Annotated in this window: 107 protein-coding genes, 2 tRNA genes and 3 pseudogenes (2 of these 112 running past the window's edge); 44 read left to right on the forward strand and 68 right to left on the reverse strand. The window is 65.6% G+C overall.

The window, feature by feature from the left end; translation table 11 throughout:
- A protein-coding gene (locus DB459_RS07655) for a helix-turn-helix domain-containing protein (protein WP_253712291.1) crosses the window boundary here: on the reverse strand, positions 1 to 256 show its 5' end (the start). The gene continues 659 nt to the left of window position 1, outside the view; only the first 256 of its 915 coding nucleotides appear in the window; its start codon is at positions 254 to 256; its stop codon lies beyond the left edge, outside the window.
- A 147-nt stretch (positions 257 to 403) separates the two neighbouring features.
- Here DB459_RS07655 and DB459_RS07660 point away from each other — a divergent pair, with 147 nt between their 5' ends.
- On the forward strand, positions 404 to 1,570 hold the full coding sequence (locus DB459_RS07660) for a cytochrome P450 (protein WP_253712292.1): 1,167 nt from the start codon (positions 404 to 406) through the stop codon (positions 1,568 to 1,570).
- A 153-nt stretch (positions 1,571 to 1,723) separates the two neighbouring features.
- On the opposite strand, the gene DB459_RS07665 is transcribed toward DB459_RS07660, so the two are convergent.
- The 9 genes from DB459_RS07665 to DB459_RS07705 form a co-directional block, all read right to left on the reverse strand.
- A complete protein-coding gene (locus DB459_RS07665) occupies positions 1,724 to 2,677 on the reverse strand; it encodes a Gfo/Idh/MocA family oxidoreductase (protein WP_253712293.1) in 954 nt (317 codons plus the stop codon).
- 1 nt (position 2,678) lies between these two features.
- Positions 2,679 to 3,533, reverse strand: coding sequence for a class III extradiol dioxygenase subunit beta (locus DB459_RS07670; protein ID WP_253712294.1), 855 nt, complete (start codon positions 3,531 to 3,533; stop codon positions 2,679 to 2,681).
- Complete coding sequence (gene ligA / locus DB459_RS07675; RefSeq protein ID WP_253712295.1) at positions 3,533 to 3,922, reverse strand: protocatechuate 4,5-dioxygenase subunit alpha; 390 nt, start codon at positions 3,920 to 3,922, stop codon at positions 3,533 to 3,535. The genes DB459_RS07670 and ligA overlap by 1 nt, the downstream gene beginning before the upstream one ends.
- Positions 3,923 to 3,934: 12 nt before the next feature.
- The gene (locus DB459_RS07680; RefSeq protein ID WP_253712296.1) at positions 3,935 to 4,849 is read right to left on the reverse strand and encodes an amidohydrolase family protein; all 915 of its coding nucleotides are present in this window, start codon (positions 4,847 to 4,849) and stop codon (positions 3,935 to 3,937) included.
- A 5-nt stretch (positions 4,850 to 4,854) separates the two neighbouring features.
- A complete protein-coding gene (locus DB459_RS07685) occupies positions 4,855 to 5,787 on the reverse strand; it encodes an NAD(P)-dependent oxidoreductase (RefSeq protein WP_253712297.1) in 933 nt (310 codons plus the stop codon).
- Positions 5,788 to 5,805: 18 nt separating this feature from the next.
- Positions 5,806 to 6,834 (reverse strand): amidohydrolase family protein, encoded by a 1,029-nt coding sequence (locus DB459_RS07690; RefSeq protein ID WP_253712298.1) that lies wholly within the window; start codon positions 6,832 to 6,834, stop codon positions 5,806 to 5,808.
- Positions 6,835 to 7,133: 299 nt separating this feature from the next.
- A complete protein-coding gene (locus tag DB459_RS07695) occupies positions 7,134 to 8,189 on the reverse strand; it encodes a 2-oxoacid:ferredoxin oxidoreductase subunit beta (RefSeq protein WP_253712299.1) in 1,056 nt (351 codons plus the stop codon).
- Positions 8,190 to 8,206: 17 nt separating this feature from the next.
- Positions 8,207 to 10,042 (reverse strand): 2-oxoacid:acceptor oxidoreductase subunit alpha, encoded by a 1,836-nt coding sequence (locus DB459_RS07700; RefSeq protein WP_253712300.1) that lies wholly within the window; start codon positions 10,040 to 10,042, stop codon positions 8,207 to 8,209.
- Positions 10,033 to 11,814, reverse strand: a complete 1,782-nt coding sequence (locus DB459_RS07705; protein WP_253712301.1) for an FAD-dependent oxidoreductase — start codon at positions 11,812 to 11,814, stop codon at positions 10,033 to 10,035. Before DB459_RS07705 ends, DB459_RS07700 begins: the two co-directional genes overlap by 10 nt.
- A 980-nt stretch (positions 11,815 to 12,794) precedes the next feature.
- On the opposite strand from DB459_RS07705, the gene DB459_RS07710 reads away from it, so the two are divergent.
- Together DB459_RS07710 and DB459_RS07715 are read left to right on the forward strand one after the other, a co-directional pair.
- Positions 12,795 to 14,165 (forward strand): MmgE/PrpD family protein, encoded by a 1,371-nt coding sequence (locus DB459_RS07710; protein ID WP_253712302.1) that lies wholly within the window; start codon positions 12,795 to 12,797, stop codon positions 14,163 to 14,165.
- Positions 14,166 to 14,309: 144 nt separating this feature from the next.
- Positions 14,310 to 14,386, forward strand: a tRNA-Arg gene (locus DB459_RS07715).
- Between the two features lie 365 nt (positions 14,387 to 14,751).
- Here the strand turns inward: DB459_RS07715 and DB459_RS07720 are convergent.
- Positions 14,752 to 14,949, reverse strand: a complete 198-nt coding sequence (locus tag DB459_RS07720) for a hypothetical protein (RefSeq protein WP_253712303.1) — start codon at positions 14,947 to 14,949, stop codon at positions 14,752 to 14,754.
- A 97-nt stretch (positions 14,950 to 15,046) separates the two neighbouring features.
- Between DB459_RS07720 and DB459_RS07725 the strand changes: the two genes are divergently transcribed.
- Genes DB459_RS07725 through DB459_RS07735 form a run of 3 tightly spaced genes read left to right on the forward strand, consistent with a single transcriptional unit; the run spans position 15,047 to position 17,683 of the window.
- Positions 15,047 to 15,772, forward strand: coding sequence for an NUDIX domain-containing protein (locus DB459_RS07725; RefSeq protein WP_253712304.1), 726 nt, complete (start codon positions 15,047 to 15,049; stop codon positions 15,770 to 15,772).
- 24 nt (positions 15,773 to 15,796) lie between these two features.
- Positions 15,797 to 16,780 carry an SPFH domain-containing protein gene (locus DB459_RS07730; protein ID WP_253712305.1) on the forward strand — a complete coding sequence of 328 codons (984 nt, stop codon included), beginning with the start codon at positions 15,797 to 15,799 and terminating at the stop codon, positions 16,778 to 16,780.
- A 9-nt stretch (positions 16,781 to 16,789) separates the two neighbouring features.
- Entirely contained in the window at positions 16,790 to 17,683 is an 894-nt protein-coding gene (locus DB459_RS07735) for a hypothetical protein (RefSeq protein WP_253712306.1), read from the forward strand.
- 147 nt (positions 17,684 to 17,830) lie between these two features.
- Here DB459_RS07735 and DB459_RS07740 read toward each other — a convergent pair whose 3' ends face one another.
- From DB459_RS07740 to DB459_RS07750, 3 genes are read right to left on the reverse strand one after another with little or no spacing between them, the layout of a single operon-like run.
- Complete coding sequence (locus tag DB459_RS07740) at positions 17,831 to 19,090, reverse strand: adenosylmethionine--8-amino-7-oxononanoate transaminase (RefSeq protein WP_253712307.1); 1,260 nt, start codon at positions 19,088 to 19,090, stop codon at positions 17,831 to 17,833.
- Complete coding sequence (gene bioD, locus DB459_RS07745) at positions 19,087 to 19,728, reverse strand: dethiobiotin synthase (protein ID WP_253712308.1); 642 nt, start codon at positions 19,726 to 19,728, stop codon at positions 19,087 to 19,089. Before bioD ends, DB459_RS07740 begins: the two co-directional genes overlap by 4 nt.
- Positions 19,725 to 20,855: an 8-amino-7-oxononanoate synthase gene (locus DB459_RS07750; RefSeq protein WP_253712309.1), complete on the reverse strand. Its 1,131-nt coding sequence runs from the start codon at positions 20,853 to 20,855 to the stop codon at positions 19,725 to 19,727. Before DB459_RS07750 ends, bioD begins: the two co-directional genes overlap by 4 nt.
- A gap of 401 nt (positions 20,856 to 21,256) precedes the next feature.
- Between DB459_RS07750 and pabB the strand changes: the two genes are divergently transcribed.
- From pabB to DB459_RS07770, 4 genes are all read left to right on the forward strand, one after another.
- Complete coding sequence (pabB, locus tag DB459_RS07755) at positions 21,257 to 22,645, forward strand: aminodeoxychorismate synthase component I (RefSeq protein ID WP_253712310.1); 1,389 nt, start codon at positions 21,257 to 21,259, stop codon at positions 22,643 to 22,645.
- A 2-nt stretch (positions 22,646 to 22,647) separates the two neighbouring features.
- Positions 22,648 to 23,283: an aminodeoxychorismate/anthranilate synthase component II gene (locus tag DB459_RS07760; protein ID WP_253712311.1), complete on the forward strand. Its 636-nt coding sequence runs from the start codon at positions 22,648 to 22,650 to the stop codon at positions 23,281 to 23,283.
- Positions 23,284 to 23,396: 113 nt separating this feature from the next.
- A protein-coding gene (locus DB459_RS07765) for an IS630 family transposase (RefSeq protein ID WP_253706060.1) occupies positions 23,397 to 24,547 on the forward strand; the annotation gives its coding sequence in 2 pieces (ribosomal slippage) (positions 23,397 to 23,847 and positions 23,847 to 24,547; 1,152 coding nt in all).
- Between the two features lie 308 nt (positions 24,548 to 24,855).
- On the forward strand, positions 24,856 to 25,206 hold the full coding sequence (locus DB459_RS07770) for a Dabb family protein (protein WP_253712312.1): 351 nt from the start codon (positions 24,856 to 24,858) through the stop codon (positions 25,204 to 25,206).
- Between the two features lie 169 nt (positions 25,207 to 25,375).
- Here the strand turns inward: DB459_RS07770 and DB459_RS07775 are convergent, their stop codons facing one another.
- The 3 genes from DB459_RS07775 to DB459_RS07785 all read right to left on the reverse strand — a co-directional run bounded on the left by DB459_RS07775 (position 25,376) and on the right by DB459_RS07785 (position 27,064).
- The gene (locus DB459_RS07775) at positions 25,376 to 25,852 is read right to left on the reverse strand and encodes a J domain-containing protein (RefSeq protein WP_253713465.1); all 477 of its coding nucleotides are present in this window, start codon (positions 25,850 to 25,852) and stop codon (positions 25,376 to 25,378) included.
- A gap of 50 nt (positions 25,853 to 25,902) precedes the next feature.
- On the reverse strand, positions 25,903 to 26,241 hold the full coding sequence (locus DB459_RS07780) for a Rieske 2Fe-2S domain-containing protein (RefSeq protein WP_253712313.1): 339 nt from the start codon (positions 26,239 to 26,241) through the stop codon (positions 25,903 to 25,905).
- A gap of 181 nt (positions 26,242 to 26,422) precedes the next feature.
- A complete protein-coding gene (locus tag DB459_RS07785; protein WP_253712314.1) occupies positions 26,423 to 27,064 on the reverse strand; it encodes a glutathione S-transferase family protein in 642 nt (213 codons plus the stop codon).
- Between the two features lie 78 nt (positions 27,065 to 27,142).
- On the opposite strand from DB459_RS07785, the gene DB459_RS07790 reads away from it, so the two are divergent.
- Entirely contained in the window at positions 27,143 to 27,361 is a 219-nt protein-coding gene (locus DB459_RS07790) for a hypothetical protein (RefSeq protein WP_253713761.1), read from the forward strand.
- Between the two features lie 390 nt (positions 27,362 to 27,751).
- Here the strand turns inward: DB459_RS07790 and DB459_RS07795 are convergent.
- Positions 27,752 to 27,959 (reverse strand): annotated as a pseudogene (locus DB459_RS07795) (LysR family transcriptional regulator); the annotation flags it as partial.
- Between the two features lie 97 nt (positions 27,960 to 28,056).
- Positions 28,057 to 28,569, reverse strand: coding sequence for a DUF2938 domain-containing protein (locus tag DB459_RS07800; RefSeq protein WP_253712315.1), 513 nt, complete (start codon positions 28,567 to 28,569; stop codon positions 28,057 to 28,059).
- 97 nt (positions 28,570 to 28,666) lie between these two features.
- On the opposite strand from DB459_RS07800, the gene DB459_RS07805 reads away from it, so the two are divergent.
- Positions 28,667 to 29,326 carry a metalloregulator ArsR/SmtB family transcription factor gene (locus DB459_RS07805; RefSeq protein WP_253712316.1) on the forward strand — a complete coding sequence of 220 codons (660 nt, stop codon included), beginning with the start codon at positions 28,667 to 28,669 and terminating at the stop codon, positions 29,324 to 29,326.
- A gap of 29 nt (positions 29,327 to 29,355) precedes the next feature.
- Here the strand turns inward: DB459_RS07805 and DB459_RS07810 are convergent, their stop codons facing one another.
- The 3 genes and pseudogenes from DB459_RS07810 to DB459_RS07820 all read right to left on the reverse strand — a co-directional run.
- Positions 29,356 to 30,579, reverse strand: a complete 1,224-nt coding sequence (locus DB459_RS07810; protein WP_253712317.1) for an MFS transporter — start codon at positions 30,577 to 30,579, stop codon at positions 29,356 to 29,358.
- A 61-nt stretch (positions 30,580 to 30,640) separates the two neighbouring features.
- Positions 30,641 to 31,169: pseudogene (locus DB459_RS07815) on the reverse strand (DUF3363 domain-containing protein).
- A 119-nt stretch (positions 31,170 to 31,288) separates the two neighbouring features.
- Positions 31,289 to 31,774: pseudogene (locus tag DB459_RS07820) on the reverse strand (lytic transglycosylase domain-containing protein); the annotation flags it as partial.
- Between the two features lie 418 nt (positions 31,775 to 32,192).
- Here DB459_RS07820 and DB459_RS07825 point away from each other — a divergent pair.
- Complete coding sequence (locus tag DB459_RS07825) at positions 32,193 to 33,032, forward strand: TylF/MycF/NovP-related O-methyltransferase (RefSeq protein WP_253712318.1); 840 nt, start codon at positions 32,193 to 32,195, stop codon at positions 33,030 to 33,032.
- Positions 33,033 to 33,046: 14 nt separating this feature from the next.
- Positions 33,047 to 35,272, forward strand: a complete 2,226-nt coding sequence (locus DB459_RS07830) for a TylF/MycF/NovP-related O-methyltransferase (protein WP_253712319.1) — start codon at positions 33,047 to 33,049, stop codon at positions 35,270 to 35,272.
- A gap of 112 nt (positions 35,273 to 35,384) precedes the next feature.
- On the opposite strand, the gene DB459_RS07835 is transcribed toward DB459_RS07830, so the two are convergent.
- Together DB459_RS07835 and DB459_RS07840 are read right to left on the reverse strand one after the other, a co-directional pair.
- Positions 35,385 to 36,437, reverse strand: a complete 1,053-nt coding sequence (locus DB459_RS07835) for a fatty acid desaturase (protein ID WP_253712320.1) — start codon at positions 36,435 to 36,437, stop codon at positions 35,385 to 35,387.
- A gap of 733 nt (positions 36,438 to 37,170) precedes the next feature.
- Positions 37,171 to 38,520: a UDP-N-acetylglucosamine-peptide N-acetylglucosaminyltransferase gene (locus tag DB459_RS07840; RefSeq protein ID WP_253713466.1), complete on the reverse strand. Its 1,350-nt coding sequence runs from the start codon at positions 38,518 to 38,520 to the stop codon at positions 37,171 to 37,173.
- Positions 38,521 to 39,076: 556 nt separating this feature from the next.
- Between DB459_RS07840 and DB459_RS07845 the strand changes: the two genes are divergently transcribed.
- From DB459_RS07845 to DB459_RS07870, 6 genes are all read left to right on the forward strand, one after another.
- A complete protein-coding gene (locus tag DB459_RS07845; protein ID WP_253712321.1) occupies positions 39,077 to 39,352 on the forward strand; it encodes a DUF1488 domain-containing protein in 276 nt (91 codons plus the stop codon).
- 182 nt (positions 39,353 to 39,534) lie between these two features.
- The gene (locus DB459_RS07850) at positions 39,535 to 40,158 is read left to right on the forward strand and encodes a L,D-transpeptidase (RefSeq protein WP_253712322.1); all 624 of its coding nucleotides are present in this window, start codon (positions 39,535 to 39,537) and stop codon (positions 40,156 to 40,158) included.
- A 45-nt stretch (positions 40,159 to 40,203) separates the two neighbouring features.
- Positions 40,204 to 40,866 (forward strand): alpha/beta family hydrolase, encoded by a 663-nt coding sequence (locus DB459_RS07855; RefSeq protein WP_253712323.1) that lies wholly within the window; start codon positions 40,204 to 40,206, stop codon positions 40,864 to 40,866.
- Between the two features lie 402 nt (positions 40,867 to 41,268).
- Entirely contained in the window at positions 41,269 to 41,688 is a 420-nt protein-coding gene (locus DB459_RS07860) for a cytochrome c (protein WP_253712324.1), read from the forward strand.
- Positions 41,689 to 41,932: 244 nt separating this feature from the next.
- Positions 41,933 to 43,789, forward strand: a complete 1,857-nt coding sequence (locus tag DB459_RS07865; RefSeq protein WP_253712325.1) for a long-chain fatty acid--CoA ligase — start codon at positions 41,933 to 41,935, stop codon at positions 43,787 to 43,789.
- A 55-nt stretch (positions 43,790 to 43,844) separates the two neighbouring features.
- Positions 43,845 to 45,128 carry an alpha-glucosidase/alpha-galactosidase gene (locus tag DB459_RS07870; protein WP_253712326.1) on the forward strand — a complete coding sequence of 428 codons (1,284 nt, stop codon included), beginning with the start codon at positions 43,845 to 43,847 and terminating at the stop codon, positions 45,126 to 45,128.
- Positions 45,129 to 45,286: 158 nt separating this feature from the next.
- Here DB459_RS07870 and DB459_RS07875 read toward each other — a convergent pair whose 3' ends face one another.
- The 16 genes from DB459_RS07875 to DB459_RS07950 all read right to left on the reverse strand — a co-directional run bounded on the left by DB459_RS07875 (position 45,287) and on the right by DB459_RS07950 (position 60,355).
- Entirely contained in the window at positions 45,287 to 46,516 is a 1,230-nt protein-coding gene (locus DB459_RS07875; protein ID WP_253712327.1) for an ABC transporter substrate-binding protein, read from the reverse strand.
- A complete protein-coding gene (locus tag DB459_RS07880; RefSeq protein ID WP_253712328.1) occupies positions 46,513 to 47,112 on the reverse strand; it encodes a pyridoxamine 5'-phosphate oxidase family protein in 600 nt (199 codons plus the stop codon). The genes DB459_RS07875 and DB459_RS07880 overlap by 4 nt, the downstream gene beginning before the upstream one ends.
- Positions 47,113 to 47,519: 407 nt before the next feature.
- Positions 47,520 to 48,599 (reverse strand): 1,2-phenylacetyl-CoA epoxidase subunit PaaE, encoded by a 1,080-nt coding sequence (gene paaE / locus DB459_RS07885; RefSeq protein WP_253712329.1) that lies wholly within the window; start codon positions 48,597 to 48,599, stop codon positions 47,520 to 47,522.
- 70 nt (positions 48,600 to 48,669) lie between these two features.
- On the reverse strand, positions 48,670 to 49,167 hold the full coding sequence (gene paaD / locus DB459_RS07890; protein WP_253712330.1) for a 1,2-phenylacetyl-CoA epoxidase subunit PaaD: 498 nt from the start codon (positions 49,165 to 49,167) through the stop codon (positions 48,670 to 48,672).
- Positions 49,161 to 49,937 (reverse strand): 1,2-phenylacetyl-CoA epoxidase subunit PaaC, encoded by a 777-nt coding sequence (paaC, locus tag DB459_RS07895; protein WP_253712331.1) that lies wholly within the window; start codon positions 49,935 to 49,937, stop codon positions 49,161 to 49,163. The genes paaD and paaC overlap by 7 nt, the downstream gene beginning before the upstream one ends.
- 90 nt (positions 49,938 to 50,027) lie before the next feature.
- Positions 50,028 to 50,315: a 1,2-phenylacetyl-CoA epoxidase subunit PaaB gene (gene paaB / locus DB459_RS07900; RefSeq protein WP_253712332.1), complete on the reverse strand. Its 288-nt coding sequence runs from the start codon at positions 50,313 to 50,315 to the stop codon at positions 50,028 to 50,030.
- A 16-nt stretch (positions 50,316 to 50,331) separates the two neighbouring features.
- The gene (gene paaA / locus DB459_RS07905) at positions 50,332 to 51,324 is read right to left on the reverse strand and encodes a 1,2-phenylacetyl-CoA epoxidase subunit PaaA (protein WP_253712333.1); all 993 of its coding nucleotides are present in this window, start codon (positions 51,322 to 51,324) and stop codon (positions 50,332 to 50,334) included.
- Positions 51,325 to 51,537: 213 nt separating this feature from the next.
- On the reverse strand, positions 51,538 to 52,410 hold the full coding sequence (paaX, locus tag DB459_RS07910; RefSeq protein WP_253712334.1) for a phenylacetic acid degradation operon negative regulatory protein PaaX: 873 nt from the start codon (positions 52,408 to 52,410) through the stop codon (positions 51,538 to 51,540).
- Between the two features lie 54 nt (positions 52,411 to 52,464).
- Positions 52,465 to 53,178: an ABC transporter ATP-binding protein gene (locus tag DB459_RS07915; RefSeq protein ID WP_253712335.1), complete on the reverse strand. Its 714-nt coding sequence runs from the start codon at positions 53,176 to 53,178 to the stop codon at positions 52,465 to 52,467.
- Positions 53,159 to 53,923 carry an ABC transporter ATP-binding protein gene (locus DB459_RS07920; protein WP_253712336.1) on the reverse strand — a complete coding sequence of 255 codons (765 nt, stop codon included), beginning with the start codon at positions 53,921 to 53,923 and terminating at the stop codon, positions 53,159 to 53,161. Before DB459_RS07920 ends, DB459_RS07915 begins: the two co-directional genes overlap by 20 nt.
- On the reverse strand, positions 53,920 to 54,909 hold the full coding sequence (locus DB459_RS07925) for a branched-chain amino acid ABC transporter permease (RefSeq protein WP_253713467.1): 990 nt from the start codon (positions 54,907 to 54,909) through the stop codon (positions 53,920 to 53,922). Before DB459_RS07925 ends, DB459_RS07920 begins: the two co-directional genes overlap by 4 nt.
- Before the next feature lie 38 nt (positions 54,910 to 54,947).
- Complete coding sequence (locus DB459_RS07930) at positions 54,948 to 55,817, reverse strand: branched-chain amino acid ABC transporter permease (protein ID WP_253712337.1); 870 nt, start codon at positions 55,815 to 55,817, stop codon at positions 54,948 to 54,950.
- 9 nt (positions 55,818 to 55,826) lie between these two features.
- On the reverse strand, positions 55,827 to 56,012 hold the full coding sequence (locus DB459_RS07935; protein WP_253712338.1) for a hypothetical protein: 186 nt from the start codon (positions 56,010 to 56,012) through the stop codon (positions 55,827 to 55,829).
- Between the two features lie 247 nt (positions 56,013 to 56,259).
- Positions 56,260 to 57,435 (reverse strand): ABC transporter substrate-binding protein, encoded by a 1,176-nt coding sequence (locus DB459_RS07940; RefSeq protein WP_253713468.1) that lies wholly within the window; start codon positions 57,433 to 57,435, stop codon positions 56,260 to 56,262.
- A 95-nt stretch (positions 57,436 to 57,530) separates the two neighbouring features.
- Entirely contained in the window at positions 57,531 to 58,967 is a 1,437-nt protein-coding gene (locus DB459_RS07945) for a glutamine synthetase family protein (RefSeq protein WP_253713469.1), read from the reverse strand.
- A 29-nt stretch (positions 58,968 to 58,996) separates the two neighbouring features.
- Entirely contained in the window at positions 58,997 to 60,355 is a 1,359-nt protein-coding gene (locus DB459_RS07950) for an aromatic ring-hydroxylating dioxygenase subunit alpha (protein WP_253712339.1), read from the reverse strand.
- Positions 60,356 to 60,609: 254 nt separating this feature from the next.
- Between DB459_RS07950 and DB459_RS07955 the strand changes: the two genes are divergently transcribed.
- Entirely contained in the window at positions 60,610 to 61,839 is a 1,230-nt protein-coding gene (locus tag DB459_RS07955) for an NAD(P)/FAD-dependent oxidoreductase (protein WP_253712340.1), read from the forward strand.
- A gap of 19 nt (positions 61,840 to 61,858) precedes the next feature.
- A complete protein-coding gene (locus tag DB459_RS07960; RefSeq protein WP_253712341.1) occupies positions 61,859 to 62,644 on the forward strand; it encodes an IclR family transcriptional regulator C-terminal domain-containing protein in 786 nt (261 codons plus the stop codon).
- A 78-nt stretch (positions 62,645 to 62,722) separates the two neighbouring features.
- Here DB459_RS07960 and DB459_RS07965 read toward each other — a convergent pair whose 3' ends face one another.
- The 3 genes from DB459_RS07965 to DB459_RS07975 form a co-directional block, all read right to left on the reverse strand.
- A complete protein-coding gene (locus DB459_RS07965; RefSeq protein WP_253712342.1) occupies positions 62,723 to 63,535 on the reverse strand; it encodes a class I SAM-dependent methyltransferase in 813 nt (270 codons plus the stop codon).
- 200 nt (positions 63,536 to 63,735) lie between these two features.
- Positions 63,736 to 64,950, reverse strand: coding sequence for a PepSY domain-containing protein (locus DB459_RS07970; protein ID WP_253712343.1), 1,215 nt, complete (start codon positions 64,948 to 64,950; stop codon positions 63,736 to 63,738).
- Between the two features lie 63 nt (positions 64,951 to 65,013).
- Positions 65,014 to 67,374 (reverse strand): TonB-dependent siderophore receptor, encoded by a 2,361-nt coding sequence (locus DB459_RS07975; protein ID WP_253712344.1) that lies wholly within the window; start codon positions 67,372 to 67,374, stop codon positions 65,014 to 65,016.
- Between the two features lie 593 nt (positions 67,375 to 67,967).
- On the opposite strand from DB459_RS07975, the gene DB459_RS07980 reads away from it, so the two are divergent.
- The gene (locus tag DB459_RS07980; RefSeq protein WP_253712345.1) at positions 67,968 to 68,792 is read left to right on the forward strand and encodes an RMD1 family protein; all 825 of its coding nucleotides are present in this window, start codon (positions 67,968 to 67,970) and stop codon (positions 68,790 to 68,792) included.
- A 35-nt stretch (positions 68,793 to 68,827) separates the two neighbouring features.
- Here DB459_RS07980 and pyrC read toward each other — a convergent pair whose 3' ends face one another.
- Entirely contained in the window at positions 68,828 to 69,868 is a 1,041-nt protein-coding gene (gene pyrC, locus DB459_RS07985; protein WP_253712346.1) for a dihydroorotase, read from the reverse strand.
- Positions 69,869 to 70,143: 275 nt separating this feature from the next.
- Between pyrC and DB459_RS07990 the strand changes: the two genes are divergently transcribed.
- The 3 genes from DB459_RS07990 (at position 70,144) to DB459_RS08000 (ending at position 74,310) form a co-directional block, all read left to right on the forward strand.
- A complete protein-coding gene (locus tag DB459_RS07990; RefSeq protein ID WP_253712347.1) occupies positions 70,144 to 70,998 on the forward strand; it encodes an NAD(+)--dinitrogen-reductase ADP-D-ribosyltransferase in 855 nt (284 codons plus the stop codon).
- A gap of 15 nt (positions 70,999 to 71,013) precedes the next feature.
- On the forward strand, positions 71,014 to 71,904 hold the full coding sequence (gene draG / locus DB459_RS07995; RefSeq protein ID WP_253712348.1) for an ADP-ribosyl-[dinitrogen reductase] hydrolase: 891 nt from the start codon (positions 71,014 to 71,016) through the stop codon (positions 71,902 to 71,904).
- A gap of 258 nt (positions 71,905 to 72,162) precedes the next feature.
- Entirely contained in the window at positions 72,163 to 74,310 is a 2,148-nt protein-coding gene (locus tag DB459_RS08000) for a phosphocholine-specific phospholipase C (protein WP_253712349.1), read from the forward strand.
- Positions 74,311 to 74,575: 265 nt separating this feature from the next.
- Here DB459_RS08000 and DB459_RS08005 read toward each other — a convergent pair whose 3' ends face one another.
- The 7 genes from DB459_RS08005 to DB459_RS08035 form a co-directional block, all read right to left on the reverse strand.
- Positions 74,576 to 75,307 carry an outer membrane protein gene (locus DB459_RS08005; protein ID WP_253712350.1) on the reverse strand — a complete coding sequence of 244 codons (732 nt, stop codon included), beginning with the start codon at positions 75,305 to 75,307 and terminating at the stop codon, positions 74,576 to 74,578.
- Positions 75,308 to 75,835: 528 nt separating this feature from the next.
- Positions 75,836 to 76,324: a four-helix bundle copper-binding protein gene (locus DB459_RS08010; RefSeq protein WP_253712351.1), complete on the reverse strand. Its 489-nt coding sequence runs from the start codon at positions 76,322 to 76,324 to the stop codon at positions 75,836 to 75,838.
- 57 nt (positions 76,325 to 76,381) lie between these two features.
- Complete coding sequence (locus tag DB459_RS08015) at positions 76,382 to 76,621, reverse strand: hypothetical protein (protein WP_253712352.1); 240 nt, start codon at positions 76,619 to 76,621, stop codon at positions 76,382 to 76,384.
- Between the two features lie 249 nt (positions 76,622 to 76,870).
- Positions 76,871 to 78,058 (reverse strand): L-rhamnonate dehydratase, encoded by a 1,188-nt coding sequence (gene rhmD, locus DB459_RS08020; protein ID WP_253712353.1) that lies wholly within the window; start codon positions 78,056 to 78,058, stop codon positions 76,871 to 76,873.
- A gap of 42 nt (positions 78,059 to 78,100) precedes the next feature.
- Entirely contained in the window at positions 78,101 to 79,441 is a 1,341-nt protein-coding gene (locus tag DB459_RS08025) for an MFS transporter (protein ID WP_253712354.1), read from the reverse strand.
- A gap of 101 nt (positions 79,442 to 79,542) precedes the next feature.
- Positions 79,543 to 80,295, reverse strand: a complete 753-nt coding sequence (locus tag DB459_RS08030; RefSeq protein ID WP_253712355.1) for an SDR family NAD(P)-dependent oxidoreductase — start codon at positions 80,293 to 80,295, stop codon at positions 79,543 to 79,545.
- Positions 80,296 to 80,302: 7 nt separating this feature from the next.
- Positions 80,303 to 81,151 carry a fumarylacetoacetate hydrolase family protein gene (locus tag DB459_RS08035; protein WP_253712356.1) on the reverse strand — a complete coding sequence of 283 codons (849 nt, stop codon included), beginning with the start codon at positions 81,149 to 81,151 and terminating at the stop codon, positions 80,303 to 80,305.
- 116 nt (positions 81,152 to 81,267) lie between these two features.
- On the opposite strand from DB459_RS08035, the gene DB459_RS08040 reads away from it, so the two are divergent.
- Positions 81,268 to 82,242 carry a LysR family transcriptional regulator gene (locus tag DB459_RS08040; protein WP_253712357.1) on the forward strand — a complete coding sequence of 325 codons (975 nt, stop codon included), beginning with the start codon at positions 81,268 to 81,270 and terminating at the stop codon, positions 82,240 to 82,242.
- 14 nt (positions 82,243 to 82,256) lie between these two features.
- Here the strand turns inward: DB459_RS08040 and eda are convergent, their stop codons facing one another.
- The 9 genes from eda to DB459_RS08085 form a co-directional block, all read right to left on the reverse strand.
- On the reverse strand, positions 82,257 to 82,916 hold the full coding sequence (gene eda / locus DB459_RS08045) for a bifunctional 4-hydroxy-2-oxoglutarate aldolase/2-dehydro-3-deoxy-phosphogluconate aldolase (protein WP_253712358.1): 660 nt from the start codon (positions 82,914 to 82,916) through the stop codon (positions 82,257 to 82,259).
- Positions 82,913 to 83,842 carry a sugar kinase gene (locus DB459_RS08050; RefSeq protein WP_253712359.1) on the reverse strand — a complete coding sequence of 310 codons (930 nt, stop codon included), beginning with the start codon at positions 83,840 to 83,842 and terminating at the stop codon, positions 82,913 to 82,915. Before DB459_RS08050 ends, eda begins: the two co-directional genes overlap by 4 nt.
- Positions 83,843 to 83,873: 31 nt before the next feature.
- Positions 83,874 to 85,394, reverse strand: coding sequence for a UxaA family hydrolase (locus DB459_RS08055; RefSeq protein WP_253712360.1), 1,521 nt, complete (start codon positions 85,392 to 85,394; stop codon positions 83,874 to 83,876).
- Positions 85,395 to 85,399: 5 nt separating this feature from the next.
- Positions 85,400 to 86,410 carry a zinc-binding alcohol dehydrogenase family protein gene (locus DB459_RS08060; protein ID WP_253712361.1) on the reverse strand — a complete coding sequence of 337 codons (1,011 nt, stop codon included), beginning with the start codon at positions 86,408 to 86,410 and terminating at the stop codon, positions 85,400 to 85,402.
- A 99-nt stretch (positions 86,411 to 86,509) separates the two neighbouring features.
- Positions 86,510 to 87,298 carry a transporter substrate-binding domain-containing protein gene (locus DB459_RS08065; protein WP_253712362.1) on the reverse strand — a complete coding sequence of 263 codons (789 nt, stop codon included), beginning with the start codon at positions 87,296 to 87,298 and terminating at the stop codon, positions 86,510 to 86,512.
- 27 nt (positions 87,299 to 87,325) lie between these two features.
- The gene (locus DB459_RS08070) at positions 87,326 to 88,054 is read right to left on the reverse strand and encodes an amino acid ABC transporter ATP-binding protein (protein WP_253712363.1); all 729 of its coding nucleotides are present in this window, start codon (positions 88,052 to 88,054) and stop codon (positions 87,326 to 87,328) included.
- Positions 88,038 to 88,691 carry an amino acid ABC transporter permease gene (locus DB459_RS08075; protein WP_253712364.1) on the reverse strand — a complete coding sequence of 218 codons (654 nt, stop codon included), beginning with the start codon at positions 88,689 to 88,691 and terminating at the stop codon, positions 88,038 to 88,040. Before DB459_RS08075 ends, DB459_RS08070 begins: the two co-directional genes overlap by 17 nt.
- A gap of 9 nt (positions 88,692 to 88,700) precedes the next feature.
- On the reverse strand, positions 88,701 to 89,384 hold the full coding sequence (locus DB459_RS08080; protein ID WP_253712365.1) for an amino acid ABC transporter permease: 684 nt from the start codon (positions 89,382 to 89,384) through the stop codon (positions 88,701 to 88,703).
- Positions 89,381 to 90,517, reverse strand: coding sequence for a mannitol dehydrogenase family protein (locus DB459_RS08085; RefSeq protein WP_253712366.1), 1,137 nt, complete (start codon positions 90,515 to 90,517; stop codon positions 89,381 to 89,383). Before DB459_RS08085 ends, DB459_RS08080 begins: the two co-directional genes overlap by 4 nt.
- Before the next feature lie 199 nt (positions 90,518 to 90,716).
- Here DB459_RS08085 and DB459_RS08090 point away from each other — a divergent pair, with 199 nt between their 5' ends.
- The gene (locus DB459_RS08090; RefSeq protein ID WP_253712367.1) at positions 90,717 to 91,655 is read left to right on the forward strand and encodes a GntR family transcriptional regulator; all 939 of its coding nucleotides are present in this window, start codon (positions 90,717 to 90,719) and stop codon (positions 91,653 to 91,655) included.
- Positions 91,656 to 91,793: 138 nt separating this feature from the next.
- On the opposite strand, the gene DB459_RS08095 is transcribed toward DB459_RS08090, so the two are convergent.
- The 3 genes from DB459_RS08095 to DB459_RS27535 form a co-directional block, all read right to left on the reverse strand.
- Positions 91,794 to 91,964: a hypothetical protein gene (locus DB459_RS08095; RefSeq protein ID WP_253712368.1), complete on the reverse strand. Its 171-nt coding sequence runs from the start codon at positions 91,962 to 91,964 to the stop codon at positions 91,794 to 91,796.
- 96 nt (positions 91,965 to 92,060) lie between these two features.
- On the reverse strand, positions 92,061 to 95,543 hold the full coding sequence (locus tag DB459_RS27350) for an autotransporter domain-containing protein (RefSeq protein WP_256519313.1): 3,483 nt from the start codon (positions 95,541 to 95,543) through the stop codon (positions 92,061 to 92,063).
- A complete protein-coding gene (locus DB459_RS27535) occupies positions 95,455 to 95,829 on the reverse strand; it encodes a transposase (protein ID WP_371926964.1) in 375 nt (124 codons plus the stop codon). The genes DB459_RS27350 and DB459_RS27535 overlap by 89 nt, the downstream gene beginning before the upstream one ends.
- Between DB459_RS27535 and DB459_RS08115 the strand changes: the two genes are divergently transcribed.
- Complete coding sequence (locus tag DB459_RS08115; protein ID WP_253713762.1) at positions 95,782 to 96,375, forward strand: MFS transporter; 594 nt, start codon at positions 95,782 to 95,784, stop codon at positions 96,373 to 96,375. The two genes, DB459_RS27535 and DB459_RS08115, sit on opposite strands and share 48 nt — an antisense overlap.
- Before the next feature lie 496 nt (positions 96,376 to 96,871).
- Here the strand turns inward: DB459_RS08115 and DB459_RS08120 are convergent, their stop codons facing one another.
- The 3 genes from DB459_RS08120 to DB459_RS08125 all read right to left on the reverse strand — a co-directional run bounded on the left by DB459_RS08120 (position 96,872) and on the right by DB459_RS08125 (position 97,811).
- Positions 96,872 to 97,102, reverse strand: coding sequence for a hypothetical protein (locus tag DB459_RS08120; RefSeq protein WP_253712369.1), 231 nt, complete (start codon positions 97,100 to 97,102; stop codon positions 96,872 to 96,874).
- Positions 97,083 to 97,211, reverse strand: a complete 129-nt coding sequence (locus DB459_RS27540; RefSeq protein ID WP_371926891.1) for a hypothetical protein — start codon at positions 97,209 to 97,211, stop codon at positions 97,083 to 97,085. Before DB459_RS27540 ends, DB459_RS08120 begins: the two co-directional genes overlap by 20 nt.
- A 126-nt stretch (positions 97,212 to 97,337) precedes the next feature.
- On the reverse strand, positions 97,338 to 97,811 hold the full coding sequence (locus DB459_RS08125; protein WP_253712370.1) for a DMT family transporter: 474 nt from the start codon (positions 97,809 to 97,811) through the stop codon (positions 97,338 to 97,340).
- Between DB459_RS08125 and DB459_RS08130 the strand changes: the two genes are divergently transcribed.
- Positions 97,806 to 98,870 carry a LysR substrate-binding domain-containing protein gene (locus tag DB459_RS08130; RefSeq protein WP_253712371.1) on the forward strand — a complete coding sequence of 355 codons (1,065 nt, stop codon included), beginning with the start codon at positions 97,806 to 97,808 and terminating at the stop codon, positions 98,868 to 98,870. The genes DB459_RS08125 and DB459_RS08130 overlap by 6 nt on opposite strands.
- 121 nt (positions 98,871 to 98,991) lie before the next feature.
- On the opposite strand, the gene DB459_RS08135 is transcribed toward DB459_RS08130, so the two are convergent.
- Positions 98,992 to 99,081: transfer RNA gene (locus DB459_RS08135), tRNA-Ser, on the reverse strand.
- A 525-nt stretch (positions 99,082 to 99,606) separates the two neighbouring features.
- Here DB459_RS08135 and rplU point away from each other — a divergent pair.
- From rplU to DB459_RS08205, 14 genes are all read left to right on the forward strand, one after another.
- Positions 99,607 to 100,002, forward strand: a complete 396-nt coding sequence (rplU, locus tag DB459_RS08140; protein ID WP_253712372.1) for a 50S ribosomal protein L21 — start codon at positions 99,607 to 99,609, stop codon at positions 100,000 to 100,002.
- An 83-nt stretch (positions 100,003 to 100,085) separates the two neighbouring features.
- Entirely contained in the window at positions 100,086 to 100,355 is a 270-nt protein-coding gene (gene rpmA, locus DB459_RS08145) for a 50S ribosomal protein L27 (RefSeq protein ID WP_253712373.1), read from the forward strand.
- Between the two features lie 139 nt (positions 100,356 to 100,494).
- Positions 100,495 to 101,085, forward strand: coding sequence for a GNAT family N-acetyltransferase (locus DB459_RS08150; protein WP_253712374.1), 591 nt, complete (start codon positions 100,495 to 100,497; stop codon positions 101,083 to 101,085).
- A 384-nt stretch (positions 101,086 to 101,469) separates the two neighbouring features.
- Positions 101,470 to 102,510 carry a GTPase ObgE gene (obgE, locus tag DB459_RS08155; protein ID WP_253712375.1) on the forward strand — a complete coding sequence of 347 codons (1,041 nt, stop codon included), beginning with the start codon at positions 101,470 to 101,472 and terminating at the stop codon, positions 102,508 to 102,510.
- A gap of 84 nt (positions 102,511 to 102,594) precedes the next feature.
- Positions 102,595 to 103,716 carry a glutamate 5-kinase gene (gene proB, locus DB459_RS08160; protein ID WP_253712376.1) on the forward strand — a complete coding sequence of 374 codons (1,122 nt, stop codon included), beginning with the start codon at positions 102,595 to 102,597 and terminating at the stop codon, positions 103,714 to 103,716.
- A gap of 96 nt (positions 103,717 to 103,812) precedes the next feature.
- Complete coding sequence (locus DB459_RS08165) at positions 103,813 to 105,120, forward strand: glutamate-5-semialdehyde dehydrogenase (RefSeq protein WP_253712377.1); 1,308 nt, start codon at positions 103,813 to 103,815, stop codon at positions 105,118 to 105,120.
- A complete protein-coding gene (locus DB459_RS08170) occupies positions 105,117 to 105,821 on the forward strand; it encodes a nicotinate-nucleotide adenylyltransferase (protein ID WP_256519314.1) in 705 nt (234 codons plus the stop codon). Before DB459_RS08165 ends, DB459_RS08170 begins: the two co-directional genes overlap by 4 nt.
- A gap of 200 nt (positions 105,822 to 106,021) precedes the next feature.
- On the forward strand, positions 106,022 to 106,378 hold the full coding sequence (gene rsfS / locus DB459_RS08175; RefSeq protein ID WP_253712378.1) for a ribosome silencing factor: 357 nt from the start codon (positions 106,022 to 106,024) through the stop codon (positions 106,376 to 106,378).
- An 81-nt stretch (positions 106,379 to 106,459) separates the two neighbouring features.
- Positions 106,460 to 106,942 carry a 23S rRNA (pseudouridine(1915)-N(3))-methyltransferase RlmH gene (gene rlmH, locus DB459_RS08180; protein WP_253712379.1) on the forward strand — a complete coding sequence of 161 codons (483 nt, stop codon included), beginning with the start codon at positions 106,460 to 106,462 and terminating at the stop codon, positions 106,940 to 106,942.
- Between the two features lie 25 nt (positions 106,943 to 106,967).
- Positions 106,968 to 108,461, forward strand: a complete 1,494-nt coding sequence (locus DB459_RS08185; protein WP_253713472.1) for a murein hydrolase activator EnvC — start codon at positions 106,968 to 106,970, stop codon at positions 108,459 to 108,461.
- On the forward strand, positions 108,458 to 109,813 hold the full coding sequence (locus tag DB459_RS08190) for a S41 family peptidase (protein WP_253712380.1): 1,356 nt from the start codon (positions 108,458 to 108,460) through the stop codon (positions 109,811 to 109,813). The genes DB459_RS08185 and DB459_RS08190 overlap by 4 nt, the downstream gene beginning before the upstream one ends.
- A 201-nt stretch (positions 109,814 to 110,014) precedes the next feature.
- Positions 110,015 to 111,250 (forward strand): divergent polysaccharide deacetylase family protein, encoded by a 1,236-nt coding sequence (locus DB459_RS08195; RefSeq protein WP_253712381.1) that lies wholly within the window; start codon positions 110,015 to 110,017, stop codon positions 111,248 to 111,250.
- Between the two features lie 59 nt (positions 111,251 to 111,309).
- Positions 111,310 to 111,813 (forward strand): RNA pyrophosphohydrolase, encoded by a 504-nt coding sequence (locus DB459_RS08200; protein WP_253712382.1) that lies wholly within the window; start codon positions 111,310 to 111,312, stop codon positions 111,811 to 111,813.
- Between the two features lie 19 nt (positions 111,814 to 111,832).
- Positions 111,833 to 112,336 carry an RNA pyrophosphohydrolase gene (locus DB459_RS08205; protein ID WP_253712383.1) on the forward strand — a complete coding sequence of 168 codons (504 nt, stop codon included), beginning with the start codon at positions 111,833 to 111,835 and terminating at the stop codon, positions 112,334 to 112,336.
- Positions 112,337 to 112,465: 129 nt separating this feature from the next.
- Here DB459_RS08205 and DB459_RS08210 read toward each other — a convergent pair whose 3' ends face one another.
- Positions 112,466 to 112,620: the final stretch of a F0F1 ATP synthase subunit epsilon gene (locus DB459_RS08210; RefSeq protein WP_253712384.1), read on the reverse strand. Its footprint extends 256 nt past the window's final position; only the last 155 of its 411 coding nucleotides appear in the window; the start codon falls outside the window, past its right edge — the gene reads right to left on this strand; it ends in the stop codon at positions 112,466 to 112,468.

The following is a 112,620-nucleotide window of genomic DNA, read 5'->3' on the forward strand; positions in this document are numbered from 1 at the left end:
CGGGCGGGATGATCACGGCGACCGGACCGCGGCACTCCTCCTGAAGTTCGTCGAGCCGGATTCGCGCCGGGCCGTCGGCGACCCAGAGAATCTGGTGCAGAGCCTGGTGGGTATGGGCATCGATCTCCCAGTGATAGAGCCGGCTGCGCGACTGGATCGATTCGATATGGAGCGCGTCAGCGCCGCCGCCGCCAGCTTCGCCGTAAAGCGTGAAGGCCGGTATCTGCGTCCGCCGCGCCCGGCGTTGCGGTTTCATGATGCCTCTCATGCTTCTTCAAACGGCGTCGGGAAAGTACAAGTTTAGACCGCGCTTCGTCCCTCACCAAGCCCCCCTGAAGCCGCCTAGGCTACGCTCCGGATCAGGCGCGTCGAACGCGCCGGCTGGCCCTTGGGAGGAGATCGCATGACCTTCGTGTTCGACCCGTATTCGCCCGTGGTCGATGCCGACCCGTTTCCTTTGTACAAGACCCTGCGCGACGAGCACCCGGTGTACTGGTGCGAGCAGGCGCAGATGTGGGTGCTGTCGCGCTATCACGACATCGCCACGGCCGGGCGCGAGTGGCAGACCTATTCCTCCGCCCAGGGCAATCTGATGACCGAACTGCCGCAGCGTGCCGGCGCGACGCTCGGCACCACCGATCCGCCGCGTCACGACCGGCTGCGCGCGCTGGTGCAATACGCCTTCATGAAGCGCAACCTCGAAGGCCTTGCCGAGCCGATGCGCGAGATCGCGCGCAATGCCGCCGAGGCGGTGCGCGGCAGCAGGGAGTTCGACTTCATCGAGGAGTTCTCGTCCAGGTTCACGGTGCGCGTGCTGTTCGCCGCCCTCGGCCTGCCGCTCGGCAACGAGCAGGTGGTGCGCGACAAGGCGGTGCTGATGGTGCAGAGCGATCCAGTCACCAGGGCCAAGGGACCGGAGCATATCGCCGCCTATGAATGGATGCGCGACTACGCCGCGAGCATCATCGCCGAGCGCCGCAAGGCGCCGCAGAACGACCTGATCTCGCATTTCTCCATGGCCGAGATCGACGGCGACAAGCTCGACGAGCGCGAGGTGCTGCTGACCACGACGACGCTGATCATGGCCGGCATCGAATCCCTCGGCGGCTTCATGAGCATGCTGGCGCTCAACCTCGCCGACTTCGCCGACGTGCGGCGCGCGGTGACGGCCGATCCTTCACTGCTCGCCGACGCCATCGAGGAATCGCTGCGCTTCAACACCTCGGCGCAACGCTTCAAGCGCCACCTGCAGAAGGACGTCACGCTGCACGGCACGACCATGAAGGCCGGCGACTTCGTCTGCCTCGCCTATGGGTCGGGCAACCGCGACGAGCGTCAGTTCCCCAACCCCGACATCTACGACCTCGCCCGCAAGCCGCGCGGCCATCTCGGCTTCGGCGGCGGCGTTCATGCCTGCCTCGGCAGCGCCATCGCCCGCATGGCGGTGAAGATCGCCTTCGAGGAGTTCCACAAGGTGGTGCCGGACTATTCGCGCACCGAGCAGCAGCTGCCGTGGATGCCGTCCTCGACCTTCCGCAGCCCCCTGGTGCTGAAGATGGCGGTGCATTGAGGGACGCCGGTCAGGGCGCGGTCGGGCGCCGGCCGCCGCGCCCATCCTCAGCGATCCCGGGTACCGGTTCGGGGAAATGACGGGGCTCCGGCCTCAAACGCGAAAATGCCCGGCGCGAGCCGGGCATCATCGTTTCAAGAGGCGGGCAGCGGCTTACTTGCCGAGCTGCTGCTCCAGCTTGTCCAGCACCTCGTAGCAGGGCAGCACCTGGGCGACGCTGGAATTGGGCTCGCGCTTGTCGCGGATCGCGGCGAAGAATTCGCGGTCCTGCAGCTCGATGCCGTTCATCGACACGTCGACCTTGGACACGTCGATCTTCTCGTCCTTGCCGTTGAAGAGATCGTCGTAGCGGGCGATATAGGTGCCGTTGTCGCAGATGTAGCGGAAGAAGGTGCCGAGCGGTCCGTCATTGTTGAACGACAGGCTGAGCGTGCAGATCGCGCCGTTGGCCGCCTTGAGCTGGATCGACATGTCCATGGCGATGCCCAGCGTCGGATGGATCGGGCCCTGGATGGCATTGGCCTGCACGATCGGCGCGCCCGCCTGGTAGGCGAACAGGTCGACGGTATGGGCGGCGTGATGCCACAGCAGATGATCGGTCCAGCTGCGCGGCTGGCCGAGCGCATTCATGTTGGTGCGGCGGAAGAAATAGGTCTGCACGTCCATCTGCTGGATGTTGAGCTCGCCGGCCTTGATCTTGCGATGCACCCACTGATGGCTGGGATTGAAGCGGCGGGTGTGGCCGCACATGGCGACGAGGCCGGTCGACTTCTGCAGATCGACCACCGCCTTGGCCTCCGCCAGCGAATCCGCCAGCGGGATCTCGACCTGGACGTGCTTGCCGGCCTTGAGCGCGGCAATCGCCTGGGCGGCATGCATCTGGGTCGGCGTGCACAGGATCACCGCATCGACCTCCTTGAGCGCGAGGCTGTCGGCGAGATCGGTGGCGACATGCTTGATGCCGTATTTGTCGGCGACGTCCCTGGTCTGATCGAGCCGGCGGCCAACCAGGGACACCACCTCGACGCCGTCGATGTTCTTGATGCCGTCGAGATGCTTGATGCCGAACGCGCCGGCGCCGGCCAGGGCGACTTTGATGGGGGCCATGTCAGTTGTTCTCCAGAATCAGATGGCCCACGGCGGTGTTGCTGGCGGGCACGTGGTAGAAGCGGTGGCGCACGGTCGGCGCCTTGCCGCCATTGACGTCGCTCATGGCGCCGCGGGCGATCAGCCACATCACGAGTTCGATGCCCTCGCTGCCGGCCTCGCGCACATAGTCGATGTGCGGCATCCTCGACAGGCCATCCGGGTCCTTGATCAGGCGGTCGAGGAAGGCGTTGTCCCACTCGCGATTGATCAGGCCGGCGCGCGGCCCCTGGAGCTGGTGGCTCATGCCGCCGGTACCCCAGATCTGCACGTTGAGCGGCTCGTCATAGCTCTCGATCGCCCTGCGGATCGCCTGGCCGAGCATGAAGCAGCGACGGCCCGACGGCACCGGATACTGCACCACGTTGACGGCGAAGGGGATCACCGGGCACGGCCAGGCCTCGACCTGACCGCACACCAGGCTGAGCGGCACGGTGAGGCCGTGATCGACATCCATCTTGTTGACGATGGTGAGGTCGAAGTCGTCCTGGATCACCGACTGGGCGATGTGCGAGGCGAGCCGCGGATGGCCGATCACCTTCGGCACCGGCCGCGGACCCCAGCCTTCGTCGGCCGGGGTGAATTCCGCGGCCGTGCCGATGGCGAAGGTCGGAATCATCTCCAGGCTGAAGGCCGTGGCGTGGTCGTTGAAGACCAGGAAGATGACGTCGGGCTTCTGCTCCTTGAGCCACTTCTTGGAGAAGTCGTAGCCCGCGAACACCGGCTTCCAGTAGTCCTCGCCCGTCTTGCCGAGATCGATGGCGGCGCCGATCGCCGGGACATGCGAGGTGTAGACGCTGGCGGTGATCCGGGCCATCACTTCTTCTCCCCGATAGAGCGGTTGCCTTCGATCGAGCGGCCACCCTTGACCATCATGTCGCGGTACTGATCCTCGGTCATGCCGGTCATGCTGCCGGCCATCTGCTGGAAGCTCTTGCCGTCGGTGGCGCCGATCTTGGCGAGGAAGTAGATGTTGCCGCCGAGCGCAATGCAGCGATTGAGGTCGCGATCGAGCACGGCCTGCTTCTGCTCCTCGGTCATCGGCCACTCGTCGAGATAGGCGCGCTCGTTGGCCTTGAAGCGGGCGCGGTTCTCCGCCTTCATCAGCGACATGCAGAACTGGTTCAGGTGATAGCCCTGCCGCGACATGTCGGCGTCGAAGATGGTCGTGCCTGGAACGTCCTTGTATGGCTTGTCGAGGGACATGGCTTGCGTCTCCTAGGAAATCTCGGGCCAGTAGAGCCGCATCGGGTTGTCCACCAGGAGCTTCTTCTGCAGCTCGGGGGTCACCGCGACATGCGGGATGAAATCGACCAGCAGGCCGTCATCGGGCATGTGGTCTTTCAAATTCGGGTGCGGCCAGTCGGTTCCCCACAACACGCGGTCGGGAAAGGTCTCGACGATACGGCGGGCGAAGGGCACCACGTCGCGATAGGCGTTCTGCTCGCCGTCGAGCGCCGACGGGCCGGACAGCGACAGCCGCTCCGGGCAGCTCACCTTCGACCAGACGTTGCCGTGCTCGCGCATGAATTTGACGAAGAGCTCGAACTCGGGGCCATCGACCGGCTTGCTGACGTCGGGCCGCCCCATGTGATCCACCACCACCGTGGTCCGTAGCGCGGTGAAGAAGTCCCACAATTCCGGCAGGTCGACCGCCTCGAAATAGATCACCACATGCCAGCCGAGCTTGCCGATGCGCTCGGCGATCTCGATGAGTTCGTCCTTGGGCGTGAAATCGACCAGGCGTTTGACGAAATTGAAGCGCACGCCGCGCACGCCGGCGTCATGCAGCTCTTTCAGTTCGGCGTCGGTGATGCTGCGCCTGACGGTTGCGACCCCGCGGGCCTTGCCGCCCGAATGCACCAGGGCGTCGACCATGGCGCGATTGTCGGCGCCGTGGCAGGTCGCCTGCACCACGACGTTGCGGGCGAAGCCGAGATGGTCGCGCAGCGCATAGAGCTGGTCGCGCGAGGCATCGCACGGGGTGTATTTGCGCTCCGGCGCATAGGGGAACTTGTCGCCCGGCCCGAACACGTGGCAATGCGCATCCACCGATCCCGGCGGCAGCTTGAAACGCGGCTTGGAAGGATTGGCGTACCAGTCGAGCCATCCCTTGGTCTTCTCGAATTGCATTGTCGTCACGTCTCCGGTTTGTCCGATTTGCGCGCGGACAGGATGCGGTCGGCCTCGACGCGCCAGTCGGGGCTGCGGGCGAAGCCCTTGTCGCCTCGCGTGCCGAACACGCCGCGATCGGCGAGGTCGGCGACGAAGGCCTGGCGCTCGGCGGTGCCTTCCGCCTGCCAGGGGGTGAGCCCGATTTCGCGGACAGTGGCGGCGGCCTCGCGCATCTCCTCGGCGCGGCGGCGGCCGTGCTCGATCACCCGCTGGAAGAAATAGGCGCCCTGCTTCTCCCAGTCGATGCCCGGGAAGGTCTCGGCGAAGGAGGCGAGCACCGCATCCTCGACGCCATAGGCACGGGCAGTGGTGAAGCTCTCGATCACGGTGGCCTCGAGCCCCTTGATCATGACGCTGCGGCACATCTTGATCGCCGAGGCGACGCCGAGCCTGTCGCTGGCGACCTTGGCGTCGAAGCCGAGATCGTTCAGCGCCGTGGCGAGATCGGCGGCGGAACCGCCGCCGAGCCACAGCGGCACCTTGATGCGGTATGGCGGCACCGAGGTCATCACCGCGCCCTCGACATAGCGGCCGCCTGCGGCATCGATCAGCGCTCCGGCGCGCTGCTTGGCGCCGGGCGAGGCCGAGTTGAAGTCGAGGAAGAAGGCCCCCGGCCGCATCCCCGGCGCGCAGCCTTCCGCGACCGGCACCGCCTGGCTGGCGGTCACCGCCGAGATCACGAGATCGGCTTCGGCGGCGAGGTCGCGGTGCGAGGCGACCAGCGTCACGCCGTGGGCGCGGGCATGCTCCTCGAGCGGCGCGGCGGCGGCGCCGCCGAGCTTGACGTCATAGGCCGCGACCCTGACCTTCTGGGCGCGCAGGTCCTCGGCGAGAATGCGTCCGACCTCGCCATAGCCGACGAGACCGATCCGCCACTGGTTACTTGGTGCAGTCATGCCGATGCGGCCTCGCGCTCACTGCCCCTTGGCCTTCAGCGCGGCATCGAGCCGCGGGAAGACGCGCCGGGCATTGCCCTCGTAGATCTTGTAGCGGTCGGCGGCCGTGAGCGTCGACGCCGCCTCGATGTAGCGTTTGGTGTCGTCGTAATAGAAGCCGGTCTCCGGATCGATGCCACGCACCGCGCCGATCATCTCGCTGGCGAACAGCACGTTGTCGACCGGGATCACCTTGGTCAGAAGATCGATGCCCGGCTGATGATAGACGCAGGTATCGAAGAAGATGTTGTTGAGCAGGTGATCCTTGAGCAGCGGTTTCTTCAGTTCCTGGGCAAGCCCGCGGAAACGGCCCCAATGATAGGGCACCGCGCCGCCGCCGTGCGGGATCAGGAAGCGCAACGTCGGGAAATCCTTGAAGAGGTCACCGGTGAGGCACTGCATGAAGGCCGTGGTATCGGCATTGAGATAATGCGCGCCGGTGGTGTGGAAGCAGGCATTGCAGCTGGTCGAGACGTGAATCATCGCCGGGATGTCGTATTCGACCATCTTTTCGTAGATCGGATACCACTGCCGGTCGGTGAGCGGCGGCGACGTCCAGTGACCGCCCGACGGATCGGGATTGAGGTTGATGCCGACGAAGCCGTAGTCCTTGACGCATTTCTCCAGCTCGGGAATGCAGGTCCTGGGATCGACGCCGGGCGACTGCGGCAGCATGGCCGCGCCGATGAAACTGTCAGGGAACAGTCGGCTGACGCGATAGCACAGCTCGTTGCAGATCGCGGCCCAGGTCGACGACACCTGGAAATCGCCGATGTGATGAGCCATGAAACTGGCGCGCGGGCTGAACACCGTGAGGTCCGAGCCGCGCTCCTGCATCTTCTTGAGCTGATTGGCGACGATGCTCTCGCGGATCTCGTCGTCGCTGATCTTCAGCTCCGACGCCTTGGGCATCTGGGCCGGATCCTTGATGCCGGCGATCTGGCGGTTGCGCCACTCTTCCAGAGCCTTGGGCGCAGTGGTGTAATGACCGTGGACGTCGATAATCACGGGGCGTTTCCTTCATCAAAGGCGACAGGTGGCGAACGAATGGCCTTTCGCGGGAGGCGCTGCCGCCGGGCTGAACGCCCCGCTGCGGCACGGACGCCGTCCGCCGCCGACCAGCCGCAAATGCACGAGTTGGGCCGGATCATGCCCGGGGCGGCGGCCTGCTTCAAGACCGCCGGGGTTCGGCATACGAAACCGTCCGGCGCGAAATTGACGTGATTTCAAGCTGTTGGGTGGACGGCGGACAGCGACGGGGCCGGCATCACGCCCGGCCGTGACGGGAATCCGAGAATTGGATCGGCCTACCGCAGCCCGGCATTGATCGCGTCGAGCGCCGCCGAACCCGGACAGAGCTCGGCCTCGCCGAGACGATTGAGCGGCACCGCCACCGTGTTGCAGTGGTCGTGGAGATCGGCGGCTTCCGCCGCGACATAGAGCAGGCCGGTGACGATCTGGCCCTGCGCGGCGTGGCGCTGCAGGAAGTTCATCGCGGCGAGGCGATCGGTCGGATCGTAATCGTCATTGAGCTTGCGCAGGCTCAGCACCGAACCGTCGTGCTGGCGCACGCTGACCACCTCGCCCGGGGCGTAGTCGACGAAGATCGGCTCGCGGCCGGTCATGATGTCGAGCCGATTGACCGCCTCGTTGTGGGCGCGAACGTAATCGAGGCTCTTGGTCGAGCCGGGATGGTTGTTGAAGGCGATGCAGGGCGAGATCACGTCGATGAAGGCCGAGCCGCGGTGCTCGATCGCGGCCTTGATCAGCGGCACCAGCTGCTTCTTGTCGCCCGAAAACGAACGGGCGACGAAGGTGGCGCCGAGTTGCAGCGCCATGGCGACGAGGTCGATGGCGCTGTCGGTGTTGACCGCCCCCTTCTTCGATTTCGAGCCGCGATCGGCGGTCGCCGAGAACTGGCCCTTGGTGAGGCCATAGACCCCGTTGTTCTCGACGATATACGTCATGTTGACGCCGCGGCGCATGGCATGGGCGAACTGGCCGAAGCCGATCGAGGCGGAATCGCCGTCGCCGGAAACGCCGAGATAGATCAGGTCGCGGTTGGCGAGGTTGGCGCCGGTCAACACCGAGGGCATGCGGCCGTGGACGGAATTGAAGCCGTGGGAGGCGCCGAGGAAATAATCCGGCGTCTTCGACGAACAGCCGATGCCGGAGATCTTGGCGACGCGGTGCGGCTCGATCGACAATTCGAAACAGGCCTCGATGATCGCCGCCGAGATCGAATCGTGGCCGCAGCCGGCGCACAGCGTCGAGGTCGAGGCCTCGTAGTCCCGCCTGGTGTAGCCGAGCGCATTCTTCGGCAGCGACGGATGGTGGAATTTCGGCTTGGCGAGGTAGGTCATGGCTGAGAGATCCCGTTTTACGACAGGGCCTTGCGCAGCGGCGCCACCTGCAGCGTGTCGATGCTGCCGCCGATGGCGTTGGCGATGAAGCGCGCCGTGATCGAGGCGCCGTCGTAATGCAGCACCGGCACGAGGCGTACCGGATCGATGCCGATCTCGTTGACCAGCAGCATGCGCAGCTGCCCGTCGCGGTTCTGCTCGACGACGAACACGAAATCATGGTCGGCGATGAAGCTGGCGACGTCCTGATGGAAGGGAAAGGCGCGCACTCGCATCAGGTCGAGGCCATGGCCACGCCGCGCCAGGATCTCCGCGGCCTCGGTCATGGCCGGCGACGTCGAGCCGTAATAGATCGCGCCGAAGCGGGTCGGCGCGGCGGCGGCGCGCCGCACCGGCCGCGGCAGCAGCTTCTTCGCCGTCTCCTGCTTGCGCAGCAGCCGCTGCATGCCTTCCACATAGGTTGCGCCGTTCTCCGAGTAGCGGGCGCGGGCGTCGTGGGAGGTGCCGCGAGTGAAGAAGGCGCCCTTGTTCGGATGCGTTCCGGGATAGGTGCGATAGGGAATGGCGTCGCCGTCGACATCCGTGTAGCGGCCGAACTCCTTGATGCGATCGAGGTCGGCGGCGGTGAGCACCTTGCCGCGGTCATAGCGCCTGGCATCATCCCATTGCAGCGGCCGGCACAGCCGCTGGTTCATGCCGATATCGAGGTCGAGCAGCACGAAGACCGGCGTCTGCAGGCGGTCGGCGAGATCGAAGGCATCGGCGCCGAATTCGAAGGCCTCGGTGGCGTCCTCCGGCAGCAGCAGCACGTGCTTGGTGTCGCCATGGGAGGCATAGGCGCAGCTGATCAGGTCGCATTGCTGGGTGCGGGTCGGCATGCCGGTGGAGGGACCGGCGCGCTGCACGTCGAAGATCACCGCCGGTATCTCGGCGAAATAGGCGAAGCCGAAGAATTCCTGCATCAGCGAGATGCCCGGCCCCGAGGTCGCGGTGAAGGCCCGGGCGCCGTTCCAGCCGGCGCCGATCACCATGCCGATGGAGGCGATCTCGTCCTCGGCCTGGACGATGGCGTAGCGCGCCTCGCCGCTCGCCGGATCGTGGCGGAAGCGCCTGCAGAAGCGGGCGAAGCCTTCGGCGAGCGAGGATGACGGCGTGATCGGATACCAGGCGCAGACCGTGGCGCCGCCATACACAGCGCCGAGCGCGGCCGCGGCATTGCCCTCGATCAGGATGCGGTCGCCGACCTTGTCGGCGCGGCGCACCCGCAGGCCGAGCGGGCAGGCGAAGTGAGCCCTGGCGTAGTCGCGGCCGAGATGCAGCGCCGTGATGTTCGGCTCGATCAGCTTGTCCTTGCCGCGGTATTGTTCGCCGATCAGCTTCTCGACCTCGGCAAAATCGAGATCGAGCAGCGCGGACAGCGCGCCGATGCAGATGATGTTCTTGAACAGCTGGCGCTGGCGCGGATCGCTGTAGTGCGCGTTGCAGATCGCCGTCAGCGGCATGCCGATGACGGTGATGTCGGAGCGCAACTGGCCCGGCGGCAGCGTCCGCGTCGAATCATACATCAGGTAGCCGTCGGGCTCGATCGAGATGACGTCCGCGTTGAAGGTCTGCGGATTCATCGCCACCATGAAATCGGTGCCGCCGCGGGCGCCGAGACGGCCTTCCTCGCTGACGCGGATCTCGTACCAGGTCGGCAGTCCCTGGATGTTGGAGGGGAAGACGTTGCGCGGCGCCACCGGCACGCCCATGCGCATGATGGCGCGGGCGAACAGCTCGTTGGCGCTGGCAGAGCCGGAGCCGTTGACATTGGCGAAGCGGATGACGAAATCGTTGACGGCGTTCAGCGGCATGCGGCACCTGCGTGGGTGACCTCGAGGAAGAATTTCTGCATGTCCCAGGCTCCGGTCGGACAGCGCTCGGCGCACAGGCCGCAATGCAGGCAGACGTCCTCGTCCTTGGCCATGACGCGCCCGGTCTTCAGCCCGTCGGCGACATAGATCGCCTGGTGCAGGTTGCGCGCCGGGGCGCGCAGCCGCTCGCGCAGGTCCGCCTCCTCGCCGTCGGCGGTGAAGGTGATGGAGTCCATCGGGCAGATGTCGACGCAGGCGTCGCATTCGATGCACAGCGGCGCCGAGAACACCGTTTCGACGTCGCAGTTGAGGCAGCGCCCGGCCTCGGCCAGGGCGAGATCGGCGTCGAAGCCGAGCTCGACTTCGGCCTTGATGCTGGTGAGCGCGAGCTTGCTGTCGCGATGCGGCACCGCGTGCCGGGTGTCAGGCATCACTTCGTTCTTGTAGCTCCATTCGTGGATGCCCATCTTCTGGCTGGCGAGAGTGACCTGCGGCGCCGGCCGCCGCGCCGGATCCTCGCCGCGCAGCACCAGGTCGATGGAGACCGCCACTTCATGGCCATGGGCCACCGCCCAGATGATGTTCTTCGGGCCGAAGGCGGCGTCGCCGGCGAAGAACACCTGGGGATGGGTGGAGCGGAAGGTGACCTTGTCGACGATCGGCATGCCGCCCTCGTCGAAGGCGATGCCGAGATCGCGCTCGATGAAGGGGAAGGCATTCTCCTGCCCCACCGCCGCCAGCACGTCGTCGCAGGGAAAGCTGACGTCGGGTTCGCCCGAGGGCACGAGCCGGCGCCGCCCCCTGGCGTCGTATTCCGCCCGAACCTTTTCGAAGCGCACGCCGGTGAGCTTGCCGCCCTCATGCTCGAACGCCTTCGGCACCAGGTAATTGTGGATCGGAATGCCTTCGCGGGCGGCATCCTCCTTTTCCCACGGCGAGGCCTTCATTTCCTCGAAGCCGGAGCGCACCACGACCTTGACGTCCTCGCCGCCGAGCCGGCGGGCCGAGCGGCAGCAGTCCATGGCGGTATTGCCGCCACCGAGCACGATGACGCGCTTGCCGATGCCGTGGATGTGATCGAACGACACCGAGGACAGCCAGTCGATGCCGATATGGATATTGGCGGCGGCTTCCTTGCGCCCGGGAATGTCGAGATCGCGGCCGCGCGGCGCGCCGGTGCCGACCACCACCGCGTCGAAACCGTCGGCGAGCAGCGCCTTCATGCTGTCGATGCGCGTGCCGCCCCGGAAATCGACGCCGAGATCGAGCACATAGCCGGTCTCCTCGTCGATGACGCTGTCGGGCAGGCGGAATTTCGGGATTTGCGTGCGCATCATGCCGCCGGCCCTGGCGTCGGCATCGAACACCACGCAGTCATAGCCGAGCGGGGCGAGATCGCGCGCCGCGGTGAGCGAGGCCGGACCCGCGCCAATCAGCGCGACGCGCTTGCCGTTGCGCTTCGCCGCCGGCTGCGGCAGCCGCGACCTGATATCGTCCTTGAAGTCGGCGGCGACACGCTTGAGCCGGCAGATCGCCACCGGCTCTTCCTCAACGCGGACGCGGCGACAGGCGGGTTCGCAGGGCCGGTCGCAGGTGCGGCCGAGGATGCCGGGAAAGACGTTGGATCGCCAGTTCAGGAGATAGGCGTCGCTGTAGCGGCCGGCGGCGATCAGGCGGATATATTCGGGAACGGGCGTGTGCGCGGGGCAGGCCCACTGGCAGTCGACCACTTTATGAAAATAGTCGGGCGCCGAAATATCGGTCGGTCTCATTCCCACCCTCCGCGCCCAAAAGGCAGCGCGGCCTTGTCGTTTCCATGAACGCCGGGCTGGCGTTCCTGCCTTCTTTTTCAGTTAAGCAGGGCCGTTAAACGCCTCGTTGATTTAGATCATTCAATACGATCCGCGGCGGCGAGAAAAGCCGAATCGCCACGACATCACCTATGCTTAGGCCGCAGTCCGGGGACACCATTCGTCCTGCGATTGGCGATCACGATCACATATCGTTTATAATGCACCGCCGCATTGATCCGGCGACGCAGCATACGTGGTTGCCGCGCTCGCCTCCCCCTCCGTCGTCATCGCCTGCGAAAGCAGGCGATCCAGTACGCCGCCACGCCGGCCGTCCGCGCAAGCCTCAGCACCGCGCGCCATCTCGCCGATCCCGAATACTGGTTTCCCCGCTTTCGCGCTACGATATGCACACATCTTGCGAAGCAGATCCTAAGAGCGCGCCACGCATACTCCGCGAAGCCGGGCGGCGACAACGGAGTAGAAAGATGCACCCTGACCACAATTCATTCTCGTCATGGCCGGGCTCGTCACCGGAAGTCGGATGTTTCCGACTTCCGGCATGAGAATAAAGAACGCGATCCGGCAAGAGCCGGATCGCTATGCCATCCACGTCTTTCAGGTCGAGAGGCTCCAAAGTCGTGGATGCCCGGCACAAGGCCGGGCATGACGATTGAAAGGCTGAAAGAGTGGCCGCTTTCTCCCCTGCGGACCAGATGTGTGAATACGATAGCGCCTGCGCGGGACAACGGTCAGAGAGAGCTGACAGCGAGAGAACGCGAGCGACGACTCCTTGCGGCGCATTCCGTCCCGCGGACGGACGCCTGTCCGCTTCGCCAATCGTTCAGCTGCCTTCAAATCGCACCCGCTGCACGGGAGATGCGCCAGCGCAGGCGCGCGCTTGAAGCTGTTTTCCGGCCCGCCTAACCTGCGCGCGAAGAAACCTCAGGGAGCCCCGATCGATGGCCCACGAGACCGCGACGCTCGCCGACTATGTGACGCGGCTCGCCCATGACGACATTCCCGCCGCGGTGCGCGCCCGCGCCAAGATCCTGACGCTCGATTTCCTCGGCAGCGCGCTGCGGGCGCGGCGCGAGGCCGATTCGACGCCGTCGCTGCTCAACATGCTCGCCGCCCTCAAGCTCGACGGCGACGGCGACGCCACCGTGTTCGGCGACAGCAGAACCCGTTCGCCGGCGATCGCCGCGCTGCTCAACGGCGCGCTCGGCCATTCGCTGGATTTCGACGATACCCACGCCGATTCCTCGCTGCATCCCAGCGCACCGGTGGTGCCCGCCGCCTTCGCGGTCGGCGAGATGACCGGCGCCTCAGGGCGCGAGGTGCTGACCGCCATTGTCGCCGGCTATGAAGTCTGCTGCCGGCTCGGCAATGCGCTGGACCCGACCTCGCATTACGGCCGCGGCTTTCACCCCACCGCCACCGCCGGCACCTACGGCGCCGCCGCCGCCGCCGGCAAGCTGCTCGGCCTCGACACCGCGCGGATGATCGCCGCCTTCGGCGTCTCGGGCAGCCAGGCCGCGGGCTCGCTGCAATTCCTGGTCAACGGCGCCTGGAACAAGCGCTACCAGGTCGGCGCCGCCGCCATGAACGGCGTCATCGCGGCGACGCTGGCCAAGCAGGGCTTCATCGGCGCCATCGAATCGGTGGAGGGCAAGCACGGCCTCCTCGCCGGCTATACCGACGATCCCCATCCCGGCAAGGCGGTGGCCGGACTCAGCAGCGACTATGAGACGCTCAAGATCGGCGTCAAACCCTATCCGAGCTGCCGCTACACCCATGCCGCGATCGACGCGCTGATCGCCATGCGCCGCGAACTCGACCTGACGCCGGACAACATCGCCAGGGTGGAGATCGGCCTGCACCGCAACGGCATCACGCTGACCGGCGATCCGACCACCAAGCGCCATCCCAGAAGCATCGTCGGCGGCCAGTTCTCGATGTTCTTCACCGGCGCCCTGGCGCTGGAGCAGGGCTCGTTCGGCTGGGACGATTACGCGCGGCTCGGCGACCCGGCGATCGACGCCCTCGCCGACCGCATCGAGGTGGTGCAGGACGATCGGCTGGAGACCGGCCGCAGCCACCCGTTCGGCGCCCGCGTCAGCATCCTGAGCGGCGGCACCGCCTACGAGCGCCTCGCCTTCGACCCGCCCGGCGAGCCGTCGTCCTTCCCGACCGACGCCGCCATGCGGCAGAAATTCACCCAGCTCGCCCGGCCGGTGCTGGACGGGCGGACGGCGGCCTTTGCCGACGCGGTGCTGGAGCTGGAGAGATTCGGCAGGGTCAGCGAGGCAACCCGGCTCGGCCGGGGGTGAGGGAGGGGTTACGGACGTCGCTCGCCGGCCATGGCTGTGCTGGTCCGGCCGGATTTTGCCCGCACGCGAGGCCGTTTCGGCGCCTTTCGGAGCCCTCTGCCCCGTTGCCCCTCCCCGGCCAATCGGCTAAAGGAGGGGCCTCGCGCGCCCGTAGCTCAGCTGGATAGAGCGTTGCCCTCCGAAGGCAAAGGTCACACGTTCGAATCGTGTCGGGCGCGCCATATTTTCCATGACTTAGCTAGTTCCCGCGATGACCGTACGGAAAACGTCGTCGGATAAAATGCGACTAATTGAACCGACGTCGAGATGATTCTGGGCGCGCGTCGCGCTCGCCCACAGGTCGGGTACGCGTTCACGGGAGGGCAGGTCCAAAAAACCCGCGAGAAACTGAATCTGAATAACACTATATTTTTGTTCGACGCGCTGTCTCCCGTTTGACCCGACATGTCGCTGGGATTGCGTCAGATCGATAAACACCGCCGCCGCGTAACCAAATCATCCCAAAACATCCGCAGCGCGCCGGTTGAAGTGCCCCACTTCCAGACGTTCACCCGCTCTTTCGAGTTTCCGAACTTCCGACATTCATTCAGAACTGCTCGGCCTCGGCAGAGCTGGCGTAGGATTCGGACGCGTGCGTGTCGAAGGTCAACAGTACGCCTGCCGTTTCGGCGGGGTCGAGCGCTGCCAGCATGGCGTTCAGCGGCGCGACCAGCGCCTCCGCACCGGCGACATAGAGCGCGCCATCGGGCAGCATGAAGTCCTGCTGGGCGTCAACCACAATCACGAACTGCGCATCGATTCTGCTCCATCTCTGTCGTCGCCGCTTGACATATATCTATTGAGCACATAAGTAAAGCGCAGGTTGCATATATGTGTACCATATGGGCGAATCCGAATTCCTCAAGGCGTATGACGCCAACCAGTATGAACGCCCGTCGGTGGCAGTTGACCTCATCCTGATGAGCGTCGTCGAGGGCACACCCGCGGCCTTGCTCGCCCGCCGCGACGCGCATCCCCATCTGGGCGCCTGGGCATTGCCGGGTGGGTTCGTCGGCATCAACGAAAGCCTCGACGCCGCCGCGCGCCGCCTGCTGGCCAGCAAGGCGCGGATGGACGCCGCCTATGTCGAGCAGCTCTATACCTTTGGCGCGGTCGATCGCGATCCGCGGGCCCGGATCATCAGCGTCGCGTATTTTGCGCTGCTGCCGCCGGCGCACTTTGCCGCCGCGCTGAAGGCTACGCCCGAACTGACGCTTGCCGAACTGACCGTGCCATGGTCGGGTGAAACCGGCGGGCCGGTTGAAGCGTGCTCGGCAGACGGCGAGACACTGCCGCTGGCGTTCGACCATGCCGATATGCTGGGGCTCGCCATACTGCGGCTGCGCGGCAAGCTCGATTATTCGAACGTCGCCTTTGCCTTGCTGCCCGATTGTTTCACGCTGCGCGCCTTGCAGGAAGCGCATGAGGCCATTCTCGGCATGCGCCTCAACAAGCCCGCCTTCCGGCGCCGCATGCTCGATAGCGGTCGCCTGGAGGCGACCGGCGAACGCGAGCTCGGTGCCTCGTTCCGGCCCGCCGAGCTCTACCGCCACCGCACCGCCAACTGACCCAGCCCAGGAAAGACAAGCTACATGGCTTCCATCAAGAATTTCGGCTTTCTCGCGCAATTGCGCAGCGATGCCAGCAACCACGTCATCCGCTACCACAAGGGCAATATCCGCCAGAGCGGTCGCGGGCTCGTCTTCTGGTTCGTGCCGGAAACCGCCAGCATCGCCGAACTGCCGATGGACGATCGCGAAATGGCGGTATTCGTGAACGGCCGCAGCCAAGACTTCCAAGCGGTTGCCATCCAGGGCACGCTGACCTGGCACGTCGTCGATCCCGAGCTGCTGGCGACCCGTGTCGATTTCAGCCTTGGCCTCGGCAAAGGCACCTATAAGAGCGAGCCGATCCAGCGGATCGAGACGCGGCTGGGCGGCCTCGTCAACCAGGCTGCGCTGCAATATCTGGCGCAGGCGCCGGTGCGCGCGCTGCTCGATGCCGGGCCCGAGCCGCTGCGCAATCAACTCGAAGCCGTACTTGCGGCGGATCCGGCCCTGGGCGAGATCGGCATCGCGGTAACGGCGGTGCGGCTCACCAACCTGGCGCCCTCCAGCGAGCTGGAGCGCGCGCTGCAGACGCCGACGTTCGAAGCGCTGCAGCAGAAGGCCGATCAGGCGACGTTCGAGCGCCGCGCGCTGGCAGTGGAGAAGGAACGTGCGATTGCCGAAAATGAGCTCGCCAACAAGACCGAACTCGCACGGCGCGAGATGCTGCTCATCACCCAGGAGGCGGAGAATGCGCGCAACCGCGCCACCGGCCATGCCGAGGCGCAGCAGGTCGAGGCCGCAGCCGAGGCGGAGCGCATCCGCACCGTCGAGAGCGCCAAGGCAGAGGCCGAGCAGGCGCGGATGACGATCTATCGCGATCTGCCGCCGGCGGTGATGCTGGGGCTCGCCGCGCGCGAGCTGGCCGGCAAGCTCGATACGATCGAGCATCTCAACGTCACGCCCGACCTGCTGGCGACCGTGCTCGGCGAATTCCGCCGCGACACCTCAGCCCTCCCGCCGCGCTGAGCTGCGCCGATGTCGACCATCAGCCCGCGTGCGGTGTTCGTCACCCGGGAGACCGACTATGAACTGCTGCTCGCGCGCCATGCCACGCGCGGGCAAGCCAAGTTCTTCCTCGAAACCCGCGGGCAGGACATCGACCTGCTCGAAGACCGCCATCGCCGGTTGTATGGCACCCTCCAAGCCGGCCGTGCCGCGGTGCCATCCGACTGGCGCCAGGCCGCGGTCAGACGCGCCGACCTGAATCGCTTCGTGTTCGGGCCGGAGGATGTGATTATCGTCGTCGGGCAGGACGGCCTCGTCGCCAATGTCGCCAAATATCTCGATGGCCAGCCGGTGCTTGGGCTCAACCCCGCGCCAGACCTTTATGACGGCGTGCTGGTGCGCGTGCCGCTTGCGCGCCTCAAACCGCTGCTGCCGGCGAGCGTCGCTGGCGCGGCGCCGGCCGAGCGACGCACGATGGTCGAGGCGCGTCTCGACAGCGGCGAGCGATTGCTGGCGCTCAACGAGATCTTCGTCGGGCATCATAGCCACCAGTCGGCGCGCTACCGCATCACCTGCGGCGATCTCGCCGAGGATCATTCCTCGAGCGGGCTGATCGTCGCGTCGGGCACCGGCGCCACCGGCTGGGCGCGCTCGATCATGGAGGCGACGCAGGCGACACTGCTGCTCGGCAACGAGGAGCCCGCCGTCGCCTTTTTCGTGCGCGAACCCTTCCCCAGTGTCGCAACTGGAACCACCTTGCGCGCCGGCAAGCTTGCGGCCGCGCCACTGGCCGTGACGTCCCGCATGAACGAGGGTGGCGTGATCTTTGCCGACGGCATCGAGCAGGACTTTCTCTCCTTCGACTGGGGCCAGAGCGTGATGCTCGGCCCCGCCGCCCAGACGCTCCACCTCATCACCTGCTGAGCGAGATAGACATGTCGGTCTCCGACATCGCAAAGCGCAACTGACCCAGAAGACAACATTCGCGGCCCAATTCTCGCTCCCAGATTGCTGCCATTCGTTCACGTCGTTGCGATAACCGCTTTCGGCTCCGCGTGCCCTTGCTTCGTTTCACTCGATCTCGTCGGCGATTTCGCCGATCGCTTCATAAGCCAGATCGAGTTCGCCCGCCGTGCTGCAATAGGGCGGCATGATGTAGATCGTGTTGCCAAGCGGTCGAACGAGCAAGCCTCGCGCGAGAAAGCTCTGGTAGAGACGGGGACCAATGCCGGCCATATAGCCGGCGTCGCTGGCGGCAATATCGAGCGCAGCAATGGTTCCGATCTGGCGAACATTCGCAAAACGTCGATTCTCACGGAAGCGATCGAGCCTCGCGGCGTGCAAGGTGGTCAGACGCGCTATGCGTTCCAAAACCGGCTCTCGCTCCCAAATCTCCAGATTTGCAAGCGCGGCCGCGCAGGCGATCGGGTTCGCGGTATAAGAACTGGAATGGAAGAAGGCCCGTGTTCGATCCGTTGAATAATGCGCATCGAAAATGTCGGCACTGCAGAGCGTCACCGCGAGCGGCAGAGACCCTCCCGTAAGCCCCTTGGAATAGCAGCCGATATCGGGCGTGACGCCGGCCTGCTCGCAGGCGAACAGCGTGCCTGTCCGACCCCATCCGGTCATGACTTCATCGGCGATTAGGAGAGCGCCGTGGGTCCGGCAAATGCGTTTCATTTCCGCGAGAACCCAGGGCGGATAAATCAGCATGCCGCCCGCGCCGAGGATCAGCGGCTCAACGATGAGCGCAGCGACCCCGCCATTCCGGCATGCCGCATCCAACGCATCCAGCGTCGCCTGCTCGCGACCTGCCGAGGGAAAGGGAAGACGATCAACATCGAACAGAAGGGGATCGTAGGGCGCATTGAAGACACCACGTTCACCGACCGACATGCCGCCGATCGTATCGCCGTGATAGGCGCCTTCCAGAGCCAGAATACGGCTGCGGTTCTCGCCGCGGTGTCGCCAGAAGCCAAGTGCCATTTTCAAAGCGACTTCGACCGAGGTCGATCCGCTGTCGGAAAAAAAGACGTACTCGAGCTCCGGCGGCGTGATCGCGATGAGATGTCGCGCGAGCCGTTCCGCCGGCTCGTGCGTAAAACCGGCGAAGATCACCTGATCGAGACGGTCCACCTGGTGCTTGATCGCCTGCACGATGTGCGGATGGCGATGGCCGTGGGTCACCACCCACCAGGACGAAATCGCGTCGAAGATACGGCGACCGTCGCCGGTCTCGAGCCAGGCGCCCTCGCCTCCGGCGATCAGCGTCGCCTCCGGCTGCACGGCATGCTGAGTGAACGGATGCCATACTGGAGACATCGATTTCATCCGGTGGACTCCTCCCGGAAGTCACCAATATCGAAATGGCGGGCAAAGGTCGCCCGCAGCACGTCACCGGTCAGCGGCGCGAGATGCGGAAGACGGCCAAGGCGCCGGGCATGACCCATTTCCATGATGATCCGCTCGGATTCGGCATTTTCGTCACCAATGAAGACGATGCCCAGAAGCGCAATGCCGCGCGTGCGCAGAGCTTCTATCGACAAAAGACTATGATTGATCGTTCCGAGTGTCGTGCGGGCACATAGCGCCACCGGCGCCTGCCACCGCCTGATGACATCGATGTAGGCGACTTCGCGCGTCAACGGCACCAACAACCCGCCGGCCCCCTCCACGACCAGCGGCCGGTCCGTATTCGGCAGAACGAGCGCGCCTGGATCGATGATAATGCCGTCAATCTCGGCTGCAAGATGCGGCGAGGCCGGTGTCTTCAGCCGGTAGACCTCCGGCAACACGCGCTCTTCGGACAGGCCGGAAAGCCGCTGGACAGCCTGCCTGTCCGTCTCCTCCAGGAGACCGGCCTGGATCGGTTTCCAATAGACGGCCCCGAGAGCGTCAGCGAGCGCGGCCGCAAACACAGTCTTGCCAACGCCAGTGTCGGTACCGGTTACAATGATGCGCGTGGTCATGTGGCCTTTCGCATGTCTTCAGCGAGGGCTTCGAACAAGTCCGCGACGACGCTCTCATCGACGTTCACCGTCAGCGCGATGCGGAGGCGCGCCGTGCCCTCGGCAACGGTCGGCGGACGTATCGCCCGGATATCAAAACCTCGGCGCTGCAAAGAAGCAGCAAGTGCAACGGCCGCCTGATCGGCGCCGATAATTACAGGAAGAATATGCGAACCGGAGGCCTCGATGTTGCAACGGCGGCGAAGCTCGCCTCCCGCGAATTGAACCAGACGCGCAAGTCGATCCCGGCGCTCGGGATTGGTTCGGGAGAGTTCGAGAGCCACGCGCGTGATCGCGGCAATCAGCGGCGAAGGGGCGGTCGCGAAGATAAAGGGGCGAGCGCGGTTGACCAGAAAGTCGCGGATGATCTTCGGCGCAAGGATAAAACCGCCGACCGTACCGAGTGCCTTGCCGCAGGTGTGAAGTGTGATGACGTTGTCGCGCCCCTCGAAGGCTGCGGCAAGTCCCCGCCCCTGCGGCCCAAGCACGCCGGTCGCATGCGCCTCATCGACGACGACCATGGCCTCGTGGCGCTCCGCAACGGCGAATAGTTCAACGAGGTCGGGACTGTCGCCATCCATGCTGTAGAGGCTTTCGACCGAAAGCCAGGGCCGCCCTTTGCCTCCGGCCGCGCGCCAACGGACGATCGCGGCGTCGAAGGCGCCGACATCGTTGTGCGGAACTCCCACGAAATCAGCACGTCCCCGACGCAGACCTTCGTGGACGCTGGCATGGACCAATTCGTCGTGGACCACGAGATCCCCGCGCTGCGGCAGCGTCGAGAAGATCGCAGAATTGGCCATGTAACCACCGCCAAAATAGAGCGCGGTTTCGGCACCGAAATAGGCGGCGGCTTCGCTTTCGAGCGCCTCATGCTCGGGATGATTGCCGCGCAACAGCCGCGATCCGCCCGATCCGACCGGCACGCCACGCGCCACCGCGTCGGCGGCCGCACGCCTCAATTCCTCGGATTCGGCCAAGCCGAGATAATCGTTTGACGCGAAATCCATTCCGGAGCGCTCGCTAAGCACGCGTAACCGGCCCCGCCCCGCGAGTTCGCGCAGATCTGATTCAAACCGGCCAAGCATTATCGCTCCTGCGGCGCAACTGATTGAGCCATAAACTGCCCGCGCGCCTTCATGTGGATCATCCTCTTCGGTATCAAGTCTGCTTAGCCCCTTTCTGTTTTGTGTGCCCGTCTCACCGGCTCGCTCCTCCCATTTCAACAACCGTCGGGACATTTCCATCTGCGGATGGTGGCTGGCAATTCCGACGTCGACCAGGCGAACCCGGCCTTAGCTTGCGCCCGATCCACACTTAATCTAGTACCCTTTTTTTGAAGTTCGTGAGTCAATTGAGGCATCTTCCGGATACGAACTTCGGAAAGCGGGCACTAGCCGCAGCATCTCCGGCGACGGACGGCCCCAATCGTCGTCAGAATGAAATCTTTACGGCCGATGACCCGGCTCTCGGAAAGTGCGCCGATACGATGTACGTACGCGAACTGAACTGGGCTGAGCCCGTCTCGGCGATGCAATGCCTCGCAGATCAACCGCAGCTCACGTTTCTCGATAGCGCACTACGCCATGAGCAACTCGGCCGCTATTCGTATATCGCCTGCGACCCGTTCGGCACCTACACCGTCGCGGATGGGCGCGCGAGCTGGAACGGCGAGGCCCTGCCCGGTGATCCATTTGACGCGTTGCGCACCCGCCTCACGATGTATCGCCAGGAGCACGATGCGAAGCTGCCCCCATTCCAGGGAGGAGCGGCCGGCTTCTTTGGCTACGAGTTGAACCAGACGCTCGAGCAATATCCGGCCCCGATAAAACCTGATCAGGGCGTGCCGCAATCGGTCCTGAATTTCTATGATGTCGTGATTGCCTACGATCACTACGAAAGCAGGCGATTGATCGTGTCAACCGGTTGGCCGGAGCAAGATCCGGCACGTCGTAGCGAGCGGGCGCGACGGCGCGCTGTTGAATTGACGGCGCTCCTCGACCGCCGCATGTCGCCGGCGCCGCCGTCGCGCAACGCGATCGGCGCATGGACGTCGAACTTCAGCCGCGAGGCCTACATGGAAGCCGTCCAAAGCGTCATCGACTTGATCCTGGCAGGCGACGTCTACCAGGCCAACATCGCGCAGCGATTCAGTGCCACGCTCGGCACGCCGTTCGATCCGCTCGAACTGTACTGCAGGCTGCGCGCGTTGAACCCCGCGCCATTCGCAGCCTTCCTGCGCTATGGGGATCTCATCATCGCTTCCAGTTCACCGGAGCGCTTTCTCAAACTCGACAGCCGATCAGTCGAGACCCGCCCGATCAAGGGCACAATTGCCAGATCCGGCGACGTTAACGAAGACCGTCGCAGAGCGGAATATCTTCTTTCCTCTCGCAAGGATCGTGCGGAGAACATCATGATCGTTGATCTTCTTCGCAACGATTTATCGCGCGTCTGCCAACCGCCATCGGTCCTGGCACCGGTGCTGTGCGGCCTCGAATCCTATGCCTCCGTGCATCATCTCGTGTCCGTCGTCACGGGGGAACTTGCCGACGACCAGGATGCGATCAGCCTGCTGCGCAGCTGTTTTCCGGGGGGCTCGGTCACTGGCGCGCCGAAGATCCGGGCCATGGAGATCATCGGCGAAATCGAAGGATGTCCGCGAGGGGTCTACTGCGGAGCTATCGGCTTCATCGGATTCGGCGGGAACATGGATACCAATATCGCAATTCGATCCGCGACGATCCGCAACGGCACCGCCGTCTTTCACGCCGGCGGCGGCATTACCGCGATGTCGCAACCGCAGACCGAGTATGAGGAGACGCTCGCCAAGGCGCAGCGCCTCTTCGACGCATTCAATGACCCGCTACCTCTCTGATCATGCTCGTCATCATCGACAATTATGATTCATTCGTGTTCAACATCGCTCGCTGCTTCCGAGTGCTCGGAGCGACCGTGGAGGTCGTGCGCAATGATCAAGTCGACGTCGCTGCTCTCGCTCGGTTGAAGCCACGCGGCATTGTGATATCGCCGGGCCCGCGCACGCCGGCCGAGGCCGGTGTCTCTGTTGCCGTTGTCCGTGAGCTATCCGGCCATTTACCCATTTTCGGGATTTGTCTCGGGCACCAGTGCATCGGCAGCGTATTTGGCGGACGGATCGTGGCGGCTCGCCGCCCCCTTCACGGGCAGGCCTCGCCGGTGATGCATGACGGCGAGCGCCTTTTTGCCGGACTTCCCTCGCCCCTGCTCGTCGGACGTTACCACTCCCTGGCAGTCGAATTCGAAGAGGCCGTCTCGTCATCTCTCGTGGTAACAGCGCGATCGGACGAGGGCGAGATCATGGCCTTTGCGCATCGCAGCGCGCCGACCTACGGGGTTCAGTTCCATCCGGAGTCGATACTTACCCAGGATGGCGACGCGCTGCTTATGAACTTCCTGCAGCTCGCCGACGAATGGAACCGAAAATGCATGGAGCGGGCCAACACCGCACCTGTCGACTCGCGTCGGCCATCGTAAGGCGGTAAACGAGCGTCAGATCCACCGCACTAGTCGCTCGCTTCAAATAATTTGAAAGGATGGAGAATTTGTGATTCGATTCGATCGTCTCGACGCGAGCGCCGGAGAGGATCATGGCTGCGACGGAAATTTCGGTAAAGAAGTATGTTGTGCGGCTGAGCGGCGAGGAACGCGAACAGCTTGAAACGCTGATACGGAAGGGCAAGAGCGCAGCTCAAAAGCTGCTGAAGGCGCGAATATTGTTGAAGGCCGATGTCTCGGAAGCCGGCGAAGGTTGGAGTGACAGCCGGATCATTAAGGCGTTCGATACCAGCGTTTCCATGGTTTACCGAGTGCGGAAGCAACTGGTGGAAGAAGGCTTCGAGGCGGTATTGAGCCGTAAGCAGCGCGCAACACCGGGGGTTGCGCGGATTTTTGACGGTGAGAAGGAAGCCAAACTGATTGCCCTGGCTTGTTCCGAACCTCCCAAGGGACGCGCACGCTGGACCCTGCGGCTACTGGAGCAAAAAGTCGTAGAACTCCATATTGTTGATCGTGCCAGCGACTCGACGATCGGGCGGGCACTAAAAAAAACACTCTCCAGCCCCATCGCCGACAGTGCTGGGTCATCCCGCCGAAAGCCAATAGTGCGTTCGTAGCCGCCATGGAGGACGTGCTGGCCGTCTACACCCGGCCACGCGATCCCGACTACCCGCTGGTTTGCCTGGACGAGAGCTCAAAGCAACTCCTCGCCGAGACGCGCATGCCGATTCCGATGAAGCGTGGGCGCCCGGCTCGTTGCGATTACGAGTACAAACGCAACGGCACCGCCAATCTCTTCATGATGTTTGCTCCGCTCGAAGGCTGGCGCCATGTCAAAGTCACCGATCGCCATACCGCCGTGGATTATGCTCACGTCCTGAAGGACTTGGCCGATGTCCACTTCGCCGGCGCCAAGACCATCGTTCTGATCCAGGACAATCTCAACATCCACAGCAAGGCGTCACTCTATGAAGCCTTTCCGGCCCCTGAGGCCAGGCGGCTGGTCGAGCGCTTTGAATGGCATTACACACCAAAGCACGGCAGTTGGCTTGATCTCGCCGAGTCCGAACTCGGCGTCCTATCGTCCCAATGCCTCGATCGACGGATTCCCGACAAACAGACCCTCGCCGAGGAAATCGCCGCCTGGGAGAAAGACCGCAATGCCAACCACACCAAGGCAAACTGGCACTTCACAACTCCCAATGCTCGCATCAAACTCAAGCACCTTTACCCTTCAATCTGAATGAATCGGGCGACTAGTGTGGCGTTTCGCAATTGCCTATGCCCTTTGCGGCAAGCCTCTCGCAGGCAATTGCGAGACATAAGCCGCACTAGCTTTTTGATTTTGCTAGTGTCCCGATGTCTCCGAATGACCGTGCGAGGGTGAGGCAAACGAAGCGGTAATTCGGAGACAGGACTCTAGGGTCGTCCGGCGGTTGCCCTACGCCATGGAGCGGCTAGGGCGATTGGGGATAGAGTGCGGCGCAGACTACCGTTGCCATGACGCAATGCCACAATATCGGTCCATCACATCTCAGCTTCCGGGTCACCATGATTCGCCACATCGTTCTGTTCAGCGCCAAAAATAAGGCCGACATCGCACGGGTCGTCGATGGCCTTGCCCTTCTCACCAGGATCCCGCACGCGCGCCGGCTCGAAATCGCGCGCAATTCAAAGACCGACCAAATTGGGAATGAACTCGATGTCGTCGTCTATGGCGAGTTCGATGATGAGACAGCACTTGCGGCCTACAAAGCGCACGCGCTCTACGAAGAAGCCATCAAGCTCGTACGGCCGCTTCGAGAGCTGCGGTTCGCCGTAGACTACGACACCGCTAGTGTGGCGTCTCGCAATTGCCTACCGCCTTTGCGGCAAGCCCCTGTAGGCAATTGCGAGACATAAGCAAAGGCACCGGGGCCGCCGCCCAGCGGGGAGTAGGCAATGATACCCAGCCCACGCGCCCATCCTATCGTTTGAGAAGCCGTCCAGTTGCGCACGCTTGTCGCCGCTTCAAGCGCAGAAACGGCGGTTTTTCCGGTTCGCGCTGTGTTACGAGCCCATGCTCGCCGGTCTACGAGGCGCCATCGAATTGTTCGAGCAGAGCGTCGCGTGCTGCCGCGATGCGACGGTAATGCTCGTTGCTGCCGCCTGCATCGGGATGCGCGGTCTTGGCTAGCCGCCGAAAGGCGGCATTGATCTGCGAAGGCTCGAGCGCACCTTCCATCGGCAGCTTCAGGACCTCACGCTGCACCCTGTCGTCGTTGTCGTCATCCGGCCGAAACAGCAAGGCCCGGCGTTTTTCCTGCGCTTCGAGGCGCAGGCCCACCTGATCCTCCTGCCATCTCCCGCGCGACATGACGAAGCATTCGCCAAAGGCGATCCGGCCCCGCGTTTCAAGTTCATCAAGACTGAACGGTCCCACGACGCCATAGGGCGGCGCCAGGAACGCGCGCCTGCCGCCCTCGCCGTCCTCGACATGGCCGATCATCGCCGTATCGAGGATCCCCAGTGAGCCGTTCCAGACGACCCATTCCTCCTTATCCTTCATGCCGCGCTCTCGTGCATGAGCCGGCGCCACGTCCGGCGGCCTCAAAAGCGTCAGGTTGCCGAACGCGCTGCCTTGACCGGTCCGACGTCGACCTGAATCTCGTCACCCTCCACGCGCAAGGCGTACGGGTGGAGGGCGTTGCGGACGAGGTGGGTCACGCATTTGCCGCTGGCGCTGTCGAAGCCCCACTGGTGGTGCGGGCAGGTGACGGTCTGCCCGTTGAAGGTGGCCTCGATCAACGGCATATCGGCATGCGGACAGCGGCCGCGATAGGCCTTGAGCTCGCCGCCCGCTGGCCAGACCAGGAGCACGCTCTTGCGACCGGCATGAAAGAGGCCCATTCCCCCTTCACGCACGGCACTTGTGTGACAAATAGAGGTGAACGCCATCGAGGTCGCCTTCCGACAAGGAGCAACTCACCGGCAATACGCAAATTCCGGACCAGCAAAAAACCCTCCCAGAGGTCCGCATGAGTGCCGAATGTCGCAAACGCGACATCCGACGCGACTGTCGGAGCAAGACCGGGAGCCGCGTTGAGCTCCCCGATCAGGTCGTCCTGTTCACCCTCGATCAGGACCGGTAGCCTTCCTCGGCCAGCACCTGGCGCACCACCGGCCGCGCGCGGACGCGCTGGTAGTGCGCGGCAACGCGCGGTGGCATTGGGATGCCAATCTTGTCGGCCCAGAACTCGTTGTAGAACAGGGCCGCATCGGCAATCGAGAACTGTGGTCCCGCGGCGTAGCCGTCGGCCGGCAGGCGCTTCTCGAGAACCCCGAAGGCCTGGCTGACGATCTCCCGGCCGTGCGAGGCCACGTCATCCTTCAGATGCTGTTGCTGCCGCCCCGCGCTCGAGAGGTAACGTTCGGAGGTGAAGATTCGCGTGTAGCCCTCACCGTGCAGCTGGATCAGGGCGAAATCGAGCAGCTCGACCGCGCGCGCAGCCTGCGCCGGGTCATCCGGCAGCAGCTTGCCGCGCGGGTAGGTTTCCGCGAGCCACAGTGCGATGGATTTGAAGTCGGTCACGGCGCGGCCGTCGTCGAGCACGAGCGTGGGGATCGTGGCCCTGGGATTGATCTTCAAGTACTCCGGCCGAAGATGCTCGCCGGCGGGAAGGTTGACGATCCACACCTCGAACGGCAGCTCGAGTGTTTCCAGCAGGATGTGAATGCCGGTCGAGCAGGAACCCGGCGCCATGTAGAACTTCAGTGCCATACCGTTCGCCTAGCAAGAAACGTGCTCAAGGCGATAGGCCGCTGGGCGCAGCCCGGCACATGCCTCCGGCCGGCGAGGATGAGACGCTGGCCTTCGGTCATCTGTTCCTCCTCCAACGGCAGTTCGAACATCTGCGTTACCGTACCGATCGGGGCGACGGAGGCGAACCTGTGCTGGCGGGAACTTGCGATCGTTGCAAAGGCGCTCACCGACGGGCAGGACATGGCCGAGATCGGTTTAATGCGCGACATCGCACTGCGGACGATCGCGGTGCTCAGGGACGCCGGCCGGATGTGAGCAAGCCTTGCCGCAGGATGACGCTGCTGCCAGCGAGATCGCGTGACGTCGCAGAACCGTCAGTTGAGGCGAGCGCGAGCCTGCACGATCATGGCATCGCCGCGAAGCAACAGGCCCATCTTCGTGGGCCGTGACGCGGCACGATGACAGGCATCTGGCCCCGGTCGCTGCCCCCGCCGCGCTTCGCAACCCGTCTCGCAACGACGATGCAACCCGAAACAAGCCGCCTGGACGTCTTCGCGCGCTGCGAATTCGGTCGGCGCGCCGCTGCTGGCGCAGCACGGCGATGCCGCGCTCGTTGATCGGCCGGATGATGTTGAAATTCTTCTTCTCGAACCGCGGCGACGGGCCGAGCGGAAGAGCGATACCCTTCCGGGCCGGCTCGCCGGCCCCCACTGCAACCTCGGTGACGAAGCGGCGGCCGGCCACAGTCATCCGGACGCCACAATGACGGCGCTCGAACAACAGGATGCCGAGCGTCTCTTCAAGCGCCTTGATCCGCGCGCTTACGCTGGATTGCGTGGGAGCCCAGCACGTTCGCCGCGTGATGGAAGTTCAGATGCTCCGCGACACTCAACAAATGAATGAGAGAGCACATGGGCACCCTACCGACGAGCAATGGTGAGCGGGTGTCGTCTTTGAATTCGCTATGCCCCGGGGCGGCGCCTCATTGAACAGTTCGCCTCGAACAGCTTTTACACACCAAAGAAGAAGAGGCCGCGGGAGACGAGAAGGCCCGAAACGAACAGGCCGAGGGCGAAGGAGGCATGAGCCACCAGACTGCGGAACCGCGAGAGCCAAGGCTTAGGTGTCCGGGATGCGGCAATCCCGGCTCCGAGGCCGGGCTGCATGATAAAGAACGGCGCGACGATGCTGCCGATCCCGATGACGAGGGCCGGCGGAAGCGTGGGATGGCGCAGCCAGTTCGGCCAGATCACCAGCAACAGGACGGCGAAGGCGACGCCAATGGCATAATGCGCGCTCCAGCCGATGACGACTTCGCCGCGCACCGGGGCTGCTTTGCCGATTCCGTCGTGAAGGAAGTGGCCTTGAGGGAAATGGCCGATCCATCGTCCGACAAGGCGATAGTCAAGGGACGGCACACCGAACAGTCGTTTCTGCGTCATCGCCCAACCATCCATGATCGCGGTGGCACCGACGCCGACCGCGACCGCTGCCAAAATGTCTTTCACCAGTTCGTTGTCCATCAGAGGTCTCCTGACCGGCGCAGTGCGGCAAATCTTGCGCGCGGCCTAATCATTCAATAATTTACTTGAATGATTGTCTGATGGTAGGTTTCTGTCAATGACCAAAACCGAAGCTTCTACCCCGCTGTTCACAGACCTCGCCGAAATTGCCCGGACGCTGGGTCATGCCCACCGTTTGATGCTGCTCGAACATATTGCGCAGGGGGAGCGGCCTGTGGAACGGCTCGCCGAACTCACCGCCCTGACCATTGCCAACACGTCGCAGCATCTCCAGCACCTGCGTCGCACGGGCTTCGTGGAGACACGCCGCGACGGCAAGCGCGTCCTTTATCGGTTGGGCAAGGGACCAATCGAACCCATCCTTGCCTCGCTTCGCGGCTATGCCGACCACATACGCGCCGAAATCCGCGATCTGGCGGCCGATCCGGCCAATGCCGAAGGCCGGCATGATTCCATTACACGCGACGAGCTGCTCGAACGTTTGACGGCGGGCGCGGTTACGCTGCTCGATGTGCGTTCGGCGGAAGAATATGCCCTCGGGCATCTGCCCGGCGCGCTCAATATTCCGACCGACGCGCTGGAGTCCCGGCTTTCCGAATTGCCGCCGGGGCGTGAGATCATCGCTTACTGCCGGGGGCCTTATTGTATCCTCTCGACGACGGCGGCAGCCCTCCTGGAGCGCAACGGGTTTCGGGTGCGCCGCCTTGCCGCCGGATTCCCGGATTGGAAGGCGGCGGGTCTCAGCGTCGAGGTTTGACCCTCGACGCTCTGCGAACATTCATGCGGTCAGCCCCGGCTCAACCGCCTGTCGAGGACGGCGAAGCAGAGCGCGAGGGTGGCAACCGCCGCACCGACCCAACCGATCGACGCCAAGCCATGACCGGCCGCGATCGGAAGCCCGGCGGCGAGCGGGGCGAGCGTCAGCCCGAGTTGGAAAGCCGAGGAGTTGGTCGCGCCCACCAGCGTCGGGGCATCCGGGGCAATCATATAGACCCGTCCCCAGACGGCGGGATTGAGCAGGAAGCCAGCCACACCGAGCAGAAGAGTGAGACCGACCGTGGCTGCCAAATTGGACGCCGCGAACGCGATCATGGCGGACAGAAGAATGAGTCCGCCGATCCCCGTCATAAGGGTCAAGAACGGATAGCGGTCAGCCGTCCGACCGCCAATGGCGAGCCCGATGAATGCACCGACGCCGAACAGTGCCAGGACGACAGGAAGCCAGACCACAGGCGAGCGGCTGACGTCGATGAGCAATGCACCGAGATAAGCGAACGTCCCCATATAGGCGGCGGTTGTTGTGGCCGTCGTTGCGTAAGCGGCCCATAGTGCCGGTCGCTTCATGGCGCGCAATTCGGTGGCCACGTCCGGTTTCGGGCTACCGCCAGCCCGCGCTTTCGGCAAAGCCAGCAGCACGGCAAAAGCCGCCACGATGGTGGCGATCACGACGGACCAGAAGCCGCCCCGCCAGCCGGTCGCCTCGCTGATGAAGGTGCCCGCCGGTCCGCCGACGACCATCGCAACGGTCAGCCCGCTGACGACGACAGACAGCGCCTTCGCCCTACGGTCGGCAGGCACGAGTTGGACAGCCGTGGATGCGGCGACCGCCCAGAAACAGGCATAGGCCAGCCCCATGACAAATCGGGCAATCAGGATCGAAATGTAATCGTCAATGAGAAGGCTGAAGATAGTGGCGATCACAAAGATCGCCTGACTGACGAACAGAGCTGTTCGTCGCGGCCAGCGCAGCGTCAGGATGGCGAGAGGCGGCGCGCCGACGAGCGCGCCGATTGCGAAGGCGGAAATCAGTGTGCCTGCGGTCGGCAGGGAGATCGCGAGGTCTTTGGCGATCATCGGCAATATGCCGCCCATCAAGAATTCCGCGCTGCCCATCGCGAACAGGCTCAGGCCGAGCAGATAGACGGCGAAGGGAATGACCGTGGTCGGGGTCTCGATTTTTGCGTTGGCAACCGCCCTTGGAGTGGTGGCGTCTTCGATGTTGTCTGACACGGATGCTCCGATGATGGGTTGGCAAGGTTGCCTCCATCAATCGCATGACATTGAATATCATTCAATAGAATGATTGAATAAATTGAACGCCTAATCCCCGCTGCCGTCCCAACTGCCAGGACACCGATCCGCCTTGCACGATGCCGGAGACATCCCGTCCAAGCTGGCGGTCAACGACGGGCCGCCAGTAGAACGAGCGTGAACTCGTGAGACTTCTCGACGATGGCGAACTTGCCGCTCGATAGTTGAACGGTTCCGGTGAAGGTCCCCGATACCGTCTCGCCATCGGCGGCAGCGCGAAACGGCAACGCCTTCTTCACCGCCATCTCTTCGCCGGCGCGGACGACCTCGCGCTCCTGAAGCATGGCGATCAGGTTGCGTCGATAGGCGGTGCGGCCGTCTGCTTGACGGATGGCGTCGCCACGGTTGATCAATGTCTCGCGGCGACGGTCCATCGCCTCGCGCACCTGCTCGCCGAACCCCGACGCCGACAGGTCAGACGTGCCCGCACCGACAAGCCGCCTGTCCAGCCAGGTCGGTCCCACCGTGCCGATCTGCTTCTCAAGATCGAAGGTCGAGAGGATGCGAATGTTGGCGCGGCTGTTCCGTCCGGCGTCATAGGCGGCGGTACGCGCTATTCGCCGGCCCGATCTCCAGCTCCACGCCCTGCACACTGAAACCTGCCGTGTGCGCTCACCAACCACGATGATCACGGCTGTGGTCCGTTGCTCGCCCGCGCGACAAACAGGCCGGCTGACTGCGGTGCGATGAATAGTGGCGCACGGGTCCAGATGAGCGGATCAGTTGCTGCGACCATGACCGTGCCGGGCGTATCAATGCCGTCCAGCGCGGGTGTGACGGCCGCAACATAGGCGCGCGTCTCAGCGGGCAGCGGCCGTCCTTTCAGCGATGCCTCGTAGCGACCGGGACCGGCATTGTAGGCGGCGATCCAGCCGGGCGAACCATAGCGATCGAACAGCTCCCGGATATAGCCCGCGCCCGCGATGATGTTGTCATGCGGGTCGTAAGGGTCCGCGCCGAGACGGTGCCGAATGCGCAAGCCCGCCCACGTCGCCGGCATGATCTGCATGAGCCCGATCGCACCCTTGGGCGAGATCGCCCGCGGATTGCCGCCGCTTTCGGCCGTCATCACCGCGCGTATCCAGACGACGGGAAGCTCGAAGCGCTGCGCCGCAGCAGGCCGCTCCATACCAAAAATGCCACGGACGCTCCGGCCTCGCTCGTGCAATGCAAGTCAGGTAGAGCGCTATCCTGAAATCAACCTGAAGGATCTTTCTTTCGCGTGGGAGCCGCAAGCGATAATGGCGGGCCACGGCCTGTGTCGTCGCCCAGGCGCTCCATGAGACTCAGCGTTGTCAATCTGCTTGATGGCGCGCTAGAGTGGAGAGCCGCCCCAGGCTCGGACGGCTCAGGATTCGGCCGGCCAGCTCAAATAACACAACTCCAATATCAAGCTCCGAGATCAACTCAGCTCCAGGACGGCGATGGAGGCTTACATGCTAGGCATACGAGCGGCAGTCCAGAAATCCTCTTTCGCAGCGAGCACGTATCACAAGCTCAGAGATCTGATCGACGGACAGCGGAAAGCTTCGATGGCCGAAGCTGCGCCCGTTTCCACGCCAAGCGAAACCGTTCAAGCGCCGGTCGACGCGCCACAGGCGACCGAAGCTGCCTCGCCGATCGCGCAACAGGAGGCGTCGGCGCCAGCGTGGAAGGCCGCCGACTTCGACATCTATCATCAGTATCCACCGCACGTATTCTATACCTTCCGCGACCGTGACGCCCTGTTTCGTGACGCCGTCACCGCCTATGCCAATGTTCCGGTCGGGGACGAACCATCCGGACTACACACGGATCCCAATCGCGTCTTGCAGTTCTTTCAGCTCGTAGCGGCGGCCAACCGCCTGCCTGAAGGGGACTACGCAGAGTTCGGCTCGCACCGCGGTTTCAGCACCCGGGTGATCCATCGTTTCATGGATCCAGGCCGGACGCTGTATGCCTTCGATACGTTCGAAGGATTCGATGAGCGTGATATTGCCATCGAAAGAGAACGATACGATTCACCCTGGGAAGCCGGCTCTTTCGCGCCCACATCGGTGGAGCGGGTTGCGAAGTATGTTGGAGATGGCGAGTGGCCCGCCAACCTGAAACTGGTGAAGGGCTGGTTCCCCGACTCGTACCGCGGAATGAAAGATCGGCAATGGCGGTTTGTGCACGTCGATTTCGATCTGTACGCGCCGATCCGAGCGGCGCTGGACTGCACTTGGGACCAGGTCGTGCCGGGCGGCATCATCCTGATCCACGACTATGGATGCTACGGGTTTCCCGGAGCGCGTGCGGCCGTCGACGAATTCTGCGAAGGGGTTGGCGTTCTGCCGATCGAGCTAGTGGATCGCTGGAGCTCCGCGGTCATCCGCAAGCCCCTCCGCTGACATGGCGAGCTGACGTGAACGAGGCCCTCCCCGGAATGCAGCGCCCCCCTCTGCACGTGGTCGTGCCCGTCTGGGGCGACGCGTATCTGGACACGTTCCTCGACTACAGCCTGCCGGCGCAGCTGTCGTCCGGCAACATCCCCGCCGTGCCGCCGGATGACCGCAACCGCTACACGATTTATACGACCGCGGAGGGCTACCGCCGCAGCCACGCGCACCCGGCCGTCAGGCAGCTCGCCACATTCATCAGGGTCGAATTCAAGCCGGTCGAGGCCCTCACAGGCCGTGCTGCGCACAACAAATATCATACGAAGAGCAAGTGCTACGCCATCGCGCTCAACGCCGCTTCGGAAGCGGGGGCGGCGGTGGCGATGCTCAATGCGGACATTCTTCTGGCCGACGGCTTCCTTCGCGCGGCGCTGCGGCTGGTCGCGTCAGGCAAGCGCGTGGTCGAAGTGACCGGAAGCCGCGGCCTGCAAGATCCGATCAAAGCCACCCTCGACCGCCGCTTTCGCGACCGCGACGGCGCGATTTCCATCAGCCCCGCACAGCTGTCGGGGCTTTGGCTGGAGAACCTGCACCCGCAACTGGCCATGCACTCTGTCGATGGACCGGAAGGAGGATCGTTCCATCCCTCGCACCTTTATTGGCTGGTTGGGAAGGAAGGCGTCATCATCCGGGGATTCCATCTGTACCCCATCGTGGTCAGGCCTCATGCCGGCCCGGTCAGGTTCTCCGGAACAATCGACGACGATCTGGTCGCCCTGCTCGCGGCGACTCCCGACGAACGCGTCATCATTCGTGACACCACCGACCTGTTCTGCTGCGAACTCAGTCCGGCCGAGCACCCCGTCGACCATGTCGCCACACGAGGAGACCGGAAAAGCATGCTAGACTTCTACGCACGCTACCGGGCCGAGAACATCGCCAACCTGGAGACGGAGATCGTCATCTCCAATGCCCCTCCGGTCGGCGAGCTATGGGACCTGAGGCGGCGCGAGAGCAGCCAGTTCGTTGAAGGGCTGGTCAGTGACCTGAGACGCGACATGGCACCACAAGATGCTTGCAACCCGGCAAATGCGATGAAGGTGACGGGCACCGCCTTGGGGCGTTCAGCCGACCAGGTTGGCGCGATAGAAGACGAGGTCGAGTTCATCAAGGCCGTCGGGGAGATGCTGGACACCGGCCAGCCGATCCCGTTCGAGCTGGAGGAGCGGAGCCTCCTGATCCACCTCAAATCGTATCCGGACCGGGCGGATCTCCTGCAACGGCTCTGCACGGTGCACACGCTGCAGGGCAAACCCGTTCCCCTCGACCTGGAGGAACGCACGCTCGTCTCGAACCTCACGCTTGAGCCGGACCGCGCCGATCTCCTGGAGCGGCTGCGCATCGTCCAGGTGGCGCTGGGCAAGACGGCGCCGCCGGCGCCGGCGCTCGGCCGGTCCGGCGAACAGGCCTCCCAGACCGACATCGACTTCCAGCGCGAAGCCGAAGACTTCGCCTGGGCGGTCGACCGGCGCGACATGGATACCGCCTTCTCGCCGATCCTGGAGCTGTCGCGGCGGTTCACGATGACCTCCGTCGAGAGAACGTATGCGCTCTACCAGTCGGTGCGCTACATCGAGGCGGCAAACATACCTGGCGCGATCGTGGAATGCGGCGTCTGGCGCGGCGGCAGCATCATGGTCGCGCTGGCGACGCTGAAGGCGCTCGGCAGGACCGAGCGCGACGTCTATCTGTTCGACACCTTCGAAGGCCTGCCCCGGCCGGACGAGGACAAGGACATCGACGTGCTCGGCAATCGCGCCATCGACGGCTGGCTGCCGCATGCCCGGGGCAACGAGCGAAGCAACTGGGCCTATGCCAGCCTCGAAGACGTGCGCGCCAACATCGGCCTGACGGGTTATCCGCTCGATCGCGTTCACTTCATCAAGGGGATGGTCGAAAGCACGCTGCCCGGGAACGCGCCGGGGCGGATCGCGCTCTGCCGGTTGGATACCGACTGGTATGCATCGACCCGGCACGAAATGATCCATCTCTATCCGCGCCTGAGCGTCGGGGGCGTCCTGATCATCGACGACTACGGGCACTTCCGCGGCGCTCGCCAGGCGGTCGACGAATATCTGGCCGAAACGCGAACGCCCTTGTTGCTCAACCGGATCGACTATTCAGGCCGGCTGGCTATAAAGCCGCAGCCGCCGGGGATATTGCAGCGGCTCCGGTCGACATGGCGTCGGTAGCTGCGGCGCTACGGCCGCGCGGCTGATGGAAACGCGGCATATAGGCCTGAAAGAGACGCCATGCAGATCGCTGCACCCGCGATCATACGCCTCGCGTGGCGCGCCAATCGCTTCAACAAGCAATTGGCTCCCCGCTCATCGTCGCCGACGACCGCAACTCGCGGAACGAGACGAGCCGGCCCTGCTCCTCGTCCCAAAGCACCATGTGCACGCACCGCAGGCTCTGCAGCAGCGTCAGCCGCCCGGTGGCCGCAAGCGCCGGGTGATCGCGCAACACGACCGGCAGACGATAATACGGAATGCGGCTGGACAGGTGGTGGACGTGGTGCACGCCGATGTTGGCCGTGAACCAGCGCAACACCCCCGGCAAGTCATAGTATGAACTGCCGCGCAGCGCCGCCTCGCCAAAACTCCAGTCCGGGTCATGCGCCCAATAGGTGTCGACGAACTGGTGCTGAATATAGAACAGCCAGACCCCGATTGCTGACGCGAGCAGCGTGATCGGCAGATGGACGCGCAGGAAGGGGCCGACGCCAACCAACCAGATCAGTGCCGCGACCATGATCGCGATCGCCGCGTTCGTCGCCATCGTGCTGAGCCAGGGCTGCCACCCACCGTGTGGCAATCCGATCGGCAGGCGCTGCCTCAGCAGAAAGACGTAGACCGGACCGACACCGAACATGACGATGGGGTGCCGATACAGGCGATAGCGAAGCCGCCGCCATCGCGACAGCGCCAGATATTCGCGCACCGTCAGGGTATCGACATCGCCGATGCCGCGCCGATCGAGATGGCCTGAGGTGGCGTGATGGATCGCGTGCATGTGCCGCCAGAAGTCATAGGGCGTCAATGTCACCACGCCGATCATTCGGCCGACCCAGTCGTTGGCGCGGCGATGACGAAAGAAGGCGCCATGACCGCAATCGTGCTGGATCATGAAAAGCCGCACCAGAAATCCGGCCGCCGGCACCGCGAGCAGCAGGCAAAGCCAGTAGCTGATGCCGAGGGCGGCCCACATCAGAATCCACAAGAGCACGAGGGGCACCGCGGTGATGACGAGTTCGACAATGCTGCGCGCGAAACTCGGATCACGATAGCGAACGAGGGTCCTTGCCCACGCGCGCGCATCGTGTGCGGTCAATGCGTCGGATTCACCGTCACCCATGCTTCAGCACCATTCCCAGAACCACTATTCTCATCTCCACTATTGCCATCGCCATGGATGGCGGCGCCGAGCGCGAACTGCGATGCGGCATTGCGACGCGTCAATCAGCGGAGCCCGCCGCGTTCCAGTATTGACGAGGGCTGCGGCGCCAGCGCGATCATTCAACGAAAGCGGGTATGACGAACCGGAACAAAGCCAATCAGGCGAGACAAGCAGCCGACGCCGCCACTCCTTTACACCGGTGCCCAACCGACGGCCAACATAATCAGGGGGCGGCGGGCGCGAAGAGCAAGCCAAAGCCCGGACCAGCGATTGTCGCTGGTATGATTTGCCGGCCGCTGCCGACAACCGATCCGTCATTTGAGGTCGCTGCGACGATCAGGCGCGCCGAGGCCTGGTCGCGCACGACCGCACGGCTTACCCTAGTGTCCCGTCTCCGAATTACCGCTTCGTTTGCCTCACCCTCGCACGGTCATTCGGAGACATCGGGACACCAGCAAAATCAAAAAGCTAGTGTGGCTTATGTCTCGCAATTGCCTACAGGGGCTTGCCGCAAAGGGCATAGGCAATTGCGAGACGCCACACTAGTGCGGTGGATCTGACGCTCGTTTCAGTATTGCAGCGAGTTCTTCATACGAGCGTCAGATCCAAAACCGCACTAGAATCATAGCCATGCTGGTGTCCCTTTGGTTCTAACGTTCGTACGAGCGCTCGCTGCAAAGTGATACGAACGTTAGAACCGGGACACTAGCGCCCCCGCCCGGATCGACGCCGGGGCTTCGCCCATCAGGCAGCGCTGCCACATGGTCTCGTAGAGGTCTTCGAGGGCCCGGGTATAGGCGCCGACGTCAAACAGCGGCGTGGTCAGGCGATTATGCCGGAGCCTCGCCTTGCACGCCTCCAGCAGGTCCGGCTCGCCGGCCAGCGCCAGGGCAACGGCGAGATAGTCATCCTCGTCCGCGGCGATCAATTCCGGCAGGCCGATAGCATGCAACAGGCTGCCCGCGACACGGGACGGGAACGTCTCGCCGGCGCAGGTGACGACCGGCACGCCGGCGAACAACGCGTCGCTCGCCGTGGTGTGCGCGCCATAGGGCATGGTGTCGAGGACGAGGTCGGCGAGTTGCAGGCGGCCGAGATGATCGCTCTGCTTCAGGTCGGGGGCGAAGACCAGGCGATCGGGGGCAATGCCGCGGCACAGCGCCTCGCCGCGCAGATTGCCTTCCGCCCGCGCGGCGCCGAGCAGCCACAGCACGCTGCCGGGCGTTGATTCGAGCAGGCGGCACCACAGGTCGTAGACCGGTGGCGTGATCTTGTAGGCCTGGTTGAAGCAGCAGAAGACGAAGCCGATCTCCGGCAGGCCGGCCTCCGCCCGGGCCGGCTTGCGGCCGATCGCGCCGCGGCGGCCGTGCGGCTGATAGGAATGCGGCATATAGGCGAAGGCCTCGGAATAATCCGGTGCGGTCGCCATCGGCGTCACGAACGGGTCGGTGATGATATAGTCGCAGATGCCGCCGCCCAGCGTTCCCGGATAGCCAAGATAATTCACCTGAACCGGCGCCGGCCGCAGCATCAGGACGCCGGTGCGGGCGCCCAGGGTATAGCCCTTCAGGTCGACCAGAATATCGATCCCGGCGCGATGCACGGCGCGCGCCGCTTCGCTGTCGCTCAGCGCCGAGACGTCGTGAAAAGCATCGAAGGCTTCGTGGACGCGCTGGCGCATGGCGCCGCCATCGTCGGCGCCGAAAGAGAAGGCGTGCAGCTCGCAGCGCTGGCGATCGTGCGCCTCGAACGTTTCAATCAGCAGGCGTGAGGTGGCGTGGTCGTGGAAGTCGTTCGATAAATAGCCGATGCGCAGCTTCCTGCGCGCGGCCAGATCGAAGCGGAACGCGAGGCGCTCGCGCTCCGGGATGCTGGCCGCGATCCGATCCCGCGTCCAGAGCTCCGAACAGGCGCGATGCTCCTGGCCGCTGATGCCGGGCACCGAGAGCAGCAGGAACGGCGACAGCCGACCGGCCTCGCCCGCGGACAGCAGGGCACGAATGCGCGACGCCGACAGGGCGAAGTCGTCCCACTCGCACATCTCGCGGCCGCGACTGAAGGATTTCAATACATCCATCCCAAGCGAGCACCCAGGCGAGGCTCATGCCATCGCGCCGGATATCCGGACTGCAGGCAAGGCGCGCAACGTCGTTGCCGGGAACCCGCTCAAGGGGCCAAGCAAGTCCTGCGCCAGCGAAGCGGCGCCTGCGAGCGGGAGCGGTTCCGGGCGCAACAACGCGGCGCGGCCGGGCGAGCGGTTCGCCCCCCCCGCGGCCGGCAGCTCCGGAGGCATGCCGGCGGGCAACTGCGCGCCCTCCATGGCCGAATGCCGAGAAGAAACATCATTTATAGAGGCTTATTTATAGAGGCGAATTCGACCGGCGGGCCTCGTTGTTCGGTCGTTCGTCCCTATATCCATATGGATCCGGTCGGCCATCGAGACTGATCGGAAGGAGCGACCGAGTACGGCGAGCTGGTGAAGACCTCGACCAGCCCCTTAAGGCAAGCCTTGAACTTCAGGAATTGGAGCGCCGCTTCGCCTCATCTGTCTTCGCAAACTGACGAGAGGTGCTCAGCAAGAGAGAAGGACGCGCGACATGACGCTCACACGAGGTGGATTCCGACGCTACGACTATGACCGGATGGTCGTTCTGTTTACGATGACGGATGATGCGACCGAAGTGGCATGCGCGATCAGCTCCGCCGCCCTGGACGACCTCGATGGATCGACCGCCACAAAGGCGGAACAGCGCGAACAACAGTTTCTCAGGCTCCGCGATCGCATCGAAGAGCGCGCATCGCGCAAGTTTGCCGATGCCGAGCTTGAGGGACGTCCTCCGGGCATCATCCTCCGCAGCGTCGATTTTCGCTGAAGGCGCCGGGGACGCCAGCCGAAACGGCCGGGACCACGGCCACACCGCGCCCTGCATGATCCTCAGCAACGACCAGGAAGCGCCCTGAGACCGCGGCGGAGGATCCCGCCACGGCTTCTCGCCTTGTTTTGATCACGATTTCAGCACCCACTGCAGCCGTGCAACGCACTTGGGGGCTGACGGTGACGAGGTCCGGGCTTACGTTGACGCTGGTCGGGGCGCTCGCGGTCGGCGGCTGCATGCAGACGACGCTGCAGCCGGCCTCCGATGCCAGCATGACCCCGCGGGACCGGCAATTGCTGGCCCATCCGCCTTATGCCCAGGCGAGCATTCCGGAGCAGTTTCAGCGTCATATCGTCGACTATCCGCGCAAGGAGCAGCCGGGCACCATCCTGGTCGATACCAACGCGCGCTTTCTCTATTACGTTTTGCCGGACGGCAAGGCGATCCGCTACGGCGTCGCCGTGGGCGAGGAAGCGCTGGCCTGGTCGGGTGTCGCCACCGTCGGCCGCATGTCCGAGTGGCCGGACTGGATCCCGACGCCGGACATCCAGGCGCGGCTCGGTCCCTATCCGGCTCGCGTTCCCGGAGGCCCGGCCAATCCGCTGGGCGCGCGAGCGCTCTACCTCTTCGAGGGCAACAAGGACACCCTGTACCGCATCCACGGCACCAACCAGCCGGAATATATCGGCCAGGCGATCTCGTCCGGCTGCATCCGCATGACCAATGCCGACGTCATCGACCTGTTCGACCGGGTGAAGCCCGGAACCATCGTGGTCGTGCTGCCGCCGGGCCGGAGCGCCTGATCGAAAGTCGACCGACCGGTCGAAGCATGGTGTCGAAGCATCGCGATGTTTCTGTTTGACGGGCCCGCAGACGCGGACGTGACGGTCCTTCTCGCCCACGGCGCCGGCGCGCCCATGGACTCCGCCTCGATGAATCGCATGACGACGGCGCTGGCAAAGGTCGGCCTGCGCATCGCCCGCTTCGAGTTCGACTACATGGCTTCCCGCCGGAACTCGGGGGCGAGGCGGCCGCCGCCCCGGGCAGAAGCGCTCAAGACGGAGTATCTCGCTGCGGTCGACGCGCTCCAGAGCAACGGACAGATCGTGATCGGCGGCAAGTCGATGGGCGGGCGCGTTGCCAGCATGATCGCCGACCCGCTCCATGCCTCATCGCGCGTCGCCGGCCTGATTTGTCTCGGCTACCCATTTCATCCCGTCGGCAAGCCGGACCAGCTGCGCACGGCGCAGCTGGCAACGATGCAGACACCAACCCTGATCGTGCAGGGAACGCGGGATCCATTCGGGACGCGTGACGAGGTCGCCGCCTACAAGCTGTCAAAAACGGTCGAAATCTTCTGGCTCGAGGACGGCGACCATGATCTCGCCCCGAGAAAGACCGTCTCCGGCTTCACCATGGCCGATCATCTGGCGACAATGGCCGCCCATGTCGCGGCGTGGGCCCGGAGACTTGCCGATCACGGCGGGCCGAACGGCAGGCGCGCCGGATAGATCGGCTCAGCGTCGCCAGCACCCGAATCATCCCTTCTGCATTCTGTCTTCCGCCCGCGACTGAGGTGCAACCGGGACGACGGCGGGAGCGCTTCCATCGCGGTTGTTCTCCGTCAGTTGTTGCGGCGCGTTCCGATATGAGTGCGCGCTGCAAGGGAATACGAACGTTAGAACCGGGACACTAGGCGGCAGCGAATGCAGGCGCGCAGCGCAAGGAGCCTGACAGATTGGGCTTAGGACCTCGATCAGCCGGGCATGGAGCCCGATCGCAGGCAATGAGAGTAGCGGCTCACAGCCATCATCGGGTAAGCTCTGCTGCAGCGCAGGGAGCTGTTCACGAGGGGTGACGAGATGACACGTCGACTGTTGGCTCTGCTTCTTGGGATGGTCTTGATCGGTGCGATGGCTTTTCGGCCGGAAGCCGCACGGACGGAAACCAGCGTCACCGGCACACGCTACATCCCGAGCCTCGGCGACCTGATGGGCACGATGCAACTTCGTCACATCAAGCTCTGGCTCGCCGGCAAGCGGCGCAACTGGGAACTCGCATCCTACGAACTCAACCAGATGAGTGCGAGCTTCAGCGACATCGGCACGCTGTATTCGGGCATTCCTATCGCCGACATGACCCCGATGTCGCCGCCGGTCGCCAAGCTGGCCGACGCCATCCGCGACAAGAACAGCGAGGCCTTCGCCACGGCCTTCGGCGAGATGACGAAGGCCTGCAACAACTGTCATCAGGCCATCGACCGCAAGTATATCGTCATGCGCGTGCCGGACTCCTCGCCCTTCAGCGACCAGGATTTCGCGCCGCTGAAGTGAGGTGGCGACGCCCGGCTCGGCGGCCGCCGCCGCGTCTCCAGATCTTGCCGCCGCCCTGAAGGCCGCCCCGGTCAAAGCCGGATGTCGGGTTCGATCGGGTGAAAGCCGATCGGCTCTTGACGCGGATCAATCGTACGGTGGTCTGACCACTATAGGGATCAGCTTCCGCGTGGGACGGCAGCGGGCACGCCGATGGTGGCGATTGCGGCCACCCCAGGGCCTTGTGAGCGCGTCGGATCGGGTGATGAGCGTGCAGGTGCAGCAGTCCATCGTCGCTGACGGCGACTTGATCACGACCGCCGAGGCGGGGACGCTGTGGGGGCTGTTCTGCGAGCGCGTCCGGCGCTGTCCGGCCGCCATCGCCTGCCGGGACTACGACCCCGTCGCGCAGCGTTGGCGCGATCACTCCTGGCTGGCGATGGCCGCGCGCGTGGACGAATTTCGCGCCGCACTCGCCCAGGAGAGCTTCGCACCCGGAGACCGCGTGGCGATCCTGCTGGCCAACGGACCCGACTGGGTATGCTTCGACATTGCCGCCCATGCCTTGGGACTGGTTGTTGTCGCCCTCTACCCGCATGACACCGCAGCCAGCAATACTTCCATCCTTGGCCATGCCGAGGCCCGCCTGATTCTTCTCGACGACGAAGCCCGCTGGCAGTCGCTTGCGCCGTTTCGCCCGGAATTTCCGTCGCTGCAGCGCATCTGGATCCGCGACGTCGCCGCAAATACTGGTCCGGCAGCTGCCGACCCGATGGCGCGCGCACTCGCCGATGTCCTCGCCGGTGCCTGCGCGTCACCGCCGGCGCCACATCAGGCGGCGCCGGGCGACCTCGCCGCGCTGGTCTACACCTCTGGCACCACCGGCCGGCCCAAAGGCGTGATGCTGTCGCACTTCGCCTTGCTGTGGAATGCCGAGGCGGTCGCCGCGCTCATTCCGCCGCAACGGAGCGATGTCATTCTGTCGGTTCTGCCGCTGGCCCATGCCTTCGAGCGCACTGTCGGCTACTACCTGCCGATGATGGCCGGCTGCACCGTCGCCTATGCCCGCTCGGTACAGGATCTGCGCGATGACCTCGTCACCCTCCGCCCGACCGTGATCCTCGGCGTTCCGCTGCTCTACGAACGAATGGCCGCCGCGATCCGGGCCGCTGCTGCCGGCAGCCTGGTCCGGCGGGCCCTGTTGCGGTCAGCGACGGCCATCGGCTGGCGCCTGTTCGAAGCGGCGCAGCATCGGGCCCGACCGGGCCTCGCCGTCGGGTTGCTCGGACGCATCCTCCACCGAGCCGTCGCGGTCCAGGTGCTGGCGGCCTTCGGTGGACGGCTTCGCGTCGCGGTGAGCGGCGGGGCGCCGCTCGATTGGGGCGACATTCGCCTGCTGATCGGACTGGGCCTGCCGCTGATCGAGGGATACGGTCTGACCGAGGCAGGGCCGGTGGTCGCGGCGAACGGATTGGGCGACAACCTGCCCGGCTCGGTCGGGCGTCCGCTGCGCGGCCTCGAGGTCAGGCTCGGCACCGCCGCTGAATTGCTGGTGCGCTCGCCGGCGATGATGAGCGGTTATTGGAAGGACGATCGAGAGACGGCGCGGGTGCTCGACCCGGCCGGCTGGCTCTCGACCGGCGATGTCGCCGAGATCAAGGACGGCCGCATCTTCATCCGCGGCCGCCTCAAGGACATGATCGTTCTGTCCATCGGGGAAAAGGTCAATCCCAAGATCGTGGAAGCCGAACTCACCCGCGATCCGATGTTCAGGCAGGCCGTGGCAGTCGGCGACCGCCGGGCGTTCGTCGCGGCCGTGATCGTGCTCGACGCCGGGCTATGGAAGCGTTTCGCCGCCGAGAAGGGCCTCGACGCCGAGCGGCCCAATCACCCCGCCGGCAAGATCGAGGTGCTTGCAAGGCTGGAGCCGCGTCTCGCCACATTGCCGCGCTATGCGCAGGTGCGCGCCGTGCATCTGACCTTGGCGCCGTGGACGATCGAGGCCGGACTGCTGACACCGACCCTCAAGGTCAAGCGGGACGTCGTGCAGCGGCTGTTCGCAGCGGAGATCGACGCCATGTATCGCCCCCAACAGGATGCCGGATCAATCCGGGGCCGGTGACGCCCGGACCGTCGCGAAGGGCGGTGCGACAACGGACAGGCAGACGGAGGACAGGATGGCCAATCAAGCGAAGATCGTCTTCCTCGGTGCGACCAGCGCATCATTCGGCTTGAGCATGTTGCGCGACGTCTTCAGCAGCGAGGAATTGCGCGGCTGTACGCTGACGCTGGTCGGCCGCGACGCGGAGCGCCTTGGCAAGATGGCGGAACTCGCCCGACAGCTGAATGGCAGGTCGGGTGCCGGATTGATCGTCGAGCAGACGACCGATCGCCGCGCCGCATTCGGTGGCGCCGACTTCGTCGTCAATGCAACGGCGATCGACCGGAATCGTCTCTGGAAAATGGACTTCGAGGTGCCGCGCAAATACGGGATCCGGCACACCCTCGGCGAGAACGGCGGCCCCGGCGGGCTGTTTTTCACCTTGCGGACCCTGCCGATGATCTTCGATTTCGTCCGCGACATGGAGGAGCTGTGTCCGAACGCGCTGCTGCTCAATTTCGCAAATCCCGAAAGCCGTATCGTACTGGCGCTCGGCCGTTACAGCCGGATTCGCTGCATCGGCTTGTGCCATGGCATTTACGGAGTCCGCGAGCACGCGGCCAAGATCATGGGCTTGCCCACCGAAGAGGTAGACGTGTGGGCAGCAGGGCTCAATCACTTCCAGTGCCTGATGCAGTTGCGGCACCGCGCGACCGGAGACGACCTCTACCCACGACTGCGAGCAGCCGAGATCGACTACGATCCGGATTTTTCTCCGTTCACACGACGACTGCTTCGGGCCTTCGGTTATTGGCTGGGCTGCGGCGACGGCCACCTCGGCGAATATCTCGCCTATGGCTGGGAAGGCGGCGAAGAGGGTTATGATTTTTCCGCCGACGAGCGCTATCGTGCCGAGTTCGCCGCGACGCTCGAGAGCGTGCTGTCCGGCGCCGTCGCGATCCCCGCGAATTGGCTGACACCGTCGGGAGAGCGCGGCGTCGCCGCGATTGCCGGAGTGTTGCATAACCGCAAGCGCGTTCTCGAATCCGGTGTCGTCTACAATCGGAGCGCCATTCCCAATCTGCCGGCGGAGCTGGCCGTGGAAGTGCCGGTGATGATCGACGCTGCCGGCGTTCACCCGATCTCGCTCGGACCGCTGCCCGATCCGGTGGCGAAGCTGATGTCCATGCAGGCAAGCGTTCAGCAGATGGCGGTCGAGGCGGCCGTCCATGCCTCCAAGGAACTGGCGTTGCAGGCGCTGCTGATCGATCCTGTCGTCAACTCGACGACCGCCGCCGTCCGATTGCTCGACGAATTGTGGGAGGCGAATCGACCCTACATTCGCGAATGCATCCCCTAGTGTCCTGTCTCCGAATTACCGCTTCATTTGCCTCACCTTCGCACGGTCATTCGGAGACATCGGGACACTAGCAAAATCAAAAAGCTAGTGTGGCTTATGTCTCGCAATTGCCTACTGGGGCTTGCCGCGAAGGGCATAGGCAATTGCGAGACGCCACACTAGTCGGTCACCAGCGATCCGAACGGCTCCCAGCGTTCGCCGTTGAAGCGCATCATCCGGAATTCCTTGATGACACGATAATCGGTCGGGCTCGTATTGACCGACAGTCCCGGCAGCAGAAGGTCGAGCCTGACATTCGTCAGGCTTGTCGCCTGGCGCATGATGTTGGCGCGCGAGATATCGTCGCCGCACCGGTGAAGGACCTCAACGAGCAGCTCGGCGGCGCTATAGCCGTAGGTCGTGTAGACGCTCTTGCGGTCGCCGTCCGGATGATAGCTGTCCATCAGCGCAACCCATCGCTTCATGCCCTCGTCATCCTTCCATGCCGGATCATCCGCCTCCTTGAACGAGCTTGCGGAGATCAGCCCCCTGGCGTTGTCGAGCCCGGCAGGCGCCAAGACCGCGGAGATCGACGACGAGCCGACGCCAAGAAGATGAGCCGGTTTCCAGCCGAGTTCGGCCGCCTTGCGGATCGCCTGGGCGGCGAATCGCGGACCCGCCATGTCGACCAGGATGTCGACGCCGAGGTCCTTGAGCTGGACCACCTTCGAATCGATCGTCGGATCGCTCACGTCATAGGCGAGCGTGGCGACGATCCGGCCGGAGCTGGCGCCGAGGCCGGCCTTGAGACCCGCCACGTATTCCTTTCCGGCGTCGTCGTTCTGGTAGAGCAGCCCGATCTTGCCGTTCGGGTAATTGTCGAGGATGAAGCGCGCATAGATCCGGATCTCCGTCATCAGGTTCGGCACGAATCCCATGGTCCAGGGAAACGCCTTCGGATCCTCGAAGCGTCCCGCCCGGCCGGAGACGAAGAGCTGCGGGATCTTGCGGTCGTTGAGATATTTCTGAACGGCGATGTTCGAGGCCACGCCGACGGTCTGGAACGTGAAGAGCACTTCGTCGCCCTCGACCAGCTTGCGGATCTGCTCCACAGTCTTGGCGGGACTTGCGGCATCATCATAAGAGATCAGCTTGATCCTGCGGCCGTTGATACCACCGCGCTCGTTGACCATGCGGAAATAAGCGGCCTGGACTTTGCCGACTGCGGCGACGGCGGAGAGCGGGCCGCTGTAGGGCATGGTCTGGCCGATCCTGATCTCGGTGTCGCTGGCACCCGGATCATACTTTCTGCCTTCCGCCCGCACCGGCGGCGCAAGCAGCACGACGACAGCCAGCACCACGGCGATAAACGCCGTGATCCACGACGTAGCGCGCCGGCGTCCGCTCATCGGCCGCGATCCTGCGATTTTGGCAGCAGCGGCGCGACCGCGGGCAGCGCCTGCCATTCGGGCCGCGGCGGCACGGTACCCCGGCGCGGCACATAGGCCGAAGGCTCGCCGGCCGTAAGACCCGGCACATAGCGCGGACAGTTCGGGTAGATGTCGTGGCACGTGATGTGGACCACCGCGCACGCGCCATGGTGCCGCGCGAGGCTAGCCTCGTCCCGATGAATGGAGGCGACACCGTTGATGCGGATGCGATAGGCGGTGGGATCGAAATTCATGAACAGAAGGCCGACCCGCGGATTCATGGCGACATTGCCCAGCGTGCGATACATGAGGTTGCCGTCATAGTCGGGGAATTCCAGCGCATTCGGGCCGACGATCCTGACGAATCCCGGATCACCTCCCTTGAAGCTGCAGTCCGGCTGATCGCGGTAGGACGATGCGATGAAGAAGAAGTTCGCGGCCTCGATCTGGGCGATGTCCTTCTCGGAAAATTCACTGTGCCGCACCTCGGTGGCGAGGAAATCCGCCAGACGCCGGCCATCCGCCGCGTCCTGCAGTGCCAGCATGCCCTGGTGATAGAACGGGAGCGTTTCCATGCCAGTTCTTCTCCGTGATCTGCCGTCGACGTTTCGGTGCCGCGCGACGAGCCTAGGAGAAAACATGACGTTCTACAACCTGAGCGGCCGACGTCGCCGGCAGTTTGCGCAAGATGCGGCGAACGTTGGGCTCAGAACACCGGCCGCTTGGGCTTTGAGCCCGGACAGGCCGGGCATGGAGCCCAATCCACTGCGATCAAGCAGTCCTCAGGAGTGAGCGGACAGAGGTCCACGGCTGGCCGGACGTGCCGCCCGGATGTTTCCGGCTTCCGTCCTTCGTGAATAGCGACAGCCGAACCGCCATGCCATCCGCGCCTTTATCGCCTGACACGCTCTCGAGACGTGAATGCCCGGCACAACGCCGGGCATGACGACCGAGAGACAGGAGACGTTACGGTCGAGAGACTTCACACGTGATCGTAATCGATCACCACGTGCTTGCTGACCGGATGGGACTGGCAGGTCAGCGCGTAGCCGGCCTCGAGCTCCCACGGCTCAAGCGAATAATTGATGTCCATGGTGACTTGGCCTTCGACCACCTTGGCGCGACAGGTCGAGCACATGCCGCCCTTGCAGGCGTAAGGTAGATCGACCCCGGCGCGCAGCGCGGCATCGAGGATCGCCTCGCCTTCGGCCACCGGCACCTCGCGCCGCTTGCCATCGACGATCAACGACGCGATGGCCGCCGGCGGCGCCGCCGGCGCGATGACAGGCCTGGGCCGTGGCCGGCCGCCGAATTCGGAGACGAACCGCTCGACATGGATCTTGTCCGCCGCGATGCCGAGATCGCGGCAGGTCGTCTCGATCTCCTCGCTCATGGCGAGCGGGCCACAGATGAAGACCTGATCGACCACCGCAGCCGGCACCATGGCTCGCAGCAGCAATTCGACCTTGGCGCGGTCGAGCCGGCCATTGAGAATCGGCAGATCCTGCTCCTCCTGCGACAACACGTGAAACACCGAGAGCCGGCCGATGAAGCGGTCCTTGAGCTCCTCCAGGGCGGTGCGGAAGAGGATGTCACGCCCGCTGCGATTGCCATAGAACAGAAAGAACCGGCTGTTCGGCTCGCGGCCGAGCACGCCGCGAACGATGGAGATGATCGGAGTGATGCCGGAGCCCGCGGCAAAGCCGACATGGACGCGGGCATCGCCCGGCGACACCACACCGAAGCGCCCGGTCGGCGTCATGACCTCGAGCTCGTCGCCGGATTTCAGCGTCTCGATTGCCCAGTTGGAAAAGGCGCCGCCGGCGATGCGCTTGACCGCGATGCGCAGCTCGCCGTCATCGGGCGAGGTGCAGATCGAATACGAGCGCCGCACCTCCTCGCCGTCGATGGTTGTGCGCAAGGTCAGGTACTGGCCCGGCGCGAAGGCATAATCCGGCGCCAGCTGCGGCGGCACGGCGAAGCTCAGCGAGATCGCATCCGCCGTTTCGCGGCGCAGATCGGCGATGGCGAGGCGGTAGAATCTCGGGGTGCTGCTGATCATGGATCCGTGCGCTCTGGCTGTGCTTGTCAGATGGCCGCGACAAGCCCGGCCACGACGAAGGTAACGGCGTTCAATGGCATTTGAAGTAGTCGAACGGTTCGCGGCAGGCCCGGCAGCGCCACAACGCCTTGCACGAGGTCGAGCCGAATTCGGCAATCCGCTCGGTATCGTGCGAGCCGCAGCGCGGGCAGGCGATCGCCTCTTCGCCGAACAGCGCCCGGCGGCCCGATGCCGGCCGCGGCGGCGCGATGCCGTAGTCCTTGAGCTTGCGCTTGCCGTCCTCGGTCATCCAGTCCGTGGTCCAGGCCGGCGACAGCACCGACTTGATTCGCGGTCGCGGCAGACCGGCCCGTTCCAGCGCCAGCTCGATCTCCAGTGCGATCATGTTCATCGCCGGACAGCCGGAATAGGTCGGCGTGATCGCGACTTCGATGGCCCCGCCGTCCACCCTGACGTCGCGCAGCACGCCAAGATCGGCGATAGTCAGCACCGGGATCTCCGGGTCCGCCACGGCGGCAGCGGCGTCCCAGGCACGCTGGCGCAGATTATCGGCGGCGAGGGTCACCATGTGGCCTCGGGATAAGTTCGCTGGAGATATTGCAGTTCGGTGAGGAGATGGCCGAGATGCTCGCTGTGGCGCCCGGCGCGGCCGCCGCTCTGCGCCCAGCCGTCAGGGGGCACAATCAGCGTCGCCCGCCCCAGCACATCCTCGATGGTCCGCCGCCAAGGGATGCGCAAGCCGTCCGGATCGATGGCGATGCCAGCCGCGATCAGATCGCGCTCGCTGTCATCGGCATGGAACACCTCGCCGGTGAAAGCCCAGAGATCCTCGACCGCGGCCTGCGCCCGGCGATGGCTCTCGGGGGTGCCGTCGCCGAGGCGGATCACCCATTCTGCGGCATGGCGCAGATGGTAGGCGCATTCCTTGTGGCTTTTGGCCGCGATCGCCGCGAGCGGTGCATCGTTCGAGGCCATCGTGGCGCGCCAGAACGGCTCGGCGAAAGCGGCGTAGAGCAGCTGGCGGACGATGGTGCGGGCGAAATCGCCGTTGGGCTGCTCGACCAGCAGGAGATTGCGGTATTGCCGCGCGTCGCGGCGATAGGCGAGCGCGTCCTCATCATGGCCGGCATTCTCGACCTCGGCGGCATAGGAATAGAGTTCGCGCGCCTGACCGATCAGGTCGAGCGCCATGTTGGCGAGCGCCATTTCCTCCTCGAGCAGCGGCGCGTGGCCGCACCACTCCGACAGCCGATGGCCGAGGATCAGAGCGTCGTCGGCGCGGCGCAGGGCATAGAGCACCAGCGGGCTCTCGGCGACTGTGATGTTGGACACGGCCATGGCTTGCGGCTCCCCGCTGTTTTCGCTGTGTTTCGCCCATCCTGCGGAGCGGCCTGCTGTGCGGCCGCTTCGCGATGAGAAGAGAGCGCCTCACATGTGCCCGACTTCCTCCGGCACCTCGTAGAAGGTCGGATGACGGTAGATCTTCGACTCCGCCGGTTCGAACAGCATGGCTTTGTCGGCGGGGTCGGACGCGGTAATCGCGTTCGACGGCACCACCCAGATCGACAGGCCTTCGCCGCGCCGGGTATAGAGATCGCGCGCCGCCTGCAGCGCCATGGCGGCATCATGCGCGTGCAGCGATCCGACATGCTTGTGGGCGAGGCCGTTGCGGCTGCGGATGAAGACTTCCCAGAGCTGGATCTTGGTCTCGGTCATCGCGCTCTCCTTCATCTCACGCGGCTGCGGCAGAGCGGCGCGCCGCCTGCTTGTCGGCATAGGCCTGCGCCGCCTCGCGCACCCAGGCGCCGTCGTCGTGGGCCTTTCGGCGCGCCGCCATGCGGTCGCGGTTGCACGGACCGTTGCCGGCCAGCACCTGGCGGAATTCCTCCCAGTCGATGGCGCCGTATTGCCAGTGGCTGGTCGCCTCGTTCCACTTCAGGTCAGGATCGGGCATGGTCAGCCCGAGGTAGTGAGCCTGGGGGACGGTGGCGTCGACGAATTTCTGGCGCAGCTCGTCATTGGAGAAGCGCTTGATCTTCCATCTCGTCGATTGATCACCGTGCTGGCTCTGCTGGTCGGGCGGACCGAACATCATCAGGCACGGCCACCACCAGCGGTTCAGCGCATCCTGCGCCATCGCCTTCTGCTCATCGGTGCCGCGCGACAGCGTCAGCATGATCTCGTAGCCCTGGCGCTGGTGGAAGCTCTCTTCCTTGCAGACCCGGATCATGGCCCGCGCGTAGGGCCCGTAGGAGCAGCGGCACAGTGGAATCTGATTCATGATGGCGGCGCCGTCGACCAGCCAGCCGATGGCGCCGATATCAGCCCAGGTCAGCGTCGGATAATTGAAGATCGAGGAATACTTGGCCTTGCCGGCAAGCAGCTGGTCGACCAGATCCTCGCGCGAAACACCGAGCGTCTCGGCCGCGGCATAGAGATAAAGCCCATGGCCACATTCGTCCTGGACCTTGGCGAGCAGCGCCGCCTTGCGCCGCAGCGTCGGCGCGCGGGTGATCCAGTTGCCCTCGGGCAGCATGCCGACAATTTCCGAATGGGCGTGCTGGGAGATCTGCCGGATCAGGGTCTTGCGATAGGCGGCCGGCATCCAGTCATTGGGCTCGATGCGTTCCTCGGCATCGATGCGGTCCTGAAAGGCGGCGGATTTCGCCGCGTCCTCGACGTTCCGCTCTTCGCCCCCGGCCGCGTTCAGCGCTTGGGTGTACATATCGCCTCTCCCGTGCCGCTAGTGTGGCGTCTCGCAATTGCCTACCGCCTTTGCGGCCGGTCTCTCGTAGGCAATTGCGAGACATAAGCCACGCTAGCACTTTGATTTTGCTAGTGTCCTTATGTCTCCGGCCTCAGGTCTGCGCGTTCAGCGGGAAATATATATCAGAAATTTTGATCTTCAATAAATTTTTGTAACATAAAAAGGACCAACTCAGAGGTCGACGAATCGCGCCGTCAAACCGGCGCCGGCCGGCGGCAACGGCCCGGCGAGGCATTCACCATGGACATCGAGCCAGCGCTCGGACGCCGGCAACAGGGCACGGTAGATCCGCGCGCAGAACGCCCGCGCTTCCCGCGCCGGCCAGGCCGGCGGCAGAAGGTCCGGCGGCAGCAAAGGATCGTGCAGCACGACGCGGCGATAATGATGGATCAGGAGCACGCGGGCGAGGATTGCGTCCTCGGGCGCCAGTTCGGCGCCCTCGGCGATCCAGTCGGCGAGCGGCGCGAACAATTTGAGGAAGGCACGATAGGCTTCCGCGGTGCGGGCGAGATCCCAGCTTGCCGCCACCAGCCGCTGGCCTGCGTCGCGCTGCAACAGCGCATCGAGGCGGATGCCGGCGGACGCAGGGTCCGGAACCGGGGTTCCCGCCGGCGCGACCCAGACCCCGGGCAGCGGACTGCCGAACCCGGCTTCGTCCAGGGCATCGCGCGCCGCTTCGCGCTCGGCACCATTGCCGATCAGGATCAGTTCGAAGCGGTCCGACGCCGGCAGCGGCTGCGGCGCATAGACATGGGCGATGGCGGCCTCGAACCGCGCCCGCCCTGCCGGAGCGAGGCGATAGAAGCTCTTGCGGCCGGCCTTGTCGCGCGCCAGCCAGCCATCGGCGGCGAGGCGCGAGGCGGCGGTGCGCACCACCCCGCCCTCGATCTGCAACAGATCGAGGAATTGCAGCAGCGTGCCGAGCCAGACCGAACCGCCGCGCGGCAGGATGGCGTCGCCATGGAAAGTGATGATCAGCGAGCCGGTACGCGAGGGCTCGCGCTTGAAGCGGCTGACGATGCGGGCGAGCGGGTGCGGAGCCATGATCGGATGTTCCGGCGACCTTGTGCCACCGTTGCCGCCGCTTCGTCAAAGCTGTTAGTGGATGCCGACGCCGATCAGCCGCTCAATCAGGCCGCGGTCCGAGCGCAAGGCCGACGGCTCACCCGACCAGCCGACCCGGCCGCGCTCCATCACCACCACCGTGGAGGCGAAATCCAGCGCGCGCTCGATCTGCTGCTCGACGAGAACGATGGTGACCTCGCCGGTCGCGGCAAGGCGCGACAGGAAGATCATCAATTCGTCGCAGATCACCGGGGCGAGACCTTCCAGCGGCTCGTCGAGCAGCAGCAGCGATGGCTTGCCGAGCAGCGTGCGGGCCATGGACAGCATCTGCTGCTCACCGCCGGAGAGCTGCAGGCCGAAATTGCGCCGCCGCTCCCGCAGCCGCGGAAACATGGCGTAGGCCTCGTCGATGGCGCCGGCCGGCCGGCCTTTCAACCCGGTGCGCAGATTCTCCTCGACCGTGAGCGAGGGGAAAATATCGCGGGTCTGCGGCACGTAGCCGATGCCGCGCGCCGCCCGCGCCGAGGTGCGCAAGGCGGAGATCGCCTTGCCGCCGCAGCTGATCTCGCCGCCGTGACGCGTCGTCAGCCCCATGATGCTGGCGAGCAGTGTCGTCTTGCCCATGCCGTTACGCCCCAGCACGGCGAGCCGCTGGCCGGGTGCGACGTCGAGGCTGACCTCGTCGATCACCCGCGTCGGGCCATAGCCCGCGCACAGACCGCGAATCTCAAGGCCTGTGGCCGGCATCGGCATAGCTCCCGAGATAGGCGCGGCGCACCTCCAGATCGGCGGTGACTTCGCGGGGCGATCCTTCGAAGATCAGGCGGCCTCCGGCCAGCACCAGCACGCGCCTAGCGAAACGAAACACCAGATCCATGTCGTGCTCGATCATCAAGACGGCGATGTCGGCCGGCAGGCGCTCGATGGCGGCGAGGATCTTCGCCGCCTGGTCATGGGGCACGCCGGCAGCGGGCTCGTCCAGCAGCAGCACCCGGGGTTTGAGGGCGAGGCCGATGGCGAGATCGATGAGGCGCTGCTGGCCATAGGCAAGCTCGGCGACCTGGCGGCCGGCGAGATGATCGAGGCCGAGTTCGACGAGCAGCGCCTGCCATTCGGCGCGCACCTCGGGCCGGTCGGCGGCGCGGGAGAACAACCGCACCGTGAGGCCCTGCCGCTGCAGGATGGCGAGCGCAATATTGTCGGCGACCGTCAGATTGGGGAACAGCCGCGTGGTCTGAAAGGTGCGTACGAGGCCGCGGCCGACCCGCGCCGGCACGCTGAGCCGGGTGATGTCGGCGCCGTCCATGAAGAAATGTCCGGCGCTCGGCGGGATGCCGCCGCTGATCAAATTGACCAGCGTGGTCTTGCCGGCGCCGTTGGGTCCGATCAGCGCGACGCGGTCACCGGCCGCGAGGCCGAAGCTGACGTCGCGGGTGACCTGCAAGCCGCCGAAGGCGCGCGAGACACTTCTCGCCTCGAGCCGCGCGGTCACGACGCGCCTCCGCTGCGGCTGATCCGGCGCACCACCCCGAGCAGCGGCACGATCAACCCGCGGGGCGCGAAGATCACGATCAGAATCAGGAGCAGCCCGAGCAGGGTCATCCAGTGGAACGGATTCTGCGCGGCGACGATGTGCTCGAACACCTGGACGATGACGGCGCCCGCCAGCGCGCCCCAGAGATGGCCGGCGCCGCCGAGCACCAGCATCACCAGCGTCTCCGCCGAGCGCTCGAAGGAGACACTGTCGAGGCCGACGACGCCGGTGCTGATGGCGGTGACCGCGCCGCCGATGCCCGCCACCGCCCCCGAGATCGCATACATGGCGACGAGCCGCGGAAACACCGCGGCGCCGATCATCCGCGCCCGCAAGGGATCGTCCTTGATGCCGCGGCAGAGCAGGCCGAAGGGCGAGCGGACGATGCGCGACAGCACGACGAAGACGATGACCAGCACCGCCAGCGAGAACAGGTAGGCGGTGCGGCTGAACAGGTCGAAGCCCCACAGGCCGAATACCTTGGACGGCTCGATGCCGGACAGGCCATCACTGCCGCCGGTGAGAAAGGACAGCTTGTTGGCCAGCGCCGCAACGAGCTGGCCGACGGCGATCGAGAGCACGAGCTGCGGCAAGCCGTGGAAGCGCGCCACCAGGAAACCCGAGATCAGCCCCATGACGGCGCCCGCGAGAAGACCGACAAGGGTGAGCGCCACAGGATCGGTCAGCCCGTGCAGGGACAGAATGCCGGCGGCATAGGCGCCGGCGCCGAACAGCGCGGAATGCCCCAGGGTGGCGATGCCGCAATAGCCGGTGACGAGATCAAGCGAGAGCACCAGCAGGGCCAGCCCGATCAGCCTGGTGAGGAAGGCGAGATCTTCGGGAAAGAGATAATAGCCGGCAATGCCCACAGCGGCGATCGCCAGCGGACCGCCGAGATCGGCGAGCAGCGGAATGCGGCGGCGCGACCGCGCCGCACTCGTCATCGCTTCGTTCACCGCACCGTCGCTCACAGCGCCTTCAGTCATAGTGCCGACCTGCCGAACAGGCCGTGGGGAAACAGGTACACGATGCAGATCACCGCCAGATAGAAGAAGAACTCGCCGAACTCCGGCGCGAGATATTTGCCGGTGGTGTCGGCGAGCCCCAGCAGCAGCGAGGCCGCGAGCGCGCCGGGGATCGAACCGGCGCCGCCGACCGAGACCACCACCAGGAAGGTGACCATGTAGCGCAGGGCATAGAACGGCTCGATGGGCAGGATCTCGGCGCCGATCACGCCGCCGAAGGCGCCGAGGCCGATCGCCAGCGCGAAGGTCGCGGCATAGATCAATTCGGTGCGGATGCCGAGCGCGTCGGCCATGGCGGCGTTGTCGACCGCCGCCCGCAGCTTGATGCCGAATTCGGTCTTCTCGATCAGCAGCCAGAGCAGCAGCGCCGTCGCGGCACCGCAGGCGATGACGAACAGGCGGTGCGCTGGCAGCATGCGGAAGCCGATATCGACCGGACCGCTCAAGAGCCTGGGCAACGGAATCGGCTTGAGCGTCGGACCGAGGACGAAGTTGGCGATGCCGATGATGAAGAAGGTGATGCCGATGGTCATCAGCACCTGGATCAGCGGATCGGCACGGCGGTAGATCCGCCGATAGAGCAGCACTTCGAACGGAACCGACACCAGGATGGTGCCGGCCACCGCCAGCACGATGGCGAGGCCATAGCCGACGCCGAGATCGCGCAGGGCATAGGAGGCGAAATAGCCGCCGATCATGGCGAAGGCGCCATGGGCGAGATTCACCACCCGCATCAGCCCCATCATGATCGAGAGTCCGATGGAGATGGTGAACAGCACCATGCCGTAGGCGACGGTGTCGGTCAGGATGCTGAAGATGGTTCGCATGAAACGTCCTTACACCGCTGCTGCGCTTCGCGCCTGCCCGAAAGTCAGGCGGTCGTGCACGATCTCGCCGCGCAGCACGGTCATCAGCACCTCGGTGCGCTTCAATGCAGGCCCGTCCACCGCAAACGGATCGCGATCGGTGGGCGCGTCGTCGCACTCACCGCTCCAGGCCACCTTGCCGCCCGCGAGCACCATCGCCTGGGCCGCGCTTTCTGAGTCATTACCCGCGCAAGCGGGTGATCCAGTACGCCGCGACGATGCAACAGGCAGGGCGGCTCTGCCCTGTCTCGCAGAACGGCGGCATTGCGAACCTGAGTTGCTGCGGCGCCACATATTGCCGTAGACCACACGGCGTGCTGGGTCGCCTGGTCAGGCCGGGCGACGACGACACCTGAGTGTGAGAACCGCTCGTCCACCACGACGCGCTTTCAGGACGCCCCGTTTACTTCGCGCTGAGCGCCCAGTCCGGCTGGTCGGCGAAGGTCTCGATCTCCTTGTTGATCAGCTTGCCGTCGACCTTCTCCACCGTGCGCAGATAGACGTTCTGGCGGATGTGGCGGGTCGCTGGATCGATCGACACCGGACCGCGCGGGCTGACCCACTTCATGCCCTTGACGGCCTCGAGTGCCTTGGCCGGATCGCGGGCACCGTCGGTCGCCTCGATCATCTTGTAGATCAGCCGGGCACCATCATAGGCGGCCACCGCGGTCATGGTGACTTCGTCGAGGTTGGCGCCGTCCTTCTTCAGCGTGGCGAGGAAGGCGGCGTTCTCCGGCGAAGCGTGCGACACCGAATAGTGATAGGTCGAGAGAATGCCGATGCCGGCATCGCCGATGTTGGGCAGGTCCGGCTCGGTGACGACGTCGCCGGTCGACATCAGCTTGATGCCCGAGGCCTTCAGCCCGTTGTCGATATAGGCCTTGACGAAGCCGAGCGTCGGCGGCCCCGACGGCAGGAAGGTGAAGATGGTGTCGGCGCCGGAATCCTTGATCCGCTGCATGATCGGGCTGAAATCGGTGGTGGAGAGCGGAATACGGATCGCCTCGACCACCTTGCCGCCCTCGGCCTCGAAGGTCTTCTTGAAGGCCGCCTCGGCGTCGAGGCCCGGGCCGTAATCGCTCACCGCGATGGCGACCTTGGCCGAGCCCTTCTGCTTGGCGACCTTGGCGCCGGGCACTGTGTTCTGCCACATCGTGAAGGAGGTGCGGACGATATAGGGGCTCTTCTCGACGATCGCCGAGGTCGCCGCATTCATCACCACCAGCGGCGTCTTGGACTCCTCGAGCAACGGCGCCACCGCCATGGCGTTCGGCGTGAAGTAGATGCCGGCGAGATACTGGACCTTGTCCTTGACGATCAGCTCCTGGGCCAGCGCCTTGGACTTGGCCGGATTGGGACTCTCTTCGTCGCGATAGACGAATTCGATGTCGTGGCTGCCGACCTTCTTGCCATGCTCGGCCACCCAGGCGTCGATACCCGTCTTGAAGTTCTTGCCGAACAGCGCATAGGGCCCGGACATGGTGCCGATGACGCCGACCTTGATGGTATCGGCGGCGGCCACGCCCGTGGTCAGGCAGAGAATGGCGAGGGCCGAGGCGGTGCGGGCGAAGTGATTCATGGCGGGCGCGTCCTTCAGGTTACGGCGGGTCACGATGGATTGGCGGAAACGGATCGGGATCTGAAGCATGCCGCAGGCAAGCGGCATGCCGGTTTTCAGAACATCTCGAAATATTCGCGCTGCTCCCACTCCGAGACTTCGGCCTGGAAGCGCTCGATCTCGGCATTCTTGATGTGGACGTAGTAGTCCACCAGGGTCTCGCCCATGGCGGCGCGGAAGAAGGGATCGTCGCGCAGGGCGTAGACCGCTTCGCGCAGCGACTTCGGCAACAGATCGGCCTTGGTCTCGTAGGGCGTGTCGGCGGAGGGACCGGGATCGAGCTTGCGGTCGACGCCGTCGAGCCCGGACAGGATCTGCGAGGCCATATAGAGATAGGGATTGGCCGCGGGCTCGCCGATCCGGTTCTCCAGGCGCGTCGCCGGATCGTCTGGACCGCCGAGCACACGGATCATGGCACCGCGATTGTCGCGGCCCCAGATGGCGCGGTCGGGCGCCAGCGAATAGGAGCGGTAGCGCTTGTAGCCGTTGATGGTCGGCGTGGTGAAGACGGCCGAGGCGCGGGCGTGGGCGAGCAGGCCGGCGAGATAGGACAGTCCAAGCGGACTGAGCGCCGCGCCGTCCTCGGTCGGCATGAAGGCATTGCGGCCGCTCACGCGCTCGACCAGCGACTGATGCAGATGCCAGCCCGACGACATCACGCTCGGAATCCGCGGCCGGCACATGAAGGTGGCGTGATAGCCGTGACGGTGACAGATCTGCTTCACGGCGCTGCGGAACAGCACCATGTTGTCCGCCGGCGCGAGGCCGCGCGCCGGCTGGAAGGTGAATTCGCACTGGCTCGGCCCGAATTCGACCTCCACCGAACGCAGCGGCAGGCCGAGCGCCAGCACGTCGCGACGGATGATCTCCAGCACCGGCTCCATCTGATCGAAGCGCTGTTCGGTGAGATACTGGTAGCCCTGCGACAGCAGGCTGACCTCCGGCGGCGTGCCGGGCTGGCCGGCATCGGCCGGCGACAGCTTGGCGTCCTGCAGCTTGAAGACGTGAAATTCCACCTCGAGGCCGGCGACGAAATCATAGCCGCGGCTGCCGAGGTCCTCGAGCACCTGGCGATAGAGCTGGCGGGTGGCGAAGGGCACCGGCCGGCCGTCGTTGAAATAGACGTCGCACATCAGCCAGCCGGTCTTCGGCGCCCAGGGCAGCACGCGGAAGGTGGTCGGATCGGCCACCATCAGCACGTCGGCGGCGCCCTGCATCTCCGGCAGGCCGAAACCGCCGCCCGGCGTGAAGACCGGAAACACCGTGCGATGCGCGGTGTCCTTGGCGAACATCGTCGTGGTGATGCTGCAGCCGCTTTCGAGGCTGCGCAGCGCCTCCGCGGCGATCAGCGTCTTGCCGCGCAGGACGCCGTGCTGGTCGGGAAAGCCGAGGCGGATCACCTCGAGCTCGCGCTCTTCGGCAACGCGTCTCAGTCTTGCGGCCGCATCCTTCTGCTCCTCGGTCCAAAGGCCGTGTCGCGCGACGAAACTCACCATGCTTCCTCCGGCCGGCTTCTGAAGTGTCATTCGGCCGCGCTCAGGCGCGACATCTTCTCGGCGATCTCGCTCGGCACCGGCGCCGTCCACGGCGCGCCGCGACGGCGGTTGACGTCGACCTCCATCCAATAGGCCTCCCAGCCACGGGTCGGCCCGATGCCATCCATGGTGGCCGGCCCCTGGATCGCCTTGGCATGGGCCTCGTCCAGCACCAGCAGCGGCGTCTCGCCCTTTGCGACCTTGTCGATCTCCTGGCGCAGCAGGCGGCGATACTGCACGATCGCCTTGTCGGACTGGCCGAGATGCTCGCGGGTGCGATCCTGGATCGGACCCATGGATTCCACCGCCCACTGGTCGTGCACGTTGATGTCGGCGCCCATGCCGGTATAGGTCTCGGCGGCCTGCTCCTTGGCGTCGAAGCCGTAGTCGTTGGCGCGATTGCGCCGCGAGCGGTAGTGCGGCAGCTCATAGAGTTCGAGGCGCTGCTCGCGCATCTTGTTCTTGTCCACCGGCGCCGAATAGCTGGTGAAGATGGCGTACCAGTAGCAGTTTTCGTCGTCCACCGGCACGTGCCACTGGGTGATGGTCATCTCCGTGCTCATCGGAATGACGAAGCCGTGGGGAAAGAGCTGGTTGGTGACGCGTACATGAGTGCGCTCGTCGTCGAGCTGGCGCAGCGCGATCAGGCGCATGCCGTATTCGGTGCTTTCGACATTGATGATCGGCCGGTCGTATTCGCGCAGGATCTTGGTCATCGGCAGATCGCTGCCGGCGGAGGCGCCGCGAAACTGGCGGCCATAGGCCGTCGAGGTATCCTCGTCCTCGAAGAAGCGGTGCAGGAAGGAGGCGTGGGCCGGATCGATGCCGACTTCGAGCGCCTGGAGCCAGTTGCATTCGAACAGGCCCTTGAACGCGAAGGTGTAGGCGCCCGGCGCCGTGAAGCAATCGAGATCGGGAAAAGCCGGCGGCGCGTCCTCGCCGAGATAGGCCCACAGGATTCCGGCTTTCTCGGTCACCGGATAGGCGCGCTGGCGGATGCCCTCGCACAGCCGCGAATTGACCGGCTCCGCCGGCGTCTCGAGACACTTGCCGTCAGCATCGAACAGCCAGCCGTGAAAGGCACAGCGCAAACCGCCGTTTTCCAGGCGGCCGAAGGCGAGATCGGCGCCGCGATGCGGGCAGTCGCGGTCGATGAGGCCATAGCGGCCGGTCTCGTCGCGAAACAGCACGAGGTCCTGGCCGAGCAGCCGCAACGGCTTGATCGGCCGCGCGCCTTCGAGCTCCTCGATGAGCGCCGCCGGCTGCCAGTATTTGCGCATCAGCTTGCCCGCCGGGGTCCCCGGGCCGATCCGGGTGATCAGGTCGTTCTGCTCTTGGCTCATCATGGCGCGTGACCTTTCCCTTGCACTCACCGCCGTCGCCGCTGGTTGGTGGCGCGTTTGTTCGCTTATTGAACTAATGGTCAAATTTTAGCATCGGCGGTTTATGCGGCAAGCACTATTTTTCGTCGCTATTGGCGCGCAAAGCAGCAAATTCTCCGGCGGCGATGTGGTAGGCGGAGGTGGCGCGCTTGCGATTATTGAACAATAGTTCAATTGTTCGGCGTCTTTGATTGGACCCCAGATCAGGAGGGGATCACGTGAACGGCTTCGTCATTATCGGTGCCTCGTATGCCGGCGTTCACGCCGCGCTGGCCGCGCGCGAGAGCGGCTATGACGGGCCGATCCGCCTCGTCGCCGACGAGCCCCACTTGCCCTATCAGCGGCCGCCGCTGTCCAAAGCCTATCTTGCCGCCGATGCCGCGCCGGAAACGCTGGTGCTGCGCGGCGCCGACGTCTTTGCCGGCAAGGGCATCGAGCTGGTGCTCGGCGCCCGTGCCGAAGCCATCGACCCGGCGACGCGCCGCATCTCGCTCACCGGTGGCGACCGAGTAGACTTCGATCACCTCCTGATCGCCACCGGCTCGCGGGCGCGGCGGCTGCCGATCGAGGGCCAGGACCGCGACGGCGTGCTGTCCCTGCGCACCCTCGATGACGCTCACGAGCTGCGGCCGCGGCTGCGGGCAGCGAGCGACGTCGTGGTGATCGGCGGCGGCTTCATCGGCCTCGAAGTCGCCTCGACCGCGGCCAAGGCCGGCAAATCCGTCACCGTGATCGAAGCGGCGCCGCGCCTGCTCGGCCGCGCCGTGGCGCCGGCGATCTCGCAATATCTGCTCGATCTGCATCGCGGCCACGGCGTCGATATTCGGCTCGAGACCGGCATCACGCGCATCGACGCCGGCGCCGGCGCCGGCGAAAGCCATGTGGTGGTTCTGAGCAATGGCGAGCGGTTGCGCGCCGACTTCGTGTTGGTGGGCGTCGGCGGCATCGCCAATCAGGAGCTCGCGCTCGATGCCGGCCTTGCCTGCGACAACGGCATCGTCGTCGACGAGGTCGGCCGGACCACGGCGCCGGGCATCTACGCCGCTGGCGACTGCAGCCAGCATCACAACATCTGGGCCGGGCGGCGGCTGCGGCTCGAATCGGTGCAGCACGCCACCGATCAGGGCCGCGCCGTCGGCCTCGCGGTGGCGGGCAAGGAGGAGCCCTACACCAGCGTGCCGCGGTTCTGGTCGGACCAGTACGACGCCAAATTGCAGATGGTCGGCCTTGCCGACCCACGGGACGACGCCGTGATCCGCGGCAACATCGCCGACGGCCGCTTCTCGGTGTTCCGCTATCGCGACGCCCGTCTGGTCGCCGTCGACAGCATCAACCGGCCGGGCGACCAGATGATCGCACGCCGCCTGATCGGCGCCGGCCGCTCGCCGACCAGGGAACAGGCGGCCGATACTGCCTTCGACCTCAAGACCCTGGAGGCCGCACCGTGAGCGCGCGCGGGACCGATCGATGCCAAAAGTGAAACGCCCCGAGGGCGAAGAGCGCGCCACCGACTTCGTCGAGAGCCTCGATCGCGGGCTGCGCCTGTTGCAGATGTTCGGCAATGCGCCGGGGCCGATGACCTTGAGCGACCTCGCCCGCGCCGCCGATCTGCCGCGCGCCACCGCCCGCCGCATCCTGTTCACGCTGGAGCGCGGCGGCTTCGTCTCCAGCGACGGCAAGATGTTCGCGCTGACCCCGCACGTGCTGACGCTGGCCTCGTCCTATCTGCGGTCGAGCCAGGTGGTCGCGGTGCTTCAGCCCCTGCTCGACCGCATCGCCAGCGAGGCCCAGGAGATCTCTTCGCTTGCGGTGCTCGACGGCGACGAGGTGGTGTTCATCGCCCGCGGCAGCCCGGCGCGGGTGTTCTCCGCCGGCATCGACATCGGCTACCGGTTGCCGAGCTTCTGCACCTCGGTGGGCCGCGCCATGCTCGGCAAGTTCGCCAATGCCGAGCTTGCCGAACGGCTGAAGGCGATGCGGCGCGAGGCCGTGACGCCGCAGACCGTGACCGATCCCGAAGTGCTGCTCGCCACCATCATCACCGACCGCGAGAAGGGCTATTCGCTGGTCGACCGCGAGGCCGAGCCGCATTTCCGCTCGATCTCGGTGCCGGTGCGGCGCTACGACAACGAGGTCGTCGCCGCCGTCAACATGGGCGCCCATGTCGACCGCGTCTCCACCGGCGAGATGATCGACCGCTTCCTGCCGCTGCTGCGCGAGGGCGCGGAATCGGTGCGGGAGCAGTTGCTGTAACAGAACGCTAAGCGGAAGCGCCGGGTGACGCCGCACCGGCGCTGAAGTCACGAGGCACTGCGAGATCGGCGATCCCGCCTACTCCGACGCCGACACCACCAGAGCCCGCATCCGCCCCTCGATCGGCCCTTCGCCGAAGCGCTTCGCCAGCAGCAACGCCGCGGCCTCCGTCGCCTCCGGCAACCGCGCCGGATCGCGCGCCTCGATCTCGTTGCGCAGCGGCGTGCCCTGGCAAAGGGCGGTGGCGGCAAGCTGTGGCGACGACGCCCGGCTGCGGTGCTCGACCACCTCGATATCTATCTTGGTCAAGCCGCCCGCCTCAAGGTCGGCACGGATGCGATCCGCGTCGCAATAGCCATGCGGGGTGCGCGCGAGGAATCGCGGCGGATCATCCGGAAAAACCGTCGCCATCGCCTGGATCACCACATCCGAGAATTCGTTGGCGGCGAGGTCATCCCAGACGTTGAACAGGAAGTGGCCGCCGTCCCGCAAGACGCGCCGCGCCTCGCGAAAGCCCTGCACCTTGTCGGGAAAGAACATGACGCCGAACTGCGCGGCGACAACGTCGAAGCTTCGATCCGGGAACGGCAGCGCCAACGCATCCGCCGGCCGCCAGGACAGGCGGGGGTCCTCGGCGAGATGCATCCTGTTGCGGTCCAGCATCGGCTGATTGAGGTCAGTTGCGACGATGCGCGCGGCCGCAGGCAGTTGCGCGGCGAGGCTTCGGGTCAGCGCCCCGGTGCCGGCTGCGGTTTCCAGCACATCGATGGGATCGAGCGGAGCAACCCTGCCGGCGAGATCGTCGGCATAGGCTTGGAAGATGAGCGGAACGAGATGGCGGTCGTAGAGTTCGGGGATTGATCCGGCGAAGGTCTTGTCGGCAGCGTCCATGGCGGTTCTCCATGCGAGATGTGTCGACGTCGATGCGCTCTGATGCCTCTTTGGTCCTCGGTACTGGATAGATGTCGCCCGAGATGCCCGGAACGTTCAGCTTGGGCCGCTTCCGCCCTTGCTTTGGAACAGCATCATACTGCGTTGCGTCGCCGGAGCCGAGGTCGTCTTCGCAACAGCACCCGGACGGGATCAGCCCGTCAGGCGCCCGGCATGGCCTCGCGGTGGCGCGCCAGGCGCCGCGCGCGCCGCTTCTTCAGCCAGATGAGGATTCCGGTCACCGACAACGCCGCGATCAGGAGCCCGAGAATGCAAACCGCGGTCTGATACGGCCGTCCGAAGACCCGAGTCATGTGCAACGCATAGAGCCAGCTCTCGACGGTATTCCCGGCGCGCTGTCCGGTCGGCATGGAGAATTTGATCAGTTCGCCGCTGCTGCCGTCGAAGATCACATAGGTGCTGCCGCCCTTGGGAGCCCGCTCGAACAGATCGCGGCTGCCCCGCACCTCGTAATAATAGGCGCCGATGCGCGCGATGTAAGTAAGGCCAAGGGGCTCGCGCACGGTGAGACCGCTCTGCCACGCCTGCGCGGCGATCAGCCGTTCGCCGACCGCCTGCGCCGCCCGCCAGTCTAGCGCCGGCGTCTCGTTCGCTGGGCGCGCCGTCGACAGGAATACGGTCCGCGGCGATTCATAGTCGAACACCGCCCCGGTCACCGCCTCGTAGACCGGCCGCAGTTCGAGCATCACGCTCGACCAGCCGAAGACGAACAACAGCGGCCACAGCCAGAGACCGCCGGCGCGGTGAAGGTCCACCGTGAAGCGGTAGACGCTGGCGCCGCGCTTGAAGCGCCAGGCCTGGCGCCATCGTCGCCAGAAATTCGAGCGTGACGCAGGCAGGGCAAGATAGAAGCCGACGAAGCAATCCAGCGTCCAGACCAGGGCAACGATGCCGAACAGCCGCTCACCGGTCGGGCCGGCGAGAAGCGAGAAATGCAGTTCGTAGATGAAGGGCATCAGATTGATCACGCCCTCCGACAGATCCGCCCGTCTGCGCCGGCCGAGTTCGTCGCCCGTCCAGGGATCGACGAAGAATTCGGAAAAACCGAGCTCGGCGCGCCGGCCGGTCTCGGCGTCCTTCGCCGCTGCGAAGGCGACGCTCGCCTGATCGACCTCGGTCATCACCACCTCCGTCACCCGCGCCTGCGGCACCAGCCGTCCAGCCCGCTCGGCGAGGGTGGCGAGGTCGAGCTTCGGCCGATCGGGCTGCGGCGCAGAGAAAAGCTGCGGCGCGAAGACCCGCTCGAGCTCGCTGTTGAAGGCGATCACCGAACCGGTCAGCGACGTGATCACGAGGAACACGAGGATGACGAGATTGACGTAACGGTGCAGTAGCACCCAGACGTGACGGGTCATGCGCGCTCCGGCTCCGGCCGCGAACAGGGAAAGCGACGCGGGCTTGCAGCCCGCGCCGCGACATCAGAATTCGGCCTTCAGCGAGCCGATGAAACCGCGCGGCGCCCCGTAGAGCGAATAGGTGCCGTTCGACGATTCGAAATAGGCGACATCGAACAGATTCTGCACATTGAGCTGGGCGGTCCAGCGCACGCCCTGCAATCGGGTGCGATAGCCGACCATGGCATCGACGCGGCCATAGCCCGGCAACTGCATCTTGTTGGCGACATTGCCCTGCCGCTCGCCGACCGCATAGAAGCCGGCACCGGTGAACCAGGCGGTCGCCTCGCCGGGCGCATCGTCGTATTTCGCCCACAGGCTGGCCGAGTTGTAGGGCACGCCGGGCCATTGGTTGCCGAGGGTGGAGGCCGCGCCGGTGGCGGAATCCGCCGTCATCCGCGCGTCATCATAGGTATAGCTGGCGATCAGGCTGACGTGGCGCGTCACCTGTCCGGCGATGTCGAATTCGAGGCCGCGGCTGCGCACCTCGCTGGCGGCGATCGAGAAGCCGACGTGATCCGGATCCGTGGTCAGGCGATTGCGCAGGTAGAGATCGAACAGCGTGACGCTGGCCGTGACCTTGCCGTCGAGCAGCGCGGCCTTGGCGCCGGCCTCGTATTGCACGCCCGTCTCCGGTGCAAACGGGCTCCCGTCATACGAAACGCCGTCATGGGAGGAGCCGAAGGATTGCGAATAGCTGCCATAGACCGACAGCTCCGGCGTCAGCTTGTAGAGAACGCCAAGACGCGGCGAGAATTTCGCGGCCGTCGTCTGGGGCAGAAGGTGACCGTCGCAATTCGGGAAGCAGACCTGGCTGACATCGCCATAGATCTCGGCATTGGCCTCCTGGGCAATATCGTAGCGGCCGCCAAGCAGCACGAACAGGCGCTCGTTGAGACTGACCTCATCCTGCACATAGAAGCCCAGATCGCGGGTTCTCTGACGGTAGAGCGCATTGCCCGCCGCAGCGTTGATGTAGGACCACATCTGAGGCACGTCGATATTGCCGTAGACCGGATTGTAGATATTCAGCGCAGGCACGCGGTCGAGAGTGACCTCCTCGGTGTACCCGTAGACGTCCTGGCGATAGCTGAACCAGTCGACACCGAACAACAGCTTGTGCTTGAGCGGGCCGGTGAAAACCTCGCCGCTGAGATCGACATTGGTGGCGACGATCTCTTTCCTGAACGGGGTATAGGTGAGCTGCCGGTTCATCAGGCCGGTCGCGGCATCGAAGTTCTGATACAGCAGATAGGACTGGGTCTCGTTGGATAGACTGTAGTGGAACTTCTGGGAGATTTTCCAGGAATCGCTGAATTTGTAGGTCCAGTCGAAATAGACCAGGGAGCGGTCGACCGAGCCCGGGAAGTTGCTCCACATCGCCGGATCGCTCTGCGTCCAGTTGCGCGGCAGGTTGGCCGGCCGGTTGCCGACGGTCGGCACCTGCTGAGCGGTGTAGCCGGAACCGATGTTCTTCTGATCGTAATGCTCGACCTGGAGATTGGCCTCGAAATCGCTGTTCGGCCGCCACGTCAACGCGCCGTAGCCGGCCCAGTTCTTGCGATGCTGATAGTCGATGAAGCTGTCGGCCTTGTCGTAGGTGACGATGGCGCGATAGAGCACCGTCTTGTCCTTGTCGAGCGGACCGGTCGCATCCACGGTGGTGCGCAGCAGACCCCAGCCGCCGAGCTGCTGCTGAATGCTGTAGGCGGCGGCCTCCTCCGGCTTCCGGGTGACGTAATTGATCAGTCCGCCGGGCTGCACCCGGCCGTAGAGCATGGCTGTCGGACCTTTGGCGATCTCGATGTGGTCGACGAAGGCGATATCCTCGAAGCCGACGATCCCGGACAGATGGAGCCCGTTGCGATAGGTGCTGTTCGCATTGGTGAAGCCGCGGATCAGGAAATTGTCGTAGAATGGACTTCTCGGCATCTGCACGCCGCTGACGAACTTGACGGCCTCGGCGGCCGAGATCACCTGCTTGTCGTCCAGCGCCGCTCGCGGGACGACCTGAACCGCCATCGGCGTGTTGAGGAGCGGCGTATTGCTCTTGGTCCCCGTCGACGCGGTGTCGAGCTTGTAGTCGGTCGGCGATGAATTGCGCACGCCGCTGGCGCCGGTCACTGCATGCTGGTTCCCACCCTGCTGGACGCGGGCGGCCATCGCCGCTCGGCGCTGGCCGCTGCGCACAGCGCTCGTCGCCCGCCGCGGCTTCGGTTTCTGGAGCTGCTGCTCGACCGTGATCGCTGGCAGCCTGGTGTCGCTTTGCTGGGCCAGCGCATCGACGGAAAGACCGGCGCCGACGAAGAGCCCGATGGCACCGGCAAGGCAGCTGGACGAACGCAACGCGCACAAGGCGATGCGCTCATGCTTGGACTTCAACATGATCCTGGACTCGAAAAGAAGGACGTGACGTGGAACGGCCGTACGCAGCCAGACGCATCGCCGCGGAGGCGCTGCATCGACCGTGATCAGCGAGTGAAAATGAACCGGGTCAGGCGGCTGCTGCGGGTGGTCCGCACCCCGGCGGCCACAGCGAATCGTGGCTGGACGCCAGGTGTTGGCTCGCCAGTGGCAAGGCCGACACGGCGGCCGCGTGGCCGAGAGGCTGCGCCGGCTGGTCCGGCAGGATCGCGGCCGCGGTAAAGCCGAGACAGATCGGACAACGGAGCGGCTTGCCCGAAGGATCCTGGGGCGACGACGGCGCGCCCGAGACATCGTCGCCATCCCGGCCATCACGGCAGATGACGCCGAGCACCGCTCGCGATCCTACGGATATACGACAAGCCTCAACTCCCCCGGAGAATAATGCATAGAGTTCAACCGCGGGCAAGCGCCGCCGACCGAATTGGCTCGCGACCTGGCGCACGATCCGGAAACGCGGGCACCGGTTTTCCGATAAGATCATGCTCCGTCGCCCAAGCTGGAGCGCGAGGGTGATTCGACCTGAAGCTGTCGCCTTCGAAGGAGCACCGACCATGACCGCATCAAGCGAGGCGTCTTCGATAGCGGCGGGCCTCGGGCCGCGCACGACCGCCCATGCCCTGCATGTCGGCGACCGTATCAACACCGCGAATTTCGAGGGGGACGCGCTGTCTGCGGTGCCACTGGCGGTGCGAAGCGGCGAAGCCGGCATCGCGGTGCTGTTCCGCTATGGCGTTGCGGTGCTGATCGGGCTGTCGGCCACTGAGGAGACCGCGCTTCTCGACCGCCTATCGCCGCGCATCGAGGGCCGCCTCGCCCGTTTCGAGGAAGAGACCGCGACCATTGAACTCGGCGGCGGCGCCGAGGACCAGGTGCCGGTCGGCGGCCCGGTCCAGTTGCGCGACATGTCGGCGGCGCGGCTGCTCGTCGTCTCCGACGTGCTCGCCAAGAGCGTCGCCCTCGCCCACGACGAACGCGAGGTGGCACGGGTCCTGGAGGTGATCGATCCGTTCGCCAAGGAACTCGCCGAACATGGCCGCACCGGGCGGCGGCGCACGGCGCTGCTCAAGCTGATCGGCAACGCGCTGCTGGTCCAGCACCGGGTGTCGGGCCGCGTCGCCATCGCCGAGAAGCCCGATGCGCTATGGGACCGTCCCGATCTCGAACGCCTCTATGCCCGCCTCGAGGACGAATACGAGCTGCACGAACGGCTCGAGGCCCTCAATGCCAAAATCGAGGTCATCGCCAAGACCGCCACCACGCTCGCCGACATCATCGATACCCGCCGCTCGCTGCGGGTCGAACTCGTGGTGGTGCTGCTGATCGCCTTCGAGATCGTGATGACGCTGTATCAGATCTTCTTCACCGGCGGGCATTGAGGCGACGCCGTCGCTTGGACTTCACAAAACGTCCCTCACACTCGACGAATCTCCGACCAGCCGACCTCCTCGCCGACGAACAGCGGCAGGATCTCGCCTTCGCCGGGAATGGCGAGAGCCTCGCAGGCCGCCGCCCTGTCCACCAGCGTGATGCGCTCCTCGTTGGCCGGCAGGCCGTAGAAGGCCGGCCCGTTCAGCGAGGCGAAGGCCTCGAAACGGTCGAGCGCATCGTCCTCGGCGAAGACACGCAGATAGGCCTGCAGCGCCACCGGCGCGCTGAAGACGCCGGCGCAGCCGCAGGCATTCTCCTTCAGGTGGCGCAGATGCGGCGCCGTGTCGGTGCCGAGGAAGAAGCCGCCCTCGCCGCTGGTCGCGGCGGCGCGCAGCGCCTGGCGATGGGTTTCCCGCTTGAGGATCGGCAGGCAATACATGTGCGGCCTGATGCCGCCCTGGAACAGGGCGTTGCGGTTGTAGATCAGATGCTGCGGCGTGATCGTCGCGGCGACCCGCGGCCGGTGGCGGCGCACGAAGGCGGCGCCGTCCGCCGTGGTGATGTGCTCCATCACCACCTTGAGGCGCGGGAAGCGCGCCAGCGTCGGCTCGAGCACCGCATCGATGAAGGCCTTTTCGCGATCGAAGATGTCGATGTCGTCGCGCACCAGTTCGCCATGAACCAGCAGCGGAATGCCGTGCTCGGCCATGGCGCCGAGAACGGCCTCGATCCTCTCCATGGAGGTGACGCCGAAGGCCGAATTGGTGGTGGCGTGCGCCGGATAGAGCTTGGCCGCGGTGACGATGCCGTCGCGATGGCCGGCGACGAGATCCTCCGGCTCGGTGCCGTCGGTCAGATAGCAGGTCATCAGCGGCGTGAAGTTCGCGTCGGCGGGACAGGCGGCCATGATCCGCTCGCGATAGGCCGCAGCCATGGCGGAGGTGACAACCGGCGGCGTCAGGTTCGGCATGACGATGGCGCGGCCGAACTGGCGGGCGGTGAAGGGCACGACCTGTTTGAGGACGGCGCCATCGCGAAAATGCACGTGCCAATCATCGGGGCGGCGAATGGTCAGGGTCCGCACGTCGGAAAATCCTCGTTGAGAAGCGGCTTCGGAAGGGCGACCGCAGCATCGGCGTCCGCCTTTGGCGCATCAATGGCACCGCCAGGGGCGAATGTCACCTGGCGGTCCGATTCTAACATTCCAGGCGGGCAGCGAATATCAAATCCAATCCACCAACTTCGGGCGTTCGCGAAAAGCGCGGTTCATCCCGCAGCCGCGATTTGTTAGGCTCGGTTCCACAACACCCCTTTGCGTTGCGGCCACACATTATCATGCACCGCGGATCCAAAACCTCGATGGCATACCCGCCGGACCCTGCTGAGCCGCCGGTCGTGCCGCCAGCCCTTGCCATCGGCCACTCCACCAACCTGGTCGGCGTGCCGATGGATTTTCTCACCAGCTGCGACTTCAACGACGGTCCGGTGCCGCTGCACATCGCCGGAGCGCGCGAGATGAATCCGGGCCTGTTCGAGATGCTCGCCCAGGCCGGCGACCTCACCGAGGCGGGCGACGCCTTCTCCTGCTACATGAACGCCATGTTCGGCATCGATCCCGAGCAGCGCGAGACGCACACCGACCGCCGCGGCGGCCGGCGCCGCTTCCGCTCCTCCTTCCTCAACCTGATCAAGGGCTGGGGCTTCGACAGCAACGGGGCGGAAGGCGCGGTGCTCAAGGGCTGGGTGGAAAGCCGCTTCGGCATCTTCCCGACCTTCCACAAGGACGCGATCCGCCGCATCGCCAGCGGCGCCTGGACGACCTATGTCGCGGAGAAGATGTCGAGCCGCTTCCACAACAACGCGATCTATGTCCAGCTCGACCTTCTGTTCGAATTCTGCCAGTGGGCATTGGCGCGCTTCGCCGCCCCGGGACAAAGCCATCTCACGCTCTATCGCGGCACCAATTCATTCGACGAGCACCAGATCGTGCGACGGATCGACAAGCGCAACGTCATCATGCGCCTCAACAGCCTCGCCTCCTTCACGTCCGATCGCGACATCGCCGGCTGTTTCGGCGACATCGTGCTGACCGCGAAGGTGCCGGCGCCCAAGGTGGCGTTCTTCAATCATCTGCTCAAGGCCCATCCGCTCAAGGGCGAAGGCGAATACCTCGTGATCGGCGGCGAATATCGCGTCGCCGCGAATTATTTCTGACAGGAGGATCGCGAGGTGAGCGCCGTCACCATCGAGGACCGGGCCTTCGCCGCCTTCATCGGCTTCGCCGTCGGCGACGCGCTCGGCGCCACCGTGGAATTCATGACGCCGGCCGAGATCGTCAGCCAGTACGGCGTCCACGACGCCATCGTCGGCGGCGGCTGGCTGCGCCTTGCGCCGGGGCAGGTCACCGACGACACGGCGATGTCGCTGGCGCTGGGGCGCTCGCTGCTGCGCCATCGCGGCCTCGACGTGCGCGACGTCTGCGAGGAGTTCGCCGCCTGGCTCAGGACGCGGCCGGTCGATGTCGGCTCGACCTGCCGCCGCGGCATCCGCCGCTACATCGCCAACGGTACGGTTTCGGGCGAGTTCTTCGAAGGCGACGCCGGCAACGGCGCGGCGATGCGGGTGCTGCCGCTGGCGCTGGCGACGCTCGGCCGGCCGGACGAGGCGGCGGCATGGACCCTCGCGCAGGGCCGCATCACCCATCATCACCCGTTGTCCGATGCCGCCTCGCTCGCCCTGGTGAGGATGGTGCACAGCCTGGTGGCGGGCGCCGGCAAGGACGCTGCGCGGCGTATCGCCGAGACCCTCGTCGCCGGGCACCGCGATTTCGCCTATGCGCCGTATCGCGGCCGGTCCTCGGCCTTCATCGTCGACACGATGCAGACCGTGCTGCATTTCTTCTTCGCCACTGAGAACTTCGCCGACTGCGTGGTGAAGACCGTCAACCAGGGCGGCGATGCCGACACCACCGGAGCAATCGCAGCCATGCTGGCCGGCGCGACCTACGGTACGGCGGCGATCCCGTCGCGCTGGCTGCGCAAGCTCGACGGCAGGGTGGCGGCGGAAATCCGCGCCCAGGTCCCGGGCCTGCTGGCGATCGGGATGCGTCAGAACGGATAGATCCAATTCGAGCCGATGGTCCGAGCCGATGGTCCGATGAGACGACGATCGTTTCATTGATCGAGGCACGACAGGCGTCGTCGACGCACTCCCCGCACGACGCGATCTGGCGGACTTGCGCACGAACGACTTATGCGAACGTCCGCGGTCCGGAAATTTAATTCTTTGATCGAACCATAACCAATCCGTCGCATGACCGTAATTGGGACGACCTAGCTTCGCCGTCTCCCCCCAAACTATGGCGAGGCTAACGACACAATGACCACAACCGACCGTCGCGACTTCCTTCGCGCGCTGACCGGCATCACAGTCTCTGCGGCACTTCCGCAAAGCATCGGCCGGGCACTGGCACTGCCTGCAAACCAGCGCACAGGCACGATCCGGGACGTCGAACACATCGTCATCCTTACGCAGGAGAACCGTGGGTTCGATCACTACTTCGGCAGCCTGCGTGGCGTCCGGGGGTTCGACGATCCTCACCCTGCGATGCTGTCGTCAGGCAAATCGGTATGGCATCAGCCCAACGGCAATTCCGAAGTGCTGCCGTTCCGCCCCACCGCTCCGAACCTCGGTGCCCAATACATGGTCGGCACTTCGCATGGCTGGGCGGACGGTCACAAGGCGTGGAATGGCGGCAAATACGATCAGTGGATTGCGAGCAAGGGCACCACGACGATGGCGTATCTGATTCGCGACGATGTCCCGTTTCACTACGCTCTGGCGGATGCCTTCACAATCTGCGACGCCTACCATTGTTCGGTGATGGGCCCGACCGATCCGAACCGGTACTATCTGTGGAGCGGCTGGGTCGGAAACGACGGTCAAGGAGGCGGGCCGGTCATCAGCAATGCCGAGCTCGGCTACGACTGGCCGACCTTTCCGGAACGTCTGGAAAAGGCCGGCGTGTCCTGGAAAATCTATCAGGACGTCGGAACCGGGTTGGACGCCAAGGGCTCCTGGGGTTGGACGGACAATCCCTATATCGGCAACTACGGCGACAATTCGCTGCTCTATTTTCATCAGTATCAGAACGCGCAGCCGGGCAGCCCGCTGTACGACAGGGCCAGGACGGGCACCAACGTTTCCGCCGGCGGAACGCTGTTCGACCAGCTTCGCTGGGATGTCGCCGGCAACTCCTTGCCGCAGGTGTCGTGGATCGCCGCTCCCGAGACCTATTCGGAGCATTCGAACTGGCCGACCAATTTCGGCGCCTGGTACATCTCGCAGGTGCTCGATGCGCTCACTTCCAACCCGGAGGTCTGGAGCAAGACCGTTCTGCTCGTCAATTATGACGAGAACGACGGCTTCTTCGATCACGTTATTCCGCCCTACCCTCCGCAGGATCCGGCCCACGGCAAATCGACGGTTGACGCCGGCAGCGACATCTTCACGGGCAGCGCGGCCTATCCCCTCTCGACATATCCCGCCGGGCCCTACGGCCTGGGCACCCGCGTGCCGTTGCTGGTGGTCTCGCCCTGGAGCAAGGGCGGCTATGTCTGTTCGCAGGTGTTCGACCATACCTCGGTGATCCAGTTCATCGAAAAGCGCTTTGCTCCGCAGCACCCCGAACTGATCGAGACGCAGATCCCCGCCTGGCGCCGAGCGGTCTGCGGGGATCTGACATCCGCCTTCAATTTCAAGCGGCCGGATGCCGCCCCCGCTGCCCTGCCGAGCACCTCCGGTTACGCGCCGCTGGCTGCCGACATCGCGTCTGCAAAGCGATATCCGAACTACACGCCGGATGTGCCAGCGGTTCAGACCCTGCCGAAGCAGGAGCCCGGACTGCGCCCCGCACGCCCGTTGCCGTACGAGTTGGACGCCAATGGCAGCGCCGAGCCGTCAAAAGGAGCGTTCAACATCGAGTTCCGCAACACCGGCAAGGCCGGCGCCTGCTTCCATGTGCGCTCCGGCAACTCGTCGGCCGGTCCGTGGAGCTACACCGTCGAGCCCGGCAGGTCGCTGTCCGACAGCTGGAACGTCGCGACCAGCGTCAACGGCGAGTACGATCTTTCCGTCTATGGGCCGAACGGCTTTTTCCGCACGTTCAAGGGTGGCGTTGTTGCGGCCGCCCGCGCCAATCTCGACGTCATGTGTGATTACCACGGCGGCGACGGCGACGATCACGACGAGCACGAGGACGGCGACGACGAAGCCCGCCTGAAACTGACCATCACCAATCACGGAGCGGGCGCTTGCACCGTGAAGATCGTGAACTCCTACACCAGTGAAACGATCACTCATTGGCTGAATCGCGGTCAGTCGTTCCGGAAGAACCTGGCGACGAGCCACGGCTGGTACGATCTGCTGGTTCATGTCGACACCGACCAGGGCTTCGAGCGGCGTCTGGCCGGCCATGTCGAGACCGGAAAGGTCAGCACCAGCGATCCGCGCATCGGGATTGCCTGAGCGTTCCTGAACTCAACCGGCTGCTGAGACTTCAACAGCGCAGACTCCAGAGGCGGGACGGGTGGATGTCGCCCATGGCGACGCTCCTCCGTCCCGCCGCATGTTCTTGCGCGATGACCTCCACCGCGCCGGTCGTCGGCGCCGGCGATGGACTGATCCAGGCCAAAACTGATCCGAACAAAAAAGGGGCCCCGAGTGGGGGCCCCATGTGGTCCAAGAGTATAGTCCGGGAGTTCGGACGGTCCGTCCGTGGTCTCGGCAAAGCTCAGTATCTGGCGAGGACCGGACCGCCCCAGCGATAGTTGATGCGCGCGGTGACGAGATCGATGCCCGACTTGATGTGATCGGTGCTGACCAGCGCGCCGGCGGGCGTGAAGAAGTCGACGTCGTGGCCGCCTATGAAGATATGATCGTATTCGACGCCGACCGACCAGTTCGGCGCGAAGGCATATTCGAGGCCGACGCCGACGGTACCGCCCCAACGCGTATCCTTGCCGCTGTCGTTCAGCGCTCCGGTCGCAGCGACGACAGTCTTGTACTTGTTGCCGGTCACCGCGGCACCGCCCTTCACATAAAGCAGCGCGGCGTCGAAGGCATAGCCGATCTGGCCGGTGAACAGCCCGAAGGCCTCGACCTTGGAATGGTCGTTGAGGGCAGGAAAGAGGATATTGGCGTTGCTGCCGGAGATATCAGCCCAGTTGCCCTGACCTTCCAGGCCGAACACCCAAGTCCCGAACTGCCAGCGATAGCCGATCTGGCCACCGACGGTGCCGCCGCTGCCGGTATGGCTGCCTTCGTCAAAGCCGGCGATATCCCAGCTCGACCGGTTCCAGCCACCGCCGCCGTTGATGCCGAGATAGAAGCCGCTCCAATTATAGAGCGGGGAGACGATCGGCGGCGGCGCCTTGGTATAGGGCCGGGCCGCAAGATCCGCCGCCGAGGCAGGCAGCGCCCCAGCCACCAGCACGCCAACAATCGCCAAAAGTGTCTTCTTCATGGGAAGCCCCCTCAATTGTGCCGTTCGATCCAGCGAATCCGATCACGCGACCGGGTTCTGATGAGGTGAATATAAACACATTCCCGACCTTTGGATGTCGCCGAACTGCAACAGTGACGCACATCTTAGGTTGTATTTTTGCCTATCACTATACCGCAGAGGATCGGGCTACCGCTGCACTAGTGTGGTGTCTCGCAATTGCCTACCGCCTTTGCGGCAAGCCTCTCGTAGGCAAGGCCACCCCTCCCGGCCATGCCTCGAACGCGCAAGAGATATGAAACGAGTTCCACGCCGCCCGGCCGATCTTGATCGCGACGCCGGCCAATTCAGCCGGCGTCGCGATCAATGCGAGAGCGAGGTGCCGAGGGCGCTGAAGCACGCACGCATCTGCTGCAGTTGCGAGAAAGGAAAGCGAAAAGCCCGCGCGAGCGTCAAGGCGCCACAGGGGCGAGACGCCCGGCAGGGATCGCGCGCCGAACGCAAAATGAAAAGCCGCAGGCAATCCGCCTTGTGCGGCGCAGAGCAAGTTCAGCCCGCGACCACTGCCTTGCAGGCCTTGATGCAGTCGGCGCAGGAGTCGGCGCAGGCCCGGCACTCGGCATGATGGTCCTGGTGCTTGCGGCACTCGGCCTCGCAGTCGCCGCAAACATCGATGCAGAACTTCGCCAGATCCTTGAGACGCGCAGCATCCTGCGCGGCGAAGCGCGCCAGCGCTGTGCAGATCGGCAGCATGGCCGAAACCGTACGGACGCAATTCTTCAGTGAGGTGTCCCCGGCGCCGAGCAGCGCGTAGCAGTGGTTGAGACACACTTCGCCCTTGTTGACGCAGGCCAGCGCAGCGTCGACGAGCCCGCGGCGCGGCGCGGGAGCCGCCTGCGGCGCGCTGCCGTGATGGTCGTGGTTGCTGTCGCCCGCCGCGGCCTCCGTGCCCACCATCGCGCCGGCCAGCGCCGCAGCCGCCCCCGCCAGCAGGCCGACGACTTGCCGCCGCGACGCATCTTCAGAAGAATATTCCATGCCCTTCCCCCAGCGAAAGAAAAACGCGCCGCAACAACACGGCGCGACAGTTGAAACCTAGGCGAAGCGTCGCATTGACTCAAGTCGCGCGCTCAGATGCGCCGGCTCGCCGCCTACGCCCTGCCCGACGGCGCGCCCGTCCTCGAAGCCGTCATCGTTCCGAACGACTCGCTCGGCGAGCGGCGTTTTTTCATCTTCGCGACCGCCTTGCTCGTCGCGGCTGCGGCTTTTGATCTTGTCCTGCTCGCCAGCGGCTGTTGGGTCGTCGCGCTGTTCGTCGCCGGCGACGCCATACATCCTGCTGCTCGGTGCCAACGTGCTGTGCCGGCGCAACCTGCGACGCAGCGAGTGCGTCATGATCGTCGGCGGCACCGTCTTGGTCGCGCGCTTTGCGGGGCGGCGTCTCGTCGGCGAACTGCATCTGTCGGTGTTCGGGCTCGCCCTCGAACGCGAGGACGACCCCGACTGGGGCTGCCAGCTGAAGCGGCGCGCAAAAGGCGAAGGGCCGCGATTGCGGCCCTTCCGGAATCTCTCGTCAGCTCGGGATTACGCCCTCGGATATGGCCGGTGCAACTCCATCTCCGGATTGAGGCGCACGCCGAAGCCCGGCCTGTCCAGCGCCGAGGCCTTCATGCGGCCATTGACCGGTATCGGTTCGTCGAGCAGCAGTGGCGTGAAGGCCGGCAGCACCTTGTCGGCGTGCGGCGCCGTCATGATGATTTCGGTGAACGGGCTGTTATGGCGCGTGATCACGAAATGATAGCTGTAGACGGACGAGCCGTGCGGCACCACCAGCGCGCCATGGGCATCGGCGAGCGCCGAGATCTTGATCAGCTCGGTGATGCCGCCGCACCAGTTGACGTCCGGCTGGATGATGTCGCAGCAGCCCATTTCGAGCAGCATGCGGAAGCCCCAGCGGGTCGCTTCGTGTTCGCCGGTCGTGACCAGCATGCCCTTCGGCACGTTGCGCTTGAGCTCGGCGTAGCCCCAGTAGTCGTCCGGCGGCAGGCACTCCTCGATCCATTTCAAGCCGACTTCGTTCGCCTTGTGCGCGAGCCTTGTGGCGTAGTTGACGTCGAGGCTCATCCAGCAGTCGTACATCAGCCAGAAGTCGTCGCCGACCTTGCTGCGCATGTCTTCCAGCTTGGCGATGTTCTTCTTCAGCCCCTCGTCGCCCTCCGCCGGACCGTGCAGCAGCGGCAGCTTGCCGCCGATGAAGCCGAGTTGTTTGGCGAGGTCCGGCCGCGTGCCGGTGGCGTAGAACATCAGTTCGTCGCGCACCGGACCGCCGAGCAGCGCGTGCACCGGTTCCTGCCGCACCTTGCCGAGCAGATCCCACAGCGCCAGATCGACCACCGAGATGGCGTTCAGCACGACGCCCTTGCGGCCGTAGTACAGCGTCGCATTGAACATCTGGTCCCAGATCTTTTCGATCTCGGTGATCTTGCGGCCAATCAGGAAGCGAGACAGATGGCGCTCGACGATGAAGGCGCCGATCTCCCCTGCCGTGGTCAGGGCGAAGCCGACCGTGCCGTCGGAAGCCTCGATCTCGACCAGCAACGTCCCCAGCACGTTGATGCCGAAGGACTGGCGGCTCTGGCGGTACTCTGGATAGCGGGCCATCGGCGTCGCGATGTGGTCGTCGATCCAGTGATAGCCGCTCTGGTCGTGATAATCGGCGCCGCCGCCGCGCGTGGTGAAGGCGCGGACGTCACGGATGGTCGGAACGCTCATGATCAACTCCTGATCGATTGTCTTCTTTTGTGGGGTCGCGCATCAGCGCGACTTGCGGTCGAGGGCGACGCTGCCGGCGAGGCCGAGCAGGCCGAGGCCGAGGATCAGCACCGCACCGATCAGCGTCGTGCCGGCGAGCATGTAGAGACCCGCGGCCTTGGAGGCGAAGGCCGCCTCGGCCCAGGTCTTCAGATTGGGCGCGACGAAGCCGCCGAGCGCGCCGAGCGAATTGATCAGCGCGATGCCGCCGGCCGCGGCGGCGCCGCCGAGATAGCTGGTCGGAAAGGTCCAGAAGAGGGGCTGGACGGCGATGAAGCCGGCGGCGGCGACGCACAGCGCGACCAGCGACAGCACCGGCGAAGCGCTCGCCACCGAGGTCGCAATGCCGATGCCGGCGATCGCCAGCGTCGCCGCGCCGATCAGCCGCCGCTCGCCGGTCAGGTCCGACAGCCGCGGAACGAACCAGGCGCAGGCGAGCGCGCAAACCCACGGAATGGCGGCGACGAAGCCGACGGCGAGGCCGACGTTGCGGCCCATCAGGCCGGCGACCTGGGTCGGCAGATAGAACACCACGCCATAGACGCTCATCTGGATCAGGAAGTAGATCAGCGACAGGTAGAGCACGCGGCCATTGCCGAGCGCCGCCAGGGCGCCGGCGGGGCCATGGGCGTGCTTGTGGCTTTCCTCGGCCGCGATCGCCGCGGTCAGCTCGCGCTTCTCGCTGTCCGACAGCCAGCGCGCATCGGTGGGGCGGTCGTCGAGATAGAAATAGGCCCAGACGCCGACGATCGATGCCAACAGGCCCTCGACCACGAACATCCACTGCCAGCCCTTGAGGCCGGCGACGCCGTTGAATTCGAGCAGCAGGCCGGACAGCGGGCTGCCGAAGATGAAGGCCAGCGGCGCGCCGAAATAGAACAATCCCATGGCGCGGCCGCGCGCCTGCGACGGAAACCAGTAGGTGAGATAGAGGATCACGCCGGGGAAGAAGCCCGCCTCGGCGATGCCGAGCAGGACGCGCAGCACGTAGAACACCGTCTCGTCGTGCACGAACATCATCGCCGCCGAGACGATGCCCCAGGTCACCATGATGCGCGCCATCCACAGCTTGGCGCCGACGCGATGCATGACGAGGTTCGAGGGGATCTCGAACACCGCGTAGCCGATGAAGAAGATCGAGGCGCCGAGCGCATAGGCGGCGTTGCTGACGCCGGTGTCGGCCTGGAACGCCCCCTTGGCGAAGCCGACATTGGCCCGGTCGAGGAAGGCCAGCACATACATCAGGAGAAGGAACGGCAGCAGCCGCGCCGTCACCTTGGCGATGAGCGCGGCATTCGCGGCGCGCGCTGGCGCCGCCGCGCCGGTCGAGACGATCGAAGTCATGAATTCCTCCTTGATAGATACGTTTCCTCACGCGCCGCCTTCGACGCGCGAGGCGCGTCGGCGGTCTTGGTGTTGTCGTGCGGGCGTTGCCCGCAGCTGTTTCAGTAGGTGGCGCGACCGCCGGAGAGGTCGAACGTCGCGCCGGTCGAGAAGGCGCAGTCGTCCGACGACAGCCAGGCGATCAGCGCCGCCGCCTCCTCGACCTGGAGGAAGCGGTTCATCGGAATCCGCGACAGCATGTAGTCGATGTGCTCCTGCTTCATCTGATCGAAGATTTCGGTCTTGGCGGCCGCCGGGGTCACGCAGTTGACGAGGATGTTCGAGGTCGCCAGCTCTTTCGCCAGCGACTTGGTCAGCCCGATCAGCCCCGCCTTCGACGACGAATAGTGCGAGGCGTTGGGATTGCCTTCCTTGCCGGCGATCGAGGCGATGTTGACGATGCGGCCCCAGCCGGTCTTGAGCATTTCCGGCACCACGGCGCGGCAGGTGAGATAGGGCGCGATCAGGTTGACCTCGACCACCCGCCGCCACACCGCCGGCTCGAGCTGCCACAACGGGCCGTTGCCGCCGGTGATGCCGGCGTTGTTGACGAGGATGTCGAGCTTGCCGTGGGCGGCGACGGTGGCGCGCGTCGCCTCGCCCACCGCCGCCTCGTCGACGAGGTCGAGGGCGTGAACGGAGACGGCGCCGTGCTCCGCGAGGCGCGCCCTCGCCTCGTTCAGCCGCTCGCCGTCGACGTCCCACAGCGCCACCCTGGCGCCGGAGGCGAGCATGCGCTGGGCGGCGGCATAGCCGATGCCGCGGGCGCCGCCGGTGATGACGGCGACGCGGCCGTTGAGATCGATCTGGTTCATGGTCAGCTCACTTGCGGGCGGGAATGGTGGTCTGGCGCTGTTCGCCGAGACCGTCGATGGCAAGGCGCATCACCTGGCCGGCCCTGAGATAGACCGGCGGCTTCTGGCCGAGGCCGACGCCGGGGGGCGTGCCGGTGGAGATGATGTCGCCGGGCTGAAGGCTCATGAAGCGGCTGATGTAGGCGACGAGGTGCGCGACGCCGAAGATCATCGTGCTGGTCGAGCCCATCTGATAGCGGCGGCCGTCGACATCGAGCCACATCGCAAGCTTCTGCGGATCGGCGATCTCGTCGGTGGTCACCAGCCAGGGGCCGATCGGGCCGAAGGTGTCGCAGCCTTTGCCCTTGTCCCAGGTGCCGCCGCGCTCGAGCTGGAAGGCGCGCTCGGAGACGTCGTTGACGACGCAGTAGCCGGCGACATGAGACAGCGCGTCCTGATCGCTGACGTATTTCGCCGGCCTGCCGATGACGACGCCGAGTTCGACTTCCCAGTCGGTCTTCTCGGCGCCCAGCGGGATCTCGACGTCGTCGTTCGGGCCGCAGATCGCACTGGTGGCCTTCATGAACAGCACGGGCTCGGTCGGGATCGCCATGCCGGATTCGGCGGCGTGGTCGGAGTAGTTGAGGCCGACGCAGACGAACTTGCCGACAGAGCCGACGCAGGCCCCCAGCCGCGGCCCGCCGTCGACACGCGGCAGCGAGGCGGGGTCGATCGCCCGCAGCTTCGCCAGATTTTCCGGGAGCAGCGTCTCGCCGGCGATGTCCGCCACGACGCCGGACAGGTCGCGCAAGGCGCCGCCGGCATCGATCAGGCCGGGCTTCTCGCGGCCGGCTTCGCCATAGCGCAGCAATTTCATCGTGTGTCCTCCCTTACGTCTTCGCGTGGCGGACGCGCGTCTCGTCGTCGCGAGACCGGCGGCGCCGCAGTCTTGGAACCTGACTAGAAGAAACGGCAATTACCGGATAATGAAAGATGGTGCTCAGCCAATTCCAAAAGGTGATCGCCTTGAAACCGCTGCCGCCGACCGCGCTGCTCGCCCGGATGCGCTTCACCCATCTGCGGCTGCTCGACGTGCTGGGGCGGACCGGCAACATGCACCGCGCCGCCGAGGAGATGCATGTCACCCAGCCGGCGGCGACCAAGATCCTGCACCAGCTCGAGGACATCCTCGGCGTCGCGCTGTTCGCGCGCACCTCGCGCGGCATGGCGCCGACCGAGATCGGCCTCGCCGTGGTCGGCTATGCACGGCGAACCTTGAGCGACGGCGAGCGCTTCGCCGTCGGCCTCGACAATCTCAAGCGCGGCGGCTACGGCGCGCTGTCGGTCGGCGCCATCATGGCGACGGCGTCGGACCTCCTGCCGAGGGCGATCGCCGAGCTCAAGCGCCGGCGGCCGCTGATGACCATCCACCTGCTCGCGGCGACCAGCGACATGCTGATGACGGCGCTGGAGCGGCGCGAGCTGGAGCTGGTGATCGGCCGGCCCACCGATGGGCGTCATGCCGCCGAATTCGCCTTCGAGCCGCTGTCGAGGGAGGAGCTCTGGCTGTTCGCCGCCGACACCCATCCGTTCGCCGGGCGGCGCAGGCGCCTCGCCATCGGCGACCTCGCCGGCGCGGCCTGGGTGCGCCAGCCGCCGCCGAGCCCGATGCGAAATCTCCTCGATGCCATGTTCGTCAAGGCCGGCATCGGCATCCCCGACAATGTCGTCGAGACCACCTCGGTGTTCGCGACGCTTCAACTGGTGCGCCACGCCGGCATGATCGCGGTGCTGCCGAAATCCATCGTCGCCGAGGAAGTGCGACGCGGCGGCCTGACCCGCCTGCCGCTGGAGATGGCGGCCGAGCTCGACAGCTACGGCATCGTCACGCCCGTTGGCGGCAGCCTCAGCGATAACGCCAAGGAGTTCGTGGGGATCGTCAGGGGGCTGGTGAGGGCGCGGGGGTGAGGTGGAGTCGCGAGCTATCGCATGAGCGTTGCGGCAGCGCGGGCAAGCGCCTCGATTTCGTCCCATGCGCCGGCGAGGACGGCGCGGCGCGGCGCAATCCAGGAGCCGCCGACAGCGACGACATTGGGCTCTGCGAGCCACGCGCGCGCATCCCGTTCGCTGATGCCTCCCGTCGGACAGAAGCGCACCTGCGGAAATGGCCCGGCCAGCGCACGAATTGCAGAAATCCCCCCGGCAGGAACTGCGGGGAAAAATTTCACGATCCCGAAGCCGCGCGTGACGCACGCCATCAGCTCGGACGCCGTCTGCACGCCGGGGATGAAGGGGAGTTCGAGCGCGCGCGCCGCGTCGAGCAATTCGGACGTGGCGCCGGGACTGAGCGCAAAGGCCGCTCCCGCGTCGATCGATCGCTCGAGGTCTTGCGGCGTCAACACGGTGCCGATGCCGACGATCGCCTCGGGGACCTCGGCGCGGATCGCTCTGGCGGCGTCGAGGCCGGCGGCCGTTCGCAAGGTGATCTCGATCGCGCGAAGGCCGCCGCGGGACAATGCGCGGGCCAGCGGAACGGCATGCGCCGCATCTTCGATCGTCACGACCGGCACGACCGGAGCGAGCGCGAACAGGGATTGAAGGCTGGCGCAGCGGCGTGCCGCCTGGTCGGCGTCGGGGATCATGGGCAGGGGACCTTCCTTTGCAGCTCGGTCGGCATCGCCTCGCGCGGGATGATCGCGCCGGGATGGCTGATCACCACGCCGGCCAGCCGATGTCCGGCGCGCGCCGCCTCTGGGGGAGCGGCACCGGCAATTCGCGCGGCGAGATACGCGGCGTTGAACGAATCGCCGGCTGCCGTTGTGTCGACCGGGTCAATGCGCCGGTCCGGCGCAACCTCCGTCCGGTCGGTCCCGGCGAACACGATGCAGCCGCGCGCGCCCTGTTTGACGACGATCTCCTGCACGCCGGCGCGATGCAGGCGCGCCGCGCAGGCATCCGCGTCGGCATCGCCGAACAAGGCCTGTTCGTCTTCCAGCGTCGGCAGGGCGAGATCGACATAGGGCAGAATTTGCCCGAAGGCCCGACGCGCGCTGTCCGCATCCGGCCAGCCGCGCGGGCGGAAGTTGCCGTCGAAGGCGATGCGCCCGCCCCGGCGGCGCGTCGCCGCGAGCAGTTCGGCGAGCCGTGCGCGGCCGTTGTCGCCATAGAGCGACAGGCTGATGCCCGAGAAACAGAGCCAGTCGAATTTCGACAGGCGCTCCAGCGTCGCCTCGTCCGCACGATCGAAGAACTCCCGCGCCGGCGCGCGATCGCGCCAATAGAGGAAGCTGCGTTCGCCGCGAGCGTCGCGCTCGATCATGTAAAGGCCGGGCATGCGGCCGGAAAGGCACATGACCTCGTCCGTCCGAACGCCTTCGGCTCGCCATGCGGCGATCATGGAATCGCTCAACGGATCGTTGCCGAGCGCGGTGACATAGGAGACGTCGACGCCGAGCCGCGCCATGTAGAGCGCGGTATTGAGCGTATCGCCGCCGAAGGCGCGCGCGAACCGGCCGCCCCCGACCTCGGCGAGTTCGACCATGCATTCACCGATCAAGGCGAGTCTCATCCGGCCCCTCTCCGACCACACGCGCCGGCCGTTACATCGTCGCGCCGATCTGCCAGGGCACGAACTCGTTCCGGCCAAAGCCAAGCCGCTCGGACTTCGACCGCTCTCCGGACGCGACGCGCAGGATGGCCTCGAAGATCTCACGCCCTTTCTGCTCGATCGTGACGCCGTCGAGAATGTCGCCGCAATCGATATCCATGTCTTCCTCCATGCGGCGGTAGAGATCGGAATTGGTGGCGAGCTTGATCGAGGGCGTCGGCTTGCAGCCGTACACCGAGCCGCGGCCGGTCGTGAAACAGAGAACATTGGCGCCGCCGGCGACCTGCCCGGTGGCGGCGACCGGGTCGTAGCCCGGCGTATCCATATAGACGAGGCCGCTGCGGTCGATCCGTTCGGCATAGCGGTACACGCCGCGCAGCGTCGCTGAGCCTGCCTTGGCGACCGCGCCGAGGGACTTCTCGAGAATGGTGGTCAGGCCGCCCGCCTTGTTGCCGGGGGACGGATTGTTGTTGAGCTCCGCGCCCGCGCGCGCCGCATAGGCTTTCCACCACGCGATGATGTCGACGATCTTCTGCCCGACGTCGCGACTCTCGGCACGGCGGGTCAGGAGATGCTCGGCGCCGAAGATCTCGGGTGTCTCCGAGAGGATCGCCGTGCCGCCTTGCCGCACCAGCATGTCGACGGCGGCGCCCAGAGCCGGGTTCGCGGTCAGCCCCGAATAGCCGTCCGAGCCGCCACATTGCAGCGCCAGCTTCAGCTCCGAAGCCGGCACCGCCGTGCGCCGGCAGCTGTCGGCGGCGGGCAGCATGTCACGCAGCTTGGCGACGCCGGCCGCGACCGAACGGCGGGTGCCGCCGCTCTCCTGAATCGTGAGGCTCTGGAACTGCGCGCCTTCGGCGATGCCATAGCTCTGCTTGAACCGCGCGATCTGGAGAACCTCGCAGCCGAGACCGACGACGAGGACCGCAGCGAGGTTCGGATGGCTGGCGTAGCCCCAGAGCGTGCGCGTCAGCAGATCGAAACCCTCGCCCGCGCCGGCCATGCCGCAGCCGGTGCCGTGGTGAAGGGGAATGACGCCGTCGATATTCGGATAGTCGGCCAGCACGCCGGACCGCGCGATCTCATCGGCGATGAAATCGACGATGGTCGCCGAACAGTTCACCGAGCTCAGGATGCCGACATAATTGCGGGTGCCGGCCCGGCCGCCGGGGCGGCGGAATCCCTCGAAGAACGCCGGCGCCTCGTCCGGGCGCAGCGTCTGATCCGGCTGTGCGTCGGTTGCGAAGGCGTAGTCGCGCTCGAACTCCTGGAGGACGACGTTATGCTCGTGCACCCAGGCGCCGGCGGGAATGTCCCGCCCGGCAAAGCCGATGACCTGACCGAATTTGCGGATCGGCTGGCCCTGCGCGATGCCGGCCGCGGCGAGCTTGTGGCCCTTCGGAATCCGCTCCAGCGCATTGACGCCGGCGGCGGCGGCTCCCGGCTGGACGGCGTCGACCGCGACGACGACGTTGTCGTCCTGGTGAAGACGCAAGACGCGTGGCGCTGCCATCGGTGTCAGACCTCCAGGATCGCTTTGATGACGCCCGCCTCGGGGCGCAGCCAGTCGCGGAAGAGCTCCGGACCCGCGCTCAGCGGCCCGCGATGGGTCCGCATCGCCGTCGTCGGCACGCGCCCTGCCTGCATCTGGCGCACCACCTCGGCGAAGTCGTCGGGCTGCGCATTGCGGCTCGCGAACAGGGTGGTCTCGCGCTTGTGGAACTCGGGGTCGGAAAAGGTGATCTCGGTCGGCACCACGCTGACCAGCACGTAGCGCCCGCCGTGCCCGACGAAGCCGAAGCCGCGCTGCATGGCGGCCTGATTGCCGGTGCAGTCGATCACCACGTCGAAGAAATCGCCCGCCGTCGCGGCCGCGGCCTTGCGCTCGGCATCCGCATCCGCCCACAGCAGGGCGTCGGCGCCCAGCCGGTCCTGGGTGAAGGCCAGGCGATCCTCACGCAGGTCCATGACCGTGACATGCGCGCCGCGCGCCTTGGCAAATACGATGGCGGACATCCCGATCGGGCCGGAGCCGACGACGAGGACGCGGTCGGCCGGGGAGATGCCGCCGCGCTTCACGCCATGGGCGCCGATGGCCAGGAACTCGATCATCGCCGCATCGTCGAGCGAGGTATCGCCGACCGGAATGACATAGCTCGCCGGAACGCAGAGCAGCTCCGCCATGCCGCCGTCCATATGGACGCCGAGCACGCGGATGTTCTGGCATGCGTTGGTGATGCCCTTGCGGCATGCGACGCAGCGCCCGCAGGACAGGTAGGGGACGATATAGACGTTCTGCCCAGGCTGCAGGCCGCTGCCGGCCGGCGCGGATTCGACGGTGCCGGAGAGCTCGTGACCCATCACCCGCGGATATTGCAGGAAGGGATGCTTGCCCTGGAAGATATGGAAGTCGGTGCCGCAGATGCCGATGCGGCGGATGCGGACGAGCACCTCGCCCTCGGCCGGTTGCGGCGGCGGGCGATCGACGACGCGCAGCTGGCCCGGTTCGTCGCAAAGCAGGACTTGCATCGGTTGGGGTCTTTCCTTGATGGTTGTGGGCGTGGCGCTCCGGCCCGCCGTAAGCGCGGCGGACCAAAGCTCGCTCTGGCTGCGACTTAGGGTCAGGTCTCAGGTCAGCATGTCCGCCGGCAGATCCGCGCCGTGGTACTTCTTGTAGATCGCGTTGAGCTTGCCGTTCTTCAGGTTTTCATGCACCCAGTCGTTGAGCGCCGCCTTGAGCTTGTCGTCGCCCTTCCGGATGCCGATCGCATAGGGGAAGGTGCGCATCACGATCTTGGTCTCGAAAGGCACGGGCGGCTTTCGCCCGTTCGCGGTGTTGACGATCTGCGGCGACGTCGCCACGAGGTCGACCTGGCCGGAGATCATCGCGGTGGTCAGTGTCGCATCGTCGTCGAAGCGCATGATCTGCGCGCCCTGGGCCCGGGCGGTGACCTCCTTGTCGTTGGTGCTGCCGCGGGTGGTGCCGATGCGCTTGCCGGCGAGGGCGGCGTAGTCCGCGACGGCCTGCCCCTTCGGTCCGGCGACGACGGCCTGGATCACGCCGTAGGGGTCGGAGAAGTCGATGACCTTGAGCCGTTCCTCGTTGACGCTGAAGCTGGCGATGACCATGTCGGCCTTGCCGGTCAGCAGGAAGGGCACGCGGTTCGGACTGGTCACCTGCACGATATCCATCGGCATTCCCCAGCTGTCGGCCAGCAGCTGAGCCGTCTCGACATCCGAGCCGGTGGGACGCATCTCGCCGTCGGTCATGCCGAAGGGCGGTGAGCCGAGGTCGAGCGCGATCATCAGCTTCTTGCGGCCGCGGATCGTGTCCAGCGTATCGGCCAGGGCGGGCGCCGCCAGCGCGGCGACCGCCATGGCGGACACGCCGCCGGCGAGAAAAGTTCTGCGTTTCATTTGGGGCGTCCTCCTCTTCAAGTTATTTCAGAAGTCGTGGCCGATGAACTCGCGCAGCTCGGGCGTGCGCGGTGACTCGAGCTCGCAACCGGGCAGGGTTTCCCAGATCCGGCCCTGCCGCATGTAGATGACGGTGTCCGCGACCTTGCGGGCGAAACTCATCTCGTGCGTGACCAGGATCATGGTCATGCCGCCGCGCGCGAGATCCTCCATCACCTTGAGGACCTCGCCGGTCAGCTGCGGGTCGAGCGCCGAGGTCACCTCGTCGAACAGCATGACCTGCGGCTGCATCGCCAGGCTGCGTGCGATGGCGACACGCTGCTGCTGCCCGCCGGAGAGCTGCTCGGGGTAGTGGTCGGCCTTTTCCGCCAGCCCGACCCGCGCGAGCACGTCCAAGGCGAGCTCCCGCGCCTCACGGCGGCCGATCCGCTTCACGCAGGTCGGCGCCAGCATGATGTTCTGCGCCGCTGTCAAATGCGGGAAGAGGTTGTAGCTCTGGAAGACAATGCCGATCGCCTGGCGCAGCGCCTGCTTGTCCAGCTTGCCGCTGTGGATCTGGAATCCGCAGACCTCGATGCTGCCCTGCTGGATGGTCTCGAGCGCGTCGATGCAGCGCAGTGCGGTCGACTTGCCCGAGCCGGACTGCCCGATCAAGGCCACGACCTCGCCACGCCGCACCTCGAAGGAGATGCCGTCGAGCACCTTGTGGGAGCCGAAGCTCTTGTGGACGTTGCTGAGCTTAACGACGGCCGACATTGAGCCTCCTCTCGAGCCGGCGGCTCCAGGCCGACAGCGGATAGCAGATGACGAAGTAGAGCGCGGCCACGGTGGCGAAGACGGTGAAGGGCTGGAACGTCGAGTTGTTGATCAGCTTGCCGGCCTGAGCCAGCTCGACGAAGCCGACGACGGACGCGAGCGAGGTGTTCTTCACGATCTGCACGAGGAAGCCGACCGTCGGCGCCGTCGCGATCCGCATGGCCTGCGGCAGGATCACCCGCGTCAGCCGGTCCCAGCGCGACAACGCCAGGCACTCGGCGGCTTCCCATTGGGTCTTCGGCACGGATTCGATGCAGCCGCGCCAGATCTCGCCGAGGAAGCCGGACGAATAGATCATCAGTCCGGCGCCCGCCGCGATCAGGGCGGGAAGCTGGTCGAAGCCCGCGATCGCCAGACCGAAATAGATCATGAAGAGCAGGATCAGCAGCGGCGTGCCCTGCACGACCTTGATGTAGGCCGAGGCGAGGCCGCGCAGCAGCGCATTGTCCGAGATCCGCGCCAGCGCGACGGCGAAGCCGAGGAGCCCGCCGCCGAGGAAGGCGATGGCCGACAGCGCGATGGTCCAGCCGGCGGCGACGACCAGGAACCAGAGATGGTTGGATCCGAAGGTGGGCATGGCGGACCCTTACAGCGGCGTGCCGAGCTTGCGGCGGCGGGTGAAGACCAGCATGCCGAAGCCCCAGAAGGCCCAGCGCACGACGAACGACAGCGCGAGATAGATCAGGCCGACGACGATGTAGGTCTCGAAGCTTCGAAAGGTGTCGGACTGGATCCGGTTGGCCACCGCCGTGAGCTCCTCCGCCGAGATCTGCGAGGTGATGGAGGAGGCCAGCATCAACAGCACGTATTGGCTGACGAGCGCGGGATAGACGCGCTCGATCGCCGGGCGCAGCACCACGTGCCAATAGATCTGGCGGCGGGAAAGGCCGAGGCACTCGGCCGCCTCGATCTGCGCCTTGTGGACGCTCTCGATGCCGGCGCGCATGATCTCGCAGGTATAGGCGACCACGTTGACGACCAGGGCGGCTGCCGCCGCCAGATTGGCGTCGACCCGCAGGCCGAGCACGGCGATGCCGAAATAGACCAGGAAGATCTGCACCAGCAGCGGCGTGTTGCGGATCGCCTCGACGTAGCCGCCGACGAGCCGCTTCAGCCAGGGCGGCCCGTCCGCGCGCGCGATGGCGCAGAGCGCGCCGCCGGCGAAGCCGAGCACGGTGGCGATGGCGGACAGCTGCAGGGTGAGCAGCACGCCGCCGGCGAAGTCCCGCCAGTAGGGCAGCAGCGCCGAGAAATCGAACTGATAGGTCACGGCCGCCCTCCGGCCGCGTGTCGCGCCACGATGGCCGCGAGCGCCGGCGCCGCGACCGGCGCGCCGCCCTCACCCACCCAGCTCAGGAAGCCAGCGATCCGCCGCTCGACCTTGGCCGCATGGTTCTGCGCGATGTCGGCGAGGCGATGGGCCAGGAACGGGTTGAGGAAGCGCTCGAGCGTCGTCGCCACATAGGCCTCCGCCTCGACGCGCAGCCCGCGGGCGGCAAAGCCGGGCACGACCTCGTCGCGATAGACCTGCTCCAGAGGGGCGCGGATCGCCGGCTGTGCCAGCATCTCGCGAACCGTCTCCGTCGGCGGCCGCGCCTCCTGGAGCCAGAGGTCGGCGAGCACGGTGTGGCCGAGATTGAGAATGTGAAGCTTCAATCGCTCGAACGGCTCGAGGTCGTCGGCGAGGATGATGCAGGGATGCTCGCACGGCGGCGTCAGGCCGGGACGCCGTTCGATCACCCAGAGCGCATAAGGTTCGGCGACCGCGCCGATCGGCTCCAGCGCCTCGGACACGATGCGGTCGACCAGCGTGTTGGCCCACAGCACGCCGTCGCGCAGCCAGTCGAGGAAGCCTTGCGCGGCATCGGCGCGCTTGGCGAGCTCGAGCACTGCAGCCTGCAGGGCGCGGCCGTTCCGGTGCAGCAGTTCGCAGGGCAGGATGGTCAGGGGACGGCCGCCGGCCTGCCAGCGATGATGAAGCAGCGCGGTCAGCTTGCCGGGGAAGGATGCCGGCGCCGCGCCGGCCAGCAGGCCGGGACCGAGATCCGCGGCGGCGATGTCGTAGCCGACGTCGCCGGTGTTCGAGACGACGGCGTCGGCCGGCCCGGCGAACAGCGCGCGCAGCTCCGCCCAATCGGCCGCCGCGGAGAGGCCTTGATCGACGCTGGTGACCGTCACCCGCCGCTCGACCGGCGCGCCATGCTCGACGCCGCGGATGATCACGGGATAGCCGCCCGGGGCGCCGAAAGCGGCGACACGGCCGGCGCGCGCCGCCGAAGCGGAGGTCTGCACGACGGTGATCGGTCCGACCGCCTGGCCGGCGGCTCGGGCCTCGTGAACGAACAGGTCGACATGCGCCTGCAGGAAGCGGCTGGTGCCGAACTGGATGATGCGGCCGCTCATGCCGCCCCATCCGTCTGCGAACGGGCTAAATTGCGCATCGACCCACCTTGATGACCGTCCCTGAGGCCCCTTTGTATTTTATGCACAAAAAACTACCGCTCATGGGCTGTCAAGCGGTTCTTTGTGCATAAATAGACAGGGGATTGCGGCGTGGGTCGCCGTCCCGCAAGGTCGGAACCTTAAGGAAGGCACCACCGGCATGAAGGCGAATACGGTCTACAAGCGCGCCTATAATGATTGTTTGGCGCTGCTGGCGGCGCGGCCGCTGGGCGAATGGCCCGCTTCCGAGGCCGAGCTGTCCGAGCGGCTGCAGGTCAGCCGCACCACGGTGCGCGCCGTTCTGGCGACGCTGATCGAGCGGACCATCGTCAAGAAGGACGGACCGCGGCGCCTGCTGTGCCGCCACCCCGGCGAGGACGATTATTTCCCGGACACGCAGACCGAGACGGTCGCCCGGCTGGTCGAGCGCAAGTTCATGCAATGGGTGCTGCGCGGCGATTGCCGCCCTGGACAGACCGTCAACACCTCAGAGCTGGCCCGGCAGTTCGGCGCCTCCACCACGGCGGTCCGGGAATTCCTCACCCGCTTCAGCCGGTTCGGGCTGATCAAGCGGCGCGAGAACAGCGGCTGGATCTTCGCCGGCGTGACGGCGGAATTCGCCAGCGAGATCTACGAGGTCCGCGAGATCTTCGAGCTGCGCTCGGCCCGCAGCTTCATCGAGCTGCCCGACCATGCCCCCGCCTGGGCGCAGCTCGACGCGCTCGAGCGCGAGCACCACCGGCTGCTGCGCGAGCTCGACGAGCGCTACAGCGATTTCTCCGGCCTGGACGAACGCCTGCACCGGCTCATTCACGACGCCCTGTCCAACCGCTTCATCCGCGAGTTCGACGACGTCATTTCCTTCATCTTTCACTACCACTACCAGTGGGACAAGAGCGACGAGAAGGAGCGCAACCGCGTCGCGCTCAGCGAGCACCTCAAATACATCGCCGCGCTCCGTTCGCGCGATCCGCAGCTCGTGGAGAGCGCGTGTCGCGCGCATCTGCACACCGCCCGCGCCACGCTGCTGCGCTCGATCGACCTGGCGCCGCATCGGGAGATGCAGGCTCCCGGCGCGGCGAACGGCGCGATGGCTTGAGCGAGGCCGGCATGATCGCGGTGCTACCGAAATCCATCGTCGCCAAGGAAGTCCGCCGCGGCGGCCTGACCCGCCTGCCGCTGGAGATGGCGGCAGAGGTCGACAGCAGTGGCTTCGTCACCGCGCTCGGCAGCCAGCTCAGCGACACCGCGGGTCCGTCTTGGCCTCGATCAACAGGGGCGTGAACTTCTCGACCTGCGCGTCGGCCGGCGGCTCGCCGAGTTCACGGGTCAGGATGTCCCGCGCCCGGATGTCCAGCGCCTCTTCGTCGTCCGGATCGTCCGGCTCCGCTGCGAGAGCGGAGATCATGTGGTCGCGCCAACGGCCTGCGTCCGACCGCGTTTGGATTAGCTGCGAGGGGGATTGCGGCATGTCCGAAAGGTGCCAAACCCGGAAATCACCGCTCTACCAGGCGTACCTCACCACGCCCTTGCCGGCGTAGCTCTCGGTCACGCTGGAGAACTCGCCCTCGAAGGTAGCGGCGATCGACCAGCCGCTCAGCCATTTCTTTTCGGCGGCGGCTGTGACCAGCGCGGCGTCGCTTGCCTGCCTTGCGCCGTTGACGACGAAGGCAGCCCCCGGCAGCGCCTGGAAGGTAGCGCCGATGCCGCGATCGGAATTGTAGTCATGCGCCCAGGCGACGCGGCTGCGCAGCGTGAGGATGCCGTCCTGCATAACGAACGATTTGTCGCCGCGCAGGCCGAGTTCGCTGCGGCTGCTGGTCACGCTCTTGGCGCCGTAAGCGAGCGCGAAGGTGCTGGCGCCTGCAACGACCGATTCCGCGTAGGCCGGCAGATCGAACGTGGTGAACTGGCCTGCGGCGTAAGGCGTGATGCCGACCCCTCCCGCGACGGGCGCGACAAAGCGGTAGCCGCCTTCGACACGGCCAGACCAGGCATTGGCGTTGAAGCGGGCCCGCAACTGATCGATGCCGGCGATAGTCACCGTGCGATCCGTGGTGACATCCTGCCAGCCGTAAGCAAACGCTCCGGAGATGTAGGCTGCGCCGACGTTGTGCCGGACGAACGCGCCGGCCTGGAACAGATCGGAGCGCCCGGTCCCGTTGTTGGCCACGCTGAAATTGGTGCCGCCGCCGGCAAGCGCGAAGCCGGCGATCGTGAACGGCGAGAAGCGGTAATCGGCGCCGACGGCCGTGCCGTAGATCCGCGATGTCGTCGTGTCGGAACCGACGGCCGTATTGCCATCGGTGGTCTGCACCCCGCCGAAGCCGGCGGCCCAGACGCTCCAGCGCTGGTCCGGTATCGCGGCGGGAGCCGCCTTGGTGTAGATCGCCGCCAGCGCATCATTCGGATTGCGCCGGCGCGCATATCCCAGGGCTTGCTCATCGGCGTAGCCATTGGCGTTGCCGCCCGCGCTGGCGCCGTCGCCGCGGCCGGCGATGAACGGATCGGTCATGATTCCCATGAACTGCGTCATGGCGCCGAACGTGGTCTGCTGCGATCCGGTCGCCGTCTGCCCGGCAGACTGCGACAGGCCGTTAGCCGTAAGGTTGGCGTAGACCGCAGGAATGCCGCCGGTAGCGTTGAAGAAATTGGTCAGCGCGTTGCCGACGTTCTGCTGATTGACGTTCAAGCCGCCGGGAATCGAGAAATTCAGAGCGAGGTTGAGATACGCATTATTGGCATCGTAACTCAGGGTCGGAGTCATGTTCGTCGGCGTGTTCGTGCCGGTCACCGCGCCGAACGTGCCGTTGATTCCGCCGGTGGCCGTGAGGATGGTGTACTGCTTCTGCACATAGGCTCCGGATGCGAAAGTCGCGCCGACATTGGCGCCACCCAGCGTCGCCGTACCGGTGACAGTCGCAAACGACGCCGTGGCCGGATTGACCTGGAGCAGATATTGCGCGCCGGCCTGGAAGGCGAGATTGCCGGTGATGGCCATCGACGAGGTCGGCGTGCCGTTGCCCGGCGCGAACGTCCCGCTGATGGTGCTGTTGGCTCCGGTCACGGCGCCGGCGCCGCTCAGGGAGCCGAACGTCCGGTTGAAGCCGTTCAAATCCAGCGTCGCTCCGGCACCCACGGTAAAGGCGGTGCTGGCCCCAAACGCGCCGGCGGATCCGGCGCGCAACGTTCCGCCATTGACGTTGGTCGCGCCCGTATAGGTATTGGTCCCGGAGAGCAGCAAGGTGCCCGCGCCGTTCTTGTTGAGCGTACCGGCTGACGCGCCGTCGGCAACCACGCCTTGCAGCGTCGTCATGGTCGCGTCGGCAACGTCGATGGTCGACGCGCCGGCGAGCTTGAAGCCGCGGCCGTTGGCGAGCGTCGTCGTCGCCGTAACCGCCAGCGTGCCGCCGTTCGAAATGACGACGTCATTGGCGACGTTGCCGAGATTGACGGTGCTGGAAATCGAGACCGTACCGGCGCTGATGTTGACGTTGCCGATAAAGGTATTGGTTCCGGATAGCGTCAGCGTGCCCGAACCGGTCTTGTTGATGGCGGAGTTAATTCCCCCGGCCGTGAGGCCGGTGCCACCGATGGTGTTGGCGTAGGTTACGTTGCCGCCGGACACGCCGATATTCGCCAAGACGCCGCTGAGGAAAATGCCGGCCCCCTGCGCCGCGCCCGCCGAGGTGCCGAACCCATTGATGGCACTTGGGCCCTGTCCGGTACCGGAGCTACCGGCGGCGCCGCCGGTGACGGCGGCGCCCGAGATCGGCGAATCCAGAATGGTCAGGGTGCCGCCGGTAGCGACGTAGATGGCGCCCCCGTTCGCGGCGCCGCCGTTGCCGCCAGTGCCGCCGTCGGAGCCGGGTCCAGGTCCGCCAGCACCACTGGCATTGGTAGCGCCGTCGCCGCCCGTTCCGCCGGAACCACCGTTGGCGTTGCCGGAACCGCCACTGTTATTCGGGGTGTAGGTCGAGCTGTTGGTGGTTCCCGAACCACCGCCACCGCCACCGCCGTCGCCCAAGGTTCCGCCCGCCGTGCCTGTCGTGCCTTGGCCGCCGGCGTGCCCGCCGGTCCCGCCTGCGCCGCCGCCGCCGCTGGCGCCGCCATTATTGGCCGCACCGCCGGCGCCGCCATCGCCGCCTTTGACCGGATCGGCGGCAACGTTCTGGGCGCTGCCGCCATTGCCGCCGGCGCCTCCCGTGGCGGTGTTGCCGGTGAACGTCACCGCCGTCAGGGTGACGTTAGCGCCGCTTCCGACCAGCAGGCCGCCGCCCGCGCCGAGGCCGCCGCCACCGCCACCGCCCGAGCCGTATGCAAGCCCGCCGCTAAAATAGCCGTTCTGGCCGTTCTGGCCATTACCGCCGATCGCCGCGGTGTTTGTGATGGCAAGATTTGAAATGCTCACCGTCGGCGCGTTGGCGCCGTTGACCTGGATTCCCTGAAAGGATGACGCACCGTTGATGGTCTGGCCGTTGCCGGTAATGTTGACGATGACGTTGGCGTTGCTGGCCTGAATTTGCGCGAGCGAACTCGAAAGCGTAAATCCGCTGACGAAATTGATGCTGACGGTCGAGTTCGCGCCGGCGGCAGCGACGGCTGCGACAGCGGTATTCCAGTCCGTCTGGTTGGCTACGTCGATCGCCATCGCCGGCGTGGCGAACAAACCTGCCGCCGCAATAATGAACAGAGCGCCCCATCGCGGCATACGCTTTTCAGCGGCGACAGGCACAAGTGCCGTCGTTCGAAGCAGGAAACCGGTGTCCGCCTCGAAATCGAATCCGGCAATCGACATGACGGAGCACCCCAGCAATGTGTGATTGTGGCTCGAAAAAGATGTACGCGACGCTCGCAATCCATGCAGACAACTTGAGGGTAATGACTCGCTTGGCATTCTACTCGATGGCGAGTGAAAAGAGGGGTTCCACGGGCGCTTTGCAAGCCCGGCCCCGGCACTTTGCAAGCCGATGTTGCCGATCAGCAACAATCGGCCGGCAACGAGCGGACCGTCGCTGGATCAGGCGCAACTTCCGTTCTGGGTCACGTGCGGACGGCGCCCTGGCAAGAACCTTCTGACGTCTTGCAGCATTGGCCGGGTGCTGCTTCGGCGCCAGCCCGATCCAGGCCGCAAGACTGCGCCCCGATGAGAAGGTATTCCAGTCGCCGATCTCGGCAACCAATGCGGCGGCGGCGGCCGGGCCTGGGATCTCCGCCGGCCGCCGGTGAAGGTCGGGATTAAGGAGGTCGACGAACTGCTCGACGCGATCCAGCGCTACACGGGCCTTAGTGACGTCGGCGCGAGTCTGCTGACCACGTTCCCGGTGTTGTTGATGGGCATCTGCCTGCTGGGGACGGCATGGCTGCGCGGATGGATGGGAAAGCGGGCTGGCATCGCCTCCGGTGCCCTGCTCATTCTTCTCGCCTGTCTGGTCCGCTGGGTATGGGCGCAGGCGGTCGCGCTGGTGTTGACCGCCATTATCGGCGGCGACGGCATCGCCATCGTCCAGGCGTTGATGCCGGGCGTCATCAGCCGCCGGGCTGGAGCACGCAGCGGCCGCCTGATGGGCTTCTACTCCACCGCGATCATGGGAGGAGCGTTGATATCCAGCACGGCCTGCGCCTGGATCGGGCAGGTCTGGGGCTGGCCGACCGCGCTGGGCATCTGGGCACTGCCAGCTCTCCTCGGGCTGGGCATCTGGCTTCAGGTGGCGCAGGGGCCGCAAGAGTTTGGGAGATTAGTGCAACGCCGCTCGGTGCACCGTGCGCCACGCGCATGGTTGTTGATGCCGTTCTTCGGCCTCGGCACGGGTGCCTAAACACATCGGCCGGGAACTGATTGCCAAGGGTTAGTTTCATCAAATTCCAAATGATCATCTGCGCAAGGCCAACCGCCGCGCGTTGCTCGCCGAATTCGATATGCAGGGCTTGCTGGAGCCGGGTGATGCGGAGGTCCAGGTCGATGACCTAGTGTCCCGTCTCCGAATTACCGCTCCATTTGCCTCACCCTCGCACGGTCATTCGGAGACATCGGGACACTAGCAAAATCAAAAAGCTAGTGTGGCTCATGTCTCGCAATTGCCTGCGAGAGACTGGCCGCAAAGTCGGTAGGCAATTGCGAGACGCCACACTAGTGTCCTGTCTCCGAATTACCGCTCCATTTGCCTCACCCACGCACGGTAATTCGGAGACATCGGGACACTAGCAAAATCAAAAAGCTAATGTGGCTTATGTCTCGCAATTGCCTACGAGAGACTGGCCGCAAAGGCGGTAGGCAATTGCGAGACGCCACACTAGTGGAGCGAATTTGAACGTTCAGATCCCCGTTTCACGGCAGACGACAACGCGCCAGCCATCCGGGTCTGAGTACGTGAAGCTGCGCCCAAGCCGATATGGATTCTCCGGCTCAACCGGTGCATGGCCCATCCGATACATACGGTCGTTCAGCCAATTATAGGCTGCGGTTTCCGTCACATAGAGGACGATGAGGCTATCGAGACTGGGGGCAGGGCAAGCACTGCCTGCTTCACGCTGGGTAAATTTCAAGATGCACGGCCTTTCCGGGAAGCCCAAGCATAACGCCGTCATAGTCGGCATGCGCCTGGAAGCGGGCGAGTTCCGGCAAGCCCAGTCCATCCCGGTAGAAAGCAATCACATCACTGAGCTTGTCCGTTGGCCGAGCGCGATACGCACCTGGACGGCCACCGCGTTTTCGCCAAGCGCGTATTGGGTTTCTCGCGGTTGGTTATGATCGTTCATGTTGCTTCTCCTTCTTTGAAATTTACGTGCCGGGCTGGGTCAGGCGCCAGAGGCTTGGCCACTGCATGACAAGGACGCCCGTGACGACGACAGCGGCTCCAATGAGACGAGGTAGGGTTAGCGGCTTGGCCTCAAATCCCACCAGGCCAAAATAGTCGGCGGCCAGCGAAGCCAGGATCTGCCCAGCGATGACGACGGTCATGAAACTGGCGGCACCCAGTTTCGGCGCCAGCAGAAGTGCCGCTGTTATGTAGATCACCCCCACGATGCCGCCGATCCATATCCATCTGGGTTGGTCTGCCAGACTGGCGATCGACGGGCCTGAGACCCGAAGCGCCAACATGACCGGCACAACGCAAATGGCGCTCACCGCCAGCGACAACATCGTCGCCCAGAGAGGATGCCCCAAGGCCCGGCCGAGGGCCGCATTGGCGCCAGCCTGCAGGGGCACAAGCGCCCCGGCGATCAGCGCAGCAATGAAGGTGACAGATTGCATCGGAAGACCTTTCGCAAAGGGCAGGGTCTCCCTCCTATCCATTTGCCCTTCTTATTTGAAATTCATATTTTCCCACATATTATGCACAGCATGAATAATCTTCGCGGAATCGACCTCAACCTGCTTGTTGTTCTCGATACGCTGTTGGTTGAACGGCATGTGTCACGCACGGCGCTGCGCCTGAATATGAGCCAACCAGCCGTCAGCCATGCGCTCGCACGATTGCGTTCTTTGCTCGATGATCCGTTGTTTACCCGGCAAGGCGGCGGTCTGGCGCCGACCATACGGGCCATGGAACTATCGAAGCCACTGGCTGAAGCGCTGGCCCAAATCCGCACCGTGCTTGGGCCGGATAGCTTTGAGGCCGGTCGCACAAAACACACCTTCAGGCTGGCAATGTCCGACTATGGCGCGGAGATCGTCTTGCCAAACCTATTGCGCGCACTGCGGCGCTCCGCCCCGAGTATCGATCTTGCTGTCACCCAACTGAGCCGCGAGGGAATGATCGCCGGAATTATGGATGGAGACATCGATCTTGGACTGGGTGTGTTTCCGCTATTGCCCGAGCAGATCCTTCCCGAATTTTTGCTCAACGATGACTATGCCTGCCTGATCGACCGGGCCACACTTCCCCTCTCCGCGCACTCGATCGACCTGGACACTTATCTCGCCCGCCCCCATGCGCTCGTGGCTGTTCATGGCGAGGCGTCAACGGAAATCGATGAAGCTATCCATGCGGCCGGATATGCCCGACGTGTTGCACTTATCATCCCGCATTGGAGCGTGGCGCCAAAGACGATCGCGGGAACGGATCTGATTTTGACCGTGGCCCGGAATAGTCTGCAATCCTCCCTGGAGGACAAACGGCTGGCCGTTCTTCCGCCACCGATCCCGCTTCCGGCCATTCCCTTCAGGCAGATTTCACACAAAAGACGCCGGAGCGATCCGGCACTTCGCTGGCTGCGGGAGATGATCGTTGCGTCTACGGCGCATTGCGCCGAACTGGCATATCCGCCGGTTGCATCGCCGCAACCGCCATCGTCAGGCAATATCAAATGAGTCCTGAGCCTGGCACTACTTTGGCAGATTTTTGGCTGAGAGTAGCCTGTGGCAGTGCGGGCATTGATTCCGTGTGGCCATCGCGCAGAATATCGCGCCATGGCGTATAATCGGCGGCAGCTGGCGGAGAGGGAGGGATTCGAACCCCCGATAGGCTTGCACCTATGCCGCATTTCGAGTGCGGTGCATTCGACCACTCTGCCACCTCTCCGCGGGGCCGGACGGCGCGAGGCGGTCCGAGGTCGGGGCGTGTTCTAGGCGAGGAATCTTCCAGAGACAAGGCCGGACGGGACACTCGCCGCAGCCATGACCGGCCGCGGATTCGGAGACCCTGTTTTCGAGACACCCGCGGCGCGGGCGCCTCAGGATGAGGACAGCCTTCGAGCGATTGCGAAATCCGGTCCGCAGGGGCAGTGGCAACCGGTCGAGATAGACGACGACAACGGTGGGGCGCGGCTGCCGGGGCTGCCCGCGGGCCCAAGACGGCAAAAAGATTCGCCAGAACAGCCACTTGGGGGCATTCTCGACGCTATTTCGACTTGACTCCTCGCCCTCGGCGGCTATAACTCCTCCGACCGGCGCGGGGGATCTCGCGCCGTTTGTTTTGGCGCGTGTCGTCTGGCAAGCCGTCTTGGCGGGACCAGCGCAGGCGCCGAATTAAACCCAACGACTGGAAAAAGCCCGCCCGGATCGCATGATCCGAGGCGTGGACCATAGAACACGAAGGACAAAAACGATGTTCGCAGTCATCAAAACCGGCGGCAAGCAATACCGCGTCGCCCCGGATGATGTGCTTGAAATTGGCAAGATCGAGGGCGAAGTCGGCTCGATCGTGCAGCTCGGCGAAGTCCTGCTGCTCGGCGGCGACACGCCGGTGGTGGGCGCCCCGCTGGTCGCCGGCGCCTCGGTGGCCGCCGAAGTGGTGGACCACAAGCGCGGCCCGAAGGTCATCGCCTTCAAGAAGCGCCGCCGCAAGAATTCCCGCCGCAAGCGCGGCTATCGCGACGAGATCACCGTGATCCGCATCACCGAGATCCTCGCCGAGGGCAAGGCGCCGAGCAAGGCAGCCAAGCCGAGGGTGAAAAAGGCCAAGGCTCCCAAGGCCGAGGCCGCGCCGGAAGCGGCGGCCTGAGCCAGGCAACCTGAGACAAACAAAACGTGAAATGATTCCGTCAAGGAATCGGGTTAAAGACACAGCGAGTTTGGAGACGAGCAATGGCTCATAAAAAGGCAGGCGGTTCGTCGCGCAACGGGCGCGATTCCGCTGGCAAGCGCCTCGGCATCAAGGCCTTCGGTGGCGAACACGTCATCCCGGGCAACATCATCGCGCGTCAGCGCGGCACCACCTGGCATCCCGGCCTCAACGTCGGCATGGGCACGGACCATACGATCTTCGCCAAGGCGGAAGGTCGCGTGGAATTCCGCGCCAAAGCCAACGGCCGCACCTTCATCTCTGTCATTCCGATGACCGAGGCGGCCGAATAGACGGTGGACCAAAGCTTCGTCCGCCGGCCCTGTTGAACCGGCGGAGCAGGCGACAGCTCCAAAGGGGAGGCGGGTGACCGGCCTCCCCTTTTCGTTTTCGCGTTTGATTTGTTGCCCTCGCGAATTTCAGGAGCGTCCCATGCTGCAGGAACTGCCCTCTTCCACCTTGCGTGAAGCGTGTAGCGTCGTCCTCGAGACGGCGCGGCTGGTGCTGCGCCAGCCGACCCTCGCGGACGTTAAAGCCATCGCGCGCCTCGTGAACGATCGCCGCGTGGCCGACAATCTCGGCCGGGTGCCGCATCCCTATACGCCCGACGACGCCATTTCCTTCGTCACCGCGGTGGCGCGCGCCGACCGCGACACCGCCTTCCTGATCGAACAGGCCGGCGAGCCGATCGGCATGGTCGGCCTCGAATGGCGCACGCCGGAGCTGCCCGAGCTCGGCTACTGGTTCGGGGTCGAGCACTGGGGCCGCGGCTACGCCACCGAAGCGGCGCGGGCGGTGATCGACTACGCCTTCGACGAGTTCGACTGCGAGCGCCTCCTCTCCTCCGCGCGGGTCACCAACCCGGCCTCGCGCCGGGTGCTGGAGAAGTGCGGCTTCCAGTGGACCGGGGTCGAGCTGCATCGCTTTACCGCCCTGGGCTCCTCGGCGCCGGTCGATGCCTTCCGCTTCGACCGCTCGGTGTGGGCCTCCCTCAAGCACTGGCAGCCGGCCCGGAGGCGGTGACCTCCGTCATCGCCGGGCTTGTCCTGCACAAAGCCGGGCATGACGATGGAGAGAGTGGCGGCGCAGCCGCAAGGGGCACATGCTGCTGGCGCGCGAAACCACTAACGCCGTCATGGCCGGGCTCGTCGCCCGGAAGTCGGATGTTTCCGACTTACGGCATTAGAGAAAACGCGATCCGGCGAGAGCCGGATCGCTACGCATCCACGTCTTCCTTTCGCTGAAACGCCATTAAAGTCGTGGATGCCCGGCACAAGGCCGGGCATGACGAGGAGAGAATGAACAGCCCGGGCTCCCTCGGCCCGATTCACCCCGTCTTTCTCGATTTGCCTTCCCAATCCGCCGGCATCATTGCCGCGCCCGCCCTGCTCAGCTACGGAAGAGACCATGAAATTCCTCGATGAAGCCAAGGTCTATATCCGCTCCGGCGACGGCGGCAACGGCTGCGTCGCGTTCCGCCGCGAGAAGTTCATCGAGTTCGGCGGCCCGAGCGGCGGCAATGGCGGCAAGGGCGGCGATGTCGTCATCGAGGCGGTGGACGGCCTCAACACCCTGATCGACTACCGCTACCAGCAGCATTTCAAGGCCCAGCGCGGCACCCATGGCATGGGCAAGGACCGCCATGGCGCCAACGGCAAGGACATCCAGCTCAAGGTGCCGGTCGGCACCCAGGTGTTCGACGAGGACCGCGAGACCCTGCTCGCCGATCTCACCGAAGTCGGCCAGCGCATCACCCTCGCCAAGGGCGGCAATGGCGGCTTCGGCAACGCCCATTTCAAGTCCTCCACCAACCGCGCGCCGCGCCACGCCAATCCCGGCCAGCCCGGCGAGGAGCGCTGGCTGTGGCTGCGGCTCAAGCTGATCGCCGACGCCGGCCTCGTCGGCCTGCCCAATGCCGGCAAGTCGACCTTTCTCGCCGCGGTCAGCGCCGCCAAGCCGAAGATCGGCGACTATCCCTTCACCACGCTGCATCCGCAGCTCGGCGTCGTCAGCATCGATGGCCGGGAATTCGTGCTCGCCGACATTCCCGGGCTGATCGAGGGCGCCCATGAGGGCGCCGGCCTGGGCGACCGTTTCCTCGGTCACATCGAGCGCTGCCGCGTGCTGCTGCATCTCGTCGATGCGACCTGCGAGCACGCCGGCAAGGCCTACAAGACCGTGCGCAACGAGCTCGAGGCCTATGCCGAGAGCCTCGCCGGCAAGCGCGAGATCGTGGCGCTGAACAAGATCGACGCGGTCGAGCCCGAGGTGCTCAAGGAACAGGTCAAGCGCCTCAAGCGCGCCTGCAAGGCGACGCCGATGCAGGTCTCCGGCGCCACCGGCGAGGGCGTGCCCGAGGTGCTGCGGGCACTCGCCGCGATCATCGACGAGGCGCCGGTGTCGACCAAGGCGCAGGGCGCGGCCGGTGCCGCGCCGTGGTCGCCGTGATGCTTTGGCGCCGGCGAATTGCCGAACCCGGCGCGCTGTGACAGGCCCTCGCCACTCCGAATCGACCACCGTTCCGACCCGATCATGTCCGCACCCGAGCTGAAATCGTTCCGCCGCATCGTCGTCAAGGTCGGCTCCTCGCTGCTGATCGATGCGGCGCGCGGCGCGGTGCGCGAAAGCTGGCTGGCGGCGCTCGCCGACGACATCGCCGCGCTCCACCGCGACGGCCGCGACCTGATGATCGTCTCCTCCGGTTCGATTGCGCTCGGCCGCAGCCGCCTCAAGCTGCCGCGCGGCGCCTTGAAGCTCGAGGAAAGCCAGGCCGCCGCCGCGGTCGGCCAGATCGCGCTGGCGCGGACCTGGTCGGAAGCGCTCGGCGCCCGCGGCATCGGCGCCGGCCAGATCCTGGTGACGCTGCAGGACACCGAGGAGCGGCGGCGCTATCTCAACGCCCGCTCGACCATCGAGAAGCTCTTGGAGTGGCGCGCGGTGCCGGTGATCAACGAGAACGACACGGTGGCCACCGCCGAGATCCGCTACGGCGACAACGACCGCCTCGCCGCCCGCGTCGCCACCATGGCGAGCGCCGACCTGCTCGTCCTGCTCTCGGACATCGACGGGCTCTATGACGCCCCGCCCGGCGCCAATCCCGACGCCAGGCTGATTCCCGTGGTCGACAGCGTCACCGCCGAGATCGAGGCCATGGCCGGCGGCGCCGAATCCGAACTGTCGCGCGGCGGCATGTTCACCAAGATCGAGGCGGCGAAGATCGCCACCACCGCCGGCACCCACATGCTGATCGCCTCGGGCAAGATCGAGCACCCGCTGCGGGCGATCGCCGAGGGCGGCCGCTGCACCTGGTTCCTGACCCCGGCCAATCCGGTCACCGCGCGCAAGCGCTGGATCGCCGGCTCGCTGGAGCCCAAGGGCACCCTGACCATCGACGCCGGCGCCGCCGCCGCGCTGCGCGCCGGCAAGAGCCTGCTGCCGGCCGGGGTGATCCGGGTCGACGGCCAGTTCGCCCGCGGCGACGCGGTGATCGTGCGCGATCCGGACAATCACGAGATCGGCCGCGGCCTCGTCGCCTATGACGCCGCCGACGCCGAGCAGATCAAGGGCCGCTCGTCGGCCGACGTCACCCTCATTCTCGGCGGCTCCGGCCGCTCGGCGATGATCCACCGGGACGACCTCGTGATCCGATCCTGACATCTATTTTGGCATCGCGCTCCGCCCCGCCGCACCTCGCACTGGACGCTCCGCGGTGTTAAATAACCTCCGACATTCAACGCCGGACCGTTTCCGATGACCGCCCTCAAAGCCGTAGCTTCCCCTGACGTCGCCGCCGCGGACAAGGATCTGCCGGCGGTGATGCACGCCATCGGCGAGGCCGCCCGCGCCGCCGCGCGCACCCTCGCGCTGGCCCAGGCCGAGCAGAAGAACGCGGCCCTCGCCGCCATGGCCGATGCGATCCGCGCCGGCGTTCCGGCGATCCTCGCCGCCAATGCCGAGGACGTGGCGGAGGCCCGCGCCAACGGGGTCAGCGGCTCCTTCATCGACCGCCTCGTGCTCGACGAGGCCCGCGTCGAGGCGATCGCCCAAGGCATCGACGACGTCCGCGCCATTGCCGATCCGGTCGGCCAGGTCACCGAGCGCTGGCAGCGGCCGAACGGCATGGTGATCGAGCGGGTGCGGGTGCCGCTCGGGGTCATCGCCGTGATCTTCGAGAGCCGGCCCAATGTCACCGCCGATGCCGGCGTGCTGTGCCTCAAGTCCGGCAATGCCGTGATCCTGCGCGGCGGCTCCGACGGCTTCCGCTCGTCGACGGCGATCCATGCCTGCCTCGCCGCCGGATTGCGCGAAGCCGGCCTGCCCGAGGCGGCGATCAGCCTGGTGCCGACGCGCGACCGCGCCGCGGTCGGCCTGTTGCTGTCCGGGCTCGAGGGCAATGTCGACCTGATCGTGCCGCGCGGCGGCAAGAGCCTCGTCGAGCGCGTCGAAAAGGAAGCGCGGGTGCCGGTCTTCGCCCATCTCGAGGGCGTCAACCACATCTACGTCGATCACACCGCGCGGCTCGACATGGCCAAATCGGTGGTGCTCAACGCCAAGATGCGGCGCACCGGCGTCTGCGGCTCCGCCGAGACCCTGCTGGTCGAGCGTGCCGCCGCGCCGACCCATCTCGCGCCGCTGGTCATCGCGTTGCTCGACGCCGGTTGCGAAGTGCGCGGCGACGCCGAGATCGCCCGCGTCGACGGCCGGGTGAAGCCGGCGACCGAAGCCGACTGGTCGGCCGAATATCTCGACGCCATCATCGCGGTGAAGCTCGTCGACGGCGAGGATGCGGCGATCGCCCATATCGACCGCTACGGCTCGCACCACACCGACGCCATCGTCAGCGAGGATGCCGCCGCCGCCGCGAAATTCCTGCGCGAGGTCGATTCCGCGATCGTGCTGCACAACGCCTCGACCCAGTTTGCCGACGGCGGCGAATTCGGTTTCGGCGCCGAGATCGGCATCGCCACCGGCAAGTTTCACGCCCGCGGCCCGGTGGGCGTCGAGCAGCTCACCAGCTTCAAATACCGCATCCACGGCACCGGGCAGATCCGTCCGTGACGGGGGCACAGCAGGGGCGAGAGATCGACAGCCGCGTCGTGCTGCCGCCGCATGCGGCGGGCATGCGCATCGGCCTGCTCGGCGGCTCGTTCAACCCGCCGCATGCCGCGCACCGCGCCATCAGCCTGTTCAGCATGAAGCGGCTCAAGCTCGACCGGGTATGGTGGCTGGTGTCGCCGGGCAATCCGCTCAAGGACACCAGCGCCCTGAAGGAACTCGAGGCGCGGGCGGCGGCGGCGGAGGCCGTCGCCGACGATCCGCGCATCGACGTCACCTGTCTCGAAGCCGTCATCGGCACGCGCTACACTGCGGATACGATCAGCTATCTGCGGCGCCGCAGCGCGGATGTCCGCTTCGTCTGGATCATGGGCGCCGACAACCTCGCGCAGTTCCACCGCTGGCGAAACTGGCAGTTGATCGCCGGTCAGGTTCCGATTGCCGTGATCGACCGTGCCCCGCAAAGTATTCGCGCGCTCGCCTCTCCCGCGGCCCAGGCCATGGCCCCATATAGGATCAGCGAGCAGCATGCCGGGCAACTGGCCCTGAAGCGGCCGCCAGCCTGGACTTTTCTGACCGGTTTGAAACTGAAACTGTCCTCGACAGCCCTGCGGAACCGCGACGGGACGTGGAGGGAGACGACTGCTTCGAAGGATGATCCTTGCGGGGAAAATCCGTTGAAGGATACCGCCAGCGATGCCTGAATTGGACACCTGGGATTGGTTACGGCGGCATTCCGCCACAACGCGGGTGTGCAATTTGGCAATTGAAAGCGTTAACCGTGCGTGCGTAAACTCACCGCCGGGCGCCAGGGATTCGGCGCTCGCGATACAGTGAAAGGAATTGGTCCCTGACCACACCTGTATTGTCCCGGGCAAAGCCTCAACCTGCGCCCGTTGCGGCCTTGAAGGCGCGACCTGACGCCGACGAGACCCTCCGCCTGATCCTCTCCCGCCTCGACGACATGAAGGCTGAGGAGACGGTCACCATCGACCTCCGCAACAAGTCCTCCCTCACCGACTTCATGGTCGTGACCTCGGGCCGGGTAAACCGGCACGTCGCCGCGATCGCGGAAAACGTGATGAAGGGCCTCGGCGAGGCGGGAATCAAAAACCCGCATGTCGAGGGGCTGCAGAACGCCGACTGGGTCCTGATCGATGCCGGCGACGTCATCGTGCATGTCTTCAGGCCCGAGGTCCGCGAGTTCTACAATCTCGAGCGGATGTGGAACGCGGACGACAAGGTCGTGCGCAAGCGCTGACGCTCCCGCGCCGGCAACGCCCGGACTGACCTGCATCACGCCGCGATCGGCTGCGATCCGGCGACACGGATCTGAGCGCGCATGCGCATCGTCGTCATCGCCGTCGGCCGGATGAAACAAGGGCCGGAGCGCGACCTCGCGGAGCGCTATCGCGGCCGATTCGCCGAATTGTCGCGCCGCCTCGGCTTCCGCGCCCTCGACGTGATCGAACTTCCCGAAAGCAAGGCCCGCGATACCGCAACCCGCATGGCCGAGGAGGCGGCGGCGATCACCGCCGCGATGCCCGAACCCGCCGCGCTTGTCGTCCTCGACGAAGGCGGCAAGGCGCTGAGCAGCGGCAGTTTCGCCGAGCGTCTCGGCCGCTGGCGGGACGATCAGACCGCCAATCTTGTTTTCGTGATCGGCGGCGCGGACGGACTTTCGCCAGAATTGAAGCGCAAGGCAGCCCTCGCATTCGCCTTTGGCGCGGCAACCTGGCCCCACCAGATGGTGCGAATCATGCTGCTGGAACAGCTTTACCGGGCGGCCACGATTCTGGCAGGACACCCCTATCATCGTAGTTAGGCAGTTAGCGACCAACTTGGCTGAGATGCTCTCGACCATGCCGCCTGCGCCGATCGAACACGTGCCGACAACACCGGCGCGCGGCAGAATGGTGCGTGGCCACCGTCCGGGCGGCCAAGGCCGGCCGGCGATCGCGCTCGGCCTGATGCTCGGCGCCATTCTGGCGGCAGCACCGGCGCCGGCGCAATCCAGGAGCGGGCCCAAGCCGGCGGCAACAGCCGAAGCCGCCAAAGCCGAAGCCGCCAAGACCAAAGCCGAGAAGGCGACGACGCCGGTCGCCGTCGCGCCGGCGGCACCTGACTCGGCCCCGAGCGAGGACGCCATCCGCGCCAAGTCCGAGGAACTGGAGACCGCGCGCAGCCAGCAGAAGAGCGCGGAAGAGACGCAGCAGAAGCTCAAGGCGGATATCGCCGCCATCGGCCAGGACCGCAGCAAGCTCAACCAGGAATTGATCGACACGTCGGCGCGGGTGCGCGCCATCGAGACCCAGATGACGGCCACCGAGGCCCGCCTCCAGCCGCTCGATGCCCGCGAGCGGGAGATCCGGACCTCGCTCGAATCCCGCCACGGCGAGATCGTCGAGGTGCTGGCCGCGCTGCAGCGCGCCTCCCGAAGGGCGCCGCCGGCGCTGCTGGTGCGCCCCGAAGATGCGCTGGCCTCGCTGCGCACCGCGATCCTGCTCGGCGCCGTGGTGCCGGAACTGCGCGCCCGGGCCGAGGCGCTCGCCAGGGACCTCGGCGAGCTGGTGTCGGTGCGGCGCTCGATCAACGAGGAGCGCGACCGCCTCGCCGCCGATCGCGACCGCCTCAGCGCCGACCGCACGCGGCTCGCCGCACTGGTCGACGAACGCCAGCGCCAACAGAGCGCGGTAGAGAAGGACATGGAGGCGGAGCGATCCCGCGCCGCGACCTTGTCGAAGCAGGTCGAAACGCTGCAGGACCTGATCGGCAAGATGGAGCGCGATCTCAAGAGCGCCGCCAAGGCGGCGGCGACCGCTAGCCTGTCGACCCCCGCCACGGTTAACGGCAAGCCCAATCTCGCCGCGCTCAAGGATCCCGGCCGGCTCAGCCCGGCGATCGCCTTCGCCTCGGCGAGGGGCCTGCTGTCGTTTCCGGTCAACGGCACCAAGATCCGCGATTTCGGCGCGGCTGACGGCGTCGGCGGCGTGGAAAAAGGTATTTCTTTGGCAACGAAGCCGGGCGCTCAGGTCACAACCCCGTGTGATGGCTGGGTGGTGTATTCCGGCCCCTTCCGCAGCTACGGACAACTCTTGATCCTCAACGCTGGCGGCGGGTATCATGTTTTGATTGCCGGGATGGAGCGGATTTCGGTGAATATCGGCCAGTTCGTGCTCACGGGAGAGCCAGTGGCCATAATGGGGACGACATCGCAGGTCGCCTCGATTTTGGCGGCAGCCACCAGTCAGCCCGTGCTCTATGTCGAGTTTCGCAAGGACGGGACTCCGATCGATCCAGGCCCATGGTGGGCCGCAAGTGAAGGCGAAAAGGTTCGCGGATGATGCGCAAGACTTCTCTGGTTCTTCTCAGTGCGGCGGCAGGTGCGGCAGCTACCCTGTTGGTCACTCAACCGCGCGCTGTGATGGTCGGGTCGACTGCCCGCGCCGCCGCGTCCGACACCTACCGCCAGCTCAACCTGTTCGGCGATGTGTTCGAGCGCGTCCGCAGCGACTATGTCGAGAAGCCCGACGACGGCAAGCTGATCGAATCGGCGATCAGCGGCATGCTGACCGGCCTCGATCCGCATTCGAGCTACATGGACGCCAAGAGCTTCCGCGACATGCAGGTGCAGACCCGCGGCGAGTTCGGCGGCCTCGGCATCGAGGTCACCATGGAGGACGGCCTGATCAAGGTGGTGTCGCCGATCGACGACACGCCCGCCTCGAAGGCCGGCATCATGGCCAATGACATCATCACCAATCTCGACGACGAGGCGGTGCAGGGCCTGACCCTGAACCAGGCGGTCGAGAAGATGCGCGGCCCGGTCAACACCAAGATCAAGCTGAAGATCGTCCGCAAGGGCCAGGACAAGCCGATCGAGGTGACGCTGACCCGTGACAACATCCGCGTGCGCTCGGTGCGCGCCCGGGTCGAGGATGGCGACATCGGCTACATCCGCATCACCACCTTCAACGAGCAGACCACCGAAGGCCTCAAGCGCGAGATCGGCAATCTCACCAGCCAGATCGGCGCCGACAAGGTGAAGGGCTTCGTCCTCGACCTGCGCAACAACCCGGGCGGCCTGCTCGAGGAGGCCGTGTCGGTGTCCGACGCCTTCCTGCAGCGCGGCGAGATCGTCTCGACCCGCGGCCGCAATGCCGAGGAGACCCAGCGCCGCACCGCCAAGTCCAAGACCTCCGACCTGATCAAGGGCAAGCCGCTGATCGTTCTGATCAACGGCGGCTCGGCTTCGGCCTCCGAGATCGTCGCCGGCGCGCTGCAGGACCACAAGCGGGCGACCGTGCTCGGCACCCGCTCCTTCGGCAAGGGCTCGGTGCAGACCATCATCCCGCTCGGCTCCGGCAACGGCGCACTGCGGCTGACCACGGCGCGCTATTTCACGCCGTCGGGCAAGTCGATCCAGGCCAAGGGCATCGTCCCCGACATCGAGGTGGTGCAGGACGTGCCGGACGAACTCAAGGCGCGCACCGACACCAAGGGCGAAGCCTCGCTGCGCGGCCATCTCAAGGCCGAAGGTCAGGAAGAGACCGGGTCGCAGTCCTACGTCCCGCCGGAAGCCAAGGACGACAAGGCGCTGAAGTCGGCGGACGACATGTTGCACGGCATCAAGGTCAATGCCTCCAACACCGCGACGCCGCCGTCGCCGGCGACGCCGCCCGCCAAGCCGAACTGAACGGCCGTCGGGCGACGACGAGACATCCTGCTGCAAAGGGCGGTCGCGCGACGCGGCCGCCCTTTGTCGTCGGCGGCGACGCTTCCTGCTTCGTTGGCCCGGCTCTGCTGCGACAAGCCCCGGCCGGCGAGGCTTTCCCGCCAAGCGGTGGCGCCGATCATGTTAGTGTCGGCCGACTGATTCGCAGGGAACCGTCAGGCCGTGACCACGGATGATCTGAGTGCCCCCCTCGGCCAGGGCGCGGTACGGAAACGGCGCTTTCGGCTGCCCCTGAGCGGGCTGCATGTGCTGGCGATGCTGCTGGCCGCCTTTCTGCTCGCCTTCGCGGGCTTCGCCCTGTTCAACCACGACCCGCTCGGCGGTGAACCGATGGCGCGACTCGCCTACGATCCCGCGGCGCTGCCGGGCGACAAGCTGGCGCCGAAGCCGGCAACTGGACCTGCAGCGCCGGGCTCTGCGGCGACGGCGCAGCCGGACGGCGGCGAGGCGGCGGCCGGGCCGGGGCAGAAGACCATCACCATCATCGATGGCTCGAGCGGCACGCAGCATGACGTCGTCGTCGCCAATCCCGGCAGCGGCGGCGCCGGCAGGAGCGGCGACGGCGCCGATGCGGTCCCGACGACGCTCGGCAGCGGCGTCGATCCGCGCCTCGTCGAGACCTCCCGCTACGGTCCGGTGCCGATCACCGCGGGCGCACTGACGCCGTTCCGCGCCTACGCCGCCGGCAGCGACGCCGACCGGGCCCGCGCCGCCAGGATGCCGTGCATCGCCATCGTCGTCGCCGGGCTGGGGATCGGCGCCGCCCGCACCAATGACGCCATCGTCAAGCTGCCGGCGGCGGTGACCCTTGCCTTCACGCCTTACGGCGCCGATCCAGCCAGGCTGGCGGAACGGGCGCGAGCGCAGAAGCATGAGATCCTGCTCCAGATTCCGATGGAGCCGTTCGACTATCCCGATAACGACCCGGGTCCGCGCACATTGATGACCTCGCTGCCGGCGGACCAGAATCTCGATCGTCTCGCCTGGCATCTCAGCCGCCTCGGCGGCTATGTCGGCATCGCCAATTTCATGGGCTCGCGTTTTGTCGCCATGGACGGCGCCATGGCGCCGGTGATCAAGGAGGCGGCCCGGCGCGGCCTCGCCTATCTCGATGACGGCGTCTCGCCCCGCGGCGTCGCCGCCCGGCTCGCCGAAGGCACCACATTGCCCTTCGCCCGGGCGGAGCTCACCATCGACAGCGTGCCGACGCCGCTCGAGATCGACCGCGCCCTCGCCCGGCTCGAGACCATCGCCCGCGAACGCGGCAGCGCGGTGGGCGTCGCCGCCGCCCTTCCGGTCTCGCTGGACCGCTTGGTGGCCTGGTCCAAGACCCTGGAAGCACGCGGGATTTTGCTTGTGCCGTTGACAACCGTAATGCTCAAATCAAAATCGAGCTGACCGGCGATGCCGGGCGGGGCGCGCACCGCGACAAGACACCAAGAAGGGCCGGGCCAGCAATGCCTCGTTACGACGATCTGCCTTACCGAACCTGCGTCGGCGTCATGCTGATCAACCCGCAGGGTCTTGTCTTCATCGGCCGGCGCGCCGGCGGCATCGAGCATGTCGACGACAGCCATGTCTGGCAGATGCCCCAGGGCGGCGTCGATCACGGCGAGGACACCTGGGCGGCGGCGCGGCGCGAGCTCTACGAGGAGACCAATGCCCGCTCGATCGAGAAGCTCGACGAAATCGGCGACTGGCTGACCTACGACATTCCGCGCACCATCGCCGGCCGCGCCTGGAAGGGTCGCTATCGCGGGCAGAAGCAGAAATGGTTCGCCATGCGCTTCATCGGCCGCGACGACGAGATCGATGTCGCCAACCCGGCCGGCGGCCATCACAAGCCGGAATTCGTCGCCTGGCGCTGGGAGCCGATGGAGAATCTGCCCGAGCTGATCGTGCCGTTCAAACGGCCGGTCTATGAGCGCGTGGTGCAGGAATTCAAGAAATACGCGCGCTGAGCTTCGTTCCCCGCCGGTCATGATCACCAGCAAGCCCTATCGCCTCAATGTCGGCATTGCCCTGTTCAATGCCCGCGGCGAGGTGCTGATCGCCCGCCGCTTCCGCGACGACGGCCCGGAGGTGATCTATCCCGGGCTGGAATGGCAGATGCCCCAGGGCGGCATCGACGCCGACGAGGACCCGCGCGAGACGAGCCGGCGGGAATTGTGGGAGGAGACCGGCGTCGCCGACACCGCCTATCTCGGCGAGACCGGCTGGCTGACTTACGAGTTTCCGCCTTACGACGGACCACCACACCGTCTCGCGGTCTTTCGCGGCCAGCGCCAGAAGTGGTTCGCGCTTCGCTTCGCCGGTGACGACGGCGAGATCGATCCCTGCGCCGTGCGCAACGGCCAACCGGCCGAATTCGATGCCTGGCGCTGGGAACGCCTTGCGCGGGTGCCGGAGCTCGTGGTGCCGTTCCGCCGCGAGGTCTATGCGGCGGTGGCGGCGGCCTTCGCGCCGTTTGCGGCGGACAACTAGTGTCCCGTCTCCGAATTACCGCTTCGTTTGCCTCACCCTCGCACGGTCATTCGGAGACGGGACACTAGCAATATCAAAAAGCCCGGCTCACGCCGGGCTTTCGATCGTCTTGCGTCCCGATCGGCGCGCTCAATGCATCGCGGTCGAGCTGATCTGCTGCTGGATCGCCTTGAAATGATCGAGCCGGCTGATGGCGTGATCGAGCTCGTCGCCGGCCTCCTCCGCCTTCAGCTGCTCTTCCATCTCGGAGATCTGCTGGGCGAACGCGGCGTGGTCGAGCTCCT

The sequence above is a fragment of the Bradyrhizobium sp. WD16 genome (genome assembly GCF_024181725.1).
Classification (GTDB): domain Bacteria; phylum Pseudomonadota; class Alphaproteobacteria; order Rhizobiales; family Xanthobacteraceae; genus Bradyrhizobium_A.

Bases quoted from the DNA above. Each gene is read 5' to 3' on its own strand.
- DB459_RS07835 (WP_253712320.1), bottom strand. From the start codon at position 36,437: ATGGGTGACGGTGAATCCGACGCATTGACCGCACACGATGCGCGCGCG.
- DB459_RS08050 (WP_253712359.1), bottom strand. From the start codon at position 83,842: ATGAGACTCGCCTTGATCGGTGAATGCATGGTCGAACTCGCCGAGGTC.
- DB459_RS08185 (WP_253713472.1), top strand. From the start codon at position 106,968: ATGCTCTCGACCATGCCGCCTGCGCCGATCGAACACGTGCCGACAACA.
- DB459_RS07665 (WP_253712293.1), bottom strand. From the start codon at position 2,677: ATGGCCCCCATCAAAGTCGCCCTGGCCGGCGCCGGCGCGTTCGGCATC.
- DB459_RS07710 (WP_253712302.1), top strand. From the start codon at position 12,795: ATGGCCCACGAGACCGCGACGCTCGCCGACTATGTGACGCGGCTCGCC.
- DB459_RS08055 (WP_253712360.1), bottom strand. From the start codon at position 85,394: ATGGCAGCGCCACGCGTCTTGCGTCTTCACCAGGACGACAACGTCGTC.
- DB459_RS08165 (WP_253712377.1), top strand. From the start codon at position 103,813: ATGACCGCCCTCAAAGCCGTAGCTTCCCCTGACGTCGCCGCCGCGGAC.
- DB459_RS08000 (WP_253712349.1), top strand. From the start codon at position 72,163: ATGACCACAACCGACCGTCGCGACTTCCTTCGCGCGCTGACCGGCATC.
- DB459_RS07840 (WP_253713466.1), bottom strand. From the start codon at position 38,520: ATGTGCGAGTGGGACGACTTCGCCCTGTCGGCGTCGCGCATTCGTGCC.
- paaE (WP_253712329.1), bottom strand. From the start codon at position 48,599: ATGATCAGCAGCACCCCGAGATTCTACCGCCTCGCCATCGCCGATCTG.
- DB459_RS08190 (WP_253712380.1), top strand. From the start codon at position 108,458: ATGATGCGCAAGACTTCTCTGGTTCTTCTCAGTGCGGCGGCAGGTGCG.
- DB459_RS07725 (WP_253712304.1), top strand. From the start codon at position 15,047: ATGGGCGAATCCGAATTCCTCAAGGCGTATGACGCCAACCAGTATGAA.
- rlmH (WP_253712379.1), top strand. From the start codon at position 106,460: ATGCGCATCGTCGTCATCGCCGTCGGCCGGATGAAACAAGGGCCGGAG.
- paaB (WP_253712332.1), bottom strand. From the start codon at position 50,315: ATGACCGAGACCAAGATCCAGCTCTGGGAAGTCTTCATCCGCAGCCGC.
- DB459_RS08025 (WP_253712354.1), bottom strand. From the start codon at position 79,441: ATGACTTCGATCGTCTCGACCGGCGCGGCGGCGCCAGCGCGCGCCGCG.
- DB459_RS07975 (WP_253712344.1), bottom strand. From the start codon at position 67,374: ATGTTGAAGTCCAAGCATGAGCGCATCGCCTTGTGCGCGTTGCGTTCG.
- DB459_RS07960 (WP_253712341.1), top strand. From the start codon at position 61,859: ATGCCAAAAGTGAAACGCCCCGAGGGCGAAGAGCGCGCCACCGACTTC.
- DB459_RS08200 (WP_253712382.1), top strand. From the start codon at position 111,310: ATGCCTCGTTACGACGATCTGCCTTACCGAACCTGCGTCGGCGTCATG.
- DB459_RS08065 (WP_253712362.1), bottom strand. From the start codon at position 87,298: ATGAAACGCAGAACTTTTCTCGCCGGCGGCGTGTCCGCCATGGCGGTC.
- DB459_RS08085 (WP_253712366.1), bottom strand. From the start codon at position 90,517: ATGAGCGGCCGCATCATCCAGTTCGGCACCAGCCGCTTCCTGCAGGCG.
- DB459_RS07950 (WP_253712339.1), bottom strand. From the start codon at position 60,355: ATGATGAGCCAAGAGCAGAACGACCTGATCACCCGGATCGGCCCGGGG.
- paaC (WP_253712331.1), bottom strand. From the start codon at position 49,937: ATGGCCGTGTCCAACATCACAGTCGCCGAGAGCCCGCTGGTGCTCTAT.
- DB459_RS07805 (WP_253712316.1), top strand. From the start codon at position 28,667: ATGACCAAAACCGAAGCTTCTACCCCGCTGTTCACAGACCTCGCCGAA.
- DB459_RS08005 (WP_253712350.1), bottom strand. From the start codon at position 75,307: ATGAAGAAGACACTTTTGGCGATTGTTGGCGTGCTGGTGGCTGGGGCG.
- DB459_RS07780 (WP_253712313.1), bottom strand. From the start codon at position 26,241: ATGGCGTTCACCTCTATTTGTCACACAAGTGCCGTGCGTGAAGGGGGA.
- DB459_RS07940 (WP_253713468.1), bottom strand. From the start codon at position 57,435: ATGAATCACTTCGCCCGCACCGCCTCGGCCCTCGCCATTCTCTGCCTG.
- DB459_RS07915 (WP_253712335.1), bottom strand. From the start codon at position 53,178: ATGCCGGCCACAGGCCTTGAGATTCGCGGTCTGTGCGCGGGCTATGGC.
- eda (WP_253712358.1), bottom strand. From the start codon at position 82,916: ATGATCCCCGACGCCGACCAGGCGGCACGCCGCTGCGCCAGCCTTCAA.
- DB459_RS07685 (WP_253712297.1), bottom strand. From the start codon at position 5,787: ATGACTGCACCAAGTAACCAGTGGCGGATCGGTCTCGTCGGCTATGGC.
- DB459_RS08205 (WP_253712383.1), top strand. From the start codon at position 111,833: ATGATCACCAGCAAGCCCTATCGCCTCAATGTCGGCATTGCCCTGTTC.
- DB459_RS07870 (WP_253712326.1), top strand. From the start codon at position 43,845: ATGGCCAATCAAGCGAAGATCGTCTTCCTCGGTGCGACCAGCGCATCA.
- rhmD (WP_253712353.1), bottom strand. From the start codon at position 78,058: ATGAGCGTTCCGACCATCCGTGACGTCCGCGCCTTCACCACGCGCGGC.
- DB459_RS07680 (WP_253712296.1), bottom strand. From the start codon at position 4,849: ATGCAATTCGAGAAGACCAAGGGATGGCTCGACTGGTACGCCAATCCT.
- DB459_RS08150 (WP_253712374.1), top strand. From the start codon at position 100,495: ATGCTGCAGGAACTGCCCTCTTCCACCTTGCGTGAAGCGTGTAGCGTC.
- DB459_RS07965 (WP_253712342.1), bottom strand. From the start codon at position 63,535: ATGGACGCTGCCGACAAGACCTTCGCCGGATCAATCCCCGAACTCTAC.
- DB459_RS07980 (WP_253712345.1), top strand. From the start codon at position 67,968: ATGACCGCATCAAGCGAGGCGTCTTCGATAGCGGCGGGCCTCGGGCCG.
- DB459_RS07790 (WP_253713761.1), top strand. From the start codon at position 27,143: ATGAGACGCTGGCCTTCGGTCATCTGTTCCTCCTCCAACGGCAGTTCG.
- DB459_RS08015 (WP_253712352.1), bottom strand. From the start codon at position 76,621: ATGTATGGCGTCGCCGGCGACGAACAGCGCGACGACCCAACAGCCGCT.
- DB459_RS07970 (WP_253712343.1), bottom strand. From the start codon at position 64,950: ATGACCCGTCACGTCTGGGTGCTACTGCACCGTTACGTCAATCTCGTC.
- DB459_RS07695 (WP_253712299.1), bottom strand. From the start codon at position 8,189: ATGACCTACCTCGCCAAGCCGAAATTCCACCATCCGTCGCTGCCGAAG.
- DB459_RS07875 (WP_253712327.1), bottom strand. From the start codon at position 46,516: ATGAGCGGACGCCGGCGCGCTACGTCGTGGATCACGGCGTTTATCGCC.
- DB459_RS07750 (WP_253712309.1), bottom strand. From the start codon at position 20,855: ATGCTTGGCCGGTTTGAATCAGATCTGCGCGAACTCGCGGGGCGGGGC.
- rpmA (WP_253712373.1), top strand. From the start codon at position 100,086: ATGGCTCATAAAAAGGCAGGCGGTTCGTCGCGCAACGGGCGCGATTCC.
- DB459_RS07700 (WP_253712300.1), bottom strand. From the start codon at position 10,042: ATGCCGCTGAACGCCGTCAACGATTTCGTCATCCGCTTCGCCAATGTC.
- pabB (WP_253712310.1), top strand. From the start codon at position 21,257: ATGTACGTACGCGAACTGAACTGGGCTGAGCCCGTCTCGGCGATGCAA.
- DB459_RS07935 (WP_253712338.1), bottom strand. From the start codon at position 56,012: ATGGTGCTCGCGGGCGGCAAGGTGGCCTGGAGCGGTGAGTGCGACGAC.
- DB459_RS07660 (WP_253712292.1), top strand. From the start codon at position 404: ATGACCTTCGTGTTCGACCCGTATTCGCCCGTGGTCGATGCCGACCCG.
- DB459_RS08075 (WP_253712364.1), bottom strand. From the start codon at position 88,691: ATGCCCACCTTCGGATCCAACCATCTCTGGTTCCTGGTCGTCGCCGCC.
- DB459_RS08035 (WP_253712356.1), bottom strand. From the start codon at position 81,151: ATGAAATTGCTGCGCTATGGCGAAGCCGGCCGCGAGAAGCCCGGCCTG.
- bioD (WP_253712308.1), bottom strand. From the start codon at position 19,728: ATGACCACGCGCATCATTGTAACCGGTACCGACACTGGCGTTGGCAAG.
- DB459_RS08125 (WP_253712370.1), bottom strand. From the start codon at position 97,811: ATGCAATCTGTCACCTTCATTGCTGCGCTGATCGCCGGGGCGCTTGTG.
- DB459_RS07990 (WP_253712347.1), top strand. From the start codon at position 70,144: ATGGCATACCCGCCGGACCCTGCTGAGCCGCCGGTCGTGCCGCCAGCC.
- proB (WP_253712376.1), top strand. From the start codon at position 102,595: ATGTCCGCACCCGAGCTGAAATCGTTCCGCCGCATCGTCGTCAAGGTC.
- rplU (WP_253712372.1), top strand. From the start codon at position 99,607: ATGTTCGCAGTCATCAAAACCGGCGGCAAGCAATACCGCGTCGCCCCG.
- DB459_RS07775 (WP_253713465.1), bottom strand. From the start codon at position 25,852: ATGAAGGATAAGGAGGAATGGGTCGTCTGGAACGGCTCACTGGGGATC.
- paaD (WP_253712330.1), bottom strand. From the start codon at position 49,167: ATGGTGACCCTCGCCGCCGATAATCTGCGCCAGCGTGCCTGGGACGCC.
- ligA (WP_253712295.1), bottom strand. From the start codon at position 3,922: ATGTCCCTCGACAAGCCATACAAGGACGTTCCAGGCACGACCATCTTC.
- DB459_RS07860 (WP_253712324.1), top strand. From the start codon at position 41,269: ATGGCTTTTCGGCCGGAAGCCGCACGGACGGAAACCAGCGTCACCGGC.
- DB459_RS07930 (WP_253712337.1), bottom strand. From the start codon at position 55,817: ATGCGAACCATCTTCAGCATCCTGACCGACACCGTCGCCTACGGCATG.
- DB459_RS08070 (WP_253712363.1), bottom strand. From the start codon at position 88,054: ATGTCGGCCGTCGTTAAGCTCAGCAACGTCCACAAGAGCTTCGGCTCC.
- DB459_RS08060 (WP_253712361.1), bottom strand. From the start codon at position 86,410: ATGCAAGTCCTGCTTTGCGACGAACCGGGCCAGCTGCGCGTCGTCGAT.
- DB459_RS07705 (WP_253712301.1), bottom strand. From the start codon at position 11,814: ATGAGACCGACCGATATTTCGGCGCCCGACTATTTTCATAAAGTGGTC.
- DB459_RS07865 (WP_253712325.1), top strand. From the start codon at position 41,933: ATGAGCGTGCAGGTGCAGCAGTCCATCGTCGCTGACGGCGACTTGATC.
- DB459_RS07845 (WP_253712321.1), top strand. From the start codon at position 39,077: ATGACGCTCACACGAGGTGGATTCCGACGCTACGACTATGACCGGATG.
- DB459_RS07825 (WP_253712318.1), top strand. From the start codon at position 32,193: ATGGCCGAAGCTGCGCCCGTTTCCACGCCAAGCGAAACCGTTCAAGCG.
- DB459_RS07760 (WP_253712311.1), top strand. From the start codon at position 22,648: ATGCTCGTCATCATCGACAATTATGATTCATTCGTGTTCAACATCGCT.
- DB459_RS07735 (WP_253712306.1), top strand. From the start codon at position 16,790: ATGTCGACCATCAGCCCGCGTGCGGTGTTCGTCACCCGGGAGACCGAC.
- DB459_RS07880 (WP_253712328.1), bottom strand. From the start codon at position 47,112: ATGGAAACGCTCCCGTTCTATCACCAGGGCATGCTGGCACTGCAGGAC.
- DB459_RS07855 (WP_253712323.1), top strand. From the start codon at position 40,204: ATGTTTCTGTTTGACGGGCCCGCAGACGCGGACGTGACGGTCCTTCTC.
- DB459_RS07670 (WP_253712294.1), bottom strand. From the start codon at position 3,533: ATGGCCCGGATCACCGCCAGCGTCTACACCTCGCATGTCCCGGCGATC.
- DB459_RS07925 (WP_253713467.1), bottom strand. From the start codon at position 54,909: ATGACGAGTGCGGCGCGGTCGCGCCGCCGCATTCCGCTGCTCGCCGAT.
- paaX (WP_253712334.1), bottom strand. From the start codon at position 52,410: ATGGCTCCGCACCCGCTCGCCCGCATCGTCAGCCGCTTCAAGCGCGAG.
- DB459_RS08030 (WP_253712355.1), bottom strand. From the start codon at position 80,295: ATGAACCAGATCGATCTCAACGGCCGCGTCGCCGTCATCACCGGCGGC.
- DB459_RS07740 (WP_253712307.1), bottom strand. From the start codon at position 19,090: ATGAAATCGATGTCTCCAGTATGGCATCCGTTCACTCAGCATGCCGTG.
- DB459_RS08095 (WP_253712368.1), bottom strand. From the start codon at position 91,964: ATGATCTCCGCTCTCGCAGCGGAGCCGGACGATCCGGACGACGAAGAG.
- DB459_RS07730 (WP_253712305.1), top strand. From the start codon at position 15,797: ATGGCTTCCATCAAGAATTTCGGCTTTCTCGCGCAATTGCGCAGCGAT.
- obgE (WP_253712375.1), top strand. From the start codon at position 101,470: ATGAAATTCCTCGATGAAGCCAAGGTCTATATCCGCTCCGGCGACGGC.
- DB459_RS07785 (WP_253712314.1), bottom strand. From the start codon at position 27,064: ATGGCACTGAAGTTCTACATGGCGCCGGGTTCCTGCTCGACCGGCATT.
- DB459_RS07770 (WP_253712312.1), top strand. From the start codon at position 24,856: ATGATTCGCCACATCGTTCTGTTCAGCGCCAAAAATAAGGCCGACATC.
- DB459_RS08040 (WP_253712357.1), top strand. From the start codon at position 81,268: ATGGTGCTCAGCCAATTCCAAAAGGTGATCGCCTTGAAACCGCTGCCG.
- paaA (WP_253712333.1), bottom strand. From the start codon at position 51,324: ATGTACACCCAAGCGCTGAACGCGGCCGGGGGCGAAGAGCGGAACGTC.
- DB459_RS08010 (WP_253712351.1), bottom strand. From the start codon at position 76,324: ATGGAATATTCTTCTGAAGATGCGTCGCGGCGGCAAGTCGTCGGCCTG.
- DB459_RS07800 (WP_253712315.1), bottom strand. From the start codon at position 28,569: ATGGACAACGAACTGGTGAAAGACATTTTGGCAGCGGTCGCGGTCGGC.
- DB459_RS08090 (WP_253712367.1), top strand. From the start codon at position 90,717: ATGAAGGCGAATACGGTCTACAAGCGCGCCTATAATGATTGTTTGGCG.